The organism is Streptomyces sp. NBC_00989 (assembly GCF_045162655.1).
Classification (GTDB): domain Bacteria; phylum Actinomycetota; class Actinomycetes; order Streptomycetales; family Streptomycetaceae; genus Streptomyces.
In genome coordinates, this window is record NZ_CP108728.1 from 8,980,065 (window position 1) to 9,095,407 (window position 115,343).

At 70.3% G+C, this 115,343-nt stretch carries 97 protein-coding genes, 1 tRNA gene and 1 pseudogene (2 of these 99 cut by a window edge); 59 read left to right on the forward strand and 40 right to left on the reverse strand.

Annotated elements, in window-relative coordinates; genetic code table 11:
- Nucleotides 1-2,433, reverse strand: partial view of a Pls/PosA family non-ribosomal peptide synthetase gene (locus tag OG714_RS40345; RefSeq protein ID WP_406128573.1) — the 5' portion only. Its footprint begins 1,434 nt before the window's first position; the window shows 2,433 of its 3,867 coding nt (coding positions 1-2,433); its start codon is at nucleotides 2,431-2,433; its stop codon lies off the left edge, out of view.
- A 556-nt stretch (nucleotides 2,434-2,989) separates the two neighbouring features.
- Here OG714_RS40345 and OG714_RS40350 point away from each other — a divergent pair.
- Both OG714_RS40350 and OG714_RS40355 read left to right on the forward strand, forming a co-directional pair.
- Nucleotides 2,990-4,237, forward strand: coding sequence for an MFS transporter (locus OG714_RS40350; protein WP_406128575.1), 1,248 nt, complete (start codon nucleotides 2,990-2,992; stop codon nucleotides 4,235-4,237).
- Nucleotides 4,234-5,067, forward strand: coding sequence for a class I SAM-dependent methyltransferase (locus OG714_RS40355; RefSeq protein ID WP_406128576.1), 834 nt, complete (start codon nucleotides 4,234-4,236; stop codon nucleotides 5,065-5,067). The genes OG714_RS40350 and OG714_RS40355 overlap by 4 nt, the downstream gene beginning before the upstream one ends.
- Before the next feature lie 171 nt (nucleotides 5,068-5,238).
- Here the strand turns inward: OG714_RS40355 and OG714_RS40360 are convergent.
- Nucleotides 5,239-5,323, reverse strand: a tRNA-Leu gene (locus OG714_RS40360).
- A gap of 197 nt (nucleotides 5,324-5,520) precedes the next feature.
- On the opposite strand from OG714_RS40360, the gene OG714_RS40365 reads away from it, so the two are divergent.
- The 3 genes from OG714_RS40365 (at nucleotide 5,521) to OG714_RS40375 (ending at nucleotide 8,637) form a co-directional block, all read left to right on the forward strand.
- On the forward strand, nucleotides 5,521-6,846 hold the full coding sequence (locus OG714_RS40365) for a M20/M25/M40 family metallo-hydrolase (protein ID WP_406128577.1): 1,326 nt from the start codon (nucleotides 5,521-5,523) through the stop codon (nucleotides 6,844-6,846).
- A 183-nt stretch (nucleotides 6,847-7,029) separates the two neighbouring features.
- The gene (gene chpH / locus OG714_RS40370; protein ID WP_019066065.1) at nucleotides 7,030-7,263 is read left to right on the forward strand and encodes a chaplin ChpH; all 234 of its coding nucleotides are present in this window, start codon (nucleotides 7,030-7,032) and stop codon (nucleotides 7,261-7,263) included.
- Nucleotides 7,264-7,437: 174 nt separating this feature from the next.
- Nucleotides 7,438-8,637, forward strand: a complete 1,200-nt coding sequence (locus OG714_RS40375) for a chaplin (RefSeq protein ID WP_406128578.1) — start codon at nucleotides 7,438-7,440, stop codon at nucleotides 8,635-8,637.
- An 89-nt stretch (nucleotides 8,638-8,726) separates the two neighbouring features.
- On the opposite strand, the gene OG714_RS40380 is transcribed toward OG714_RS40375, so the two are convergent.
- On the reverse strand, nucleotides 8,727-8,915 hold the full coding sequence (locus OG714_RS40380) for a DUF5703 family protein (protein WP_005485166.1): 189 nt from the start codon (nucleotides 8,913-8,915) through the stop codon (nucleotides 8,727-8,729).
- Between the two features lie 47 nt (nucleotides 8,916-8,962).
- Between OG714_RS40380 and OG714_RS40385 the strand changes: the two genes are divergently transcribed.
- Nucleotides 8,963-9,697 (forward strand): hypothetical protein, encoded by a 735-nt coding sequence (locus OG714_RS40385; protein ID WP_406128581.1) that lies wholly within the window; start codon nucleotides 8,963-8,965, stop codon nucleotides 9,695-9,697.
- A 126-nt stretch (nucleotides 9,698-9,823) separates the two neighbouring features.
- Here the strand turns inward: OG714_RS40385 and OG714_RS40390 are convergent, their stop codons facing one another.
- Together OG714_RS40390 and OG714_RS40395 are read right to left on the reverse strand one after the other, a co-directional pair.
- Nucleotides 9,824-12,079, reverse strand: a complete 2,256-nt coding sequence (locus OG714_RS40390; protein ID WP_406128582.1) for a helix-hairpin-helix domain-containing protein — start codon at nucleotides 12,077-12,079, stop codon at nucleotides 9,824-9,826.
- Nucleotides 12,076-13,059: an aldo/keto reductase gene (locus OG714_RS40395; RefSeq protein WP_406128584.1), complete on the reverse strand. Its 984-nt coding sequence runs from the start codon at nucleotides 13,057-13,059 to the stop codon at nucleotides 12,076-12,078. The genes OG714_RS40390 and OG714_RS40395 overlap by 4 nt, the downstream gene beginning before the upstream one ends.
- 186 nt (nucleotides 13,060-13,245) lie before the next feature.
- Between OG714_RS40395 and OG714_RS40400 the strand changes: the two genes are divergently transcribed.
- Together OG714_RS40400 and OG714_RS40405 are read left to right on the forward strand one after the other, a co-directional pair.
- Nucleotides 13,246-14,301 (forward strand): LLM class F420-dependent oxidoreductase, encoded by a 1,056-nt coding sequence (locus tag OG714_RS40400; protein WP_406128586.1) that lies wholly within the window; start codon nucleotides 13,246-13,248, stop codon nucleotides 14,299-14,301.
- Nucleotides 14,302-14,537: 236 nt separating this feature from the next.
- Nucleotides 14,538-15,326, forward strand: a complete 789-nt coding sequence (locus OG714_RS40405) for a ferritin-like domain-containing protein (RefSeq protein ID WP_406128588.1) — start codon at nucleotides 14,538-14,540, stop codon at nucleotides 15,324-15,326.
- A gap of 14 nt (nucleotides 15,327-15,340) precedes the next feature.
- Here the strand turns inward: OG714_RS40405 and corA are convergent, their stop codons facing one another.
- Entirely contained in the window at nucleotides 15,341-16,339 is a 999-nt protein-coding gene (gene corA / locus OG714_RS40410; RefSeq protein WP_406128590.1) for a magnesium/cobalt transporter CorA, read from the reverse strand.
- A gap of 62 nt (nucleotides 16,340-16,401) precedes the next feature.
- On the opposite strand from corA, the gene OG714_RS40415 reads away from it, so the two are divergent.
- From OG714_RS40415 to mshC, 4 genes are all read left to right on the forward strand, one after another.
- The gene (locus OG714_RS40415) at nucleotides 16,402-17,088 is read left to right on the forward strand and encodes a histidine phosphatase family protein (protein WP_406128592.1); all 687 of its coding nucleotides are present in this window, start codon (nucleotides 16,402-16,404) and stop codon (nucleotides 17,086-17,088) included.
- Nucleotides 17,089-17,163: 75 nt separating this feature from the next.
- A complete protein-coding gene (locus OG714_RS40420) occupies nucleotides 17,164-17,754 on the forward strand; it encodes a DUF3090 domain-containing protein (RefSeq protein ID WP_406128594.1) in 591 nt (196 codons plus the stop codon).
- On the forward strand, nucleotides 17,718-18,536 hold the full coding sequence (locus OG714_RS40425; RefSeq protein WP_406128595.1) for an SCO1664 family protein: 819 nt from the start codon (nucleotides 17,718-17,720) through the stop codon (nucleotides 18,534-18,536). Before OG714_RS40420 ends, OG714_RS40425 begins: the two co-directional genes overlap by 37 nt.
- Before the next feature lie 94 nt (nucleotides 18,537-18,630).
- Nucleotides 18,631-19,860 (forward strand): cysteine--1-D-myo-inosityl 2-amino-2-deoxy-alpha-D-glucopyranoside ligase, encoded by a 1,230-nt coding sequence (gene mshC, locus OG714_RS40430; protein ID WP_406128597.1) that lies wholly within the window; start codon nucleotides 18,631-18,633, stop codon nucleotides 19,858-19,860.
- Between the two features lie 66 nt (nucleotides 19,861-19,926).
- On the opposite strand, the gene OG714_RS40435 is transcribed toward mshC, so the two are convergent.
- The 8 genes from OG714_RS40435 to OG714_RS40470 form a co-directional block, all read right to left on the reverse strand.
- Nucleotides 19,927-20,949, reverse strand: coding sequence for a PAC2 family protein (locus OG714_RS40435; RefSeq protein ID WP_406128599.1), 1,023 nt, complete (start codon nucleotides 20,947-20,949; stop codon nucleotides 19,927-19,929).
- A 198-nt stretch (nucleotides 20,950-21,147) separates the two neighbouring features.
- A complete protein-coding gene (locus OG714_RS40440) occupies nucleotides 21,148-21,819 on the reverse strand; it encodes a FadR/GntR family transcriptional regulator (RefSeq protein ID WP_033283704.1) in 672 nt (223 codons plus the stop codon).
- Nucleotides 21,820-21,904: 85 nt separating this feature from the next.
- Nucleotides 21,905-23,209, reverse strand: coding sequence for an amidohydrolase (locus OG714_RS40445; RefSeq protein WP_406128601.1), 1,305 nt, complete (start codon nucleotides 23,207-23,209; stop codon nucleotides 21,905-21,907).
- Complete coding sequence (locus OG714_RS40450) at nucleotides 23,206-23,964, reverse strand: nucleoside phosphorylase (RefSeq protein ID WP_406128603.1); 759 nt, start codon at nucleotides 23,962-23,964, stop codon at nucleotides 23,206-23,208. The genes OG714_RS40445 and OG714_RS40450 overlap by 4 nt, the downstream gene beginning before the upstream one ends.
- Entirely contained in the window at nucleotides 23,961-24,833 is an 873-nt protein-coding gene (locus OG714_RS40455; RefSeq protein WP_406128604.1) for an ABC transporter permease, read from the reverse strand. The genes OG714_RS40450 and OG714_RS40455 overlap by 4 nt, the downstream gene beginning before the upstream one ends.
- Entirely contained in the window at nucleotides 24,833-25,930 is a 1,098-nt protein-coding gene (locus OG714_RS40460; RefSeq protein ID WP_406128605.1) for an ABC transporter permease, read from the reverse strand. Before OG714_RS40460 ends, OG714_RS40455 begins: the two co-directional genes overlap by 1 nt.
- A 1-nt stretch (nucleotide 25,931) precedes the next feature.
- Entirely contained in the window at nucleotides 25,932-27,455 is a 1,524-nt protein-coding gene (locus OG714_RS40465) for an ABC transporter ATP-binding protein (protein WP_406128607.1), read from the reverse strand.
- Nucleotides 27,436-28,488 (reverse strand): BMP family ABC transporter substrate-binding protein, encoded by a 1,053-nt coding sequence (locus tag OG714_RS40470; protein ID WP_406128609.1) that lies wholly within the window; start codon nucleotides 28,486-28,488, stop codon nucleotides 27,436-27,438. Before OG714_RS40470 ends, OG714_RS40465 begins: the two co-directional genes overlap by 20 nt.
- A 309-nt stretch (nucleotides 28,489-28,797) precedes the next feature.
- Between OG714_RS40470 and mtnA the strand changes: the two genes are divergently transcribed.
- On the forward strand, nucleotides 28,798-29,838 hold the full coding sequence (gene mtnA / locus OG714_RS40475) for an S-methyl-5-thioribose-1-phosphate isomerase (RefSeq protein WP_406128611.1): 1,041 nt from the start codon (nucleotides 28,798-28,800) through the stop codon (nucleotides 29,836-29,838).
- 120 nt (nucleotides 29,839-29,958) lie between these two features.
- Here mtnA and mtnB read toward each other — a convergent pair whose 3' ends face one another.
- The 3 genes from mtnB to OG714_RS40490 are packed head-to-tail and all read right to left on the reverse strand — an operon-like array spanning nucleotide 29,959 to nucleotide 31,885.
- The gene (gene mtnB, locus OG714_RS40480) at nucleotides 29,959-30,567 is read right to left on the reverse strand and encodes a methylthioribulose 1-phosphate dehydratase (RefSeq protein ID WP_406128613.1); all 609 of its coding nucleotides are present in this window, start codon (nucleotides 30,565-30,567) and stop codon (nucleotides 29,959-29,961) included.
- Complete coding sequence (gene mtnC, locus OG714_RS40485; protein ID WP_406128615.1) at nucleotides 30,564-31,289, reverse strand: acireductone synthase; 726 nt, start codon at nucleotides 31,287-31,289, stop codon at nucleotides 30,564-30,566. Before mtnC ends, mtnB begins: the two co-directional genes overlap by 4 nt.
- On the reverse strand, nucleotides 31,286-31,885 hold the full coding sequence (locus tag OG714_RS40490) for a 1,2-dihydroxy-3-keto-5-methylthiopentene dioxygenase (RefSeq protein ID WP_406128617.1): 600 nt from the start codon (nucleotides 31,883-31,885) through the stop codon (nucleotides 31,286-31,288). Before OG714_RS40490 ends, mtnC begins: the two co-directional genes overlap by 4 nt.
- 540 nt (nucleotides 31,886-32,425) lie before the next feature.
- Between OG714_RS40490 and OG714_RS40495 the strand changes: the two genes are divergently transcribed.
- The 4 genes from OG714_RS40495 (at nucleotide 32,426) to mtnK (ending at nucleotide 37,684) form a co-directional block, all read left to right on the forward strand.
- Complete coding sequence (locus tag OG714_RS40495; RefSeq protein WP_406128619.1) at nucleotides 32,426-33,523, forward strand: substrate-binding domain-containing protein; 1,098 nt, start codon at nucleotides 32,426-32,428, stop codon at nucleotides 33,521-33,523.
- Complete coding sequence (locus OG714_RS40500) at nucleotides 33,510-35,054, forward strand: sugar ABC transporter ATP-binding protein (protein ID WP_406128621.1); 1,545 nt, start codon at nucleotides 33,510-33,512, stop codon at nucleotides 35,052-35,054. Before OG714_RS40495 ends, OG714_RS40500 begins: the two co-directional genes overlap by 14 nt.
- Nucleotides 35,055-35,454: 400 nt before the next feature.
- Nucleotides 35,455-36,501, forward strand: a complete 1,047-nt coding sequence (locus tag OG714_RS40505) for an ABC transporter permease (protein ID WP_406128622.1) — start codon at nucleotides 35,455-35,457, stop codon at nucleotides 36,499-36,501.
- Between the two features lie 22 nt (nucleotides 36,502-36,523).
- Nucleotides 36,524-37,684 (forward strand): S-methyl-5-thioribose kinase, encoded by a 1,161-nt coding sequence (mtnK, locus tag OG714_RS40510; protein ID WP_406128624.1) that lies wholly within the window; start codon nucleotides 36,524-36,526, stop codon nucleotides 37,682-37,684.
- Between the two features lie 24 nt (nucleotides 37,685-37,708).
- Here the strand turns inward: mtnK and OG714_RS40515 are convergent, their stop codons facing one another.
- The 5 genes from OG714_RS40515 to OG714_RS40535 form a co-directional block, all read right to left on the reverse strand.
- Nucleotides 37,709-38,269, reverse strand: coding sequence for an SMI1/KNR4 family protein (locus OG714_RS40515; RefSeq protein ID WP_406128626.1), 561 nt, complete (start codon nucleotides 38,267-38,269; stop codon nucleotides 37,709-37,711).
- 87 nt (nucleotides 38,270-38,356) lie between these two features.
- Nucleotides 38,357-39,973 (reverse strand): FAD-dependent oxidoreductase, encoded by a 1,617-nt coding sequence (locus OG714_RS40520; RefSeq protein ID WP_406128628.1) that lies wholly within the window; start codon nucleotides 39,971-39,973, stop codon nucleotides 38,357-38,359.
- A 9-nt stretch (nucleotides 39,974-39,982) separates the two neighbouring features.
- Nucleotides 39,983-41,521: a glycerol kinase GlpK gene (glpK, locus tag OG714_RS40525; protein ID WP_406128630.1), complete on the reverse strand. Its 1,539-nt coding sequence runs from the start codon at nucleotides 41,519-41,521 to the stop codon at nucleotides 39,983-39,985.
- 83 nt (nucleotides 41,522-41,604) lie between these two features.
- The gene (locus OG714_RS40530; protein ID WP_033283720.1) at nucleotides 41,605-42,384 is read right to left on the reverse strand and encodes an MIP/aquaporin family protein; all 780 of its coding nucleotides are present in this window, start codon (nucleotides 42,382-42,384) and stop codon (nucleotides 41,605-41,607) included.
- 379 nt (nucleotides 42,385-42,763) lie between these two features.
- Nucleotides 42,764-43,537, reverse strand: a complete 774-nt coding sequence (locus OG714_RS40535; protein ID WP_406128632.1) for an IclR family transcriptional regulator — start codon at nucleotides 43,535-43,537, stop codon at nucleotides 42,764-42,766.
- A gap of 340 nt (nucleotides 43,538-43,877) precedes the next feature.
- Here OG714_RS40535 and metH point away from each other — a divergent pair, with 340 nt between their 5' ends.
- The 3 genes from metH (at nucleotide 43,878) to OG714_RS40550 (ending at nucleotide 50,262) form a co-directional block, all read left to right on the forward strand.
- Entirely contained in the window at nucleotides 43,878-47,393 is a 3,516-nt protein-coding gene (gene metH / locus OG714_RS40540; protein ID WP_406128634.1) for a methionine synthase, read from the forward strand.
- 150 nt (nucleotides 47,394-47,543) lie between these two features.
- The gene (locus tag OG714_RS40545) at nucleotides 47,544-48,239 is read left to right on the forward strand and encodes an HAD family hydrolase (RefSeq protein ID WP_406128636.1); all 696 of its coding nucleotides are present in this window, start codon (nucleotides 47,544-47,546) and stop codon (nucleotides 48,237-48,239) included.
- A gap of 418 nt (nucleotides 48,240-48,657) precedes the next feature.
- Nucleotides 48,658-50,262, forward strand: coding sequence for an ABC transporter substrate-binding protein (locus OG714_RS40550; protein ID WP_406128638.1), 1,605 nt, complete (start codon nucleotides 48,658-48,660; stop codon nucleotides 50,260-50,262).
- Between the two features lie 238 nt (nucleotides 50,263-50,500).
- Here OG714_RS40550 and OG714_RS40555 read toward each other — a convergent pair whose 3' ends face one another.
- Together OG714_RS40555 and OG714_RS40560 are read right to left on the reverse strand one after the other, a co-directional pair.
- Entirely contained in the window at nucleotides 50,501-51,172 is a 672-nt protein-coding gene (locus OG714_RS40555; RefSeq protein ID WP_019059117.1) for a response regulator transcription factor, read from the reverse strand.
- Nucleotides 51,173-52,179: 1,007 nt separating this feature from the next.
- Nucleotides 52,180-53,142, reverse strand: a pseudogene (locus OG714_RS40560) (RecB family exonuclease); the annotation flags it as partial.
- A gap of 574 nt (nucleotides 53,143-53,716) precedes the next feature.
- On the opposite strand from OG714_RS40560, the gene OG714_RS40565 reads away from it, so the two are divergent.
- From OG714_RS40565 to OG714_RS40575, 3 genes are all read left to right on the forward strand, one after another.
- Nucleotides 53,717-55,282: a site-2 protease family protein gene (locus tag OG714_RS40565; RefSeq protein ID WP_406132119.1), complete on the forward strand. Its 1,566-nt coding sequence runs from the start codon at nucleotides 53,717-53,719 to the stop codon at nucleotides 55,280-55,282.
- Nucleotides 55,283-55,332: 50 nt separating this feature from the next.
- Nucleotides 55,333-56,241, forward strand: a complete 909-nt coding sequence (locus OG714_RS40570) for a tRNA (adenine-N1)-methyltransferase (protein WP_406128640.1) — start codon at nucleotides 55,333-55,335, stop codon at nucleotides 56,239-56,241.
- A gap of 230 nt (nucleotides 56,242-56,471) precedes the next feature.
- On the forward strand, nucleotides 56,472-57,053 hold the full coding sequence (locus tag OG714_RS40575) for a hypothetical protein (protein WP_406128642.1): 582 nt from the start codon (nucleotides 56,472-56,474) through the stop codon (nucleotides 57,051-57,053).
- A gap of 14 nt (nucleotides 57,054-57,067) precedes the next feature.
- On the opposite strand, the gene OG714_RS40580 is transcribed toward OG714_RS40575, so the two are convergent.
- Complete coding sequence (locus tag OG714_RS40580; RefSeq protein ID WP_406132121.1) at nucleotides 57,068-57,373, reverse strand: ferredoxin; 306 nt, start codon at nucleotides 57,371-57,373, stop codon at nucleotides 57,068-57,070.
- 386 nt (nucleotides 57,374-57,759) lie between these two features.
- Here OG714_RS40580 and arc point away from each other — a divergent pair, with 386 nt between their 5' ends.
- From arc to prcA, 6 genes are all read left to right on the forward strand, one after another.
- Nucleotides 57,760-59,526, forward strand: coding sequence for a proteasome ATPase (arc, locus tag OG714_RS40585; protein ID WP_406128644.1), 1,767 nt, complete (start codon nucleotides 57,760-57,762; stop codon nucleotides 59,524-59,526).
- 244 nt (nucleotides 59,527-59,770) lie between these two features.
- The gene (gene dop, locus OG714_RS40590; RefSeq protein ID WP_329351469.1) at nucleotides 59,771-61,282 is read left to right on the forward strand and encodes a depupylase/deamidase Dop; all 1,512 of its coding nucleotides are present in this window, start codon (nucleotides 59,771-59,773) and stop codon (nucleotides 61,280-61,282) included.
- 155 nt (nucleotides 61,283-61,437) lie between these two features.
- On the forward strand, nucleotides 61,438-61,656 hold the full coding sequence (locus OG714_RS40595) for a ubiquitin-like protein Pup (RefSeq protein ID WP_019066113.1): 219 nt from the start codon (nucleotides 61,438-61,440) through the stop codon (nucleotides 61,654-61,656).
- Between the two features lie 116 nt (nucleotides 61,657-61,772).
- Nucleotides 61,773-62,285 carry an endonuclease VII domain-containing protein gene (locus tag OG714_RS40600; protein ID WP_406132122.1) on the forward strand — a complete coding sequence of 171 codons (513 nt, stop codon included), beginning with the start codon at nucleotides 61,773-61,775 and terminating at the stop codon, nucleotides 62,283-62,285.
- The gene (gene prcB, locus OG714_RS40605) at nucleotides 62,237-63,082 is read left to right on the forward strand and encodes a proteasome subunit beta (RefSeq protein WP_406128646.1); all 846 of its coding nucleotides are present in this window, start codon (nucleotides 62,237-62,239) and stop codon (nucleotides 63,080-63,082) included. The genes OG714_RS40600 and prcB overlap by 49 nt, the downstream gene beginning before the upstream one ends.
- A 67-nt stretch (nucleotides 63,083-63,149) precedes the next feature.
- Entirely contained in the window at nucleotides 63,150-63,896 is a 747-nt protein-coding gene (prcA, locus tag OG714_RS40610) for a proteasome subunit alpha (RefSeq protein ID WP_406128648.1), read from the forward strand.
- A gap of 78 nt (nucleotides 63,897-63,974) precedes the next feature.
- Here the strand turns inward: prcA and OG714_RS40615 are convergent, their stop codons facing one another.
- Nucleotides 63,975-64,991 (reverse strand): LacI family DNA-binding transcriptional regulator, encoded by a 1,017-nt coding sequence (locus OG714_RS40615; protein WP_406128650.1) that lies wholly within the window; start codon nucleotides 64,989-64,991, stop codon nucleotides 63,975-63,977.
- A 134-nt stretch (nucleotides 64,992-65,125) separates the two neighbouring features.
- On the opposite strand from OG714_RS40615, the gene OG714_RS40620 reads away from it, so the two are divergent.
- The 11 genes from OG714_RS40620 to OG714_RS40670 all read left to right on the forward strand — a co-directional run bounded on the left by OG714_RS40620 (nucleotide 65,126) and on the right by OG714_RS40670 (nucleotide 76,534).
- Nucleotides 65,126-66,379 carry an MFS transporter gene (locus OG714_RS40620; RefSeq protein WP_406128651.1) on the forward strand — a complete coding sequence of 418 codons (1,254 nt, stop codon included), beginning with the start codon at nucleotides 65,126-65,128 and terminating at the stop codon, nucleotides 66,377-66,379.
- Between the two features lie 9 nt (nucleotides 66,380-66,388).
- Nucleotides 66,389-67,750 carry a Pup--protein ligase gene (pafA, locus tag OG714_RS40625; protein WP_318015300.1) on the forward strand — a complete coding sequence of 454 codons (1,362 nt, stop codon included), beginning with the start codon at nucleotides 66,389-66,391 and terminating at the stop codon, nucleotides 67,748-67,750.
- Nucleotides 67,751-67,891: 141 nt separating this feature from the next.
- Complete coding sequence (locus OG714_RS40630) at nucleotides 67,892-68,905, forward strand: FKBP-type peptidyl-prolyl cis-trans isomerase (protein WP_406128653.1); 1,014 nt, start codon at nucleotides 67,892-67,894, stop codon at nucleotides 68,903-68,905.
- A 93-nt stretch (nucleotides 68,906-68,998) separates the two neighbouring features.
- Nucleotides 68,999-69,370: an FKBP-type peptidyl-prolyl cis-trans isomerase gene (locus OG714_RS40635; protein ID WP_317884102.1), complete on the forward strand. Its 372-nt coding sequence runs from the start codon at nucleotides 68,999-69,001 to the stop codon at nucleotides 69,368-69,370.
- Nucleotides 69,371-69,502: 132 nt separating this feature from the next.
- Nucleotides 69,503-70,456, forward strand: a complete 954-nt coding sequence (locus OG714_RS40640; RefSeq protein ID WP_406128655.1) for a helix-turn-helix transcriptional regulator — start codon at nucleotides 69,503-69,505, stop codon at nucleotides 70,454-70,456.
- Nucleotides 70,457-70,475: 19 nt separating this feature from the next.
- Nucleotides 70,476-71,501 (forward strand): helix-turn-helix transcriptional regulator, encoded by a 1,026-nt coding sequence (locus OG714_RS40645; protein ID WP_406128657.1) that lies wholly within the window; start codon nucleotides 70,476-70,478, stop codon nucleotides 71,499-71,501.
- A complete protein-coding gene (locus OG714_RS40650) occupies nucleotides 71,498-71,818 on the forward strand; it encodes a hypothetical protein (RefSeq protein ID WP_406128659.1) in 321 nt (106 codons plus the stop codon). The genes OG714_RS40645 and OG714_RS40650 overlap by 4 nt, the downstream gene beginning before the upstream one ends.
- A gap of 19 nt (nucleotides 71,819-71,837) precedes the next feature.
- On the forward strand, nucleotides 71,838-72,032 hold the full coding sequence (locus OG714_RS40655) for a hypothetical protein (protein ID WP_033283741.1): 195 nt from the start codon (nucleotides 71,838-71,840) through the stop codon (nucleotides 72,030-72,032).
- Between the two features lie 259 nt (nucleotides 72,033-72,291).
- Complete coding sequence (gene tatA / locus OG714_RS40660) at nucleotides 72,292-72,573, forward strand: Sec-independent protein translocase subunit TatA (protein ID WP_033283742.1); 282 nt, start codon at nucleotides 72,292-72,294, stop codon at nucleotides 72,571-72,573.
- A 48-nt stretch (nucleotides 72,574-72,621) separates the two neighbouring features.
- Nucleotides 72,622-73,584, forward strand: coding sequence for a twin-arginine translocase subunit TatC (gene tatC / locus OG714_RS40665; protein ID WP_406128661.1), 963 nt, complete (start codon nucleotides 72,622-72,624; stop codon nucleotides 73,582-73,584).
- An 85-nt stretch (nucleotides 73,585-73,669) separates the two neighbouring features.
- A complete protein-coding gene (locus OG714_RS40670) occupies nucleotides 73,670-76,534 on the forward strand; it encodes a DEAD/DEAH box helicase (RefSeq protein WP_406128663.1) in 2,865 nt (954 codons plus the stop codon).
- Nucleotides 76,535-76,613: 79 nt separating this feature from the next.
- Here the strand turns inward: OG714_RS40670 and atzF are convergent, their stop codons facing one another.
- Genes atzF through OG714_RS40690 form a run of 4 tightly spaced genes read right to left on the reverse strand, consistent with a single transcriptional unit; the run spans nucleotide 76,614 to nucleotide 83,271 of the window.
- Nucleotides 76,614-78,266 (reverse strand): allophanate hydrolase, encoded by a 1,653-nt coding sequence (gene atzF / locus OG714_RS40675; protein ID WP_406128665.1) that lies wholly within the window; start codon nucleotides 78,264-78,266, stop codon nucleotides 76,614-76,616.
- A 45-nt stretch (nucleotides 78,267-78,311) separates the two neighbouring features.
- Complete coding sequence (locus tag OG714_RS40680) at nucleotides 78,312-81,821, reverse strand: 5-oxoprolinase/urea amidolyase family protein (RefSeq protein ID WP_406128667.1); 3,510 nt, start codon at nucleotides 81,819-81,821, stop codon at nucleotides 78,312-78,314.
- Nucleotides 81,818-82,450 (reverse strand): urea amidolyase associated protein UAAP2, encoded by a 633-nt coding sequence (locus OG714_RS40685; protein ID WP_406128669.1) that lies wholly within the window; start codon nucleotides 82,448-82,450, stop codon nucleotides 81,818-81,820. Before OG714_RS40685 ends, OG714_RS40680 begins: the two co-directional genes overlap by 4 nt.
- Entirely contained in the window at nucleotides 82,447-83,271 is an 825-nt protein-coding gene (locus OG714_RS40690; RefSeq protein WP_406128670.1) for an urea amidolyase associated protein UAAP1, read from the reverse strand. Before OG714_RS40690 ends, OG714_RS40685 begins: the two co-directional genes overlap by 4 nt.
- Nucleotides 83,272-83,446: 175 nt before the next feature.
- On the opposite strand from OG714_RS40690, the gene OG714_RS40695 reads away from it, so the two are divergent.
- The 6 genes from OG714_RS40695 to OG714_RS40720 all read left to right on the forward strand — a co-directional run bounded on the left by OG714_RS40695 (nucleotide 83,447) and on the right by OG714_RS40720 (nucleotide 88,949).
- Complete coding sequence (locus OG714_RS40695; protein WP_406128671.1) at nucleotides 83,447-84,082, forward strand: TetR/AcrR family transcriptional regulator; 636 nt, start codon at nucleotides 83,447-83,449, stop codon at nucleotides 84,080-84,082.
- Nucleotides 84,083-84,401: 319 nt separating this feature from the next.
- Nucleotides 84,402-85,988: a sensor histidine kinase gene (locus OG714_RS40700; RefSeq protein WP_406128673.1), complete on the forward strand. Its 1,587-nt coding sequence runs from the start codon at nucleotides 84,402-84,404 to the stop codon at nucleotides 85,986-85,988.
- Nucleotides 85,985-86,392 carry a roadblock/LC7 domain-containing protein gene (locus tag OG714_RS40705; protein WP_019066134.1) on the forward strand — a complete coding sequence of 136 codons (408 nt, stop codon included), beginning with the start codon at nucleotides 85,985-85,987 and terminating at the stop codon, nucleotides 86,390-86,392. Before OG714_RS40700 ends, OG714_RS40705 begins: the two co-directional genes overlap by 4 nt.
- Nucleotides 86,389-86,811, forward strand: coding sequence for a DUF742 domain-containing protein (locus tag OG714_RS40710; RefSeq protein WP_406128676.1), 423 nt, complete (start codon nucleotides 86,389-86,391; stop codon nucleotides 86,809-86,811). Before OG714_RS40705 ends, OG714_RS40710 begins: the two co-directional genes overlap by 4 nt.
- Nucleotides 86,792-87,412 carry an ATP/GTP-binding protein gene (locus OG714_RS40715; RefSeq protein WP_200680124.1) on the forward strand — a complete coding sequence of 207 codons (621 nt, stop codon included), beginning with the start codon at nucleotides 86,792-86,794 and terminating at the stop codon, nucleotides 87,410-87,412. The genes OG714_RS40710 and OG714_RS40715 overlap by 20 nt, the downstream gene beginning before the upstream one ends.
- 52 nt (nucleotides 87,413-87,464) lie before the next feature.
- Complete coding sequence (locus OG714_RS40720) at nucleotides 87,465-88,949, forward strand: cytochrome P450 (protein ID WP_406128678.1); 1,485 nt, start codon at nucleotides 87,465-87,467, stop codon at nucleotides 88,947-88,949.
- Here OG714_RS40720 and OG714_RS40725 read toward each other — a convergent pair.
- Nucleotides 88,943-89,890, reverse strand: coding sequence for a pseudouridine synthase (locus OG714_RS40725; RefSeq protein ID WP_406128680.1), 948 nt, complete (start codon nucleotides 89,888-89,890; stop codon nucleotides 88,943-88,945). The two genes, OG714_RS40720 and OG714_RS40725, sit on opposite strands and share 7 nt — an antisense overlap.
- 25 nt (nucleotides 89,891-89,915) lie before the next feature.
- Nucleotides 89,916-91,466 carry an amino acid permease gene (locus OG714_RS40730; RefSeq protein WP_406128682.1) on the reverse strand — a complete coding sequence of 517 codons (1,551 nt, stop codon included), beginning with the start codon at nucleotides 91,464-91,466 and terminating at the stop codon, nucleotides 89,916-89,918.
- Between the two features lie 237 nt (nucleotides 91,467-91,703).
- Between OG714_RS40730 and OG714_RS40735 the strand changes: the two genes are divergently transcribed.
- The 3 genes from OG714_RS40735 to OG714_RS40745 all read left to right on the forward strand — a co-directional run bounded on the left by OG714_RS40735 (nucleotide 91,704) and on the right by OG714_RS40745 (nucleotide 94,298).
- Complete coding sequence (locus OG714_RS40735) at nucleotides 91,704-92,324, forward strand: PadR family transcriptional regulator (protein WP_406128684.1); 621 nt, start codon at nucleotides 91,704-91,706, stop codon at nucleotides 92,322-92,324.
- 184 nt (nucleotides 92,325-92,508) lie between these two features.
- The gene (locus OG714_RS40740; protein WP_406128686.1) at nucleotides 92,509-93,525 is read left to right on the forward strand and encodes an ATP-binding cassette domain-containing protein; all 1,017 of its coding nucleotides are present in this window, start codon (nucleotides 92,509-92,511) and stop codon (nucleotides 93,523-93,525) included.
- Entirely contained in the window at nucleotides 93,522-94,298 is a 777-nt protein-coding gene (locus tag OG714_RS40745; protein ID WP_406128687.1) for an ABC transporter permease, read from the forward strand. The genes OG714_RS40740 and OG714_RS40745 overlap by 4 nt, the downstream gene beginning before the upstream one ends.
- A 115-nt stretch (nucleotides 94,299-94,413) precedes the next feature.
- On the opposite strand, the gene OG714_RS40750 is transcribed toward OG714_RS40745, so the two are convergent.
- Nucleotides 94,414-95,253 carry a siderophore-interacting protein gene (locus OG714_RS40750; RefSeq protein ID WP_406128688.1) on the reverse strand — a complete coding sequence of 280 codons (840 nt, stop codon included), beginning with the start codon at nucleotides 95,251-95,253 and terminating at the stop codon, nucleotides 94,414-94,416.
- Between the two features lie 89 nt (nucleotides 95,254-95,342).
- On the reverse strand, nucleotides 95,343-96,272 hold the full coding sequence (locus tag OG714_RS40755; RefSeq protein WP_406132123.1) for a 5'-3' exonuclease H3TH domain-containing protein: 930 nt from the start codon (nucleotides 96,270-96,272) through the stop codon (nucleotides 95,343-95,345).
- A gap of 210 nt (nucleotides 96,273-96,482) precedes the next feature.
- On the opposite strand from OG714_RS40755, the gene OG714_RS40760 reads away from it, so the two are divergent.
- From OG714_RS40760 to OG714_RS40775, 4 genes are all read left to right on the forward strand, one after another.
- Nucleotides 96,483-97,532, forward strand: a complete 1,050-nt coding sequence (locus tag OG714_RS40760; protein ID WP_406128689.1) for a glycine betaine/L-proline ABC transporter ATP-binding protein — start codon at nucleotides 96,483-96,485, stop codon at nucleotides 97,530-97,532.
- The gene (locus OG714_RS40765; RefSeq protein ID WP_406128690.1) at nucleotides 97,525-99,339 is read left to right on the forward strand and encodes an ABC transporter permease/substrate binding protein; all 1,815 of its coding nucleotides are present in this window, start codon (nucleotides 97,525-97,527) and stop codon (nucleotides 99,337-99,339) included. The genes OG714_RS40760 and OG714_RS40765 overlap by 8 nt, the downstream gene beginning before the upstream one ends.
- Nucleotides 99,340-99,746: 407 nt before the next feature.
- On the forward strand, nucleotides 99,747-100,310 hold the full coding sequence (locus tag OG714_RS40770) for a helix-turn-helix domain-containing protein (protein WP_266767073.1): 564 nt from the start codon (nucleotides 99,747-99,749) through the stop codon (nucleotides 100,308-100,310).
- Complete coding sequence (locus tag OG714_RS40775) at nucleotides 100,310-101,029, forward strand: helical backbone metal receptor (protein ID WP_406128692.1); 720 nt, start codon at nucleotides 100,310-100,312, stop codon at nucleotides 101,027-101,029. The genes OG714_RS40770 and OG714_RS40775 overlap by 1 nt, the downstream gene beginning before the upstream one ends.
- Here the strand turns inward: OG714_RS40775 and OG714_RS40780 are convergent.
- Nucleotides 100,956-102,065: a TDT family transporter gene (locus tag OG714_RS40780; protein WP_406128694.1), complete on the reverse strand. Its 1,110-nt coding sequence runs from the start codon at nucleotides 102,063-102,065 to the stop codon at nucleotides 100,956-100,958. The two genes, OG714_RS40775 and OG714_RS40780, sit on opposite strands and share 74 nt — an antisense overlap.
- A 70-nt stretch (nucleotides 102,066-102,135) precedes the next feature.
- Between OG714_RS40780 and OG714_RS40785 the strand changes: the two genes are divergently transcribed.
- Nucleotides 102,136-103,059, forward strand: a complete 924-nt coding sequence (locus OG714_RS40785; protein WP_406128695.1) for a LysR family transcriptional regulator — start codon at nucleotides 102,136-102,138, stop codon at nucleotides 103,057-103,059.
- Here the strand turns inward: OG714_RS40785 and OG714_RS40790 are convergent.
- Together OG714_RS40790 and OG714_RS40795 are read right to left on the reverse strand one after the other, a co-directional pair.
- On the reverse strand, nucleotides 103,056-103,748 hold the full coding sequence (locus tag OG714_RS40790; RefSeq protein WP_406128696.1) for a gamma-glutamyl-gamma-aminobutyrate hydrolase family protein: 693 nt from the start codon (nucleotides 103,746-103,748) through the stop codon (nucleotides 103,056-103,058). The genes OG714_RS40785 and OG714_RS40790 overlap by 4 nt on opposite strands.
- An 81-nt stretch (nucleotides 103,749-103,829) precedes the next feature.
- Nucleotides 103,830-104,564, reverse strand: a complete 735-nt coding sequence (locus OG714_RS40795; RefSeq protein WP_384159568.1) for a FadR/GntR family transcriptional regulator — start codon at nucleotides 104,562-104,564, stop codon at nucleotides 103,830-103,832.
- 85 nt (nucleotides 104,565-104,649) lie between these two features.
- Between OG714_RS40795 and OG714_RS40800 the strand changes: the two genes are divergently transcribed.
- From OG714_RS40800 to OG714_RS40810, 3 genes are read left to right on the forward strand one after another with little or no spacing between them, the layout of a single operon-like run.
- Complete coding sequence (locus OG714_RS40800) at nucleotides 104,650-106,020, forward strand: glutamine synthetase family protein (RefSeq protein ID WP_406128698.1); 1,371 nt, start codon at nucleotides 104,650-104,652, stop codon at nucleotides 106,018-106,020.
- Between the two features lie 11 nt (nucleotides 106,021-106,031).
- Complete coding sequence (locus OG714_RS40805) at nucleotides 106,032-107,441, forward strand: aldehyde dehydrogenase family protein (protein WP_406128700.1); 1,410 nt, start codon at nucleotides 106,032-106,034, stop codon at nucleotides 107,439-107,441.
- The gene (locus OG714_RS40810; protein WP_019064934.1) at nucleotides 107,438-108,220 is read left to right on the forward strand and encodes a 3-oxoacyl-ACP reductase; all 783 of its coding nucleotides are present in this window, start codon (nucleotides 107,438-107,440) and stop codon (nucleotides 108,218-108,220) included. Before OG714_RS40805 ends, OG714_RS40810 begins: the two co-directional genes overlap by 4 nt.
- An 83-nt stretch (nucleotides 108,221-108,303) precedes the next feature.
- On the opposite strand, the gene OG714_RS40815 is transcribed toward OG714_RS40810, so the two are convergent.
- Entirely contained in the window at nucleotides 108,304-109,506 is a 1,203-nt protein-coding gene (locus OG714_RS40815) for an amino acid deaminase/aldolase (protein ID WP_406128701.1), read from the reverse strand.
- A gap of 2,605 nt (nucleotides 109,507-112,111) precedes the next feature.
- Nucleotides 112,112-112,381 (reverse strand): hypothetical protein, encoded by a 270-nt coding sequence (locus OG714_RS40820; RefSeq protein ID WP_406128702.1) that lies wholly within the window; start codon nucleotides 112,379-112,381, stop codon nucleotides 112,112-112,114.
- Nucleotides 112,382-112,637: 256 nt separating this feature from the next.
- Between OG714_RS40820 and OG714_RS40825 the strand changes: the two genes are divergently transcribed.
- Both OG714_RS40825 and mycP read left to right on the forward strand, forming a co-directional pair.
- The gene (locus OG714_RS40825) at nucleotides 112,638-113,513 is read left to right on the forward strand and encodes a hypothetical protein (RefSeq protein ID WP_406128704.1); all 876 of its coding nucleotides are present in this window, start codon (nucleotides 112,638-112,640) and stop codon (nucleotides 113,511-113,513) included.
- Nucleotides 113,513-114,700 carry a type VII secretion-associated serine protease mycosin gene (mycP, locus tag OG714_RS40830; RefSeq protein WP_406128705.1) on the forward strand — a complete coding sequence of 396 codons (1,188 nt, stop codon included), beginning with the start codon at nucleotides 113,513-113,515 and terminating at the stop codon, nucleotides 114,698-114,700. The genes OG714_RS40825 and mycP overlap by 1 nt, the downstream gene beginning before the upstream one ends.
- Nucleotides 114,701-114,756: 56 nt before the next feature.
- Here mycP and OG714_RS40835 read toward each other — a convergent pair whose 3' ends face one another.
- A protein-coding gene (locus OG714_RS40835) for a serine hydrolase (RefSeq protein ID WP_406128707.1) crosses the window boundary here: on the reverse strand, nucleotides 114,757-115,343 show its 3' portion. 409 nt of this gene lie beyond the right edge of the window; only the last 587 of its 996 coding nucleotides appear in the window; the start codon falls outside the window, past its right edge — the gene reads right to left on this strand; the stop codon is at nucleotides 114,757-114,759.

Sequence of the window (115,343 nt, forward strand, 5' to 3'; positions counted from 1 at the left end):
GCCCGCCCAGCGCTGGCCGGTCGGGACCGTGCCGGTGACGGCCGAACCCGGCGCGACCTCGGCCCGCTTGCCCACCCGGGCGCCGGGGAACAGCATGCTGCGCGTGCCGACGACGGCGTGCGCGCCGACCTTGACCGGGCCGATCTCCAGCCGGTCGCCGTCCAGCCAGTAGCCGGACAGGTCCACCTCGGACTCGACGGCGGCACCGCGGCCCAGCTTGAGCATGCCGGTGACCGGCGGGAGGGAGTGCAGATCGACGTCCGGGCCGATCTTGGCGCCGAGGGCCCGCGCGTACCGCTCCAGCCACGAGCCCGTCAGCGAGGTAGCCCCGCTGAACTCGGCCAGCCGCTCCGCCGTCCACAGCCGCAGATGCACGCTGCCGCCACGGTCGTAGCGTCCCGGCTTCACGCCGCGCAGCAGCAGGCGCGCACCGCCTGCCGCGATCGCGAGCCGGCCGGGCGGGCTGAACAGGAGCAGCGCGCCGGCGCCGACCAGCCACCACGAGGCCGTCGGGAGCCACGCGTAGCCGCTGAGTACGTTGCCGAGCGCGGCCAGTGCCACCGTCCAGCGCAGGCCGACCAGGGTGAACAGGGGGACCAGCGCGAGGAGTTGGATCACCTTGGCGCGGGTCGGCACCGGGGCGATCACCCGCGCGGTGCCGTCGCCCTGTGCCGAGTCCTCCAGGTGCCGGGCCAACTTGCGCAGCGTGGGCTGCTGGTAGATGTCGAGGACGGCCGCGCTCGGGTACCGGGTGCGCAGCCGCGTCGTCAACTGGGCGGCGGCCAGGCTGCTTCCGCCGATCGCGAAGAAGTCGTCGGCCGCGCTGCCCACGGGGATGCCGAGCACCTCGGCCCACTGCTCGGCGAGCCAGGCCTCCGTGCCGTAGAGCTGCTCCTTGGCGCCGGCGGTCTCCAGGCCTTCGAGCGGCCAGGGCAGTGCGTTCCGGTCGACCTTGCCCGAGGTGCGGGTCGGGAGGTCCTCGACCGGGGCGATCAACGGCACGAGGGCGGCGGGCAGTTCGGCCCGCAGCTTCTCCACGGCGGCGGCCTGGTCCCAGCCCTCCTGGGTGACGACATAGCCGACGAGGAGCTGGTTGCCGCTGCGCGCGGTGCGCACGGCGGCAGCCGCTCCGGCCACTCCGGGGAGTGCCTGGAGCGCCGCGTCGACCTCGCCGAGTTCGATCCGGCGTCCGCCGAGCTTGATCTGCTCGTCGGCCCGGCCGAGGAAGATGAGTCCCTCGGGCTCGGCCTTGACCAAGTCGCCACTGCGGTACGCCCGTTCCCAGCCGAGCGATTCGAGGGGCGCGTACTTCTCCGCGTCCTTCTCGGGGTCGAGGTAGCGGGCGAGCCCGACCCCGCCGATCACCAACTGCCCACTGCCGCCCATCGGTACGGGCACCCCGGCCTCGTCGACGACGGCCAACTCCCAGCCGTTCAGCGGCAGTCCGATGCGGATCGGCTCGTCGCCGGTCATCAGGGAGGCACAGGCGACGACGGTCGCCTCGGTCGGCCCGTACGTGTTCCAGACCTCACGCCCCTCGGTGACCAGCCGCTGCACCAGCTCGGGCGGGCAGGCCTCACCGCCGAAGATCAGCAGGCGTACGTCGTTCAGCGCTTCGGGCTCCCAGAGGGAGGCCAGCGTCGGCACGGTCGAGACGACGCTGATGTCCTGCTCGACCAGCCAGGGGCCGAGGTCGGCACCGCTGCGCACCTGCGAGCGCGGCACCGGCACCAGGCAGGCGCCGTAGCGCCAGGCCAGCCACATTTCCTCGCAGGACGCGTCGAAGGCCACGGACAGCCCCGCCATGACCCTGTCACCCGGACCGATGGGGTCCTCGGTGAGGAACAGCGCCGCCTCGGCGTCCACGAAGGCCGCCGCGCTGCGGTGCGAGACGGCGACGCCCTTGGGCTTGCCGGTGGAGCCGGAGGTGAAGATGATCCACGCGTCCTGCTCGACACCGGGCCGCGCGGCCGGGGCGTCGCTGTGCCCGAGCACGGTCAGCGCGTGCTCGGCACCGATGACGGCCCGCACGTCCGCCTCGCCGAAGACCAGCTCGGCCCGCTCGTCCGGGTCCTCGGCGTCCACGGGCACATAGGCGGCGCCGGCCGCGAGTACGGCGAGGATCGCGACGTAGAGGTCATTGGTACCGGACGGGACGCGCACGCCGACGCGGTCGCCGAGGCCGACACCGGCCGCGGCCAGGGTGCGGCGCAGGGTCTCCACCTCTACGGCCAGCGCACGGTAGGTGAGGCGGACGGTGCCGTCGTCCAGGGCGAGTTCGTCGGGATACGAGCGCACCGACGCGTCGAGGATGTCGACGAGCGTGCGGGCCGAGGCGGCGGGTGCCGCGGAGAAACGTGCCGTATCGCCGAACTGGGTGCGGATCTCTTCGTCGAGCGAGCCGAGAGCACTGCTCTCGTGTATGGCTGCCATCGGTCCTCGCGTCTCAAGCCCGGACACTTTCCGGGGCGCTGGCGGGTCCGCAGGTGCGCCGCGGGTTGTCCAGCTCCAGCTCCGTTCCGTAACAAGCCGGAAATTTTAGTACGACGCTAGGCTCCGGGCCTGCGGACGGCCACTCGGGGGAGCCGAACGGGGGCGCTCCGTGAGCATCCCGCAACGCTCTGACCTGGTGATCTTCGGATCGGGGGAGATATCCCCCACAAAACCGGCGGGCCTGTTCGCGTCCACCGGCGGGACGCGGGCCGACATGGGACGTCGACCAGACGCTCCCGGCGCGCGAGTTTTGGCCAACTCCCCTACCGGGCCTATGAGTTCAGGCTGAGTCGACGCGGTCGGGGGTTGTCACGCGGGACGGTCATGGGGCTAAATGCCGAAGGATTGATGACTCGGACCCGAGGGGATGTGTCATGAGCATGGACACCCAGTGGGGCTAGAGTCCACAGCTCGTGGGAGTGCGGCCCGTTCGACTTCGGTCGCGGGTCGCCGCCCGGCATGAGGTGTCTCGTAGCGGGGGAAGGGGAGTCGTCTGGTGGCAGCCGACCGGCCGGTGGGCTATCGGGTGCTGTTGGCGGTGACGGAATACCGTGCGGTGTTCGCCGCGAGCGCGCTGTCCTGGACCGGGGACTATCTGTGCAAGGCCGCGGTCACCCTGCTGGTGTTCGAGCGGACCAGCTCGGCGCTGGCCTCGGGTGCCGCCTTCGCCATCGGGTATCTGCCGTGGCTGGTCGCGGGCCCCGTGCTCGCCGCACTCGCCGAACGGTACCCCGCACGCACGGTCATGATCTCCTGCGATCTGGTCCGGGCGGCACTGATCGGACTCGTCGCGATACCGGGCGTGCCGATCCCCGTGCTGTTCGCGCTGCTGCTGGCCGGCGGGCTGGCGTCGCCGCCGTTCGAGGCGGCACGCTCGGCCCAGCTGCCGCAGATCCTGACCGGTGACCGGTATTCGCTGGCCCTGGCCCTCAACAATTCCGTCCTGCACACAGCCCAGGTCGCCGGGTACGCGATCGGCGGAGTGATCGCCGGGTACAGCCCGCAGGTGGCTCTGGCGCTCAACGCCCTCACCTTCGTCGGGTCGGCGCTGCTGCTGCGCCTCCACGTCCGCAAGCGCCCCGCGACCCTGACAGCCGCCCGCCGCACCGGTCTGTGGCGTGAGACGGGCCAGGGGTACGCGGTGGTGTTCGGCGACCCGCTGCTGCGCGCGATCGCGATCATCACCTTCGGCGTGGTCACCTTCGTGATCGTCCCGGAGGGCCTGGCCGCGGCCTGGGCGTCCGACCTCGGCGGCGGCGGCAGGACCCAGGGCCTGATCATGGCCGCCAACCCGCTCGGCGTCGCCCTCGGCGGCCTGGTCCTGAACCGTCTGCTGTCTCCCGGCCTCCGGACCCGGCTGATACGTCCGCTGGCCGTCCTGGCACCGCTGGCTCTGGTTCCCGCGCTGTTCGACCCGCCACTGACCGTGGTGGTCCTCGTGGTCGCCGTCTCCGGGGTGGCCATGGCGCTGCTGCTGCCGGCTGCCCAGACCCTGTTCAAGCAGGCCCTCGCCCAGGAATACCGGGCCCGGGCGTTCGGCGTGATGAACGGCGGCGTCCAACTCGCCCAGGGGGCCGCGATCCTGATCACCGGAGCGCTCAGCGAGCGCCTTTCCACCCCGACCGTCATCGGCGCCTGGTGCGCCGCCGGGACCCTGCTGATGCTGCTGGCCACGTTCCGGCCGCTCACCGATCCCGACGGGGAGGCCGACGTTCCTCCCGTCCTGGCCAAGGAGACTCGATGAACACCCCCGCCGTCACGGCTGCCACCGGCGGTGAATCCGGCCGGCCCCGAGGCACCCAGGACCCCGAGGACAGCCAGGGCCCCCGGACCGGTGACGCGATCGGGGACCTGCTGCTCGCCGCCCACCAGGCCGCCGCGGATCCGGCTGCCGCACCGGTCCTGCAGATCATCGAACGCGACGACGGCTTCGTGAAATCGGCCCCCGTCACCTCCTGGATCGCACCGGTCGACCAGTGGCCCGACGAGGACCGCCAAGCGCTGGACCTGGTCAAGGGCGGCCGGGTCCTGGACGTCGGCGCCGGTGGCGGACGCGCCGCGCGCGTACTCATGGACCGCGGTCACGACGTCACCGCGCTGGACGTCTCACCCGGCGCGCTGGAGCTGTGCCGACGGCACGGCGTGCGGTCCCTCGTCCACGGCACGGTCGACGAACACGCCGGTTCCGGCGCGCGGTACGAGAGCTTCCTGCTGCTGGGCGCCAACCTGGGCCTGCTGGAAAGCCGGGAGCGGGCGCCGCAGTTCCTGCGCGCCCTGGCCGCGATGGCCGCACCCGGTGCCGTCGTCATCGGCCAAGGCCACAACATGACCGACTCGAAGGCCCCGCAGCATCTGCCCTACAACCAGCGCAACCTGCGCGCGGGCCGCATCGCCGGTCAGCGCACCCTGCGGATCCGCTACCGCGACGTGGCCACCCCCTGGTTCCACTACCTGTGCCTGGCCCCCCACGAACTCGCCGTGCTCGCCGCCGGAACCGGCTGGCAACTCAGCGACATCGCTCCCGCCGAGACGGCGACCGACTACATCGCCACCCTCACCCTGACAGCCAACTGAACGCGGTCCTCCCACCGCCCTCCGGCCGACCGGCTAACGGGCGGCCGGATCGCTGGCTTCGGTCTCGCCGGTGGGCCGCAGGACCCCGAGAAGGTCTCCGCCGGTCACGTGGCTGGTCGCGTCACAGCCCCGAAACGCAAGAAACCCCACATGAAGTGGGGTCTCAGCTAGTGTCCGAGGGGGGACTTGAACCCCCACGCCCGATAAAGGGCACTAGCACCTCAAGCTAGCGCGTCTGCCATTCCGCCACCCGGACAAGGTGTTTGTCGCGCGTGGTTTCCCCGCGGCGACGAAGGAAACATTACCAGGCTTCCAGGGGTGGCCGATCACCCCCTGTTCCCACTCGCGTCCCGCGTGAACGGCGTGTGACGGGCCGGGACCGCCCTTGGGTGCGGCGCCGTGGGGAGAGAGGATGGGGGAGGACCACCAGCAGTGACAGTGGGAGGAAGCAGCGTGAGCGACACGGACACGGCCAAGGGCGTCACCGGCGAGGACGAGGTCGTGGACCTCTGCCGCGAGCTGATCCGGATCGACACCAGCAACTACGGCGACCACTCGGGCCCCGGTGAGCGCAAGGCGGCCGAGTACGTCGCCGAGCAGCTCGCCGAGGTGGGCCTCGAACCCGAGATCTTCGAGTCGCACCCGGGACGCGCGTCCACGGTGGCCAGGATCGAGGGCACGGACCCCTCCCGGCCCGCGCTCCTCATCCACGGCCACCTGGACGTCGTACCGGCGAACGCGGCGGACTGGACCCACCACCCCTTCTCCGGCGAGGTCGCGGACGGGTGCGTGTGGGGGCGCGGCGCGGTCGACATGAAGGACATGGACGCGATGACCCTGGCGGTCGTCCGCGACCGGCTGCGCAGCGGGCGCCGGCCCCCGCGCGACATCGTGGTCGCCTTCCTCGCGGACGAGGAGGCGGGCGGTACGTACGGAGCGCGGCACCTCGTCGACAACCACCGCGAGCTGTTCGACGGCGTCACCGAGGGCATCAGCGAGGTCGGCGGGTTCTCGTTCACGGTGAGCGAGGAGCGGCGGCTCTATCTGATCCAGACGGCCGAGAAGGGCATGCACTGGATGAAGCTGACCGTGGCCGGTACCGCCGGGCACGGGTCGATGATCCACCGGGACAACGCGATCACCGAGCTGTCGGAGGCGGTCGCCCGTATCGGCCGGCACAAGTTCCCGGTACGGGTCACGAAGACGACGCGCGCCTTCCTCGACGAACTGGGCGACGCGCTCGGCACCCAGCTCGACCCCGAGGACATGGAATCCACCCTCAAGCGGCTCGGCGGCATCGCCAAGCTCATCGGCGCGACGCTCAGCAACACCGCCAACCCGACGCAGCTGAACGCCGGTTACAAGGTCAACGTCATCCCCGGCGAGGCCACCGCGCACGTCGACGGGCGGTTCCTGCCCGGGTACAAGGAAGAGTTCTTCGCCGACCTCGACCGGATTCTCGGGCCGAACGTGAAGCGTGAGGGCACGCACTCCGACAAGGCCCTGGAGACCTCCTTCGACGGGCCCCTGGTCGAGGCCATGCAGTCCTCGCTGCTCGCCGAGGACCCGACCGCGAAGGCGATCCCGTACATGCTCTCCGGCGGTACGGACGCCAAGTCCTTCGACGACCTGGGCATCCGCGGCTTCGGCTTCGCGCCGCTCAAGCTGCCGCCGGAGCTGGACTTCGCGGGCATGTTCCACGGGGTCGACGAGCGGGTGCCGGTGGAGGGGCTGAAGTTCGGGGTGCGGGTGCTGGACCGGTTCATCGACGCGTCCTGACGTCGTGTCCTGAAGTCGTGTCCTGAAACCGTACGGCGCGTGTTGACGCCGGAATTCGACCGCGCGTACGGAAGCCACTGGGACGGGTGAATGTGCTCATAAGCTCGTAGCTCCATTACTCCCTCCTCGTTACAGGTGATGCGATCGGCAACACGAGATCGCTTTTGCCAACAAGGAGGAATAATGATCAAGAAGGTCGTCGCCGCTGCGGCTGCCACCGGTGGCCTGGTTCTCGCGGGTGCGGGTCTGGCCGTCGCCGACTCGGGTGCTCAGGGTGCTGCTGTGCACTCCCCGGGTGTCGTTTCCGGCAACGTCATCCAGGTTCCCGTGCACGTCCCGGTGAACGTGTGCGGCAACACGATCTCGGTGATCGGTCTGCTGAACCCCGCCTTCGGCAACACCTGCATCAACAAGTGACGTCGCCCCTCTGAGGGGTGACCACATCCTCGGCCCCGGAGCGCGCGCCATGCGCTCCGGGGCCGACGGGATTTTCGCGTCTTTGTCGCGGCCTTTCGCGCTCCTTATCGCAATTACCGCGGGGAGAGACGCGACCAATTCAGGTCAGGATTGAAGGCAGGGGGGAATTCAGCAATGCGACAGGTCACTCGAAAGAGCTTGATGACCGTGGCGGCCGCGACCGGGGTGATCGCCGCCGCGGGCGGTGTCGCCCACGCCGACTCCGGTGCGAACGGCTCCACTTCGGACTCGGCCGGCGTACTGTCCGGCAACACCGTGCAGGCACCGGTGCATGTGCCGGTCAACGTCTGCGGCAACACCGTGAACGTGGTCGGGATCCTCAACCCGGCGGTCGGCAACAAGTGCGCCAATCCGGGTGGGGGCGGCGGAAGCGGTCACGGCAGTGGCGGCTACGGTTCGTCGGGAGGCCACGGTTCGACCGGTGGGCACGGTTCGAACGGTGGGCACGGCTCGTCGGGCGGGTACGGGGACTCCGGTGGTTACGGCGACTCCGGGGGCTACGGCGGGTCGGGCGGACACAGCGGTTCCGGTGGGCACGGGAGCTCCGGCGGACACGGAGCGCACGGCGGCTCAGGGGGCTCGCACGCCGGCGGACACGCCTCGAACTCGCCCGGTGTCGGCTCCGGCAACCACGTCCAGGTACCGATCGACGTACCGGTGAACGTCTGCGGCAACAGCGTCGACGTCATCGGCATCGGCAACGCCGTCACCGGCAACGACTGTGCCAACGACGGGAGTTGGAACGGCGGCGGGCACGGTCACGGGACGCCTCCCGGGGGCGGCGGTCACCACGGTGGCGGTCACCACGGGACGCCTCCGGGAGGGGGCGGTCACCACGGTGGGGGCCACGACCACGGGACTCCTCCGGGCGGGGGCGGGCATCACGGCGGCGGTCACCACGGGACCCCTCCGGGTGAGGGCCACCACCCCGGGGGCGGTCACCACCCCGGCGGTGGGCATCACCACGGCACGCCTCCCGGTCACGGCGGTCACCACGGCACGCACCCGGGCGGCGGTCACGGGACCACCCCGCCGGGAACGCCGGGCCACCCCGGGACTCCCGGTCACCCGGGCACTCCCGGTACGCCCAGCCACCCCGCCTCGCCGGGCACCTCGCCGGTCAAGGGCGTTCACACGCCGACCGGTTCCGCGCACGTGACCCAGCCCGGTGCGCAGTCCGCCGTCCAGTCCCAGGGCGGCGCGCAGCTCGCGCACACCGGCAGCGAGCTGCCGCTGGGCCTAGCCCTGCCGGTCGGCGCGGGCGCGCTGCTCGCGGGCGCGGTGCTGTACCGCAAGGCGCGGGCCTCGGCGTAACTCCCGGGCACATGTGACTCGGAACATGTGATCTGCGCAACGGAGGGGCCCCGCACCGTCGGGGCCCGCTCCGTCGCACCCGGCTCAGCTCACCACGTGGCCCGCACCTGGCGGATGATCCGCCGGCGCAGCCGCACCCTGCGACTGCCGTCGCGCAGCAGGCTCAGTCGGTCCAATTCCCAGTGTCCGTACTCGGCATGGTCCGTCAGCAGACGTGTGGCGTCCTTGCGGGAGACCCCGCGCGGTACGTACACGTCGACAAATTCGTATTCCGGCATCGCATCTATTGTGCGGGCAGAGCCCCGGTACGGATAGCGTCTGCACTATGTCTGATGCTGCGCAGCCCACCGCTGCCGAGGTACGCGCCGCCGCCGAGGCGGTCAAGACCGCGCTCGACCGCCACCTGGCCGCGGTCGAAGCCCGGTCGGGGGAGGACGACCCGGCCGTCTACGAGGCGTTCAACCAGCTCGCCGCGGCCGCCGAGGTCTACGACGAGCTGCTCTACGACCGTTATGACGAGGTCACGCCTTTCGAGATCCCCGGTTCGGACGACTCCCTGCCGCCGTACACCGGCCCCGAGGAGCCGAACGCGGTGAGCGTGCTGATCCGCCGTGACTACGCCGTGGCGGAGCCGCAGCGGCTGCTGGCCCAGGCGCAGCGGGTCGAGGCGGCGGTCGGTGACGGCACGGGCACGGAGGCCTCCGCCACGATCCACGGCGCGCTCGGCATCCTCTTCGACGAGTTCGAGGCGGACGAGATCGCCTCCCGGCCCAAGGAGTTCGGCCTCGAAGAAGGCGACTCCACGCTGTGGGTGACCGCCGCCGACGAGACGGCCGAACCCGGCGTCTGGCTGGAGGCCCCCTTCGAGGGGGTCGATCCGCAGCGGGTGGTGTGCCGCTTCGACGTCAGCGCGGTCTTCGACGACGAGATCAACGACGAACTGGACGACATCGACGAGGTGGACGAGGCCGGCGAGGAGATCGAGGACGAACTCGATCCCGACCTGGACGCCGATCTCGACGAGGACGAGGACCTGGAGGCGCTGGAAGCGGACCGCTGAACCGCGCCGCGCCCGGCTGTTGCGAAGACGACGGCGGCGGTCACCGAGGGGCTCCCTCGGTGACCGCCGCCGTCTGTCGTCCGCTTCGGACCTCCGCGAGGTGACCGCAGTTGTCCGCCGTGCCGCTCAGGCCTCCGCCGGTACCTGCGGTCGCAGCAGCACCGGCAACCGGGTCGTGCGCGGCTTGGCCGGGACCTCGGCGACGGCCCGGGGCAGTGCCTGGTCCACGCCGTGCACCACGGACAGATGCCGGTCTGCCCGGCTGAACGCCGTATACACCCAGGGCCGGTTGAGCGCCTGCGCCGCGTCCCCGGGCAGCACCACGACCACCGCGGGCCACCGCACCCCCACGGCCTGATGCGCGGTCAGTGCCCACCCGTGCCGCACGGACTGCTCGACCCGCTCCTTCGGTACGACGACGGGGCCGCCGGCGCACTCCAGGTGCAGCCCCTCGGCGTCGGCGGTCACCACCCGGCCGGGAACCGTACGACCCGGGGTGGGGGAGTACGCGATCCGGTCGCCGGGGTCGAAGCCGCCGAAGCGGCCGGGGCCGGGGTTGAGCCGCTCCTTCAGCGCCACGTTGAGGGCACGGGTGCCGGCCGCGCCGCCGTGGCCCGGCGTGATCACCACCGTCTGCTCGGCCGGGACGCCGATCACGCGCGGCACCGAGTCGGCGACGAGCTGCACGGTCCGGTGCACGGCCTCACCGGCGTCACGCACCGGCACGATCACGACCTCCTTGCCGGGGGCCTCCACCTGGTTCAGCTCGCCGATGCCGATGCCCGAGACGAGCTCGCCCACGGGACCGAGATCCGGTTGCCGTGAGACGACCTGGGGGCAGGCCTTCGACGCGAGCAGATCGGCGAACACCCGCCCGGCACCCGCCGACCACAACACCGCCGGGTCCCCGGCCAGCACCAGCCGAGCCCCGTCCGGCAGCGACTCGCTGAGCAACGCCGCCGTCTCGACGTCCAGTTGAGGCGCGTCGAGCACGACGAGGAGATCCAGATCGAGGGCACCGTCCGCGTCCCGCCCGGGGCCTTCCGCACCGGACAGCAGCCCGGCGACGGTGGCGGCGCGGGGGCCGTCGACCGGCACGGCACCTTCCGGCTCGGCGGACGCGGGAACCTCCGACTCCGTGGACCGCGTGAGCGACGCGGCGAACCGGTCCCGTCCGACCGGACTGTGGGCGGCGGCCCAGGCACGCAGCCCGAAACCCGCCGCCGCGCGGAGCAGTGCCGCCGGTTCCTCCAGGGACGCCTCCCCGCCGGTGTGGAGCACCAGGCCGTGCCCCGCGACCGCGCGGATCAGCTCGCCGGTGGAGCCCTTGGCGGCACCGGCCTGCTCCCAGTCCGCCGCCGAACCGTCCTCCTTCGGCACCGAGTTGACCAGCTTGGCGAGTCCTTCGGCGAGGCTCTCCTCGGCGAGCGCGTACCGCTCCAGGCCGATCAGCACGCGGACCGGACGCTCCTCGGCCTCGGTGTCCTCGTCGGACGCGTCGTCCGTGCGCTGCACCGGGACCGCGGGCTCGTCCAACGCGTCCTGGAAGAGCAGTACTTCGCCCTCCGCGATGGCGCTCTGCGTCGCCGCGTCCGGGTCGGGCACCCCTTGCTTGGCCAGCGCGGCCGTCAACGCCGACGCCTCCAGGGCCGTATGCCCGGCCAGGGCCGCCTGCTCCAGGAGCCAGCCGACGACCGCCCGGCCCCGCCGCTCGTCGTCCGGCGCGCACTCGGCGCCGAGCAGCGCCCGCGCGAACCCGTCGGCCTGCTCGGGCCGTACCCCCGGGACGCGCAGCAACTGCCAGGGATCCTCGCGGAGTTGATCGTCACCGCCCTCGCCGAGTGCCGCCGCGACCTGGGCCGCGAGCGTCTCGGGCGCGCCGCCCTCGGCCAGTACACGCCGTACGGACTCGACGGTCTCGGTCGCGGGGGCGCCGGGCTCGGTCGGGACGGGCTGTGGCTGTCGCACCGCTTCGGGGGCGGCCGATCGGCGCGGAGCGGCGGGTTCCGGCTTGGTGAAGGGGGTGGTCACGGGCTTCTCGCCGCTCTCCACGGCCCGCACCGCCGCGAGCAGATCGGCGGCCGTGCCGGTGAGCTTGGCGCCGGCCGTGATGGGCCCGGCCTTCTCCGCCTTCCGCCGCTCGATGCGCTCCCGCTCCACCTGCTGCGCCAGCAACTCGGCGGCGGCCTCGGACAGTTCGGGAGCGGCGGCCTCGGCCTTGGCCTCGCCGGTGCCTTCGCCGCTCTCGGCGGCCGTGCCCTCGTCACCTTCCACCGCGGCTTCCGCGGTGCTCTCCGCCGCCGCGTCCTCGGTGCCTTCCACGGCGTCCGTGCCCGTGTCCTCGGACGGCGAGGTCTCCGTGGTCTCCGGGTCCGTGCTCACAGCGTGCTCCAGTCGTGATCGGGATAGCGGTGCAGAGGCGCCGACACATCGTCGAGCGCTCGGCAGATCTCGTCAGGAAGACTAAGCGCCTCCACTGACAATGCGGCCGTGAGCTGGTGCGCGTTGCGCGCGCCGACGATCGGGGCGGCCACCCCGGGGCGGTCGCGGACCCAGGCGAGGGCGACCTGGAGGGGCGTCACGGCGAGCCCGTCCGCGGCGATGGTCACCGCGTCCACGATGCGCGTCGCCGTGTCGTCGAGGTACGGCGCGACGAAGGGCGCCATGTGCTCCGAGGCGCCGCGCGAGTCGGCCGGGGTCGCGTGCCGGTACTTGCCGGTGAGGACCCCGCGCCCGAGCGGCGAGGAGGGCAGCAGCCCGATGCCCAGGTCGAGCGCGGCCGGCAGCACCTCACGCTCCACGCCCCGCTGCAGCAGCGAGTACTCGAGCTGCGTGCTCGCCAGCCGCGTGCGCGTGCCCGGTGCCGTCAGCTGCCAGGTCGCCGCCTTGGCCAGCTGCCAGCCGCAGTAGTTGGAGACGCCCGCGTAGCGCGCCCGCCCGCTGCTGACCGCCAGGTCCAGGGCCTGGAGCGTCTCCTCCAGCGGGGTGAACGGGTCGAAGCCGTGGATGTGCCACACGTCGACGTAGTCCGTGCCGAGGCGGGCCAGGGAGGCGTCCAGCGCGGCGAGCAGATGGCCGCGCGAGCCGTCGAAGCGGCGGTCGGGGTCGGGTACGCTCCCCGCCTTCGTCGAGATGACCAGGTCCCGGCGCGGCACGAGCCCCTCTATGAGCTGTCCGAGCAGATACTCGGCCTCCCCGTCGCCGTACACGTCCGCCGTGTCGACGAGGGTGCCGCCGGCCTCCCAGAACGCCTTCAAGAGGTCCGCGGCGTCATGCTCGTCGGTGCCGCGCCCCCACGTGAGGGTGCCGAGTCCGATCCGGGACACACGAAGGCCGGTACGGCCGAGATGCCTCTGCTCCATGAACGCCGAGATTACTGGCCTGAACCTGCCGTGTGGTGGCCTGTGGATAACCGATTTCCACGATGATCCACAGTCCCTCCCGCGGCACGCTCCGTGATCACTCACCGGCACCCGTCCTGTCCGCCCGGACCACCTCGCGCTAGGGTCGGCACAACAGCGACGTTACTGATCGGTAAGGGGTCTGCCATGCAGCTCGGGATCAACCTCGGCTACTGGGGTGCCGGAATGGACGGCGACAACCTCGCCGTGGCGCAGGAGGCCGACCGGCTCGGCTACTCGGTGTGCTGGGCCGCCGAGGCCTACGGCTCCGACGCGGCCACGGTGCTCACCTGGGTCGCCGCGCAGACCGAGCGCATCGACGTCGGCTCGGCCATCTTCCAGATCCCGGCCCGCCAGCCCGCGATGACCGCGATGACCGCCGCGACCCTCGACTCGCTCTCCGGCGGCCGCTTCCGCCTGGGCATCGGCGTCTCCGGCCCGCAGGTCTCCGAGGGCTGGTACGGCGTCAAGTTCGACAAGCCGCTGGCACGCACGCGTGAGTACGTCGAGATCGTCCGCAAGGCGATGACGCGCGAGCGCCTGTCGTACGACGGCGAGCACTGGACGCTGCCGCTGCCCGGCGGCCCGGGCAAGCCCCTCAAGCTGACCGTGCACCCGGAGCGCGAGCACATCCCGCTCTACATCGCCGCGATCGGCCCGAAGAACCTGGAGCAGACCGGCGAGATCGCCGACGGGGCGCTGCTCATCTTCCCGTCCGCCGAGCACCTGGAGGACACCGCCATCAGGCACCTGCGGGCCGGGCGCGAGAAGGCGGGGAAGACCCTCGACGGCTTCGACATCGTCCCGACGGTCCCGCTCGCCTTCGGCGAGGACAAGGACGTGGAGAAGCTCGCCGACACCTTCCGCCCGTACACCGCGCTGTACGTCGGCGGCATGGGCAGCCGGCAGCAGAACTTCTACAACAAGCTGGCCCGGCGCATGGGCTTCGAGGCGGCCGCCGCCGAGATCCAGGACAAGTACCTGGCCGGTGACAAGGAGGGCGCCGCCGCCGCCATCCCGCACGACCTGATCGACAAGACGACCCTGCTGGGCTCCGTGGACCGCATCGCGGACCGGATGAAGGAGTACGCGGCGGCCGGTGTCACCACCCTGACGCTCTCCCCGGCGGGCTGGACCCTGGAGGAGCGGATCGCCGCGCTCCGCGCCGGAACCGAGGCACTGGAGTGCGCGGGTCTCGCGTGACGGGACTCCGCTGTACGGAAGTTTTCTACGGCCGTGGTGGGGGCTCGGGGGGTCTTCCCCGCCACGGCCGTCACGGGGAACAACGCGCGGCGGCCCATGCGGTTACGCCCCCGACGGGACATCTGTAGTCATCCTTTTGGCGGAGTTGTCCGACAGTGCTGTTGCAGCACCTCTGACGTCGCATTTGACTCGTTCTTTGCGGAATGCGGCGGAATCCTGCATGGAGGTGCCTTCAGATGCTTTCGGCCAAGAACTTGTTCCAGGAGATCCTCGACAACGACGAGTCGTTCCGGCTGTTCTGCTCCATCGCGGCCAGCGGCGAGTCCCAGGGTGGCTGGGAGAACGGGCGCATCGCCGTGCTCGTCCCGCCGGCCGAGCGCGACCTCGCTCCCAAGATCAGCCGGCACGGCGCCGACGAGGACAAGCACGGGCGCATTTTCAACGCCCTTCTGAAGAAGCGTGGCCTCGAACCCGTCCCGGTGCCCGCCGACACCGACTACACGATGCTCCTGGAGCGGCACGGCATCGGTCTCGCGCACGAGAAGCTCAAGGGCGAGACCGCGCTGACCGTCCAGGACGTCGTCACCTACCTCGCGCACAGCCGGGTCACCGAACAGCGCGCCTCCGAGCAGATGGAGCTGTTGCGCAGGCATTTCGCCGACCACCCCGACCTCGGCCGCGCGGTACGGATGATCTCGAACGACGAGGACAACCATCTCGCCTACTGCCACGAGGAGTTGCTGCGCTTCGCGGCCGCCGGACACGGCCGCGCCATCCAACGGACGCTCCGCGACTGCGCGTTGGCCGAGATCCGGATCTACCGGAACGTCAGCCTCGCGGTGATGGCCCACATGGGACGCGTCCTCGGCTGGCCGCGGGCCAAGTCGGCGGCGCTCGCCGCGGGCATCCACACCGTGTACGCGTACGAGCGGCTCGGCGGCTGGCGGCGGATGGTGTCCCTGAGGATGCCGGAAAGCCGCGACGCCCTGGGTGGACCGGCCACCGCCGCACCCGAGTTCGCCTGAGCCCAGACGTCGCCCTACAGCCAGCCGCGCCGCTTGAACGTCCGGTACAGCAGCACTTCCAGGGCGGCCATCAGCAGGATCACCGCGGGGTATCCCCACAGCCAGTGCAGCTCGGGCATGTGGTCGAAGTTCATGCCGTAGATGCCCGCGATCATCGTGGGGACGGCGGCCATGGCGGCCCAGCCGGAGATCTTCCGCATGTCGTCGTTCTGCCGGACGCTGGTCTGCGCGAGATGCGCCGACAGGACGTCCGAGACCAGCCGGTCCAGGCCCTCCACGGACTCGTTGACCTTCATCAGGTGGTCGTTCACGTCACGGAAGAACGGCCGCGACTTGTCGTTCACGAACGGCACCCGGTCCCCGGCGAGACCGACACCCGCGAGCCGGGCCAGCGGCTGTGCGAGCGGTCCTGTTGCCCGGCGGAACTCCAGGATCTGCCGCTTGAAGGCGTAGATCCGCGAGGCCGTGGTCCGCGAGCCGCCGCCGGTCGGCGAGAACACCGCCGCCTCCAGCTCCTCCAGGTCGGTCTGCAACTCGCCCGCCACGTCCACGTAGTGGTCGACGACGGCGTCCGCGATCGAGTACAGCACCGCCGTGGGCCCGTGCCGCAGCATCTCCGGCTCCTCCTCAAGCCGGTGCCGTACGGCCGCCAGAGGAGCCTCCTCCCCGTGCCGGACCGTCACTACGAAGGAGTCGCCCACGAAGACCATGACCTCGCCGGAGGTGACCACGTCGCTGTCGGCCTCGTAGCCCACCGGCTTGAGGACCACGAAGAGCGAGTCGTCGTAGACCTCCAGTTTGGGCCGCTGATGTGCGGTCAGGGCGTCCTCGACGGCCAGTGGGTGAAGTCCGAACTCCTGGGTGACCTTGTCGAACTCCTTCTCCGTGGGCTCGTAGAGGCCGATCCAGACGAAGGCGTCACCCACACGACGACAGTGGTCCAGGCCGTCGGAGAAGTCGCCGGGCCCCTCCGCCCGGCGTCCGTCACGGTAGATGGCGTAGTCGACGATCACGGTGCGTATTCTCCCGCCGTCCAGCCGAAACCGCACCCTGGCGTGCGCCTACCCTTGGCTCCATGCCCACGTTGATCCTTGTCCGGCACGGACGTTCGACCGCCAACACCGGGGGAGTGCTCGCCGGCTGGACGCCCGGCGTAGCCCTCGACGAGCGCGGCAACGCCCAGGCCGCCGCGCTCCCCGGACGGCTCGCCGCGCTGCCGATCGCCGAGGTCGTCGCCAGCCCGCTGCAACGCTGCCAGGAGACCCTCCAGCCCCTCCTCGACGCCCGTCCCGACCTGCGGCCGCACACCGAGGAGCGGATCGGGGAGTGCCACTACGGCGACTGGTCCGGCCGCAAGCTCGCCGAGCTCTCGGGCGAGCCCCTGATGGAGGTCGTCCAGTCGCACCCCTCGGCGGCCGCGTTCCCCGGCGGCGAGTCGATGCGCGCGATGCAGACCCGCGCGGCCGAGGCCGTACGCGAGTGGAACGCGCGCGTGGAGCGCGATCACGGCGCGGACGCCGTCTATCTCATGTGCTCGCACGGCGACATCATCAAGTCCCTTGTCGCGGACGCACTCGGACTTCATCTGGACCTCTTTCAGCGGATCTCCGTAGAACCGTGTTCCATCACCGCGATCCGTTACACCCGTCTCAGGCCCTATCTCGTACGGCTCGGGGACACCGGTGATCTCGCGTCCCTGGCGCCGCGCGAGGAGCCCCCGGGCGACGAGGCCACGGTCGGGGGCGGCGCGGGCGCACCGTGATCGTCGGCCGCAGTAGGGTGAAGCGGTCGCAGTAGCGCCGCACTTGTCAGCAGTCGATTCCAATGGAGACAGGACGTGTCCCGTCAGGTGTTCTTCTACGACCCGCCGGACCGCTTCGTAGCCGGTACGGTCGGACTGCCCGGGCGCCGTACGTTCTTCCTCCAGGCCGCCTCCGGTCCTCGGGTGACCAGCGTGGCCCTGGAGAAGACGCAGGTCGCCGCGCTCGCCGAGCGCATGGACGAGCTCCTGGACGAGGTCGTACGGCGCAGTGGCGGCAGCGCGGCCGTCCCGGCCGTCACCCCCACCGAGATCTCCGACACCCGTCCGCTGGAGACCCCCGTCGAGGAGGAGTTCCGCGTCGGCACCATGGCACTCGCCTGGGACGGCGACGAGCAGCGCATGATCGTCGAGGCGCAGGCCCTCGTCGAGCTCGACGCCGACACCGACGAGGACCTCGCCGAGGCCGAGGAGCGACTCCTCCAGGACGAGGAGAACGGACCCCCGATGCTGCGGGTCCGCCTCACCGGCGCCCAGGCCCGCGCCTTCGCGAAGCGGGCCCTCGACGTCGTCAACGCCGGCCGTCCGCCCTGCCCGCTGTGCAGCCTCCCGCTCGACCCGGAAGGACACGTATGTCCGCGCCAGAACGGATACCGCCGCGGAGCGTGACCACGGCCGAGCTGCTCGCCAAGGGTGAGCTGAAAGTGCGCGGACGCATCCGCGAGGCCTCGAACGCGGTGCTGTTCTGCTCCGTGACGTACGAGGGCCGCGAGGCGTCCTGCGTGTACAAACCCGTCGCCGGGGAGCGGCCGTTGTGGGACTTCCCGGACGGCAACCTCGCCCAGCGCGAGGTCGCCGCCTACGAGGTCTCCGAGGCGACCGGCTGGGACCTCGTGCCGACCACCGTGCTGCGCGACGGGCCGTACGGCGAGGGCATGTGCCAACTGTGGATCGAGACGGCGGCCGAGTCCGAACTGCTCGCCCTGGTCGACGCCGAGGAGCCCGAGCCGGGCTGGAAGGCCATCGGGTTCGCCGAGGTCGGCGAGGGGAAGACGGCCCTCCTGGTGCACGCCGACGACGAGCGGCTGCGCAGGCTCGCCGTCCTCGACGCCGTCATCAACAACGCCGACCGCAAGGGCGGCCATCTGCTGCCCGCAGACGAGGGCCGCCTCTACGGCATCGACCACGGTGTCACCTTCAACGCCGAGAACAAGCTGCGCACCCTCCTGTGGGGCTGGGCGGGCGAGCCGCTCACTCCGGAGGCGGTCGAGGTCCTCCAGGCGCTCAGGGAGGCGCTGAGGGACGGCGGCGGGCTCGCCGCGAAGCTCACCGAGCTGATCACCGCCGTAGAACTCGACGCCACGCGCGCGCGTGTCGACGCGTTGCTCGCGGACGGGAAGCATCCCGAGCCGAGTGGGGAGTGGCCGGCCATTCCGTGGCCGCCCGTGTAGCAGCACGGCGATCAAGGGTGCGCAAGAACGCCTTACCGGTCATCCGGCCTGGTCCGGTTCGTATGCGAAACATCTGTCCGGTTACGCTCATGACATGTATGCCTGGCCCGCTTCTGAGGTCCCCGCCCTTCCCGGCAAGGGCCGCGACCTCCGGATCCACGACACCGCGACCGGCGGTCTGGTCACCCCTGACACCGGTCCCGTCGCCCGTATCTACGTGTGCGGCATCACGCCGTACGACGCCACCCACATGGGGCACGCGGCGACCTACAACGCGTTCGACCTCGTGCAGCGCGTGTGGCTCGACACCAAGCGGCAGGTTCACTACGTCCAGAACGTGACCGACGTCGACGACCCGCTCCTGGAGCGGGCCGAGCGCGACGGCGTCGACTGGGTCGCCCTCGCCGAGAAGGAGACCGCGCTCTTCCGCGAGGACATGACCGCCCTGCGCATGCTGCCCCCGAAGCACTACATCGGCGCGGTCGAGGCGATACCCGGCATCGTGCCGCTCGTCGAACGCCTCAGGGACGCGGGTGCCGCCTACGAACTCGAGGGGGACATCTACTTCTCCGTCGGGTCCGACCCCAACTTCGGCAAGGTCTCGGGCCTCGACGCGGCCGCGATGCGACTGCTGTCCGCCGAGCGCGGCGGCGACCCGGACCGCCCGGGCAAGAAGAACCCGCTCGACCCGATGCTCTGGATGGCCGCCCGCGAGGGCGAACCGAGCTGGGACGGCGGCTCGCTCGGCCGGGGGCGGCCCGGCTGGCACATCGAGTGCGTGGCCATCGCCCTGGACCACCTGGGCATGGGCTTCGACGTGCAGGGCGGCGGCTCCGACCTCGCCTTCCCGCACCACGAGATGGGCGCCTCGCACGCCCAGGTGCTGACCGGCGAGTTCCCGATGGCCAAGGCGTACGTCCACGCCGGCATGGTCGGCCTCGACGGCGAGAAGATGTCGAAGTCCCGGGGCAACCTCGTCTTCGTCTCCGCGCTGCGCCGCGAGGGCGTCGACCCGGCCGCCATCCGGCTCACCCTGCTCGCCCACCACTACCGCTCCGACTGGGAGTGGACCGACCAGGTGCTCGCGGACGCGGTCGACCGGCTCGGCCGCTGGCGTGCCGCCGTCTCCCGGCCCGACGGCCCGCCCGCCGAGCCGCTCGTCGAGGAGATCCGCGAGGCCCTCGCGAACGACCTGGACGCCCCGGCCGCACTCGCCGCCGTGGACCGCTGGGCGGCCCTCCAGGAGACCGACGGCGGCACGGACGAGGGCGCCCCCGGCGTCGTGTCCCGTGCCGTGGACGCCCTGTTGGGCGTGGCCCTGTAGCGGTACCCGAACACGGAGAAGGCGGTGCGCAGCTCGCGCACCGCCTTCTTTCACGTCTCGTACGCCCTACTCCCCGGACGAGTCCTCGTCGTCGGGCTCACTGTCCGACCCGGCCTCGGGCCCGGCGTCCGTCTCCGGCTTCGCGGGTCTCTGCGGCTTCGGCCGGCCGGCGCCGGGGTTGTCGCGGAGATACGTCGCGCTGTCGCTGCCGTCCGCCGTGGCATGCCCACCGGGTGACGGGCTGCCGCCGCCGTCCCTGCGTCGGAGATAGCGCTCGAACTCGCGGGCGATCGCCTCACCCGACGCCTCCGGCAGCTCCGCGGTGTCGCGGGCCTCCTCCAGCGTCTGGACGTACTCGGCGACCTCGCTGTCCTCGGCGGCCAGCTGGTCCACGCCGACCTGCCAGGCGCGCGCGTCCTCGGGCAGCTCGCCCAGCGGGATGCGCACGTCGATCAGGTCCTCCAGGCGGTTGAGCAGCGCCAGGGTGGCCTTCGGGTTGGGCGGCTGCGACACGTAGTGCGGCACCGCGGCCCACAGCGACACGGCCGGTACGCCCGCGTGCGTGCACGCCTCCTGGAGGATGCCGACGATCCCGGTGGGACCCTCGTACTTGGTCTCCTCCAGGTCCATCCGCTGCGCCAGGTCCGAGTCCGACGTGGTCCCGCTGATCGGCACCGGACGTGTGTGCGGGGTGTCACCGAGCAGCGCGCCCAGGATCACCACCAGCTCCACGCCCAACTCGTGCGCGAAGCCCAGCAGTTCGTTGCAGAACGAGCGCCAGCGCATCGACGGTTCGATACCTCGGACGAGGACGAGGTCGCGCGGCTTCTCGCCGCCGACCCGGACCACCGAGAGGCGCGTTGTCGGCCATGTGATCTTTCGCACGCCGGCGTCCATCCACACCGTGGGCCGGTTCACCTGGAAGTCGTAGTAGTCCTCGGCGTCCAGCGCCGCGAACACCTCGCCCTTCCACTCCCTGTCCAAGTGCGCGACCGCGGTGGAAGCGGCGTCGCCGGCGTCGTTCCAGCCCTCGAACGCGGCCACCATCACTGGGTCGATCAGCTCGGGAACCCCCTCCAGCTCGATCACCCAGCGCCTCCTTCCGATCTGCCCTCGCGTACGCCCCAACCTTACGGCGTCCGACGGGGGCGCCCGCAGCCCCCTTGCACGGGGGAGTGAACCCATGCCTGCCCCGTCCGGGACGGTCGAACACACAAGATCGCCATCCTGTGCGGACCCGTCCCGGCCGGTCACTCCTCCGATGGATCAACAGGGCGGCTCACTCGATCACAGAGTCGAACGCAGCCACTGCTCCACACTCGCGATGTGCACCGTCGCCCACGACCGCGCCGCCTCCGCGTCCCGGTCGCGCAGCGCGCCCAGGATCGCCCGGTGCTCGTGCAGCGTCCGGCTCACCGCGTCCTCCTGCGTCAGACCCCGCCAGATCCGGGCCCGCGTGGTGGGCCCGGACAGCCCGTCGAGGAGCGAGCAGAGCACCGAGTTGCCGGAGCTCTGCACGATCCCCCGGTGGAACTCCAGGTCGCACGCGACCAGTTCCTCCACCGAGGGTGCCCCGCCCAGCGCGTCCAACTGGGCGGAGAGCGCGTCCAGTTGCTGCTCGCTGATCCGCAGCGCCGCCATGCCCGTGGCCGCCGGCTCCAGAATCCGCCGTACGGCCAGGAATTCGAGGACCGTGTCGTCGCGGTGGAAGTCGACGACGAAACTCAGCGCTTCCAGCAGGAGTTGGGGATCGAGGCTGGTGACGTACGTGCCGTCGCCCTGCCGCACATCCAGGATGCGGATCAGTGACAGGGCGCGCACGGCCTCCCGCAGGGAGTTGCGGGAGAGGCCCAGTTCGGCGGCGAGTTCGCTCTCCTTGGGCAGCCGGTCCCCGGGACGCAGCGCGCCGGAGACGATCATTCCCTTGATTTTCTCGATCGCCTCATCGGTGACTGCCATGGCCGGCCTTCCTGTTGCTCAGACGTCCGATGTATCACGTGCATTATGCGGGTTCAGCAGGCTGAACGGGAGGGAAATCCACAGCTCAGGCAAGTGCTTCGAGCTCCGCGAGCACGGCGTCCTCGTCCAGCGTGCCCAGTGTCCGGTTCCGCATCAGCACCCGGCCGTCCACCACCGTGTCCCGTACGTCCGCCGAGTGCGCGGCGTACGCGAGGGTCGACCACGGGTCGTGCAGCGGCCGCAGATGCGGCGCGTCCAGGTCGAGCACGACGAGATCGGCCCGCTTCCCGGCCTCGAGCGAGCCCAGGTGATCACCCAGGCCCAGCGCCCGCGCGCCCTCGATCGTCGCCATCCGTACGGCCTGTTCGGCGCCGACCGCCGTGGGGTCGCCGCCCGCCTTGTGGACGAGAGCCGCCTGCCGTACGGCGCCCAGCACGTCCAGCGTGTTGGAGCTGACGGCGCCGTCCGTGCCCAGGCCGACGGTCACACCCGCGCTCAACAGCCGTGGCACCGGCGCGATTCCGCAGCCCAACTTCAGGTTGGACACCGGACAGTGCGCGACCGACGTGCCCGTGCGGGCCAGTGCCGCGATCTCCGGGCCGGTCAGGTCCACGGCGTGCGCGAGCAGCAGATCGGGACCGAGCAGCCCCAGCGAGTCGAGCAACTCCACAGGGCGCTTGCCGTACTTGACCTCGACGGTGGCGACCTCGGTCGGGTTCTCCGCCGCGTGGATGTGCAGCAGCGCGCCGAACTCCCGTGCCAGGGCGGCGATTTCGACGAGCTGGTCGGGGGCCAGGGTGTAGGTCGAGTGCGCGAAGAGGATCGGCCGCAGGCCGGGGCGTGCCTCGCCCTGGGCCACCAAGTCCCTTCGGGCCCAGTCCAGTCGGTCCTCGTAGGCGATACGGTCCGGCGGTGCCGGTACGTCCATGAAGGTGGGCCCGGTGTGCAGTCGCCAGCCCGTCTCGCGGGCCGCCTGCTCGGCGGCCTCGTGGAACCAGTACATGTCGAGCGCCGAGGTCACCCCGGCCCGTACGCTCTCGGCCACCGCGAGCCGCACCGCCGCCGCCACGTTCTTCGGCGTCAGCAGTTCGGCCTCCCACTTCAACACCCGTTCCAGGAAGCCCTGGAGAGTGACGTCGTCGGCGCGACCGCGCAGCAGCGTCATCGCGAGATGCGTGTGCGTGTTGATCAGCCCGGGCAGGACGAGACAGCCCGAGGCGTCAATGGATTCCGTGGCCGTGAACCGAGTTGTCAGCTCCGCGGCCGGTCCTACGGCGACGATCTCGCCCTCGTGGACGGCAACTGCCCCGTCCCGTACGACCGTTCCGGCCTCGTCGACGGTGAGTACGTCCCCGCCGTGCACCAACAGGTCGATGCTCACGGTGCTCATACCGTCGACTCCTCGGCCTCGGCGAGCAGTCGGAGCGCCTCCAGGGAAACGACCGCACCGCGCTCGACACCGGCCGCGACGACCTCCCGATGCGGGTCGTACCCGCCGGTGGCGTCCTCGTCGACGAGTTCATCGGCGTTGGCACCGTCGATGACGAGCACCCCGCCCGCGACGAGACCGCGCAGCGAGGCCGTCACCAGCAGTGCCGACAGCTCCATCTCGATCGCCGCGAGCCCGGCGCCGTCGTAGGAGAAGAGGGGGAGGAGGCCGGGCTGGAAGGCGGCCCGCGTCCAGACGATGCCGCGGTGGTGCGGGGCGTCGGCCTCGCGGGCCGCGCGCTGGAGGGCGAGGACGGCCTCGGGGGAGGAGACGGCCGGGTACTCCGGGGGCAGCAACTGCTGGGTGACGCCGTCGTCGCGTACGGCCGCTTCCGCGATGACGAGGTCGCCGTCGTCGATGCCGGGCTTCATCGCGCCCGCCGTGCCGAAGCGCAGGAAGGTGCGGACCCCCGCGTCCGCCAGTTCCTGGAACAGCAGGATCGCGCCCGGTCCACCCACCCCGTGCGAGGCGACGGTGACCGGCAGGCCCTTCCAACTCCCGCTGAACACACGGTATTCGCGGTGGTACGACACCTCCTCGGCACCGTCCAGCAGCGCGGCGACGGCGGCGGCGCGCGCCGGGTCGCCGACGACGACCGCGTGCGCGGGAAGTCCGGTGCGCGGTATGCGCGTGATGGGCAACAGGTCCTGCGTCATGTGGTGGCTCCGGAAGGGGAGTTGACGGTACGGCGACGGCGGCGGGCCGTCGAGAGGAAGAGGGCGACGAGGGTCACGACGTACGGCGCGGCATCCGTGGCCTGCTGGGGCAGGCCGACGCCCTGGAGGCGGAAGCCGGCGGCCTCGGCGAGACCGAAGAGCAGCGCGGCGAGCAGCACGCCGACCGGTGCCGCGCGCCCGAGCATGACCGCTACTACGGCGATCCAGCCCCGGCCCGCCGTCATGTTCTCGGAGAACAACGTGACGTTGCCGAGCGCGAGTTGGGCTCCCGCGAGCCCGCACAGGATCCCGGAGATCAGCACCGCCGCGTACTTGTACTTCGCCGGGCTCACCCCGAGCGTGGCCGCCGCGTCCGGCGCCTCGCCGACCCCGCGCAGCCGCAGCCCCCACACACTCCGGGACAGCATCAGCGCGGCCACCGCGACCGCGACGAACGCCAGATACGCGAGCGGGGTGAAGCCACCGATCAACGGCAGCCCGGCGAGTGACGGATCGTCGAAAGTGCCCTGCACACCGAAGACCGTACGCAGCAGGAAGCTGGTCAGGCCAACTGCCAGGAGATTCATGGCGATTCCGAGAACCACCGCGTCCCCGCGCAGAGTTACCGCGCCCACGGCGAGGATCAGCGAGTACGCGGCTGCCGCGAGGGCGGCGGCGAGCACACCCAGCCAGGCGCTGCCCGTGAACCAGCTCGTGGCCACCGACGTGAAGCAGCCCATCAGCATCATGCCTTCGAGGCCGATGTTGAAGACGCCCGCACGCTCGCACAGGGCACCGCCGAGCGCGGCCAGCAGGATGGGGGTCAGCGCGCGCAGCGCCGACATCAGCAGGTCGGAGTCGAAGAACATCAGACGGCCCCGATTTCCCGAGAGGTTTCCTGAGAACCTTCGTGCGGGTTCTCCTGAGCACGTCTCCTGAACCACCCGGTGGGGAAGCGCAGTCGGGCCGCCAGGAACACGATCACGATGGCCTGGAGCACCTGCGTCAGCTCGCGCGGCACCTCGGTCGTCCGCTCCATCGCCAGGCCCCCGACCGCGAGGACGGCGAAGAAGAAGGAGGCGACGACCGTGCCGAGCGGCGCGGCCGCGGCGAGCAAGGCCGCCGTAAGTCCCGTCCAGGTGTAGCCGGGTGCGGTGAGCGAGCCGTCGACGAAGCGGTACGGGAAGCTCAACACCCCGATGGCGCCCACGAGTCCGGCCAGCGCGCCGGACACGGACATCAACTTGAGGGTCAGGCCCCGGCGTTCGACGCCGGCGTACGCGGCGAAACGGGAGTTGAGGCCGGTCATGCGGATCTCGTAGCCGAACGCCGTGCGCTTGTCGGTGAACCAGTAGGCGGCTGCCGCGAGGACCACCAGGACGAGCCCGATGGTGACCGTCGAGTCGCCGAACGCGGGCAGTGCCACGCCGTCCGGCATCGCCCGGGTCTGGGGGAGGCTGGAGCCGGGTTCCTTGAGCGGGTAGCGCGCCAGGTAGGAGGCGAGCGAGACCGCCGGGTAGCTCAGCAGCAGGCTGCTGACCAGGAGCGGAACGCCGAGGCGGTTCTCGCAGAGGGCGGCCAGGGCAGCGTATGCGGCGCCCGCCGCCATGCCCGCGAGCAGCGCCAGGGTGACGGTGAGCGGTGCGGGCAGCGGCGAGTAGAGGCCGGTCACGGCCGCCGTGATGCCGCCGAGGACCATCTGTCCGTCGCCGCCGAGGTTGATCAGCCCGGCGCGCAGCGGGATCGCCAGCGCGAGCGCCATGCCGAGCACGCTGGTGCCGGTGCTCAGCGTGGAGCCGATGCCGTCCGCGCCGAGCGAGCCGGTGAGGACGGCGCTGTACGCCGTGAACGGGTCCGCGCCGGTGCCGACGAGGAACAGGGCGCCGATGACCAGGCCCGCGAGCACGGAGAAGGTGATGGGGGAGCGCAACACCCCTGATATGCGCTGTATCTGAGTGTGCGTCATGTCAGTCGACGGCCTCCGTCGGCACTGCGGTCCCGCCCGCCATGGCGAGTCCCAGCGCCCGTTCGTCCGCCTCGTCCTTCGTGTACGTCGCCGTGACCCGGCCCTCGTACATGACCAGGACCCGGTCCGCGAGCCCTCGGATCTCGCTCAGTTCGGCCGAGACGAGGAGGACGGCGTGACCGGCGTCGCGGTAGGCGACGATCTGGTCGTGGATGTTCTGGATGGCGCCGATGTCGACCCCGCGCGTGGGCTGCTCGACGAGCAACAGCGGTGCCTCGTGGGCGAGTTCGCGGCCGATCAGCAGCTTCTGGAGATTGCCGCCGGACAGCGCGGAGGCGGGCACCTCGGGGGTGGCCGCCTTGATGCCGAAGCGCTCGATCAGCCGCCCGGCGTGGGCGCGTACGGAGGCGGGCGGCAGAAGTCCCTTGGTGGACAGGGACGTTCGGTGATGACCCATCGCGAGGTTGTCCGCGACGGACGCCGCCGGTGCCGTACCGACCGCGTGCCGGTCCTCCGGGACGTAGGCGAGACCCTGCGCACGGCGCTCGGTGGCCGACACGTGGGTGATGTCCCGGCCCTTCAGCGTGACCCGCCCGGAGGCGACCGGCCGTAGCCCGGCCAGGGCCTCGATCAGTTCGCTCTGGCCGTTGCCCGCGACGCCCGCGATGCCGACGATCTCCCCGGCGTGGACGGCGAGTCCCACATCGTGGACGGCGTCCGTGGTGAGGGCTCTCACGTCCAGGACCACGTCACCGGGTGTCCCGGCCGCGTGGACGCGGTCCAGTTCGACCGCGCGGCCGGTCATCGCGGCCGCGATCTCGTCGGCGGAGGTGTCCGCGGTGACCAGGCGGGCGACCACCCGGCCGTCCCGCAGCACGGTCACGTTGTCGCTGCCTTCGAGGACCTCGCGCAGCTTGTGGGTGACAAGGATCACCGTGCGGCCCTGCGCGGCCAGCGACTTGAGGACCGCGAAGAGGGCGTCCGCCTCGGCCGGTGTGAGCACGGCGGTCGGCTCGTCGAGGATCAGCGTGCGGGCGCCGCGATGCAGCAGCTTGAGGATCTCCACGCGCTGACGCAGCCCCACCGGCAGGTCGCCGACCCGGGCGTCCGGATCGACGGCGAGCCCGTGCTCCTCGGCCAGCTCCCGCACCCGGCGGCGGGCCGCGGCCCGGTCCACCAGGCCGAAACGGCGCGGCTCGGCGGCGTAGACGACGTTCTCGGCGACCGTCAGCGAGTCGAACAGCTTGAAGCTCTGGTGGACCATGCCGAGCCCGGCGGCCATCGCCGCGCTCGGGTCGCCGAAGGCCACCTCGCGGCCGTCGATCCGGACGGACCCGGCGTCGGCGCGCTCCATGCCGTAGAGGATCGACATGAGGGTGGACTTGCCGGCGCCGTTCTCGCCCATGAGGGCGTGGATCTCGCCGCGGTGGACGGTCAGGTCGACGGCGTCGTTGGCGAGCGTGCCGGGGAACCGCTTGGTGATTCCCCGGAGCTCGACCGCCGGGTCAACTGGCGGCCGGGTCATCGACCTTGAGCTTCCCGGAGACGATCTGGTCGCGCAGCGCCTTCACCTTCGCGAGGACGTCCTTGTGCTGGGCGATCACGCACTTCGACGAGTCGACGCCCGCCTCAAGACCGGTGAGGCTGATGCCGCCCTCCTTCAGGCCGTACGACACCGAGGTGCCGGTCTTGCCCGCGAGGACCTGCTCGACGCCCTTCTCCACGGCGACGTCCGTCTTCTTGATCACGTTGTCGACGACCGTGCCGGGGGAGGAGACGCACTGGTTGACGTCGACGCCGTACGCGAACGCGCCCTTGGCCTTCGCGGCCTCGAAGACGCCGTAGTTGCCGGCCGCCGCTGCCGCCATGATCTGGTCGGTGCCCTTGGAGAGAAGGGAGTTGGCCTGCTCCTTGGCGCGCGCCGAGTCGTCGAACGGGGACTGGCCGCCCACGAAGCGCGTCGACGCGGACGTCTTGGCGGCGACCTTCTTGGCACCGGCCGCGAACGGGTCGCTGTAGCGCCGGAACTGGGGCGTGTCGAGCACGTCCACCGCGCCGACCTTGCCGCTCTTGCTGAGCAACCCGGCCTCGGCGCCCGCGAGATAGACACCCTCGTGCTCACGGAACACCGCGCAGGTGACGTTCTTAAACGTCTTCGTCGTGCACGCGTCGATCATCAGGAACTGCTGCTTCGGGTGCGCCTTCGCCTGCTGCGCGACGATGTCCGCGAACTCGAAGCCGACCAGCACGATCACGCTCGGGCTCGCGTCCACGGCGGCCTGCACGTTCTGCTGCTGGGACGCGGTGTCCGTCGACTCGTAGACCTTCTCGGTGCCGTCGTGCGTCTTCGCCGCGGCCTTCACACCGGTGACGGCGAGCTTCAGGAACTCGTTCTGCCCGACCGCGTCCGGCGTGACCAGCGTGAACGACTTCCCGCTCCCGCCGCTCGCGCTGTCCGAGGCGTCGGTCTTCGCGGCGGCGTTGCAGGCCGTGGCGGCGGTGACCATGAGCGTGGTGGCGGCGACGAGCTGGAGCGTACGACGTGATCTGCGGAGCATGGGGACCTTCCGGGGTACGGCAAGGCGCGCTCCGGCGGGAGCGCGTGCGACCAGATGGTGAGACGGGAGGAGACGAGGGGTGGACGCGAGAGGGACAGGTCAGCGTCGACAGCAGTCGCTCGCGCAGCGGCCGTGATCGAGGAAACGGCGCATGGTGAGCAGCACACGTCCTCCTTCGTCTCGGCCTTCGGGCTGCGGGTGCTGGACTTTAACATTCGTTTTGAGACACCTGCTCGACTGTCTCGAACTGTGGTTCTTCCTGGTCATGTACGGTGTCCGACACCATCGGAACAGCAGGAGTGTCCCGTTATGCCCCAGGAACTGCGCGCGGTCGACTGGACCGGAACCGGTCTCGCGCTCATCGACCAGACCCTCCTCCCGCACCGCAACGAGACGATGGCTGTCCACGATGTGGACACCCTGGTCGACGCGATCCAGCGCCTCGTGGTGCGCGGGGCGCCCGCGATCGGAGCGGCGGGCGCGTACGGCGTCGCGCTCGCGCTCATCGAGGGCGAGCGGAAGGGCTGGACCGAGGCCGAGACGCGCGCGGCGGTCGCCCGCGTCCGCGAGGCCCGGCCCACCGCGGTCAACCTCATGGTGTGCGTGGACCGGGTCATGACCCGCTTCGACGAGGGCCTCGAAGCGGTCCTCGAAGAGGCCGCCGCCGTCCAGCGCGAGGACGTCGCCGCCAACCGCGCGATGGGCGCGTTCGGCGCCGACTGGCTGCTCGAAAGGCTCCAACAGGTGGGCGTGGAGCGGCCGTTGAGGCTCCTGACGCACTGCAACACGGGCGCGCTGGCCACGGCCGGCTGGGGCACGGCACTCGGCGTCATCCGCGAACTGCACGCGCGTGGCCTGGTGGAGGTCGTCTACGCCGACGAGACGCGCCCCCTGCTCCAGGGATCACGCCTCACCGCCTGGGAGTTGGTCCAGGAGGGCATCCCGCACTACGTCCAGGCCGACGGCGCCGCCGTCGGCACCATCCTGCGCGGCGAGGTCGACGCGGCCATCGTCGGCGCGGACCGCATCGCGGCCAACGGCGACACCGCGAACAAGGTCGGCACGGTGGGCGTCGCCCTGGCCTGCGCGGACGCCGGCATCCCGTTCCTGGTGGCGGCCCCCACGACCACCGTCGACCTCTCCACCGAGACCGGCGCCGACATCCACATCGAACTCCGGGGCGAGTCCGAGGTGTTGGAGTGGTCGGGAGTACGAACAGCTCCCGCCGAGTCGCGGGGCCACAACCCCGCCTTCGACGTGACCCCGGGCCGCCTGATCACCGGACTGGTCACGGAGCGGGGCGTGTTGGAGGTATCGGCAGGCGAACTTCCAGGCGACCGCCTGAAGTAGTAGTGCTGGCGAGCCCCCGCGCCCCTGCTTTTGGCTTTTAGGGGCGCGGGGCTGTGTCGATTTGCGGCTCCGCAGCGGGCGCGACCAGCCCCCACCGGCCGGGCACTGTGACTACAACGCTCAACGCTGCGTCAGTTCCAACTCCAGCAACCACTCCACCACTTCAGTGTGATGCCGAGCCTGCCGAGCATCCGCACCCCACACATACAACCCATGCCCGGCGACAACGACGGCCGGCATCCGAGGATCCCGAGCCGCCTCCAGCCGATCCCCAAGCACCTTCATGTCCTGGCTGTTGACGATGACAGGCAAGGTCACCTCGACATCGTGCGCAGGCTGCCCGACACCCTTGAGCATCTCGACGTCCTTGAACACGATCCCGCCCGGTTCACGCCGCCCCATGGCAACGGACGCAACGGTGTGCACATGGACGACCGCCCCCGCACCGGTCAACGCGGCAACGCGAGCGTGGAGTTCGGCCTCGGCGGACGGCTTCCCGCCCCGCACGGCCGCACCGTCCCCGTCCACCAACACCACGTCGGCGGCCGTGAGTTCACCCTTGTCGTGCCCGCTGGCCGTCACCGCCAGCCGCAGCGGATCCCGGCCCACCACCACGGACAAATTGCCGGACGTCCCCCGCATCCAGCCGAACGAGGCGAACCGAGCGGATTCGGCGGCGAGTTGAGCCCCCGCCTCCTTCAGGTCGAGGTCAGTGATCTCGCTGGTCACGTGGTGCTCCTTGAACTGGTGATGCCGATCTCGTCGAACGCCCCCGCCTGTGCGTGGTCGCCGACGCCTTGCTCGAAGTACGGTTCCCCGGGCCGCCGTACACCGACCGCGTGCCAGCCCGCGGCCACGGCCGCGTCCAGCTCGCCGGGCCGGTCGGAGAGGAAGAGCAGCCGGGACGGCTCGACGCCGGTCGCGTCCGCGATACGGCGGTACGACTCCGGGTCCTGCTTGGGGCCGGCGTTCTCCGTGTCGTAGAGACCGGAGACCAGCGGCAGGAGGTCGCCCTCCGGGCTGGACGTGAACCACGCGCGCTGCGCGGCCACCGAGCCGGACGAGTAGACGTACAGCCGCAGGCCCGCCGTGTGCCAGGCGCGCAGGGCCGGTACGACGTCGTCGTAGAAGTGCGAGACGAGGTCGCCGCGGGCGAAGCCCTCGGACCAGATGATGCCCTGGAGGGTCTTGAGGGGGGTGGCCTTACGGTCCTCGTCGAGCCAGGTGTTGAGGGTCTTCTCGATCTGTACGGCGTCGGCGTCCGGGGCGCCGGTCAGTTCGCGCACCTGCGCGACCGCCCGGGCCACCGCCGGATCGTCGCTCCGCTCGGCGAGCAGCGCCGCGAAGCGCGAGCGGGAGTACGGGTAGAGCACGTCGACGACGAAACCCGTGGCGCTCGTGGTGCCCTCGATGTCGAGCACCACGGCGTCCACGGCGAACTGCAAGGTCACGCGGCGGCCTTGTCCCGCTGGAAGCCCGCGTCGATCGTGTCGTAGTCGGGGAAGCGCGAGGCGATGGTCGAGCCGGTGAAGTTGCCGACCCAGCCGTCCTCCTCGTGGAAGAAGCGGATCGCGGTGAAAGCGGGCCTGGTGCCCATGTCGAACCAGTGGGTGGTGCCGCGCGGGACGCCGATCAGGTCGCCCTTCTCGCAGTAGACGGCGTTCACCTCGCCGTTGACGTGCAGGTAGAAGATGCCGGAGCCGGAGACGAAGAAGCGGACCTCGTCATCGTCGTCGTGCGTGTGCTCCTGGAGGAACTTCGCGCGCGCGCCCGCCGCCTTCGCCGGGTACTCCGGGTCGTCGCTGGGGTGCAGGCCGAGGACGTCGACCGTGGTGAAGCCCTCTTCGGCGTTGAGCTTGTCGATCTCCGGGCCGTACGCGGCGAACACGGTGTCGCTGTCGGCGTCGGCCGGGACGTCCTCACGGATCGGCCACTGCTCGAAGCGCACGCCGATCGGGGCGAGCGCGGCGGCGATCTCGACGGGGTCGGCGGTACGGCGCACGAGGGTCTCCGGGCCGGACTCGGCCCAGGTGGTGAGCAGCGTCATGGGAACAACTCCGAAAGGTGGGAGGGATGTCCGGATGCTGGGACGAGCACCGGACGGGTGGGGGAGGCGAAGAAGGTGCGGCGGGGCGACGGCGGCGGACAGCCGGTCAGCCCGGACAGCGCACGTCGGGACAGCACCGCATGCAGCTCACGGGGGGTGTCGTCGCGCGTGGTGTCTTCATCGGGGCCTCACTGTGCCGGGTCGGGAGCCGGTTCCGTGATGGTAACCGCCGTCGGTGAACGGACCGGGTGTGACGTAGTCGTTGTCTCATCTGTTGAGAAACCGCTTCCATCCCTTTGACCAATGGCCGAAAACGTTCTCATGATCTCCTTATGAAGACGCTGCTGCTCGTGCGGCGGCTGTACGTGGACTTGCTCCGGTCGACCACAGCCAGCTGTCGCTGACCACATCCGGAGCCCCCGCGAGCCCTTGTGCCGTGGGCCCGTCACCCTGCCGTGGTGGCTGATTCCTTTCCCTCGCTCCGGGGCGCGCACGCCCGTTCTTCACCCCTTCTGCACCACCTTGCACCAGGAGCCCCTCATGTCCCGTACCCGCGTCCCCCTCGCCGCGCTCTCGCTGGCCTCCGTCTCCGCCCTCCTCCTGGCGGGCTGCTCGCAGTCCACGGACGCCTCGAAGAGCAGCGACGACACGGCAGCCTCGGCCTCGGCGGCCACGGGCAAGAAGCCGGCCCCCTTCAGCAAGGGCACGGTCAAGGTGGCGCTCGTGCGGCAGAGCGGCGCCGGCGACTACTTCGAGCAGTGGGGCAACGGCGCGAAGGCGCAGGCCAAGGCGCTCGGCATCGACCTGACGGTGTACGACGCCCAGGCCGACAACGCCAAGCAGGCCACCGACCTGTCCTCGGCGATCAACTCCGGCGCGCAGGCGATCATCGTCGACCACGGCTTCCCCTCGACGATCCAGCCCGAGATCGACCAGGCCGTGAAGAAGGGCATCAAGGTCGTCGTCTACGACGTCGACCAGACCAACAAGGCCGTGATCAGCACCGAGCAGGACGACGCCAGCATGGCGAAGGCCGTCCTCGACGTGATGGCCAAGACGGTCGGCAAGAACGCCAAGGTCGGCTACGTCAACGTGGCCGGCTACGCGGCCCTCGACAAGCGCAACTCCGTCTGGAAGACCGCGGTCGACGCCAACGGCTGGAAGCAGCAGTTCAAGGTCGGCAAGGTCACCGACTCCACGGCCACGGACAACGTGCCGCTGGTCTCCGCCGCGCTGACCCAACACTCCGACGTGGCAGGGGTGTTCGCCCCCTACGACGAGCTGGCGAAGGGCACCGTCCTCGCCGTGCAGAACAAGAAGCTCCAGAGCAAGGTGAAGGTCTTCGGCGCGGACGTCTCCAACGCCGACATCCAGAACATGACCGCCGCGGGCAGCCCGTGGGTCGCCACGGCCGGCACGGACCCGTCGGCGGTCGGCGCGGCCGTCGTCCGTACGGCGGCGCTTGAGCTGGCGGGCCAGTTGAACAAGACCTCGGTCGACTTCCCGGCCGTCGCCATCACCCAGGACTTCCTGCGCAAGAACAAGATCGAGAACATGGACCAGCTGCGCGCGGCCCTGCCCGCCCTGAACCTCTCCAAGGTGAGCACCGCGGACTGGATCCCCAATGTCGCCCACTGACAAGGCGGTCGACGTGGCGGCCGTCGACGCCGCGGTCTCGCTCCGCGATGTCAGCATGGCCTTCGGCGGCAAGACGGTGCTGGCCTCCGTCTCGCTGGACATCGCACCGGGCAGCGTGGTCGCGCTGCTCGGCGCGAACGGCGCGGGCAAGTCCACGCTGATCAAGATCCTGTCGGGCGTGCACACGGACCACGGCGGGGAGGTGCGGGTCGCCGGGGAACCCGCAGCTCTCCAATCTCCGTCGGCCGCCCGGCAGTTGGGCATCCAGACGGTCCACCAGCGGATCGGCGAGGGCATCGTGCCCGGCCTCACGGTCGCCGAGAACCTGGTCTTCGAGGAGTTGGCCCAGCGCCGCGGCAACCCGTTCCTGAACGGCCGCCGCGTCCTGGCCCGCGCCCGCGAGATCCAGGCCGGTCTCGAACTGGACTGGAGCGACGCCGTGTTGCGCCGTGACGTCACCGAACTGGGCATCTCCGACCGCCAGTTGCTCATCCTGGCCCGCGCGCTCGCCACCCGCCCCCGGCTGCTCATCCTCGACGAACCGACCTCGGCACTCTCCGCCGCCGAGGCCGAGCGGCTCTTCGCCCTCGTCGAGAAGATGCGCGACGACGGCATCGCGGTCCTCTACGTCTCCCACCGCCTCGGTGAGATCGACGCCCTCGCCGACCGCCTGGTCGTCCTGCGGGACGGCGGTCTCACCGACGACCAGGTCAAGCCCTTCGACTGGGACAGCGCCCTGCGCGCGATGCTCGCCCAGGCCCACGAGGCGACGAGCGCCCGCCCGCAGCGCAGCGGCGAGCACGGGGACGTCGTCCTCGCCCTGCACGGCGTCCACCTCTTCGAGGGCCGCACCCCTCTCGACCTGGACCTGCGCGCCGGTGAAGTCACCGGCGTCGTAGGCCTGTTGGGCGCCGGCAAGACGGAACTCGCCCGGGGCCTGTTCGGCGCCGAGCCCTTCCCCACCGGCACGGTCGAACTAGACGGCAAGCCCTACGCACCCCGCCGCCCGTCCGACGCCATCCGCGCCGGCGTCCACCTCGTCCCCGAGGACCGGCACGCCGACGCGCTCGTCCCCGGCTGGTCGGTGGCCCAGAACATCTCGCTGCCGTTCCTCAAGTCCCTGTCCCGGGCAGGGCTCGTGAACACGGCGAAGGAGGACGCCCTCGGCCGCGAGACCATCGACGCCCTCGGCGTCGTCGCCCGCGACGAACACAGCACGGTCGAGGAGCTCTCCGGCGGCAACCAGCAGAAGGTCGTCGTCGGCCGCTGGCTCGCCGAGACCCCCCGCGTCCTCATCCTGGACGAGCCGTTCCGAGGCGTGGACATCGGCGCCCGCCGCGACATCGGCCGCCGTGCGCGTGCGCTGGCCGCCGAGGGTGCGGCCGTGCTTGTCCTCTCCGCGGATGTGGACGAGGTCCTGGAGATCGCCGACCGGGTTGTCGTCCTGGCGGCGGGCGAGGTCCATCTCGACGCGTACGGCGAGGACGCGGAACGCGACCGCGTGATCCAGACGATCTCGGCGTCCGTGTGATGGGGGCGGACCGGTCCGGCGGTGTGCGTCCGATGCCGGTGGATCCGATCGGTGGTGTGTGGGTGAGGCTGGTGGATGCGTTCGGCGGTGTCCGCGTGAGGTCGGCGGATCTCTTCGGCCGCGTCCGCGAGTTGCCGTGGGACCCATCCGGCGGTGTCAGCGAGACGCCGGCAGACCGGTCCGGCGGTGTCCGTCCGAATCCGGGAGATCCGTTCGGCGGCGTCTGCGTGAGGCCTGCCGACGAGCCCGGCGGCGCCCCTGTGATTCCGGCCGACCAATTCGGCGGTGTCCGCGTGACCCCGGCCGACCAGCCCGGCGCCGTTCCCATGATCCCCGTAGACCAATCCGGCGGCGTCCGCGCGCTGCCCGCCCCGTACGAAGCCACGGCAGGAAGTGCGTCATGACCACCACCCAGAGCTCCGAGGCCGCGCCGAAGGCGGTGGCTCAGCCGGCTGTCTCGACCGTCGTGCTCGTCCAGAACGCCGTCATCAAGTACGGGTTCATCTTCGTCACGGTCGCGCTCTTCCTGTACTTCGCGCTGAGCGAGGGCTCCTTCCGGGAGTCGGCGACGCTGCTCGACACCCTGCGGTACGTGTCCGTCGCCGCGATCCTCGGTCTCGGCGTCACGCTCACCATGGCCGTCGGCGGAATGGACATGTCCGTCGGCGCGGTCGCCGGGCTCGGGGTCACCGTCGCCGCGAAGACGATGGTGACGTACAACCAGGTCGGCACGGTCGCGATCATCGCCGTGATCGCGGCGGGCGCGCTGGCCGGGCTGCTGAACGCGCTGCTGATCGTGGTCATGAAGATCCCCGACATGCTGGCCACCCTCGGGACCATGTTCGTCATCCAGGGCACCAAACTCATCCTGGTCGACGGCCAGTCCATCTCCGCCGGCATGACCCAGTCCGACGGCAGCACCGCCCCCGGCAAGTTCACCGACGGCTTCCTGCGCATCGACCGCGGCACCATGCTCGGCATCCCCATCTCCGTGCTGATCTTCGGCGCGCTGACCGTCGTGGCGTGGGTCTTCCTGGCCCGTACCCGCTGGGGCCGCGTGCTGTACGCCATTGGCGCCAACCCCGAGGCCTCCCGCCTGGCCGGCATCCGCGTCGGCGCGTACCGGGCCCTCGCCTACGTCCTCTCCGGCGTCCTCGCCTCGATCGGCGGCCTGATCCTGGCGTCCCGGATCGGCCAGGGCGACGTGTCCGCCGGTACTTCGCAGTTGCTGGAAGCCGTAGCTGTCGCGCTGGTCGGTACGTCGGTCCTCGGCCGGGGCCGCCCGAACGTCTGGGGCACGGCACTCGGCGCCGTCCTCATCGGCATCATCACCACCGGTCTGACCATCAAGGGCCTGCCGTACTACACCCAGGACGTCGTCGAGGGCGCGGTCCTCATCCTCGCCCTGGTCTTCAGCTTCACCCTGTCCAAGCGCCGCACCGCATAAGGAAGTTCGAGGAGTTCGTACGATGGGCTACCGCATCCTGGAGACCGACGACATCCCGGCGTACCTGCACGAGCGCGGCCACTGGGCGGACGTGACCGACATCCACGTCCGCGAGGTGTCGGACGGCAACATGAACCGGGTGTTCCTCGCCTCCAGCGCCGACGGCACCCACAGCCTCGCCGTCAAGCAGGCGCTGCCCTGGGTGCGGGTCGCCGGTCCCTCCTGGCCGATGAGCCCCGAGCGCGCCGACGCCGAGGCCCGGGCGTACGAGCAGGTCGCGCGCGTCGCCCCCGACAAGATCCCGGTGATCCACGGCTACGACGCCGACAACTACGCCCTCGTCATGGAGGACATGTCCGACCTGGCGGTCCTGCGCACGGTCCTCAACGAGGGCGCGTCGTACGGCCCGGACACCTCGGCGCGGATCGGCGAGTTCGTCGCCCAACTCGCCTTCGCGACCAGCGACTTCGGCATGGCGTCAGCCGACCGCAAGGCGCTGATCGCGACCTCGGTGAGCCCCGAGCTGTGCAAGATCACCGAGGACGTGGTGCTCTCCGAGCCGTACATCGAGCACGAACACAACCACTGGCTCCCGGAGTTGACCGACCTCGCCGCCGAGTTCCGCGCGGACGCCCGGCTGCGCACGGAGGTCGCCGACCTCCGGTACACCTTCATGACCAGCGCGCAGGCCCTCCTCCACGGCGACCTGCACACCGGCAGTGTCATGGTCGGCGAGCGCGAAGGCGTCCCCGTGGTACGGGTCTTCGACCCCGAGTTCTCCTTCGTCGGCCCGATCGGCTACGACCTCGGCCTGTACTGGGCCAACGTCCTGGTGTCGGAGGAACGGGCCCGCGAGCTGGGCACGTTGTCCGACCACGGCGACCAACTCCGGCTCTCCTGGGCGGCGTTCGAGACCGAGTTCCGCCGCCTCTGGCCCACCCGTGTCGACACCTTCTTCGACGACGCCTTCCTCGACCGCTTCCTCTCCCGCGTCTGGACCGACTCGGTCGGCTACGCCGGCACGGAGATCGTCCGCCGCGTCATCGGCTTCGCCCACCTGACCGACCTGACGACGCTGCCGGATCCGGTACCGGCGTCCCGGCGGGCACTGCTGCTCGGTCGTGAACTGATCGTGCGGCGCGAGGAGTTGACGTCACCGGAGCACATCCGGGCGCTTGTCTGAGAGGCGTCACTCCGCTGAGAGACGTCACTCCGCGTCGAACCACTCCTTGCCGGCCGCCCAGTGCGCCACCCAGCCGGCGAACCCCGGCGCGGAGGTCGTGAACCCGAACTCCGCGCCGAACGGCATGGCGCCCACATCGGTGACGTGCCAGACGTGCCCCCGCTGGGGGCCGGTGACGACCAGGTGCCAGTTCATCGCGCAGCCGTCGGTCCCGAGCACGATCGAGCCGTGGTTGAGGACCTGCCCGACGACCGCGTCCGGGTCCTCGTAGGGCCCGTCGTCCTCCTCCCACAACCACCCCGCGGCGAGCGGGAACGGCTTGCCCAGGTCCCGGTCCTCCGCGCCGTCGCCCCAGTCGTCCGGCAACTCGGCCAGCCCCACCAGCCCGTACTCCGGCGGCCCTTGGAACGACCCGTCGGACATCTCCGCCACGAACGTCCGGTACGGCTCCGGCAGCACCACCCCGTGCTCCGCCTCGAACGCGCGCACCGCGTCCCAGCCGAGCGCCGACTCGCCGCCGTCGTCCACGCCGAACGCCGCCCGCAGCACGGCGAGTTCATCGGCGGAGGCCTGATCGTTGTTCATACGCCCATGAAAACACCCGGCACTGACAAGCGGGCACGCCAAAGGGGCGGCTCCCGCCCGGGAACCGCCCCTGTCACGCCGTAGCGCCTACTTCTTGTCGAGCAGGTCCTGGACCTTGCTCCGCACCTCGTCCGTGGCCAGGCCGCGGATCGTCAGGGTGGTGCGGCGGCGCAGGACGTCGTCCTGGGTCTCGGCCCACTCGTGGTCGCGGGCGTAGACGACCTGGGCCCAGATCTCGGGGGCGTCGGGGTGGACGCGCTGGCCCAACTCCGGGTTCTCGTTGGCGAGTCGGGCGATGTCGAAGGCCAGCGAGCCGTAGTGCGTGGCCAGGTGCTTCGCCGTGTCGGCCGCCATGCGCGGGCCCGGCGCCGGGTTGTCGACGAGGAGGCGGTGGGCGACCGCGCGCGGGTTGGCGACACCCGGCAGCGGGAGCTTCTTCGGGAGGGAGGAGATCGGCTCGAAGTCCTCGCCGAGCGGGCGGCCGGGGAGGGCCTCCAGCTTCTGCATGACCGTACGGCCGATGTGCCGGAAGGTCGTCCACTTGCCGCCCGCGACGGACAGCATGCCACCCTTGCCCTCGGTCACCACGGTCTCGCGCTTGGCCTTCGCCGTGCTGCCGGGGCCACCGGGCAGCACGCGCAGACCGGCGAAGGAGTACGTGATCAGGTCGCGGGAGAGCTGCTGGTCGCGGACCGAGAACGCGGCCTCGTCCAGGATCTGGGATATGTCCTTCTCGGTGACCGAGACGTCCGCAGGGTCGCCCTCGAACTCCTCGTCGGTCGTGCCGAGCAGCAGCATGTCCTCCCAGGGGAGGGCGAACGTGATGCGGTACTTGTCGATGGGGGTGGCCAGCGCGGCCTTCCACGGAGACGTCCGCTTCAGGACCAGGTGCGCGCCCTTGGACAGGCGGATGGACGGCGCCGCGTCCGGGTCCTCCATCTTGCGCAGGTGGTCGACCCACGGGCCGGTCGCGTTGAGCACCAGGCGGGCGCTCACGCCGAACTCGTCGCCGGAGGTCGTGTCGCGCAGTTCCGCGCCGGTCACCCGGCCCTGGGTGAAGCGCAGGCCGGTGACCTCGGCGTGGTTGAGGACGACCGCGCCCGCCTCGACGGCCGCGCGGACCGTCATCAGCGCCATGCGCGCGTCGTTCATCTGGTCGTCGCCGTACACGGCCACGGCCTTGAGGTTCTGGGTGCGCAGCTCGGGCACGTCCTGCGCCGCCTTGGCGGGGGACAGGAGGTGGCCGACGCCGTCGCCGAACGCGGAGAGCGCGGAGTAGGCGAAGACGCCCGCCCCGAGCTTCGCCGCACCGTGCGGACCGCCCTTGTAGACGGGGAGGTAGAACGTGAGCGGGTTCGCCAGGTGAGGAGCCACCTGGCGGGAGACCGCACGGCGTTCGAAGTGGTTCTCCGCCACCAGCTTCACCGCGCCGGTCTGCAGGTAGCGCAGACCGCCGTGGAGAAGCTTGGAGGAGGCGGAAGAGGTGGCACCGGCGAAGTCGCCGGCGTCGACCAGGGCCACCCGCAGCCCGGACTGCGCGGCGTGCCAGGCGGTGGAGATGCCCAGGATGCCGCCGCCGATGACGAGGAGGTCGTACGTCGCCTTGGAGAGCTGCTCCCGGGTCTCGGCTCGGCTCGGGTTCGAGCCGGAGGCCGGGTGCGTACCGAGGGCAGGTACGGACTGCAGGGTGGACTGACTGGTCATGTGGGGTTCTTACTCCTCGTCCTCGAGCCAGCCCATGGTCCGCTCGACGGCCTTGAGCCAGCTCTTGTACTCACGGTCGCGCTTCTCCGCGGCCATGTTGGGGGTCCACTCGGCGGCCCGGCGCCAGTTGGCACGCAGGTCGTCGGTGCTGGTCCAGAAGCCGACGGCGAGGCCGGCGGCGTAGGCGGCACCGAGGCAGGTGGTCTCGGCGACCATGGGGCGCACCACGGGGGCGTCCACGAAGTCCGAGAGCGTCTGCATCAGCAGGTTGTTGGAGGTCATGCCACCGTCGACCTTGAGCGCGGTGAGCTCGACGCCGGAGTCCTTCGTCATGGCGTCCGTGATCTCACGGGTCTGCCAGGCGGTCGCCTCCAGGACGGCGCGCGCGAGGTGCGCCTTGGTGACGTACCGGGTCAGACCGGCGATCACACCGCGGGCGTCGGAGCGCCAGTACGGGGCGAACAGACCGGAGAAGGCCGGCACGAAGTAGGCGCCGCCGTTGTCCTCGACCGAGAGTGCGAGGGTCTCGATCTCGGCGGCGGTGGAGATGAGGCCCATCTGGTCGCGCATCCACTGCACCAGCGAACCGGTGACGGCGATCGAGCCCTCCAGGGCGTAGACCGGCGCGTCGTCGCCGATCCGGTAGCCGACCGTGGTCAGCAGGCCCGAGTAGGAGTTGATGATCTTCTCGCCGGTGTTCATCAGCATGAATGTGCCGGTGCCGTACGTGGACTTGGCCTCGCCCTCGGCGAAACAGGTCTGGCCGAACAGGGCCGCCTGCTGGTCGCCGAGCGCGGAGGCGACCGGGATGCCGCCGAGCAGCTCGCCGAGACGGCCGCCGGTGACCTCGCCGTAGACCTCGGCGGAGGAGCGGATCTCCGGGAGCATGTTCATCGGGACGCCGATGGACTCAGCGATCTTGTCGTCCCACTCCAGGGTGTGCAGGTTCATCAGCATGGTGCGGGAGGCGTTGGTGACGTCGGTGTAGTGCTTGCCGCCGTTCACACCGCCCGTCAGGTTCCAGATGACCCAGCTGTCCATGGTGCCGAAGAGGATGTCGCCCGCCGCGGCGCGCTCCCGCAGGCCCTCGACGTTGTCGAGCAGCCAGCGGGCCTTGGGGCCGGCGAAGTACGACGCGAGGGGGAGACCCGTCTCGCGGCGGAACCGGTCCTGTCCGACGTTGCGGCCCAGCTCCTTGCAGAGCGCGTCGGTGCGGGTGTCCTGCCAGACGATGGCGTTGTGGACGGGCTCACCGGTGTTCTTGTCCCAGAGCAGCGTGGTCTCGCGCTGGTTGGTGATGCCGATGGCCTTGATGTCGTCGCGGGTGATGCCGGCCTTCTCGATGGCGGAGGCGACGACCTCCTGGACGTTGGTCCAGATTTCGGTGGCGTTGTGCTCGACCCAGCCCGGCTTCGGGAAGATCTGCTCGTGCTCCTTCTGGTCGACGGAGACGATACGGCCGTCCCGGTCGAAGACGATGCAACGGCTGGAGGTCGTGCCCTGGTCGATGGCCGCGATGAACGGTCCGGCGGTGTGAGCGTCGGTCACTGTGTGCTCCTGAGGGGTTCCGTGGTCATGAGGACTGGTTCTACTGCTGCTTCAGTGCTCGGAGTTCCGGTTCTCATCCGGTTCTAAGCAAAGGCCAGGTTGTAGATACCCGCAGCGATCGCGCCGCCGATCAGCGGTCCCACGACCGGGATCCAGGCGTAGCTCCAGTCGGAGCCGCCCTTGTTCGGCAGCGGCAGGAGCGCGTGCACGATGCGCGGGCCCAGGTCACGGGCCGGGTTGATGGCGTAACCGGTCGGGCCGCCGAGCGACAGACCGATGGAGACGACCACGAACGCGGTGATCAGGGCGCCCAGGGTGCCGAGACCGTTGCCCTTGTCGTTCAGACCCTGCGTCAGGATGGCGAGGATCAGGACGACGGTGCCGATGATCTCCGTGGCGAGGTTCTGCACCACGTTGCGGACCTCAGGACCGGTGGAGAAGATGCCCAGGACCGGTCCCGCGCCCTTCTCCTCCGCCTCCACGGCCTTGGCCGTCGGCTCGCCGACGATCTCCTTGTCCGTGAGGTGGGCCTGGAACTGGCCGTAGTAGGCCACCCAGACCAGGGTCGCGCCGATCATGGCGCCGAGCAGCTGCCCGGCCCAGTAGATCGGGACGTTGTCCCAGCCACCGTCCTTGATCGCGAGAGCGAGCGTCACGGCCGGGTTGAGGTGGGCACCGGAGAGCGGTGCCGAGATGTACACGGCCGTCATGACGGCGAAACCCCACCCGAAGGCGATGGCGAGCCAGCCGGCGTTACGGGCCTTGGAGGCCTTCAGCGTGACGGCGGCGCAGACGCCACCGCCCAGCAGGATGAGCACGGCGGTACCTATGGTCTCGCCGATGAAGATGTCGGAGCTGGACACCCGCGACTCCTTTGTCCTTCGTCCAGGGAAGCCGAACCCCGGGTCCCGCCGGGGGTTCGTGCGCCCTCGGGGGTGAGAGCGATGTCGGCCTTTGGCGTTGCCACACTCTAGCGCGTATTGCCGGTAGGTGTTCGACAATGCCGACCGATGGACGGGAGTCTTGCTCCGGGGTTACAGGCGCGTCAAGAGTGCTGTTATCGAAAACACGATCGTTATTGATTGCTGTGGGCTATCGATCGCGTGATCGATGCGGACGGCAGTCAGGTGGACACCGTGTGTGGCGATTTGGCGTTTTGGCCGACTTTGTCGTCCAGGGTACGACTAAGACCGGAACGCCCCCCTGGGCGTTCCGGTCTTTTTTGCTGTGAATCCGGACCGGTCAGAACCGTCCGGCGCCGAGATCCCGCGACACCGCGCGGGCGCAGTCCCGTACCGCGGCGATCAGCTCGGGGCGCAGCGCGCCGTCCTCGTCGGGCCGGCACAGCCGCTCCACCGCGCCGGTGATGCCGACCGCGCCGACCGGCATGCGCCGCCGGTCGTGGATGGGGGCGGCGATGGACGCGACGCCCTCCCAGGTCTCCTCGACGTCGGCCGCGTACCCACGCGCGCGCGTGACGTCGAGGATGTGCTCGAAGTCGGCCAGCTCGGACACCGTGCGTTCGGTGAAGGGCTTGCGGTCGGCTTCCAGGACCTCGCTGTGCGCGACCGGGTCGTAGGCCGACAGGACCTTGCCCAGGGCCGTGGAATGCAGCGGCTGCATGGCCCCGATCTCCAGGACCTGCCGACTGTCGTCCGGGCGGAAGACGTGGTGCACGATCAGGACGCCGTGCTGGTGCAGCACTCCCAGGTGCACGCTCTCGCCGCTGGAGCGGGCCAGGTCGTCCGTCCACACCAGGGCGCGGGCCCGCAGTTCGTGGACGTCGAGGTAGGTGGTGCCCAGGCGCAGCAGTTCGGCGCCGAGCTGATAGCGCCCGGAGACGTCGTCCTGCTCGACGAAGCCCTCCTGCTGGAGGGTGCGCAGGATGCCGTGGGCCGTGCCCTTGGCGAGACCGAGCGACGAGGCGATGTCCGAGAGGCCGAGCCGTCGCTCGCCGCCCGCGAGCAGGCGCAGCATCGCGGCCGCCCGTTCGAGCGACTGGATGTTCCGTGCCATCGCCGTACTGCCTCCGTCCCGTTCGACCGTCGACGCGCGACCTCGCTGCCGCCGTTCGGCAATGTCGAACACTACCGGTCCATGCCGACCTCTCGCTAATGGTCGGCCGATTCCTGTTGGGTCTCCTGTTACGCCACTCGTCGCGAGAACCTAGACGGCGTTGACCCGCCCGTCACCCCGGTCCGCCACTCCGTCACCCCGGTCCGCCCCATGGACGCCTCAAGCACGCTCCCGCCCGACCCCGTTACCCTGGCGACGTGCACGCTCCCCGGGGAGTTCCGTGAGAGGTTCCCAGGGAAGCCGCAAAGCCGACAGCCGTCGCACTCCAGGGAGCCCCTTCATGGCCTCGTCGCCACTGACCCCTTCTGCCGACAGCCGGACCCGTGTGTCCGCGCTCCGAGAGGCACTCGCCACCCGCGTGGTGGTCGCCGACGGAGCCATGGGCACCATGCTCCAGGCACAGGACCCCACACTCGAGGACTTCGAGAACCTCGAGGGCTGCAACGAGATCCTGAACATCACCCGCCCGGACATCGTCCGCTCGGTCCACGAGGAGTACTTCGGCGTCGGCGTGGACTGCGTCGAGACGAACACCTTCGGCGCGAACCACTCCGCGATGGCCGAGTACGACATCCCCGAGCGCGTCCACGAACTCTCCGAGTCCGGCGCCCGCATCGCCCGCGAGACCGCCGACGACTTCACCGCCCGCGACGGCCGCCAGCGCTGGGTCCTCGGCTCGATCGGCCCCGGCACCAAGCTGCCCACCCTCGGCCACATCGGCTACGCCACCCTCCGCGACGGCTTCCAGGCGAACGCCGAGGGCCTGCTCGCCGGCGGCGCCGACGCCCTGATCGTGGAGACCACCCAGGACCTCCTCCAGACCAAGTCGTCGATCCTGGGCGCCCGCCGCGCCATGGAGGCGACCGGCGTCGACGTACCCCTGCTGGTCTCCATGGCCTTCGAGACCACCGGCACCATGCTCCTGGGCTCCGAGATCGGCGCCGCGCTCACCGCGCTGGAACCCCTCGGCATCGACATGATCGGCCTGAACTGCTCGACGGGACCGGCCGAGATGAGCGAGCACCTGCGCTATCTCGCCCGCCACTCGCGCACCCCGCTGCTCTGTATGCCGAACGCCGGTCTCCCCATCCTCACCAAGGACGGCGCCCACTTCCCGCTCGACCCCGAGGGCCTGGCCGACGCCCAGCAGCACTTCGTCCACGACTACGGCCTGAACCTGGTCGGCGGCTGCTGCGGTACGACCCCCGAGCACCTGCGCCAACTCGTCGAGCGGGTCCGCGAGACCACGCCCACCGAGCGCCACCCCCAGCCCGAGCCCGGCGCCGCCTCGCTCTACCAGACGGTCCCGTTCCGCCAGGACACCGCCTACATGGCGATCGGCGAGCGCACCAACGCCAACGGCTCGAAGAAGTTCCGCGAGGCCATGCTGGACGGCCGCTGGGACGACTGCGTGGAGATGGCCCGCGACCAGATCCGCGAGGGCGCCCACATGCTGGACCTCTGCGTGGACTACGTCGGCCGCGACGGCGTCGCCGACATGGAGGAACTGGCCGGCCGCTTCGCCACCGCCTCCACCCTGCCGATCGTCCTCGACTCCACCGAAGTCCCGGTCATCCGGGCCGGGTTGGAGAAGCTCGGCGGCCGCGCGGTCATCAACTCCGTCAACTACGAGGACGGCGACGGCCCCGAGTCCCGCTTCGCGAAGGTCACCCGGCTCGCGCAGGAGCACGGCGCCGCGCTCATCGCGCTGACCATCGACGAGGAGGGCCAGGCCCGCACCCCGGAGCACAAGGTCGCCATCGCCGAGCGGCTCATCGAGGACCTCACGACGAACTGGGGCATCCACGAGTCGGACATCCTCATCGACACCCTGACCTTCACCATCTGCACCGGCCAGGAGGAGTCCCGCGGCGACGGCATCGCCACCATCGAGGCGATCCGCCGCCTCAAGGCCCGCCACCCCGACGTCCAGACCACGCTGGGCCTCTCGAACATCTCCTTCGGCCTCAACCCGGCCGCCCGCGTCCTGCTCAACTCCGTTTTCCTCGACGAGTGCGTCAAGGCGGGCCTCGACTCGGCGATCGTGCACGCCTCGAAGATCCTCCCGATCGCCCGGTTCACCGAGGAGGAGGTGCAGACCGCCCTCGACCTGGTCTACGACCGCCGCGCGGAGGGCTACGACCCGCTCCAGAAGCTGATGGCCCTCTTCGAAGGCGCCACCACCAAGTCCCGGACGGCGGGCCGCGCCGAGGAGCTGGCCGCCCTCCCGCTGGACGAGCGGCTCAAGCGGCGCATCATCGACGGCGAGAAGAACGGCCTGGAGGCCGACCTCGCCGCCGCGTTGGAGACCCGCCCCGCCCTGGACATCGTCAACGCGACGCTCCTGGACGGCATGAAGGTCGTCGGCGAACTGTTCGGCTCCGGCCAGATGCAGCTGCCGTTCGTGCTCCAGTCCGCCGAGGTCATGAAGACCGCGGTCGCCTATCTCGAACCGCACATGGAGAAGTCGGACGCCGAGGGCAAGGGCACCATCGTGCTCGCCACCGTGCGCGGCGACGTCCACGACATCGGCAAGAACCTCGTCGACATCATCCTGTCCAACAACGGCTACAACGTCGTCAACCTCGGCATCAAGCAGCCGGTCTCCGCGATCCTGGAAGCTGCCGAGGAGCACCGCGCCGACGTCATCGGCATGTCGGGCCTCCTGGTCAAGTCCACGGTGATCATGAAGGAGAACCTCCAGGAGCTCAACCAGCGCAAGATGGCCGCCGACTACCCGGTCATCCTGGGCGGCGCCGCGCTGACACGGGCGTACGTCGAGCAGGACCTGCACGAGATCTACGAGGGCGAAGTCCGGTACGCCCGCGACGCGTTCGAGGGCCTGCGCCTGATGGACGCCCTGATCGGCGTCAAGCGCGGCGTGCCCGGCGCGAAGCTGCCCGAGCTCAAGCAGCGCCGGGTGCGGGCCAGCGCCGCCGTGGAGGTCGAGGAGCGCCCCGAGGAGGGCCACGTCCGCTCCGACGTGTCCATCGACAACCCGATCCCCGAGGCGCCGTTCCGCGGCACCCGGGTCATCAAGGGCATCCAGCTCAAGGAGTACGCGTCCTGGCTGGACGAGGGCGCCCTCTTCAAGGGCCAGTGGGGCCTCAAGCAGGCCCGCACGGGCGACGGACCGACGTACGAGGAACTGGTCGAGACCGAGGGCCGCCCCCGCCTGCGGGGCCTCCTGGACAAGCTCCAGACGGACAACCTCCTCGAAGCGGCCGTCGTCTACGGCTACTTCCCCTGCGTCTCCAAGGACGACGACCTGATCGTCCTCGACGACCAGGGCAACGAGCGCACCCGCTTCACCTTCCCGCGCCAGCGCCGCGGCCGCCGGCTCTGCCTGGCCGACTTCTTCCGCCCGGAGGAGTCCGGCGAGACCGATGTCGTCGGCTTCCAGATCGTCACCATGGGCAACCGCATCGGCGAGGAGACCGCGAAGCTCTTCGAGTCGAACTCCTACCGCGACTACCTCGAACTGCACGGTCTGTCCGTCCAGTTGGCCGAGGCACTCGCCGAGTACTGGCACGCGCGCGTGCGTTCCGAACTCGGCTTCGCCGGCGAGGACCCCACCGACGTCGAGGACATGTTCGCCCTCAAGTACCGCGGCGCCCGCTTCTCCCTCGGCTACGGCGCCTGCCCCGAGCTGGAGGACCGCGCGAAGATCGCCGCCCTGCTGGAGCCGGAGCGCATCGGCGTCCACCTGTCCGAGGAGTTCCAGCTGCACCCGGAGCAGTCCACGGACGCGATCGTCATCCACCACCCGGAGGCGAAGTACTTCAACGCGCGCTGAGCGACCTCCGAGCGCTGAATACACAGGCGCGCCGAACGGACGAGCACACTGATCGGATAAGTCGTACACTGGTCGGTCCATCGCAGGCCGGTCGTCCTTGTTGGTATCAGGGGCGGCCGGCCTGATCGTCCCTCAAGGAGGTGCGCCAGGATGACCAGCACGGTCCCCGCGCTCGGAACCCGTACGGCCGAAGGCTCCGCCCTGCAGGCCGTACTCCTCGACATGGACGGAACCCTGGTGGACACCGAGGGCTTCTGGTGGGAGGTCGAGGTCGAGGTCTTCGCGGCCCTCGGACACACCCTCGACGACTCCTGGCGCCATGTCGTGGTCGGCGGCCCCATGACCCGCAGCGCCGGCTTCCTGATCGAGGCCACCGGCGCCGACATCACCCTCGCCGAGCTGTCCGTCCTGCTCAACGCGGGCTTCGAGGACCGCATCGGGCGGAGCCTGCCGCTGATGCCGGGCGCCGCCAGACTCCTGGCCGAGCTGGCGGAGTACGAGATCCCGACGGCCCTGGTCTCCGCCTCGCACCGGCGCATCATCGACCGCGTCCTGACCGCGCTCGGCCCCCAGCACTTCGCGCTGACGGTGGCCGGCGACGAGGTCGCGCGCACCAAGCCGTACCCCGACCCGTATCTGCTCGCCGCCGCCGGACTCGGTGTCGATCCGGCCCGCTGTGCGGTCGTGGAGGACACGGCGACCGGTGTGGCGGCGGCGGAGGCGGCGGGCTGCCTGGTGGTGGCCGTACCGTCCGTGGCGCCCATCGCCCCGGCCGACCGGCGCACCGTCGTGACCTCGCTGGAAGTTGTCGACCTGGCATTTCTGCGCGGGCTGATGGCCGGCTGATGACGGAAATGCGCCAGCCGTTCACCGAGCGTACAAAGTCCAATGGGAAAGGAATTCGGGCCCTGCCGACCGGCCGAATTCCGTTGCTCTCCAACTGAGTTGAAGCGTGTGAGGTTCCCCACGTGTGGGAGGGTCGACATCGTCGTCGCCCTGTGCTGTTCACCCCATTTCTGAGGCCGATCACGCACCCTTGTGTCCCGATTGGTGAAACCCTGCACTAATCCTTCCCTCGACGGGTTTTCGGTCTGTCCACGGCCGGTTCCGCTGCGTGATGGGAACTCAACTACGGTGGCCGCGAACCCCCGTGCGGGTCCGGACTAATCTCAACGCGAGAACATCGCCCTTATCCCCGTGATCGGCATCGCCACCCCTTGTATGCCGGGTACACGGACTCGAACAGCTCTGGAGAAACTCGAGCATGAACCGCAAGACTTTGGTGCTGCCGGCCGTCGTCGGCCTGCTCGCGCCGGTGCTCGCCGCGTGTGGCGGTTCCGGCAGCGGCAGTTCCAGCGACGATGCGATAGTCGTCGGCACCACGGACCGGTTCGAGGCGACGAAGGACGCTCCGGCGCCGCTCGACCCCGCCTACGCCTACGACGTCGGCACCTGGAACATCCTGCGCCAGACCATCCAGACGCTGATGATCCAGCCCAAGGGTGAAGGCGACCCGGTGCCCGAGGCCGCCGAGAAGTGCGGCTTCACCGACACCGGCAACGAGCGTTACGCCTGCACCCTGCGCGAGGGCCTGAAGTTCGCCAACGGCGACAAGATCACCGCGGAAGATGTGAAGTACTCCATCGACCGCGCGATGCGCATCAAGGCCGACAGTGGTGTGTTCGCCCTGCTGTCGACCGTCGACACCATCGAGACCCAGGGCGACCGCGAGGTCATCTTCCACCTGAAGACGGCCGACGCCACGTTCCCGTACAAGCTGTCCACTCCCGTCGCCGGCATCGTGAATCCGGACGACTACCAGAAGGACAAGCTGCGCGACGGCTTCGACATCGACGGCTCCGGCCCGTACACGCTCTCGGTGTCCAAGAAGGGCGACGCCATCACCACGGCCACGTTCACCAAGAACCCCAATTACAAGGGTGCTCTCAAGGTGAACAACAACAAGGTCGAGATGCGTTCCTTCGCGGACGCCGACGCCATGGGCAGCGCCATCAGCAAGGGCGACATCGACGTCATGACCCGCACCATGTCGCCGGAGCAGATCCAGAAGCTCAGCGACGACACGGACGGCGACGTCGACCTCGTCGAGATGCCGGGCCTCGAGATCCGCTACCTGGGCTTCAACACCGACGCCGCGACCGTGAAGTCGAAGGCCGTACGCGAGGCGATGGCCCAGATCATCGACCGCGGCGAACTCGTCTCCAAGGTCTACGGCACGGAGGCCGAGCCGCTCTACTCCATGGTCCCGGCGACCATCACCGGTCACTCGAACTCGTTCTTCAACAAGTACGGCGACCCGAGCGTCTCCAAGGCCAAGTCGCTGATGGAGGCGGCCAACATCACCACCCCGGTGAAGCTGACCCTGCACTACACGACCGACCACTACGGCTCGGCCACCAAGGAAGAGTTCCAGCAGCTCCAGAAGCAGCTCAACGACAGCGGCCTGTTCGACGTCAGCATCCAGGGCACCGCCTGGGCGACGTTCCGCCCGGCCGAGCAGAAGGGCAAGTACGACGTCTACGGGATGGGCTGGTTCCCGGACTTCCCCGACGCCGACAACTACCTCGCGCCGTTCCTCGACAAGGACAACACCCTCGGCTCGCCGTACGCCAACACCAAGATCAGGAGCACGCTGATCCCGGAGTCCCGCCGCGAGGCGGACCGGCTCGCCGCCGCCAAGAGCCTCACGGCCATCCAGGACATCGTCGCCACCGACGTCCCGCTGATCCCGCTCTGGCAGGGCAAGCAGTACGTCGCCGCCCGCGACGACGTCACGGGCACCGCGTACGTGCTCAACTCCTCCTCGACCCTCCAGCTCTGGGAGCTGGGCCGAGGCGTGGGCAACTGACAGCCCCGGCAAGCACGGTGAACGAACTCGACCAGTGGCCAGTCCCGCCGAACACGGCGGAACTGGCCACTGGCCTGTAGACGGTGTTCCGGTTCCGGCAACACGGCGGGGGCTGACCGGCCGAGCCGCCACATCCGGTCCAGCGGTCCACCGGTTCACCGATACATACGAAGAGGGCGCCCCTGTCAGGAAGGGGCGCCCTCTTCGTATCTACGGCCGCCTGCCGCGACTACGACGACTACTGCGCGCCGGGGCGCACCAACCCGCTCTCGTACGCGTACACCGCCGCCTGCACCCGGTCGCGCAGACCCAGCTTGGTGAGGACGTGCCCCACATGCGTCTTGACGGTGGTCTCACTGACGAACAGGTCGGCGGCGATCTCCGCGTTCGACAGCCCGCGCGCCACCAGCTTCAGCACCTCGACCTCACGCTCGGTCAACGTGTGCAGGGCGTCCGGGACGGGCTCGTCACCCGACGGCAGATGGCTGGCGTACTTGTCGAGCAGCCGCCGCGTGATGCTGGGCGCGAGCATTGCCTCGCCGGAGGCCACCACCCGGATCGCCTGCACGAGTTCGTTCGCGGGCGCGTCCTTGAGCAGGAAGCCACTGGCACCGGCACGCAACGCCTCCACCACGTACTCGTCGAGATCGAAGGTCGTCAGCACCAGCACCTTCGCCGGACCGTCCCGCCCGGGACCGGTGATCTGCCGGGTCGCCTCCACCCCGTCCATCCGCGGCATACGGATGTCCATCAGCACCACATCGGGCTGCAGGGCCCGTACCTGGTCGAGCGCCTGCAGACCGTCACCGGCCTCACCGACGACCGCGAGATCCTGCTCCGCCTCCAAAATCATCCGGAACCCGGTTCGCAGCAGCGGCTGGTCGTCAACCAGTAGGACGCGGATGGCCACGTGAATCTCCTTCGCTAGCCCGGGCCCATTCTGCCTTGCGCACGGCCGAGCGACTCGACCGGCCCGAGGCACGGCCACCGGGTCTTGACGGGGGAGCGCGTTGGGCCTCCGGCTGGAACGGTGCCCGGGTGTCGGGGCTTCGGGCGGATCACCGTTGACCTGCTCTGGGACTCTGGTGGCAACGGCGTTCGGGTGTCCGGGCTTTCGGTGGGAATGCTGTTCGCTGTGTCCGGCGTCTTGGGGCGGAGCGCGGTTCGCCTGCTCTGGGACTCGGGTGGGAACGGCGTTCGGATGTCGGGGCTTTGGGTGGGGGTGCCGTTCGCCGCGTCTGGGTCTTGGGGCGGATCGCCGTTTGCCCGCTCCGGGACTCTGGTGGGAACGGCGTTCGGGGGAGAGCGCCTCCGCCGGCTCTGGGGCTCCGGTGGGAACGCCGTTTGGTGCGGTGTCCAAGGCGTTCAGGGATAACGCCTCCGCCAACTCCGGGCGGCACAGGTGCCGGTTGCCTCCAGCTCGTGGGCGGAAGAGCGTTTGCCTTGCCCGGACTCTGGGCGGGAACGCCCTCGCCTGCCTCCGGGCGCGGCCTGAACACTGTCGACCCCCGGGCCCCGGTAGCCGACCCGGCTGACTACCCGAAGCCCCGGGCAAAGCGATCAGCGGCTGCCGTTGATGCTCCGGGCGGAGACACCGTGTGCCGTGTCCGCCCCCTTGGCGGACAGTCCGTCCGTCGCCTACGAACCGCTGCCGGAGAGATCGTCCGCGGCCTGTGCCCCACCGGCGGAAACACCGTCCGGCGCCTCCCGACCTACGGCGGAACCCTCCTCTGGCACCTCCGGACCTGCGGCAGAACCCCTATCTGGCATCTCCGGACCCGTGTCGGAAACCCCCGCCGGCGCGTCCGGACCCGGGGCGGAAACCCCCGCTGGCGCGCCCGCGCCGGACGTACCGATCACAACCTCCGCACCCCCACTGGACTTACCGACCACTACCTCGGGCCCCGCAGCGGAGACACCAACCTCCACCTCAACACCCCCGTCAGAACCGCCGGCGGCCCTCCGTACCGGCAACGGATACGGCGGGGGAGTGCCGCCGAACTCCGGGCACACCGCCTGGTGGTCACACCAGCCGCACAGCTTGGTCGGGCGCGGGCGCCACTCGCCGGTCTCCGTGGCCAGCCGGATCGCCTCCCACAGGGCCAGCAGTTTGCGCTCCACCCGCTCCAGGTCCGCGAGGACGGGGTCGTACGTCACCACGTCCCCGCTGCCCAGATACACCAGCTGAAGCCGCCGCGGAACGACCTGCTTCAGCCGCCAGACCACCAGGGCGTAGAACTTCATCTGGAACAGCGCACCCTCGGCATACTCCGGTCGAGGCGCCTTGCCCGTCTTGTAGTCGACGATCCGCACATCGCCCGTGGGCGCCACATCGACCCGGTCGATGATCCCGCGCAGCTTCAGTCCCGAATCCAGCTCGGCCTCGACGAACATCTCCCGCTCGGCGGGCTCCAGCCGCGTCGGATCCTCAAGGGAGAACCACCGCTCGACCAGCCGCTCCGCCTCCCCGAGCCAACGCGTCAGCCGCTCGCCCTCCGGATCATCGGCGAACAGCTCCACGACCTCCGGCCGGGACTCCCGCAACCGGTCCCACTGCCCGGGGATCAGCGACTTGGCCCGCGGCGCCGTACGCTCGGCGGCCGGCGCGTCGAAGAGCCGCTCGAGCACCGAGTGCACCAGGGTCCCCCTGGTCGCCGCCTCGCTGGGCTTCTCGGGCAGCCGGTCGATCACCCGGAACCGGTACAGCAACGGGCACTGCATGAAGTCGCCGGCACGCGAGGGCGACAACGAGGCAGGGGCTATGGCGACGCGCTCGACCACGCCCGCTGTCCCCGTCCCCACCGTCACCGCCGCGGTCGGCCCCGCCGCCGCGCCCTCGTCGCCGACTGTCCCCGCGACGCCCTCCGCACTGGTCTCCATGCCCACGAACCTTACGGCCCGCCACTGACAGTGACCCGATCCCGGCCGACGCGCCCGCGACGGCGGGGGAAACGCGGGGGGTGCCGGGGCGGAACGCGTCGCGACCGCCGCATACCATCGACCCGAGACCCCTCCGCCCGGCTGGCGCGGAGGATGCTTCGAACGAGGGGACATCGTGGACGAGAGCGGCGGGAGCGGGCAGCCGCGGTCCGGCACCAACGAGCCGACCGAACACGCCACGGGTGCCACGACCCCGGCCGCCGACCCCGGCACCCCCGAACCGAAACACGACGACCCCGCCCACCAGAAGCCCAGCACGTCCGCTCAGGAACACGGGGACGCGAGCACGTCGTCCGGAGTGCGCGGGGCCACGGACACGCCGTCCGACGACCAGGCGGACACGAGCACGCCGTCCCAGGACCGCGGCGACGCGAACACGTCGTCCGAGGACCGCGGCGACGCGAGCACGGAGTCCGAGGACCGCGAGAGCGTCAGCACCCCGTCCGAGCCGCACGGGCACGCGAGCCTCTCGTCCGATATCCGAGGGGACGCGAACACCGCGTCCGAGCACCCCATGTCTGACAGCGACCCGAAGCCCGGTACGTCGTCCGGGCCCGCCGTCGAGGACCGTACGGAGCCGACCCCGCCGTCCGAGTCCGCCGAGAACGGTGCCGCGAAGACGGAGGAGATGGAGAAGACGGAGCGGACGGACACGTCGTCAGGGTCCTCCGAGCCCACCGCGAACCACCGCCCGCCGGCCGGGACGACCAGTACATCGCCCGCCCCCGCCGCGCACGACGGTGCCGACGCACCCCCCGTCGCTCCGACTCCCGCCCGCCTGAACGGTGAGCCGAAACGTGACGGCGCCCCCACGGCCGACGACCGCGCCCCCAGCCACCCGAACCTCCCCTACGCCCACACCGACCCCCACGCCCAACCCGACATCGAATCCCGCATCGCCAAGGGACGCCCCCCACAGCGGCCCAAGGAGCCCGGCGGCGGGCTGCTGATGGGGCGGCCCTTCGGGGTGCCCGTCTACGTGGCGCCCAGCTGGTTCCTCGTCGCCGCGCTCATCACCTGGGTGTTCGGCGGCCAGCTGGACCGCGTGCTGCCCGAGCTCGGCGCCGCCCGCTACCTCGTGTCCCTGTTCTTCGCGGTGGCCTTCTACGCCTCTGTGCTGGTCCACGAACTCGCCCACACCGTCGCCGCGCTCCGCTTCAAACTCCCGGTCCGGCGCATCCAGTTGCAGTTCTTCGGCGGTGTCTCCGAGATCGAGAAGGAGGCCGAGACCCCCGGAAGGGAGTTCGTGCTGGCCTTCGTCGGCCCGCTGCTCTCGCTGATCCTCTCGGGCATCTTCTACCTGGCCATGCTGCCCGTCGAACCCGGCACGGTCCCCGGCGTCCTGCTGGCCGGGCTGATGGTCTCCAACCTCATCGTGGCCGCCTTCAACCTCCTGCCCGGCCTGCCCCTCGACGGCGGCCGCATGCTCCGCGCCGTCGTCTGGAAGATCACCGGCAGGCCCATGAGCGGCACCATCGCCGCCGCCTGGGTCGGCCGCGCCCTCGCCGTCTCCGTCCTGATCGGCCTCCCGCTGCTCACACAGACCGGCGCCCTCGGTACCAACACCGAGGACATCAGCGGCATGGACACCGTCACCGACGCCCTGCTCGCCGCGATCCTCGCCGCGATCATCTGGACCGGCGCCGGCAACAGCCTCCGTATGGCCCGACTGCGCGAACACCTCCCGGAACTCCGCGCCCGCAACCTCACCCGCCGCGCGGTCCCCGTCGAGACGAACACCCCGCTCTCCGAGGCCCTGCGCCGCGCCAACGCCGCCGGCGCCCGCGCCCTGGTCGTCGTCGACGCCGACGGCCAACCCCTCTCCCTCGTCCGCGAGGCCGCCATCGTCGGCGTCCCCGAACACCGCCGCCCCTGGGTCGTCGTCAGCGGCCTCGCCCAGGACCTCACCGACGGCATGCGCGTCTCGGCGGAGCTCGCCGGAGAGGACCTCCTCGACGCCCTGCGCGCCACCCCCGCGACCGAGTACCTCGTGGTCGAGGAGACCGGCGAGATCTACGGCGTCCTGTCCGCCGCCGACGTGGAGCGCGCCTTCGTGAAGGCCATGGCGCGCCCCAACTGACGCACGCGCGCGTGGTCGGCGGCCCCGACAATCGCCGGTAGGCTGGTCACATGTCCGAACCGACCGGTGCCGCCCGCAGGCGCGGGCCCTTCAAGGTCGGGGACCAGGTTCAGCTGACCGACCCCAAGGGCCGCCACTACACGTTCACGCTCGAAGCCGGGAAGAATTTCCACACCCACAAGGGTTCCTTCCCGCACGACGAACTGATCGGTGCTCCCGAGGGCAGCGTTGTCCGCACCACCGGCAACGTCGCCTACCTCGCGCTGCGCCCCCTGCTCCCCGACTACGTCCTGTCCATGCCCCGCGGCGCCGCCGTGGTCTACCCCAAGGACGCGGGGCAGATCCTGGCCTTCGCCGACATCTTCCCCGGCGCACGCGTCGTGGAAGCGGGCGTCGGCTCCGGCTCGCTCAGCAGCTTCCTGCTGCGCGCCATCGGCGACCAGGGCATGCTGCACTCCTACGAGCGCCGCGAGGACTTCGCCGAGATCGCCCAGCAGAACGTGGAGCGCTACTTCGGCGGCCCGCACCCCGCCTGGCAGCTCACCGTCGGCGACCTCCAGGACAACCTGTCCGACACGGACGTCGACCGCGTCATCCTCGACATGCTCGCCCCGTGGGAGTGCCTGGAGGCCGTCTCCAAGGCGCTCGTGCCCGGCGGCATCCTGTGCTGCTACGTCGCGACCACCACCCAGCTCGCGCGGACCGTAGAGTCCATCCGCGAGATCGGCTCCTTCAACGAGCCGACCGCCTGGGAGACGATGCTCCGCAACTGGCACGTCGAGGGCCTGGCCGTCCGCCCCGACCACCGGATGATCGGCCACACCGGCTTCCTCCTCACCGCCCGCCGTCTCGCGGACGGCGTCGAGCCGCCGATGCGCCGACGCCGCCCTTCCAAGGGTGCCTACGGCGACGACTACACCGGCCCGAACGCCGACGGCGGCGGTGCCGCCGGCCGCTGAGCCGCACAAGGGCGGCCCCGTGCCGCACTCAACGTACGAACGCCGTGGTCGAGTTTCCGAAAGTCTTCGGGAACTCGACCACGGCGTCCTCGTTCTGACGTACCGACACCGTCGGACCCTCCTGTGCGACCGGGCGAACGAACTGTCGACCCCGCCGTTCCCCCGCATCGTGGCGTGTGGCAGCATGCAGGCCACCCCCACCGGCACAGCCCTCACAGGAGACACTCCTAGTGCAGCACTCCGCCGTCCCGGAACTGGAACTGGCACACACGAACACCCGCCCCATCCACTGGGTCGCCATCGCCACGGCACTCGCCGGCGTCGTGGCCCTCTCCTCGGGCCTGCAGCCCGACTCCGCGCACGCCGCCCAGGCCGCCGGCCCGCAGACGAAGTCCGCGCCCGCCGCCTCGGCCCCCGCGACCACAGGAGTCGCCTTCCCGCTCGACTGCGGCCCCGTGAAGGCCGTTGTACAGAAGAAGGCGTCCGGAGACCTGGACGGCGACGGCAGGCCGGAAACGGTCGCGGTGGTCCACTGCGACGCGGGCATGGGCACCCCGCCCGACGGCGTCTACGTCCTCACCCAGGGAGCGGGCGCCGCCAAGCCGCGCGTCGTCGCCACCCTGGTCGCCCCGAAGGCCCGCGAGACCGTCACCGACTTCGCCGTACGCGACGGCGCGGTCCTCGCGACACTGCTCGGCTACTCGACGGCGGACGTGCCCAGTTGCTGCCCCGACGTCAAGGAGACCGCCAAGTGGCAGTGGCAGAACGGCACGTTCGTCCGCTCCACCCCCGGCAACGCCCAGAACGTCTGACCACCGGCTGACGCTCAGGCCGCGTCGGGCCCGTACACCTCGACCCGGTCCGCGACCCGGCGCACATGGATGCAGTCACCGGGACACTCCTTGGCGGAGTCCACGACATCGACCAACAGCGGCAGCGGTACCGGCGTGGTGGCGCCCTTGTCCTGCAACAGCTCGTCGTCCGGGCTCTTCACATAGGCCAGACCGTCGATGTCCAGCTCGAAGACCTCGGGGGCGTACTGGACGCAGATGCCGTCTCCGGTACAGAGGTCCTGGTCGATCCAGACCTCCAGCGCCCCGCCGTCGGCCGCGGCCTCGTCCTGCACGGTGATGTCTCCTGTTTCCGCCGGGTGTTGAACATCTTCGACCCTACCTCCGCCCGCCCGAACGGCCTTTCTCCGCGATCTCAGGTTTCACGCCACCGCATGACGGACACTGTCCGCATGGACACTCTCAGTCAGGAGCACCATGGCCGGTTTCCACCGGGCGTCGAACCCGTCCGCACGGCAACTCACGTCCGCCGTGAAGGGTTTTGACCAACCCGGCCTTGGAACAGTCCGCTTCTGAATCACGTTGAGTGGGTATCCAATCGGCGTGAGGGAGAGCGCAGGGTGACCGACGACACACCTTGACAGTCTTTGTGATCTAGGGGTTTCAATCGACACCCACCCAGGTAGGGTCTGGAAGCGTCCAGCTCCCCTTGGAGGAGGTGAGGACCGTGGCAGCCCACGACGACGACATGAACCGCGGCATCCGCCCGGGACGAGGGTCCGACGACCCGTCCGGGCAGATTGCCTACCTTGAGCAGGAGATCGCCGTCCTGCGACGTAAGCTCGCCGACTCTCCGCGACACACGAGGATTCTCGAAGAGCGGATCGTCGAGCTGCAGACCAATCTGGCCGGGGTGTCCGCCCAGAACGAGCGACTCGCCAACACGCTCCGTGAGGCCCGCGACCAGATCGTGGCCCTCAAGGAAGAAGTCGACCGGCTCGCACAGCCGCCGGCCGGCTTCGGTGTCTTCCTCGTGGCCAACGAGGACGGCACAGCGGACATCTTCACCGGCGGTCGCAAACTGCGGGTGAACGTCAGCCCAAGCGTGGAACTCGAAGAGCTCCGCCGCGGCCAGGAAGTAATGCTCAACGAAGCGCTCAACGTGGTCGAGGCCATGGAGTACGAGCGCGTCGGTGACATCGTCACCCTCAAGGAGATCCTCGAGGACGGCGAACGAGCCCTCGTGGTGGGGCACACCGACGAGGAACGGGTGGTGCGGCTCGCCGAGCCGCTGCTGGACATCACCATCCGCCCCGGCGACGCCCTGCTGCTCGAACCCCGTTCCGGCTACGTCTACGAGATCGTCCCGAAGAGCGAGGTCGAGGAACTCGTCCTCGAAGAGGTCCCCGACATCGGCTACGAGCAGATCGGCGGTCTGGGCGGCCAGATCGAGATGATCCGCGACGCGGTCGAACTGCCGTACCTCTACCCCGACCTCTTCAAGGAGCACGAACTGCGGCCGCCCAAGGGCGTTCTGCTGTACGGGCCCCCCGGATGCGGCAAGACGCTCATCGCCAAGGCCGTCGCCAACTCGCTGGCCAAAAAGGTCGCCGAGGTCACCGGCCAGGCCACCGGCAAGAGCTTCTTCCTCAACATCAAGGGCCCCGAGCTCCTCAACAAGTACGTCGGTGAGACCGAGCGGCAGATCCGCCTGGTCTTCCAGCGCGCTCGTGAGAAGGCCAGCGAGGGCACCCCCGTCATCGTCTTCTTCGACGAGATGGAGTCCCTCTTCCGCACCCGTGGTTCCGGTGTCAGCTCGGACGTGGAGAACACCATCGTCCCCCAGCTGCTCGCCGAGATCGACGGCGTGGAAGGCCTGCAGAACGTGGTCGTCATCGGCGCCTCGAACCGCGAGGACATGATCGACCCCGCCATCCTGCGCCCCGGCCGCCTGGACGTGAAGATCAAGATCGAGCGTCCCGGCGCCGAGGCCGCCAAGGACATCTTCGGCAAGTACCTCACCGAGCGCCTCCCGCTCCACCCCGACGACGTCGGAGAGCACGGCGGCGACAAGACCACCACCGTCCAGAGCATGATCCAGACGGCCGTGGAACACATGTACACGGAATCCGAGGAGAACCGCTTCCTGGAGGTCACCTACGCCAACGGTGACAAGGAAGTCCTCTACTTCAAGGACTTCAACTCCGGCGCCATGATCGAGAACATCGTGGGCCGGGCCAAGAAGATGGCCATCAAGGACTTCCTCGAACACAAGCAGAAGGGCATCCGCGTCTCGCACCTCCTCCAGGCGTGCGTGGACGAGTTCAAGGAGAACGAGGACCTGCCCAACACCACCAACCCGGACGACTGGGCCCGGATCTCCGGAAAGAAGGGCGAACGGATCGTCTACATCCGTACGCTCATCACCGGAAAGCAGGGCGCCGACACCGGACGCTCGATCGACACGGTGGCGAACACCGGTCAGTACCTGTAAAAAGCAGGGCGGCTGCGGGTGCCCTAGGCGGGTACCCGCAGCCGACTGTTTTTCAGGCCATGACCGAACAAGGGGCGCGTGAGGCAATGACGCAAATGATCTCCCCACCAGCGCAAAGCCGTTCTAGGCTCTTCGGTACCGCCGAGTCGCGCAGTGCGGGGACGGGCACCGCACACGCACCGGAGCGCCAGCGGTACTTGAGCGGCGCCCCCGACCGAGGGCGCCGCCGGGCAAGGAGGGCCGCATGACCGTACGGCGAGTAATGGGCATCGAGACGGAGTACGGGATCTCCGTCCCCGGCCACCCCAACGCCAATGCCATGCTCACCTCGTCCCAGATCGTCAACGCCTACGCGGCGGCGATGCACCGGGCCCGGCGGGCCCGCTGGGACTTCGAGGAGGAGAATCCGCTGCGGGACGCGCGAGGCTTCGACCTCGCCCGGGAGACCGCCGACTCCAGCCAGCTCACCGACGAGGACATCGGCCTGGCCAATGTCATCCTCACCAACGGCGCACGGCTCTACGTCGACCACGCGCACCCGGAGTACAGCTCTCCCGAAGTCACCAACCCCATGGACGCCGTCCTGTGGGACAAGGCCGGCGAGCGCATCATGGCGGAGGCCGCGGAGCGCGCGGCCCAACTCCCCGGCGCCCAGCCGATCCACCTCTACAAGAACAACACCGACAACAAGGGCGCCTCGTACGGCACGCACGAGAACTACCTGATGAAGCGGGAGACCCCCTTCTCGGACATCGTGCGCCACCTGACGCCCTTCTTCGTCTCGCGCCAGGTCGTCACCGGAGCGGGCCGCGTCGGTATCGGCCAGGACGGGCACGAGCACGGCTTCCAGCTCAGCCAGCGCGCCGACTACTTCGAGGTCGAGGTCGGTCTGGAGACCACCCTCAAGCGCCCGATCATCAACACCCGCGACGAACCGCACGCGGACGCCGAGAAGTACCGCAGGCTGCACGTGATCATCGGCGACGCGAACCTCTCCGAGATCTCGACCTATCTCAAGCTGGGCACGACAGCGCTGGTCCTCTCCATGATCGAGGACGGCTTCATCGCCGTCGACCTGGCCGTGGACCAGCCGGTCCGCACCCTCCACCAGGTCTCCCACGACCCGACCCTCAAGCGCCTGGTCACCCTCCGCAGCGGCCGGACCCTCACCGCGGTCCAGCTGCAGATGGAGTACTTCGAGCTCTCCCGCAAGTACGTCGAGGAGCGCTACGGCTCCGACGCGGACGACCAGACCAAGGACGTCCTGGCCCGCTGGGAGGACACGCTCAACCGGCTGGAGAACGACCCGATGAGCCTGGCCGGCGAGCTGGACTGGGTCGCCAAGCGGGAGCTCATGGAGGGTTACCGGCGCCGTGACGGCCTCGACTGGGACGCGGCCCGGCTGCAGCTGGTCGACCTCCAGTACGCGGACGTACGGGCCGAGAAGGGCCTCTACAACCGCCTGGTGGCCCGCGGCCGCATCAAGCGCCTGCTGGACGAGGACACGGTCGAGCGGGCGCGTACGACGCCTCCGGAGGACACGCGCGCGTACTTCCGCGGGCGCTGCCTGGAGCAGTACGCCGACGACGTCGCGGCGGCCTCCTGGGACTCCGTGATCTTCGACCTCCCGGGCCGGGACTCGCTCCAGCGCGTCCCAACCCTGGAACCGCTTCGCGGAACGCGTAATCACGTCAAGGAGCTCCTTGACCGCTGTCGTACCGCGGAAGACCTGGTCAGGGTCCTGTCGGGCGGCTGACAGGATCCTCGGGTCCGGGGCGCCGGGCAGGGTGGAACGTCCGGTGGCCGGGAATCATCGAGGTGGCCGCCGTACGTTGTAGGAACTGCGGGGCCGATGTCAGTCCCTGCAAGTAGGGTCTGATCAAGAACGTCGAACCGAGCGGGGTGAGGGTTATGGCGACCAAGGACACCGGCGGCGGACAGCAGAAGGCGACGCGCTCCACGGAGGAGGTCGAAGAGCAGGCCGAGGAAGCGCAGGCGACCGACGACCTCAAGGAGCGCCACGAGAAGCTGAGCGACGATGTCGACTCGGTTCTGGACGAGATCGACGACGTACTCGAAGAGAACGCCGAGGATTTCGTGAGGTCGTTCGTTCAAAAGGGTGGGCAGTAGGCGCTCGCTACCTTTGAATTGAAGGATCACGGGGGATGACGGAAGCCGCAGAGTTGAGGCGTTGTTCGCGGTGCAAAGAGCAGCTGCCTCGATTGGCGTTCGCGGGTAACAGGTCCATGCCCGATGGTCTCCAGGCGTACTGCCGGGAGTGCTCTGCCGAGTACTACCGGCAGCGCCAGGAGGCCAAGGGGAAGAAGGTCCGCGAGAGGATTGCGGTACCGCCCGGTCACAAGCGGTGCCCTCAGTGCGAGGCGGTGAAGCCGCACGTGGACTGGGAGCGTAATAAATCTTCAGTGGACGGCTGGTCGAGTTACTGCCGCGAGTGCCGTGCCGAGCGGAACCGGATCAGTTACCTCAAGCGCAAGTACGGTCTCGCTCCGGCGGAGTTGGACGCGTTGATCGCCGAGCAGTTGGGCATCTGTTGCATATGTTTGACGGCTCCCGCCGAACATGTGGATCACTGCCATGAGACGGGTAGGGTCCGAGGCGTACTGTGCTTCAGCTGCAATGCAGCACTGGGGCAGTTCAAGGATCGGCCCGACGTCATAAGGCGGGCTGCGACATATCTGGAAGGAAACGCGTGGAAGCCAACACTCGTAGCACCGGGCGTCTACCAGCTGCCTTCCTGACGCCTGGGTCGTCGTCCTTCATGGACTTCCTCTCCGACCACCAGCCGGCGATGCTTCCGGGCAACCGGCAACTGCCGCCCACCCAGGGCGTCATCGAGGCTCCGCACGGCACGACGATCGTCGCCGTCACGTTCCCCGGCGGGGTCGTGCTCGCCGGTGACCGGCGGGCCACCATGGGCAATGTCATCGCGCAGCGGGACATCGAGAAGGTCTTCCCGGCCGACGAGTACTCGGCGGTGGGTATCGCCGGCACCGCCGGTCTGGCCGTCGAGATGGTCAAGCTCTTCCAGTTGGAGCTGGAGCACTTCGAGAAGGTCGAAGGCGCCCAACTCTCCCTGGAGGGCAAGGCGAACCGACTGTCCACCATGATCCGTTCCAACCTCGGCATGGCCATGCAGGGCCTCGCCGTGGTCCCGCTCTTCGCCGGCTTCGACGTGGACCGCGGCATCGGCCGCATCTTCTCCTACGACGTGACGGGCGGCCGTTCCCAGGAGCTCGGCTACGCGGCCACCGGCTCCGGTTCGGTGTTCGCGCGGGGCGCCATGAAGAAGCTCTTCCACGACCAGCTGACCGAGAGCGAGGCCACGACCCTCGTGGTCCAGGCCCTCTACGACGCGGCCGACGACGACTCGGCGACCGGTGGTCCCGATGTCGCCCGCCGGATCTACCCGATCGTCACCGTGATCACCGAGGACGGCTTCCGCCGGCTCACCGACGACGAGTCCTCCGAGATCGCCCGCTCGATCCTGGAGCGGCGACTGCAGCAGCCCGACGGCCCGCGCGCCGCGCTGCTCTGACCCGGCTCGTTCTCATCCAGGTGATCCAGTGACTTCGACGGAACTTTAAAGAGAGGGACGGATACCGGTGTCGACGCCGTTCTATGTCTCACCCCAGCAGGCCATGGCCGACCGGGCGGAGTACGCCCGCAAGGGCATCGCCCGTGGCCGCAGCCTGGTCGTGCTGCAGTTCGCCGACGGCATCGTCTTCGTCGGCGAGAACCCGTCCCGTGCGCTGCACAAGTTCAGCGAGATCTACGACCGGATCGGGTTCGCGGCCGCCGGAAAATACAACGAGTACGAGAACCTGCGGATCGGCGGCGTCAGGTACGCCGACATGCGCGGTTACACCTACGACCGTGCGGACGTGACCGCCCGCGGTCTCGCCAACGTCTACGCCCAGACGCTCGGCACGATCTTCTCCAGTGCGGCCGAGAAGCCGTACGAGGTGGAGCTGGTCGTAGCGGAGGTCGGGGACACGCCGGACGGCGACCAGATCTATCGGCTGCCGCACGACGGTTCGATCGTGGACGAGCACGGCTCGGTCGCGGTCGGTGGCAACGCCGAGACGATCAGCACCTATCTGGACCAGCGCCACCGCGACGGCATGACGCTCGCGGAGGCGCTCAAGCTGGCCGTGCAGTCCCTGTCCCGTGACACGAACGGCAGCGAGCGGGAGATCCCCGCCGAGCGCCTGGAGGTCGCGGTCCTGGACCGTACGCGCCCGCAGGCCCGCAAGTTCCGGCGCATCGTCGGTCCTCAGCTGTCCCGTCTGCTGGAGGGCGGGAGCGCGGACGCCTCGTCGGAGGAGCCCGACGCCGACGACGAGGAGTGAGTCGACCTCACCCAGCCTCTCGCGCGCCCCGGCCGGTCATCGGCCGGGGCGCGCGGCGTTACGGGGGCCACAGGGGCGTCAGACGGTGCCTGGTGGCGCCGTGGAGCCTCGGACGACCAGTTCCACGGGGATGTCGCCCTCCTCCGGTACGTGGCCGTCCAGGACGGCCAGGAGGGCGCGCATGCCGTGTTCTCCGAAGAGTTCGGCGTCGAGGCGGACGGTGGTGAGTTCCGGGTCGATGGCGGTGGCGAGGGCGAGGTCGTCGAGGCCGGTGACGGAGAGGTCGTCCGGGATGTGCAGGCCCAGGCGGCGGGCGGCCTTGTAGGCGCCGGCGGCGAGTTTGTCGTCGTCGCAGACCAGGGCGGTCACCCGCGACCCCGGGTCCGCGAGCGCGGCCTCGGCCGCGGCCAGGGCGCCCTCGATGGAGATGGGGGCGCGGGTCGTACGGACCGTCGTGCCCTCGAACTCGCCCACCCGTGCGGCCAGTTCACGCGCGCGTACCTCGAAGGTCCAGGACGGTACGTCGGCGGCCAGGTGCAGGAAGTGGCGGTGGCCCAGGGTCAGCAGGTGGTCGGCGACCTGGCGGATGCCGTCGGCGATGTCCAGGTTGACGGTGGCCGCGCCCAGGCTGCCCTTCGGGTCGCTGTCGAGCATCACCAGGGGGAGCTGGTCGCCCCGGATCGCGGTGAGGGCGTCGGCTGCCATGGAGGAGGCGATCACGCCGTCCAGGGCGGCCTGGGCGGAGGCGAAGGGGTCGCGGGCGGGGCCGATGCCCTCGGGGGAGGGGTAGAGCACGACGCCGAAGCCGTGTTCGGCGGCTACGCGGGCCGCGCCCGTGTAGACACCGGCGAAGAACTCCGTCGTCAGTACCGGGACGACGAGCAGGACGGTGCGGGTGCGGCCGAGGCGGAGGTTGCGGGCGGCGAGGTTGGGGCGGTAGCCCAGGTCGCGGGCGGCCTCGCGGACGCGTTCGGCGGTCGTGGCCGAGACCCGGCCGCGCCACTTGTCGCCGAGCACCAGGGAGACGGCTGCCTGGGAGACGCCCGCGGCCTGCGCGACGTCGCGGCTCGTGGGGCGGGTGCTGCCTGCTGCCACCGTCGGCCTGCTCCTTGGTGAGGACTCCGTAGGGACTCCGTATGGACTCGTGAACAGCGCACATGGTACGTATGACCGACGACGTTATACGTAAAACCTCATGTGCGCGGTGAGGGGGAGGGCGGTACGAGGCCGTGGGATATCTGGAGATCCTCAGGGCGAGGCACGCCACCCGCCTGCTGGTGGGCACGCTGGTGGGGCGGTTGCCGAACGCCACCGCGGCGATCGCGATCGTGCTGTTCATCCGCGCCGAGGGCGGCACCTACAGCCTCGCGGGGGCACTCGCGGCCGTGTACGGCATCGCCAACGCGGTCGGACAGCCCCTCCTCGGGCGGCTGGTGGACGTCCACGGGCAGCCGCGTGTGCAGCTGCCCGCCGCGGTCCTGTCGGCGCTCGCGATGGCCGTCTTCGCCTTCGGCGGCACCGATCCGCTGCCCCTCGCCTACACAGCCGTAGCGGCCGCCGGGCTTTTCGCGCCGCCCCTGGAGGGCGGTCTGCGGGCGCTGTGGCCGGCCGTGCTGCGCCGGGAGGACCAGGTGCACACGGCGTACGCCATGGACGCGGTCGCCCAGGAAGTCATGTTCACCGTGGGGCCGTTGCTCGTGACGGTGTTCGTGTCGCTGTGGTCCGCCCCCGTGGCGCTGCTCGTGCTGAACGTCATCGGGGTGCTGGGCGCCCTCTCCGTAGTCGTGTCGCCGCCCTCGCGCGCGTGGCGTTCGGCGCCGCGCGAGGCGCACTGGCTGGGCGCCCTGCGCTCGCCGGGGCTGCTGGCGCTGCTGGGCGCGTTCCTGTTCGTCGGGATGGCGCTCGGGTCCATCACGGTCGCGTCCGTGTCGTACGCCGACGGGCACGGCGGTGACGTGGTCTACGGGTGGCTGATGGCGGCGATCGGACTGGGCGCGCTGCTCGGTGGCACCGTCTACGGGGCGCGGCAGTGGAGCGGGGTGCCGGAGCGGCGACTGCGGGTCCTGGTGGGGCTGCTGGCGGTGTGTTACCTGCCGCTGATGCTCATGCCGGGTGCGGTGGCCATGGTGCTGCTCACCGTGCTCGCCGGGGTGTTCCTCGCGCCCGCCCTCGCCTGCGCTTTCATCATCGTCGACCGGCACGCCCCGAAGGGCACGGTCACCGAGGCTTTCTCGTGGCTTGTGACGACGTTCACCGTGGGGGCGTCGGTCGGAACGGGCGTCGCGGGGCCGGTCGTACAGGCCGGTGGGGCCCTGTGGGGGTTCGCCGTACCAGGGGCCGCGGGGGCCGTGTCGTTGCTGGTTCTGCTGGCCACCGGGCGGGTCCTCGCAGCTCCCGCCGTGGGCGCGGTGGTTGCGGCTTCATCGGAAAATGATCCAAACCGTGCCGCCGAACCCCGTTTCAGCACAGGCGATCGGGCGTAATGTTCAGTCATGGACCGCCGCATTTTCGGGCTGGAGAACGAGTACGGCGTCACGTGTACGTTCAGGGGACAGCGGCGTCTGTCTCCCGACGAAGTGGCTCGGTACCTCTTCCGCCGTGTCGTGTCATGGGGCCGCAGCAGCAATGTCTTTCTGCGAAACGGTGCCCGGCTCTATCTCGACGTGGGCTCACATCCGGAATACGCGACCCCCGAATGTGACAACGTGACCGAACTGGTCACCCACGACAAAGCCGGCGAGCGCATTCTCGAAGGACTCCTGGTGGACGCCGAACGACGCCTGCACGAGGAGGGAATCGCGGGCGACGTCTACCTCTTCAAGAACAACACCGACTCGGCGGGCAACTCGTACGGCTGCCACGAGAACTACCTGGTGGCACGGCACGGCGAGTTCTCCCGGCTCGCGGACATCCTCATCCCGTTCCTGGTCACGCGTCAGCTTCTGTGCGGCGCGGGCAAGGTGCTGCAGACTCCGCGCGGCGCCGTGTACTGCGTCAGCCAGCGCGCCGAACACATCTGGGAGGGCGTCTCCTCGGCGACGACGCGTTCCCGGCCCATCATCAACACCCGGGACGAACCGCACGCGGACGCCGAGCGCTACCGCCGTCTCCACGTCATCGTGGGCGACTCGAACATGTCCGAGACGACCATGCTGCTCAAGGTCGGTGCCACCGACCTGGTGCTGCGCATGATCGAGGCGGGCACGGTGATGCGCGACCTGACCCTGGAGAACCCGATCCGGGCGATCCGCGAGGTCAGCCACGACATCACGGGCCGGCGCAAGGTGCGTCTGGCCAGCGGACGCGAGGCCTCCGCGATCGAGGTGCAGCGCGAGTACTACGAGAAGGCCGTGGACTTCGTCGACCGCCGCGGCATCCGTACCGGCACCGTCGCGCAGGTCCTCGAACTGTGGGGCCGGGTGCTGGACTCGATCGAGGCCGAGGACCTCGACCGGATCGGCACCGAGATCGACTGGGTCATGAAGTACCAGCTCATCGAGCGGTACCGGGCGAAGCACAACATGACCATGTCCCACCCGCGGGTGGCGCAGATCGACCTCGCCTACCACGACATCCACCGTCGCCGAGGGCTCTACTACCTCCTCGAGAGGAAGGGCCAAGCCGCCCGGATCTGCAACGACTTGAAGATCTTCGAGGGCAAGTCCGTTCCGCCGCAGACCACTCGGGCACGGCTCCGCGGCGACTTCATCCGAAGGGCTCAGGAACAGCGGCGGGACTTCACCGTCGACTGGGTCCATCTCAAGCTCAACGACCAGGCCCAGCGCACGGTGTTGTGCAAGGACCCGTTCCGTTCCGTGGACGACAGGGTGGAGAAACTGATCGCCGGAATGTAGCCGAAAGTATCCGGATATCGACCTCCGGATGCATATTCGGCACGCCACACGGGCCCCGTACGTTTCACGTACGGGGCCCGTGCCACGTCGTAGAGTTGCGCGCACGCCATCAACGAGATCGACCGATACGAGGCCTTCACCGTGCGCCGACGCTCCCTTCTCATCGCTGTTCCCGCAGGATTTGTGACACTCGCGGGGTGTGGTGACAGCGATTCCTCCTCCAGTAAGGCCAGCGCGTCGCCGTCGCCCTCACCGTCCTCCTCGGCCTCGGCCGTTCCGCCGCCGAAGCTCGTGGACGGTCCGCTGCCGGCGATCACCGCGGGCACGAAGTTCGACGAGAAGCCGACCGTCGCCAAGGGCAGCGGCGATCCGTCGAAGGACCTCGCGGTGAAGACGGTGATCGCGGGCGGCGGCAAGGCAGTGGCGGAGGGCGACTTCGTCAAGGTCAACTACCTGGGCCAGATCTGGTCGACGGCGAAGGTCTTCGACAACTCCTACGACCGCAAGACCTCGTTGGTCATCCAGCTCGCGCAGGGCGGCATCATCGACGGCTGGCGCTACGGCCTGCCGGGCAAGAAGGTCGGCAGCCGGGTCGAGATGGCCATCCCGCCGACCTGGGGATACGGCACGGCGGGCAGCCCCGAGGCGGGCATCAAGGGCACCGACACGCTGGTCTTCGTGATCGACATCCAGGACTCCTTCAACGCCAAGAGTTCCGCCAAGGGTTCGACCGTCGCGCAGTCCGACGCCGATCTGCCCAAGGTCGGCACGAACACCGACGGCAAGGCCCCCTCGGTCACCGTCCCCAAGGCGGACCCGCCGAAGAAGCTGGTGTCGAACTACGTCCTGGAGAGCGACGGAGCCGTCGTCAAGGCGGACCAGTCGATCCTCTGCCAGTTCAAGGGCGTCGTCTGGAGCACCGGCAAGGAGTTCGAATCGACGTACTCCCAGGGGCGGTTGAGTCAGTTCGCGATCAAGGACATGCTGACGGTCGTCAAGGGCCTGGCCCAGGGCATCACCGGCAAGAAGGTCGGCAGCCGCATCATGATCGTCGCGCCCGCGGACCTGGCCTACGGAGACACCCCGCCGAGCGGCGGCGCCATCAAGAAGGGCGACACCCTCGTGTTCTCGGTGGACATCCTCGCGGCCATGTGACCCCTGCGGAAGTCGGCCTGGCCGGAGCGCGAACCCGGCCGGGATGCGAGACTGTCCGAGTTGTCTTGTCGTACACAAGCAGGAGCCAGAGACGTGAGCATCGAGAAGCCCGAGATCGACTTCCCGGAGGGCGAAGCCCCGGCCGACCTGGAGATCAAGGATCTTTGGGAGGGTGACGGCGAGGTCGCGGTGGCGGGCCAGAACGTCACCGTCCACTACGTGGGCGTGGCCTTCAGCACCGGCGAGGAGTTCGACGCCAGCTGGAACCGCGGCACCCCGTTCAAGTTCCCCCTCGGTGGCGGCCGTGTCATCAAGGGCTGGGACCAGGGCGTACAGGGCATGAAGGTCGGCGGCCGTCGCCAACTGACCATCCCCGCGCGCCTCGCCTACGGCAACCAGAGCCCGACCCCGGCGATCAAGCCGGGCGAGACCCTGATTTTCGTGGTCGACCTCGTCGCCGTCTGATCACCGGTTCCGACCGGACCCGATCACCTGGGGCCCATGCCTGCGAGGGCATGGGCCCTCGGCTTTTGCCAGGCCTCCGTGGGGCGGTACGGTCATCGTTCGTAAGCACATACAGGGAGGCGAAGGGCGTCGATGGCCATTGCCAAGGCCGAGCGGCTGATGAACCTCGCGCTGTGTCTGCTCGGGACGCGGCGGCCGCTCAGCAAGCGTGAGCTGCGCGAGTCCATCGAGGCCTACCTCGAAGCGGGCAGCGACGACTCCTTCAACCGGATGTTCGAGCGCGACAAGGACGATCTGCGCGAACTCGGCCTCGTCATCGAGACGGTGGAGAACCTGGACGGCGAGGTCGGCTATCTCGCCCGCCGCGACAGCAACCGCCTCCCGCCCATCACCCTCGACGCCGAAGAGGCGGCCGCGCTCGGTCTCGCCGCCAAGGTGTGGCAGCAGGCCAGGCTCGCCGGCGCCGCGAGTGGTGCCCTCCAGAAGCTGCGCGCCGCCGGGATGCCCGAGGACCTCGACCCGTACGAGCCGCACGGCGCCCTGGAGCCGCGCATCCCGGTGCACGAGGCGTCGTTCGAGCCGCTGATGCTGGCCTGCCGCGACCGCCGGCCCGTCGTCTTCGACTACCGCAAGGCCACCGCCGCCCGCCCCGAACCCCGCAACGTCGAGCCGTGGGCGCTCGAGTGCTGGCGCGGCCACTGGTACCTCGCCGGCTGGGACCGGGACCGGGGTGCCGAGCGGGTCTTCCGGCTGTCCCGGATCACCGGCAGGGTGCGGTCCCGCAACGGGCGGTTCACCGCGGACATCCCCGACGTCGTCACCGTGCGGGAGACCGTCGCGAGCTGGGCGGGGGAGACCGCCGACCGCTCCGCGCTGATCCGGCTGCGCACGGGTTCCGGTTACCCCTTGCGGGCGAAAGCCGTGGCGGTACGGGAACTCGGGGACGGCTGGGACGAGTTGGAGATTCCGTACGGCCACGGGCTGGACGCCTGGCTGGTGGAGTTCGGGCCCGACGTCGTCGTCCTGGAGCCCGCCGAGCTGCGGGCCGACGTGGTGGACCGGCTGCGTGCCGTGGCCAAGGGCTGAGGGGGAGCGGAAGAGAACTGTGGCAGGCAAACCGGTCAGGCCCGTCAACGCCATCGACCAGACCAGGCGGATGCTCTCCCTGGTGACCTATCTGAAGGAGCGCCCCGGAGCACGCGTCGAGGACGTCGCCCGTGCCTTCGGGATCACCGAGGACGAGCTGGTCTCCGACCTCGACATCCTGCCCATGTGCGGGACCAGCTTCCGCGGCGGCGACCTGCTCGACATCGACACCGACGGCGACCGCATCTGGTGGCACAACCCGGACGACGTCGCCGAACCGCTGCGGCTCGCCGCCGACGAGGCGACCGCGCTCCTGGTGGCCGCCCGTGCCGTATCGACGCTCCCCGGCCTGCGCGAGAGCGACCGGCAGGCGCTGCTGCGGGCCAACGCCAAGCTGGAGGCGGCGGCCGGTGAGGCGGCCGGCGCGAGCGCACGCCTTTCGGTGACCTTCGAGTCCGAGGGCGGGGTCTTCGCGGACGTCGACCGGGCCATCTCCGAGCGCCGCCGCCTGTGGATCCGCTACTACTCGCCCGCCCGCGACGAGTTGAGCGAGCGCGAGATCGACCCCATCCGGCTGGTCAGCGTCGGGCACACGTACGTGGAGGCCTGGTGCCGGCGCTCCGAGGCGCGCCGCACCTTCCGGCTCGACCGGGTCGCCGAGATCAAGATCCTCGACGAGCCGTCCGCGCCGCCCGAGATCGAACTGCGGGACCTGTCGGAGGCGCTGGTGCAGCCCGCCGCCGAGGACCCGGAGGTCGTTGTGGAGGTCGGGCCTGGCGGGCGCTGGGTCGCCGAGTACTACCCGCACGACAGTGCCGATGAGCTTCCCGACGGCGGGCTGCGTATTACCTTGCGCACCCCCGACCCCACGTCCCTGAGACGCCTGGCCCTGCGGCTCGGGCGCGACGGCCGGATCGTCTCCCCGAGCGACCTCGCCGACAGCGCCCGCCGGGCCGCCAGCGAGGCGCTGGAGGCGTACGACGGCCCGCAGGGTGTTGTTGACGCAGTGCAGGGTGTTGACGAGAGGCAGGAGCAGGGGCTGTGAGCGAGTCGACGATGACGGGTGTCCCGGGGGCCCAGGGCGTCTCGGGTGGGCCGGAGATGACGGTGGCCGCCGCGTTCGCCGGGATGAAGAGTGTGGTCCCCGTGATGTTCAGAGCGGGCTGCCCGGACTGCCGGGGCAACTTCGAACTGGCGGCGAGCGCCCTGCGCCTCGCCATCGGCGCCACCAGCCGCACCACCTTCTACTCCTTCACCTGCCCCGACTGCGGCGCGGCCGTACGCAAGCCCGCGGGCGAGCGGATCGTCGAACTGCTCACCGGCGGCGGGGTCAGGACCCTGCGGCTGACCTCCGTCGGCTAGCAGGGTCTAGGCTCGCCCCATGTTCTGGGCGATGGTCGCGGTAGCTGTGGGTTTCCTGGGTCTCGCCGTGCTCGGCGTGCTCGCCGTCCGGGTCTTCCTGGAGGCGCGGCGGCTCGGACTCCAGGTCGCGGACGCCGCGCACCGCATCAACCGGGCGGCCGAGGACCTCGAACGGGCGGCGGTGTCGACGGCGCGTTCCGTGGACGCACTGTGAGTCACATATGGGCGGGGTGTGAGTTGCGCGCCTCATGCGCTTCGCGTCACTTTGCCCTGTCACGTTGTCGGCGGAGGCGGGTACTCTGCTGATCGCGGTCCGGATAACGAGGCCCGGAGCGCGGACCGGGAGTACGCACGGGGATTGCCTCACGTTTACCCCTGAGCGTTACGATCGCTGGCAGCACGAAGGTCGGACAGATGTCCGACCGGTCGCACAGCACCCCACCCCAGCCGCCTCGGTGAGAAGGTAAAGACTTATGTTCGGAAGGCTCGGAGCTCCCGAGATCATTCTCATCCTCGTCGTCATCGTGCTCCTGTTCGGCGCGAAGAAGCTTCCGGACATGGCCCGCTCGCTCGGCAAGTCCGCCCGCATCCTCAAGAGCGAAGCCAAGGCGATGAAGGAAGAGGGCAACACCACGCCCACCCCCGCCGGCCCGCCGAACACCGACGAGTCCGTGCAGCGCACCATCCAGGCGGCCCCCGGCGACGTGACCAGTGCGCGTCCCGTCACCGAGCCGTCGGACACGACCAAGCGCTGACGCAGGGCCGGGACCCCCTCGGCCTGCCGCACGAGATGAGGACGTGGGTTGCCTAAGTCTGCCCGCACGAAGGAGAAGGACCCCGAGGGGCGGATGCCCCTCGCGGACCATCTGCGCGAGCTGCGCAACCGGCTCGCGAAGGCGATGCTCGCCATCATCCTGGTGACCTGCGTGGCCGCCTTCTTCTACAACGACATCGTCAACATCATCACCAAGCCGGTGTTGCACTCGGTCGGCTGCTCCCAGAACTTCGAGGAGCTGTCGAGGGCGTCCAAGACGTCCCAGCCGTGTGCGCAGATCACGATCAACGGTCTGCTGACGCCGTTCACGCTGGCGTTGAAGGTGTCCCTGATGGCCGGTGTCGTACTGGCCTCCCCGGTCTGGCTGTACCAGCTGTGGGGCTTCGTCGCCCCGGGCCTGCACAAGAACGAGAAGAAGTACGCGCTCTCCTTCGTCGGCACCGGCGTTCCGCTGTTCCTCGGTGGCGCCTACTTCGCCTACCGGGTGCTGCCCACCACGGCGCAGGTCCTGATCGGCTTCACGCCGAAGGACGTCAACAACCTGCTGCCGCTGGACGACCTGCTCGACCTGGTCACACGCATGGTGCTGGTCTTCGGCCTGTCCTTCGAGCTGCCGCTGCTGCTGATCATGCTCAACCTCACGGGTGCGCTGACCGGCCAGCGGATGCTCGGCTGGTGGCGCGCCATGATCCTCGGCATCACGGTCTTCGCGGCCGTGGCCACCCCCAGCACCGACCCGCTGACCATGCTGGCGCTGGCCGGGCCGATCTGGGTGCTGTACTTCGCCGCGGTCGTCTTCTCCCTGCTCAACGACCGGCGCAAGCGCCGCCGCGACGCGGAGGGACCGGACGACGACGAGGCCTCGGACCTGGATCTCACCCCCGAGGACGTCGGCGAGGTCGAGGCCGTCTCGGCCGGCCGGGCAGCCCTGCCCGAGCAGGCGGGCGGCACCGGTTCCGACCGGGTCAACGGCTATGACGACGTGACCTGAGCACCTCCCCGACTCCGCCGAGACCGGCCGTTCCCGCAGCGCGGGCGGCCGGTCTCCGTGTGTGGAGGACTCGTGGGAACGGATAATGATCGTCCTGTTGTCAGTGGCGCCCGGTACGCTCGAAAGCACGATGACAGAGGACCTCTCCCCGGCCGAGCGGTACGCGGCAGCCCGCCTGCGGGCAGCCGAGCAGGCCACCGCGCTCGCGGACTTCCGCGAGATGTACGACTTCGGTCTCGACCCCTTCCAGATCGAGGCCTGCCAGGCGCTCGAAGCGGGGAAGGGCGTGCTGGTCGCGGCGCCCACCGGCTCCGGCAAGACGATCGTCGGCGAGTTCGCCGTCCACCTCGCCCTCCAGCAGGGCAAGAAGTGCTTCTACACGACCCCCATCAAGGCCCTGTCGAACCAGAAGTACGCCGACCTGTGCCGCCGTTACGGCGCGGACAAGGTCGGCCTGCTCACCGGCGACAACAGCGTCAACTCCGAAGCCCCGGTGGTCGTCATGACCACCGAGGTGCTGCGCAACATGCTGTACGCCGGTTCGCAGACCCTTCTCGGCCTCGGCTACGTGGTCATGGACGAGGTGCACTACCTCTCCGACCGCTTCCGCGGCGCCGTATGGGAAGAGGTGATCATCCACCTCCCCGAGTCGGTGACCCTGGTCTCGCTGTCGGCGACCGTGTCGAACGCCGAGGAGTTCGGCGACTGGCTCGACACCGTCCGCGGTCACACCGAGGTGATCGTCTCCGAGCACCGGCCCGTGCCGCTGTTCCAGCACGTGCTCGCCGGGCGGCGGATGTACGACCTGTTCGAGGAGGGCGAGGGCAGCAAGAAGGCCGTCAACCCCGACCTCACGCGCCTGGCCCGCATGGAGGCCCAGCGCCCCTCGTACCAGGACCGCAAGCGCGGCCGCGCCATGCGCGAGGCCGACCGGGAGCGGGAGCGCAGATCGCGTTCGCGGGTGTGGACTCCGGGCCGCCCCGAGGTCATCGAGCGGCTGGACAACGAGGACCTGCTGCCCGCCATCACGTTCATCTTCAGCCGCGCCGCCTGCGAGGCCGCCGTACAGCAGTGTCTGTACGCCGGGCTGCGGCTCAACGACGACGAGGCGCGGGAGAAGGTGCGGGCGCTCGTCGAGGAGCGCACGGCGTCCATTCCGAACGAGGACCTCCATGTCCTCGGGTACTACGAGTGGCTGGAAGGCCTGGAGCGCGGCATCGCGGCCCACCACGCGGGCATGCTGCCGACGTTCAAGGAGGTCGTCGAGGAGCTGTTCCTGCGCGGGCTCGTGAAGGCCGTGTTCGCGACGGAGACCCTGGCGCTCGGCATCAACATGCCCGCGCGCTCGGTGGTGTTGGAGAAGCTCGTCAAGTGGAACGGCGAGCAGCACGCCGACATCACCCCCGGCGAGTACACCCAGTTGACCGGCCGGGCCGGCCGCCGCGGTATCGACGTCGAGGGCCACGCCGTCGTGCTGTGGCAGCGCGGGATCAGTCCCGAGCACCTCGCGGGACTCGCCGGCACGCGCACGTACCCGCTGCGCTCCAGCTTCAAGCCGTCGTACAACATGGCGGTCAACCTCGTCGAGCAGTTCGGGCGGCACAGGTCGCGGGAGCTGTTGGAGACGTCCTTCGCGCAGTTCCAGGCGGACAGGTCGGTCGTCGGGATCTCGCGGCAGGTGCAGCGCAACGAGGAGGGCCTGGAGGGCTACAAGGACTCCATGACCTGCCACCTGGGCGACTTCGACGACTACATGCGGCTGCGCCGCGAGCTCAAGGACCGCGAGACCGAGCTGGCCCGGCAGGGCGTGGCACAGCGCCGTGCGGAGTCCGCCGTCGCGTTGGAGAAGCTCAAGCCGGGAGACGTCATCCATGTCCCGACCGGCAAGTACGCGGGTCTGGCACTGGTGTTGGACCCGGGACTGCCCGCCGGGCGGTCCAACGGTCATCGTGGCTTCGAGCAGCACGACGGGCCGCGTCCTCTCGTCCTGACGGTGGAGCGGCAGGTCAAGCGGCTCGCGTCGATGGACTTCCCCGTCCCCGTCGAGGCGTTGGACCGGATGCGGATCCCGAAGTCCTTCAACCCCCGTTCCCCGCAGTCCCGTCGGGACCTGGCGTCCGCGCTGCGCACCAAGGCCGGGCACATTCCGCCGGAGCGGGCCCGCAAGCAGCGCTCGCAGGCCGCGGACGACCGGGAGATCGCCCAGTTGCGTACGGCGATCCGGGCGCATCCGTGCCATGGGTGCAACGACCGTGAGGATCACGCCCGTTGGGCCGAGCGGTACCACCGGCTGCTGCGGGACACCTCGCAGCTGGAGCGGCGGATCGAGGGGCGGACCAACACGATCGCCCGGACCTTCGACCGGATCGTCGCGCTGCTGACCGACCTGGACTATCTGCGCGGCAACGAGGTCACCGAGCACGGCAAGCGGCTGGCCCGGCTGTACGGCGAGCTCGATCTGCTCGCCAGTGAGTGTCTGCGGGAGGGTGTCTGGGAGGGGCTTTCCCCTGCCGAACTCGCCGCGTGCGTCTCTGCGTTGGTGTTCGAGGCGCGGGTCAGTGACGACGCGACCGTTCCCAAGGTGCCGTCCGGTGCGGCCAAGGCCGCGCTGGGGGAGATGGTGCGGATCTGGGGGCGGCTCGACGCCCTTGAGGAGGACTTCCGGATCACTCAGACCGAAGGGGTCGGGCAGCGGGAGCCTGATCTCGGGTTTGCCTGGGCCGCGTACATGTGGGCCAGTGGGAAGGGGTTGGACGAGGTCCTTCGGGAGGTGGAGATGCCGGCCGGGGACTTTGTTCGGTGGTGCAAGCAGGTGATCGATGTGTTGGGGCAGATTTCTGCTGCGGCGCCGGTTACTGGGGGCGAGGCGTCTTCCACCGTGGCGAAGAATGCGCGGAAGGCTGTTGAGTTGTTGCTGCGGGGGGTTGTGGCCTACTCGTCTGTGGGGTAGCGGTTTGGGGGCGGGCGCGGGTTCGCTGTGGCTGGTCGCGCAGTTCCCCGCGCCCCTGGGGAGTTGGCCTCGCGCCTCTCTAGAAGCCCAGGTACTTTCGCCAGCCGCCGTAGGTTGTGATGTCCTCGGCGTCTTCCAGTGCCGTTGGCTCGCAGAGGAAGCCTGGGACCGCTGTGCCGTCCGCCAGCTCCACGCTTCCCAGCGTCATCGGGCGGGGGAGTGCGGCCAGCAAGCGGCCCAAACCCTCCGCCGGTAGGCGCCATACCTCCGTCTCTATCGCCGCTCCGCCCTCGCCGACGTGAACCAAGCCCGGCTTGGGCGGAGTTGTTGTCAGGGCATGCAGGCGATAGACCGGGGCCGTTGTGGTCGTGCGGTCCAAGCGGGCGCCCAGGGACAGGAGTTGGGGGTTCAGGGGCTGGCCCGTCAGGTGGGCGCCTACTACGGCGATGTGGGTCTCCGGGGTCAGGTCGCGCGCGATCTGAGCCAGGCGGTCGTCCGTGAACGTCGGGCCGCTCAGCATCACGCCGAAGGGGAGGCCGTTCACCTTGCCCGACGGGACTGCCACTGCCGCCAGGTCGAAGAGGTTGGTGGAGTTGGTGAAGCGGCCCAGGCGGGCGTTTGCGCCCAGGGGGTCGGCGGCCACCTCGGAGAGGGTGGGGTGGCCCGGGGTCGTCGGGAGCAACAGGGCGTCCGCGTCTGCCAGTTCGGAGAGGGCTCGGGTGCGGAGGGCGGCCAGGCGTTCCTCGTCCGCGTACAGCTGGTGGGCCGGGATGTCTCGGGCTCGGGTGATGATGCCGGTGACCGTGGGGTCCAGGCCCTCGGTGCCGGATGCGATCGCCTTGTCGACGAAGGCTCCTACCGCTGTGTAGCGCTCGGCCACGAACGCCCCCTGGTAGAGCATCGCCGCCGCTTCCGTGAAGGGGGTGAGGTCCAGGGTACGGATCTCGGCGCCTGCCGTTCGGAGGCGGGTGACTGTCTCCTCGTAGGCCTCCGCCCAGCCCTCGTCCAGTTCGCCCAGCTGGTCTCGTGGGGGGACCGCTATGCGCCAGGGGCCTGGCGTGCGTTGGGTGAGGGGCGGGAGGGCACGGGTCGGTGGGGAGGTCATGAAGGACAGGGCCTGTTCGGCCTCCGGGAGGGTGCGGGCGAAGACCGTCACGCAGTCGATCGAGGCGCAGGCCGGGACCACGCCCGCCGTCGGGACCAGGCCCCGGGTGGGCTTCAGGCCGACGATGCCGTTGAAGGCGGCGGGGACCCTGCCCGAGCCCGCCGTGTCGGTGCCGAGTGCGAAGTCGACGATGCCGAGGGCCACGGCGACGGCCGAACCCGCGCTGGAGCCGCCGCTGATCCGTTCCGGATCGTGGGCGTTGCGGACCGCGCCGTACGGGGAGCGGGTGCCGACCAGGCCCGTGGCGAACTGGTCGAGGTTCGTGGTGCCGAGCACGATCGCGCCGGCCGTGCGGAGCCGGGCCACCACCGGGGCGTCGGTCTCCGGGGCGTAGGCGTATGCCGGGCAGCCCGCCGTGGTCGGGAGGCCGTGGACGTCTATGTTGCCCTTGGCCGCGAACAGGCGGCCCGCGAGGGGGAGTTGCTCGCCCGCTGACAGGCGTTCGTCCAGTGCCCTCGCCTCGGACTCGACGTCTTCCTGCGGGCGCAGGTCGATCCAGATCTCTGGGCGGTTCACCGCCTCGATGCGGGCGTAGGCGGCGCGGACTCGGGACACGGTGGTCGACATCTCTGGTGCTCCTTGCGGTTCAGCTCGCGGGTTCGACGTCCGGGGTCAGCTTGCGGGGGCCAGGACGAGCAGTGCCGTGCCCGCTTCCACCTGGTCGCCGGGCCTGGCCAGGATCTCGGTCACCACGCCGGCCATCGGGGCGTGGACCCTGGACTCCATCTTCATCGCCTCCAGGGCCAGGAGGGGTTGGCCGACGGTCACCTCGTCGCCCGGCTCCACGTTCAACTGCCAGACAGAGGCCGCGAATTCGGCTTCCACCAGGCGTCCGCCCGCCGGGACCGTCACCTCGGCCTGCGGTGGTGCCGGGGCGGCCGCCGCCTCCGCCCGGGTGAACTCGCCCGCCGCCTCCCAGGCGTCGCGTTCCGCGCCGAACGCGGTCTGCTGGCGGGACCTGAACTCCGCGATGGACTCGGCGTTCTCGGTGAGGAACGCCTCGTACTCGGCGAGCGAGAACGTGCCCTCCTCGATGCGCGGGACGAAGCGGCCCGAGGTGATGTCGGCCCGGAGTTCGAGGAGTTCGTCCGGCTCCACCGGGTACCACTTGATGCGGTCGAAGAAGCGGAGGAGCCAGGGCGAGCCCTGCTCGAACGCGCCGCGCTGCTGCCAGCCCGACCACACCTGGGTCGTACGGCCCACGAACTGGTAGCCGCCGGGGCCCTCCATGCCGTAGATGCAGAGGTACGCCCCGCCGATGCCGACCGAGTTCTCGGCCGTCCAGGTGCGGGCCGGGTTGTACTTCGTCGTCACCAGACGGTGTCGGGGGTCGAGCGGTGTGGCTACAGGGGCGCCCAAGTAGACGTCTCCCAGGCCGAGTACGAGGTATTCGGCGTCGAAGACCGTGCCGTAGACGTCCTCGACCGAGTCCAGGCCGTTCACGCGGCGGATGAACTCGATGTTCCAGGGGCACCAAGGGGCGTCGTCGCGGACGCCTGCCATGTAGCGGGCGATCGCCTCGCGGGTCGCAGGGTCGTCCCAGGAGAGGGGGAGGTGGACCGTGCGGGAGGGGACGATCAGTTGGTCCGTGGGTGGGAGTGCTGCCGCTATCTCCCTTACGGCGGTGAGGAGTTGGGACTGGGGGAGGCGGGTCGGATCCGTTTGGATCTGGAGTGAGCGTATGCCCGGGGTGAGATCCGTGACGCCTTCGAAGTCGGCCTCCGCGACCGCCTCCATCAGGGCGTGGACCCGCATGCGCTGTGCCAAGTCCAGTTGCATGGGGCCGAATTCGACGAGGAGGTTGTCGTCGCCGCTGCGGCGGAAGGTGACGTCTCCGTCCCTCGCCAGGATGCCGCCGTCCACGATGTCGGGGCGGGGCGAGCCGTCGACGTTCACCGGGAGGAAGCGGACCGTGTCGCCGGGCCTGAACTGGCCCAGTTTCCAGCGCTCTTGGCTGATGACCGTCGCCGGGCAGACGAAGCCGCCGAGGGACGGGCCGTCGGGGCCCAGCAGTACCGGCATGTCGCCCGTGTAGTCGACGGCGCCGACCGAGTACGGGGTGTCGTGGATGTTGGACGGGTGCAGGCCCGCCTCGCCGCCGTCGGTGCGCGCCCAGCGGGGCTTCGGGCCGACCAGGCGGACGCCCGTGCGCGCCGAGTTGAAGTGGACCTTCCAGTCGGCGGCGTAGAAGTCGCGGATGTCGTCCTCGGTGAAGAACTCCGGTGCCGCGTGCGGGCCTTCGACCGCCGCCACGTCCCATACGGCACCGAAGGTTGGGCGGTCGGCGGTGGGTACGGGCGTGCCCTCGGCGACCGTGCCGCCGTGCAGGACGTCGCCGGTGCGCAGGGCCCGGCCGCCGTGGCCGCCGAAGCGGCCCAGGGTGAAGGTGCTCGCGCTGCCGAGGAAGGCGGGCACGTCCAGGCCGCCCGCGAACAACACGTAGGTGCGCAGGCCGTGTTCGGCCGGGGCGCCGATCTCCAGGGTTGCGCCCGCGGGGACCGTCACCGGCTCCCACTGCGGGACCGGGGTGCTGTCGATGGTCACCGGTGCCGGGGCGCCCGTCACGCACACCGTGGTGGCGTGGGTGAACCTCAACGTCGGTCCCTGGAGCGTGCATTCGAGACCGGGGGTGCCCTCCTCGTTGCCGAGCGCGCGGTTGCCGAGGCGGAAGGAGAGGTCGTCCATCGGGCCGCACGGGGGGACGCCGACCTGCCAGTAGCCGGTACGCCCTGGCCAGTCCTGGACCGTGGTGAGGGTGCCGCCGGCGACGATCTCGATGCGGGGGGTGGGGTCGGTGACGGTGGTGAGGGTCGCCGTGGAGTGGGTGGCCGTACGGAAGTCCGGCTCCGCGAGCGCCGCCCGGACCAGACCGAGGTTGGTCTCGATGCCGTCCACACGGGTGCGGGCCAGTGCCTCGTCGAGCCGCTGGAGCGCGTGGGCGCGGTCGGAGCCGTACGCGATGACCTTCGCGAGCATCGGGTCGTACGACGTCGTCACCTCGGTGCCGGTCTCCACCCAGCCGTCGACGCGGACGCCGTGCGGGAACTCGACCCGGGTCAACAGGCCCGCGCTGGGCCGGTGTTCGCGGGACGGGTCCTCGGCGTAGACGCGGGCCTCGACGGCGTGGCCGCGCGGGGTGCCGGGTTCGCGGACGACGTCGCTCTCGCCGCGGGCCAGGCGCAGCATCCAGGCGACCAGGTCGACGCCGTAGATCTCCTCGGTGACCGGATGTTCCACCTGGAGGCGGGTGTTGACCTCCAGGAAGTAGGCCTCCTCGCGTGTCGCGTCGTAGACGAACTCGACGGTGCCGGCGGAGCGGTAGCCGACCGAGGAGCACAAGTCGCGGGCGGATGCGGCCAGTTGGGTGCGGATGTGGTCGGGGAGGCCCGGGGCCGGGGCCTCCTCCACCACCTTCTGGTTGCGGCGCTGGAGGGAGCAGTCGCGGTCGCCGAAGGTGACGACCTTGCCGTCGCCGTCGCCGAAGACCTGGACCTCGACATGGCGGGCGTGTTCGACGAGGCGTTCCAGGAAGACGCCGGCGGAGGAGAAGGAGGCGGCGGCGACGCGCTGCACCCGCTCCCAGGACTCGGTGAGTTCGGCGGCGGAGCGGCAGGCCGACATGCCGATGCCGCCGCCTCCGCCGGTCGCCTTGAGCATGACGGGGTAGCCGATCAGGGCTGCTTGGGCGAGTGCCTCGTCCAGGTCCGCCAACAGGCCTGTGCCCGGCGCGAGTTGGACACTCGCCGCCTCGGCCGCCGCGCGTGCCGTGTGCTTCGCGCCGAACAGCTCCAGCTGTGCTGGTGTCGGGCCCACGAAGACGATGCCGGCGTCCTCGCAGCGCCGGGCGAAGGCCGCGTCCTCGGAGAGGAAGCCGTAGCCCGGGTGGATCGCGCCAGCGCCCGTGTCCTTGGCCGCCTTGAGCACCAGGTCGGCGTCCAGATACGACTCTTTGGCGGGCGCCGGGCCGAGCCGTACCGCCTCGTCGGCGAGCCGTACGTGGGGGGCCGAGCGGTCGGCGTCGGAGTACACGGCGACCGTACGCAGGCCGAGTTCGCGGGCCGTGCGGATGATGCGGACGGCGATCTCGCCCCGGTTGGCGATCAGCAGCGTGTCGAAGGTCATGCGGCATCCCTCCGAGCGGCGTCCTCTTCGACGGCCGCCTCGGTGATCGTCATCTCCACCGCCGTCGGCTCGAAGCCGTTGCAAGGGTTGTTGATCTGGGGGCAGTTGGAGACCAGGACCAGGACGTCGCGTTCGGCGCGCAGGCTCAGTTTCAGGCCCGGGGCGGAGAGGCCGTCGACGATGCCGAGGGTGCCGTCCTTCTCGACCGGCACGTTCATGTACCAGTTGATGTTGGAGACCAGGTCGCGCTTGCCGAGGCCGTAACGGGCGCCCTCCGCGAGGAAGTTGTCCACGCACGCGTGCTGCGACCAGGTGTGGTGGCCGTAGCGCAGGGTGTTGGACTCCTTGGAGCAGGCGCCGCCGACCGTGTCGTGCCGGCCGACCTCGTCGTCCGTGACGGTCATCAGCGGGGTGTGCTCGTTGGACATCAGCACGCTGCCGGTGGTCAGGAAGAGGTTGCCCTGCGCGTGGATGGTGTCCGGGGCGCTGTAGCGGACCGAGGTGTCGTGGGCGTCGTAGACGAGGAAGTCGACGGCCTGGTTGCCGTGCAGGTCGGTGATCGTGAGGGTCTCGCCCGTGCGGACGACGGTGGACCAGGCGGCGCGCGCCGGGACGGTCGCGGTCTTCATATGAGCCCCCTCGCGGCAAGGAATTCGGTGGTGTTGAGGAAGGCGCGGTGGCCTTCGGGTGTGGCCTCCCACAGCGGGTCGCCCGGCTTGGTGGCCTCGGCGCGCCAAGCGAGCACCTCCAGCGGGGTGTTGACGTAGTCGTCGCGCGGGTCGGCCGGGTGCGGCACGTTCGCGATCAGTACGGTCACGTCCTGCTCGGCGCGCAGGGTCACGCTGCCGCCGGGGCCGGCCGAGCCGGTGAAGTCGAGGGAGCCGTCGTCGCGGACCTCGACGCCCTGGAAGAAGGAGAGCGAGGGCGGCAGGTCGCGTGGTTCCAGGCCGTTCTTGGCGGCGGCGAGCTTGAACAGCTCGCGCCCGGCGGGGGAGCCGGACTGCGGGGTGCCGTCGCCGTAGCGCTCGGTGTTGCGGACGAGGGTGGAGGTGCCGCACAGCGCGTCGTGGCGGCCCGAGGTGTCGGCGACGAGGGAGGCGAGGACGCGGCCCTGGTCGGAGAGGAGGAGCTGGCCCTCGCCGAGGTAGGCGTTCCACTGGACCTTGACCGTGTCGGCGACGTTCAGGCGTTCCCAGGGGCGGTCGGCCGCGTACAGGAGCAGATGGGCGCAGGCGTCGCCGCGCAGGTCGGTCAGGCGGAGTTCGGTGCCGCGGGCCAGGACGCGGTGGGTGTAGTTGCCGCCCGCGACGGTCTCGGCCCACACCAGGTGGCCCGCCTCGCAGGGCGGGGCCGGCCAGTCGCCGGCCGGGACGACGGGCATCGCCTCGGCCCGCCTGCCCTCCTGGGCGCGGGCGTGGGCGCGGGCTCCGTAAGTGGTCGCTGTCGCCATCGCGGGGGACCTCCGGCTGTGGGGACGTCTCGGTCGTACGACATTTCTGTCGCTCGACAGAAATTAGGAGGCGGGCGGGTCATCGGGGTTGCCCGGGTGTTGCCGGTCGGTTACCGAGCCCTCACGAAGATCACCGGGAGTCCGGGGTCCGGGGTCGTTTGCGAGGATCGAACGCATGGGGACGACAGGTGCACAGGGGGGCCGCCGGGTCGGCAGGCCGCGGGCCGATCAGCGGCCGGACAGCGGACTGTCCCCGCGCGCCGAACTCCTCTCCGCCGCCGCCGAGTTGTTCACCACCCGCGGCTACGCGGCCACCACCACCCGGGCCGTCGCCGAGCGCGCGGGCATGCGGCAGGCGTCCATGTACCACTACGTCTCCGGCAAGGAGGAGCTGCTCGCGGACCTCCTGGAGTCCACGGTCACGCCCTCGCTGACGTACGCCCGGGAACTCCTCGCGGACGACGCGACCCCGGCCGAGGGCCGGCTGTGGGAGCTGTGCCGTACCGACGTCGAGCTGCTGTGCGGCGGTTCGCACAACCTCGGCGGGCTGTATCTGCTGCCCGAGGTGCGCGCCGAGCGTTTCGCCGGCTTCCATGCCGTGCGCGCCGAACTCAAGGACACCTACCGGCAGTTGCTCGCCGCGACGGCCGCCGGCGGGGCGCTCGCCAAGAGCGAGTTGGAGCTGCGGACGGATCTGGTGTTCGGGCTGATCGAGGGTGTCATCCTCGTGCACCGCTCCGACCCCGAGCGGCCGGTGTCCGCCTTCGCGGAGGCGACGGCCGACGCGGCACTGCGCATCGTCGGAATCTGACCCGGAATTCGGGCCCGGACCCGAGCCGGAATCGGGGCTTCACTCCTTACGGTGAGTGACTTTCGCATGCCCGTTCGTCGTAACTCGCTGTGTGCGATTGAAGCCACAGCGTGTAAATGGGCTGAGGGTACTCCCCTTCCGTGTCCCTTTTCAGGGGCTTGCTGAATATGACACAGCGGTGATCCGGTCGGACTAAGCTCGCCCGCAGCGCACCGAGTTGGGCTGTATTCGTGCGCTTGTTCCCAAACATGCAAAAGATACAGAAGCTCCCCCCAGATTCCCCCGATCCCCCCAGCCGACCTGTCTTTAGAGGGCATACATGGTGAGTGTTCAATCGCCCCCCGGTGGCCGTGAACTTCCCTACGCGCGCGTGCTGTTGCCGCCTGCCATAGTGATGGCCGCGGCGACCGGGGCCGCCGTCGCCCTGGTGGCGGGGCCTGCCCGGATCGCCGTCGGCTGGTGCGGAGCCGTCGCCACCCTCCTGGTGATCGTGACGGCGGCCGAAGCGGTGCGCCGCGGACGCAACCTGCGGAACCTCCGCGCCGAGCACGACCGTCACACCGCGTATCTGGAACGGCGGCTCGCCGACCAGAACGTGGAGATGCTCCGGCTCGGCAAGGAGATCCTGCCCGCCACGCTCTACCGGCTCAGCAGCGGAGAATCCCCCGGAGAGGTGATTCGGCAAGTCGTCGACACCGATCCCGACTGGCGGCAACTTCCGCAGCCGCAGCGCGACTTGCTGAGGACGGTGCTCAACATCGTCCAGCGCGAGGAGAACATGCGTGACTCCGCGCAGCGCTCCTTCGTCAGCATCGCCCGCCGCGTCCAGGCCATCGTCCACCAACAGGCCAAGGAACTCCGGGAGATGGAGGAGGACCACGGCCGTAACCCCGAGGTCTTCGACGACCTCCTGCGCATCGACCACGGCACCGCGCTGATCGGCCGTCTCGCCGACTCCATCTCGGTGCTCGGCGGTGGCCGCCCGGGCCGTCAGTGGCCCGAACCGGTGCCGCTGTACAGCGTGTTGCGCGGCGCCATGTCCCGCATCCTGGAGTACCGCCGCATCGAGCTGCACTCCATCGCCAAGGTCAACATCCGCGGCATCTCCGTCGAGCCGGTCATCCACGCGGCGGCCGAACTCCTCGACAACGCCACCCGCTACTCGCCCCCGCAGACCAAGGTGCACGTCACCGCCGTAGAGGTGCAGACCGGCGTCGCCATCGAGATCGAGGACGGCGGCGTCAGCCTCAGCGAGGAGTCGCGGGCGCGGGCCGAGGGCATGCTGGAGCGCGCCAAGGCGGGCACCGACCTCCAGGACCTCGGCGAGAGCCCGCGCCTGGGCCTCCAGGTCGTCGGCCGGCTCTGCGCGACGTACAACATGCAGATCTCGCTGCGCGCCTCGGCCTACGGCGGCGTCCGTGCCGTCCTGATCGTGCCCAGCGAGATGCTCACCCCCGGCACCGCCCCCGGGCTCGCCCACGGCATCGGCGCGACCGCCATGCCCAAGGCCGAACTCGGCGCCGTCGACGGCCCCAAGCGCACGATCAAGCGGCGCCGCCCCACGAGCCCGCGCATCCCGGCCTCGGTGAGCATGGAGGACGAGGTTCCCGAGGTCACCGAGTGGACGGCGGGCGGCCTGCCGCAGCGCCGCAGCCGGGTCAAGGTCCCGCTCGCCCAGCGGTACGCCGAACAGGCCGCCGCCGAGCGCGCCGAGGCCGCCGCACGGGACGCCCGCTCCGCCTGGGGCACGCCCGAGCCGGAGCCGGAGAAGAAGGACGAACCCGAACCGGGCCTGTGGGTCGAGGCGTTCATGGAAGGCCTCAAGGGTGACCCGGACCCGACCGCTTTCACCCAGAAGACCGAGCCGGCCCGAGTCGAGGCCGACGACGAGGGGGACCTCAAGTGATCCAGCAGCGAGCCAACTTCGACTGGATGCTCAAGGATCTCGCCGACGGCGTGCCCGGCATCCAGCAGATCGTGGTTCTCTCCGCCGACGGGCTGCGCATCGCCCGCTACGGCGGCGACCCCGATGCCGCCGACCGCGTCGCCGCGGCCTGCGCCGGACTGCAGAGCCTGGCGGGTGCCGTCGCCTCCGAGATCCCGGGCAGCGACGGCCGGATGAAGATGGTCATCATCGAGATCAACGGCGGCTACTTCTATCTGATGGCCGCGGGCGCCAACGCCTACCTGGCGGTGCTGTCCGACGTGGTCGCCGAGCCCGGCCTGATGAGCAACCGCATGCGCGACCTCGTCGTCAGAATCGGCGCCCACCTCACCAGCCCGCCGAGGCGCAACGGGCAGACCGTATGACTCCTCCGCAACGCCGGCGGCGACAACCCAGGGAAGAGCCGCCGCCGCAGCCCGCCAAACAACAGGGCGAGCCCAGGAAACAGGGCGAAGGGAAGATCCCGGAGCGGCTGTACGTGCTCACCGGCGCGACCGAGGACGGCGACCGGGCCGAACTCGACCTGGTCACGCTGATCGTGGCGCGTTCCGACGCGCCGCAGTCGGCCACTCCGGAGCAGGCGGCGCTGCTCGGGCTCTGTATCGCCCCCCTGTCCGTGGCCGAGCTGTCGGCCTATCTCAACCTGCCGTACAGCGTGGTGACCGTCCTGCTCACCGAGCTGCTGACGGCCGAACTGGTGCAGGCGCGCGCCCCGATCGTCCGCCAGGCGCTCCCCGACCGTTCCCTCCTCGAAGCGGTGATGCATGGACTTCAAAAGCTCTGACACCATCACGGGCCCTCGGACCGAGGACCATCTCCCGCACACGGCCCAGGCCGCGGTGAAGATCGTGATCGTCGGCGGCTTCGGGGTCGGCAAGACGACCATGGTCGGTTCGGTCAGCGAGATCAGGCCGCTGACCACCGAGGAGACCATGACGCAGGCCGGCGTCGGCGTCGACGACAACTACGGCTCGGAGAGCAAGACGGCCACCACCGTCGCCATGGACTTCGGCCGCATCAGCATCACCGACCAACTCGTGCTGTACCTGTTCGGCACCCCCGGCCAGGAACGCTTCTGGTTCCTGTGGAACGGGCTGTTCGAGGGCGCGCTCGGCGCGGTGGTGCTGATCGACACGCGGCGCCTCGAAGTCAGCTTCGACGTCATAGGACGGCTGGAGGAGCGCGGGGTGCCGTTCGTGATCGCCGTCAACTCCTTCCCGGACGGCCCGCATTACCCCATCGAGGACCTGCGTACGGCGCTCGACCTGTCGCCGGACATCCCCATCATCGAGTGCGACGCGCGCCGCCGCGCCTCCAGCCGGGACGTCCTGATGACCCTGATGCGCTTCCTGCACTCCCTGGCGATGACGGGCTCACTGACCTGACCCGCCCAACTCCCCCGACACCGGATCCACTTCAGTTCCCGGAGCGATCACTGTGACGCCTGAACCCCACTCCCCGACCGATACGGACGACACCAGGCTCGGTCCGCCCCCCGGCTGCCCCGCGCACGGCCAGGGGCCCGGCGGGCTGCACCGGCTGTACGGCCCCGAAGCGGCGGACCTGGGCACCCTCTACGAGAAACTCCGCGCCGAACACGGCCCCGTGGCACCGGTGTTGCTCCACGACGACGTACCGATCTGGGTCGTCCTCGGCCACACCGAGAACCTGCACATGGTGCGTACGCCCTCGCAGTTCAGCCGCGACAGCCGGGTCTGGACGCCGCTGCGCGAGGGCATGGTCAAGCCCGACCACCCGCTGATGCCGCACATCGCCTGGCAGCCCATCGCCTCGCACGCGGAGGGCGACGAACACCTGCGGCTGCGCGGCGCGGTCACCGGCGCCATGTCGACCATCGACCCGCGCGGCATCCGCCGGCACATCAACCGCTACACCCAGATCCTCGCCAACACCTTCTGCGAGCAGGGCCACGCGGAACTCGTCGGCCAGTTCTGCGAGCACCTGCCGATGGCCGTGCTGTGCGAGATCCTCGGCATGCCCGACGAGTACAACGACCAGATGGTGGAGGCGGCCCGCGACGCCCTCAAGGGCACCGAGACCGCGATCGTCAGCCACCAGTACGTCATGGACGCGCTGACCCGGCTCACCGCCCTGCGCCGGGCCGAGCCCGCGGACGACTTCACCAGCCACCTCGTCATGCACCCGGCGGGGCTCAGCGACGACGAGGTCAGGGAGCACCTGCGGCTCGTCCTCTTCGCCGCCTACGAGGCCACCACCAACCTCCTCGCCAACGCGCTGCGCATGGTCATCACCGACCCGCGCTTCCGCGCCCAGCTCAACGGCGGGCAGATGACGGTGCCGGAGGCGGTCGAGCAGTCCTTGTGGGACGAGCCGCCGTTCTCCACCGTCTTCGCCTACTTCGCCAAGCAGGACACGGAGTTGGGCGGCCAGCGCATCCGCAAGGGCGACGGTCTCCTCTTCGCGCCCGCGCCGGGCAACGTGGACCCCCGGGTGCGTCCCGACCTCAAGGCCAACATGATGGGCAACCGCTCCCACCTGGCCTTCGGCGGCGGCCCGCACGAGTGCCCCGGCCAGGACATCGGCCGCGCCATCGCCGACACCGGGGTGGACGCGCTGCTGATGCGGCTGCCGGACATCGAACTCGACTGCGACGAGGACGAGTTGAGCTGGACGGCGTCCATCGCCTCCCGCCACCTGGTGGATCTGCCGGTGCAGTTCGCCCCGAAGCCCCCGCAGGACGTCTCGGAGAAGCCGAGCCACGCGGCGGTCCCGCAACCCCGCCACACCTGGCACGTCGGCATGCCGTCCGACCCGCCCCCGACGCCGGCGGCGGCCCCGATGCCCGAGCCGGCGGCTCCGCCGCAGCCGGTCGCGACGCCGGAACCGGTGCACCAACTCGGCGCGTGGCAGCGGTTCCTGCGCTGGTGGCGCGGCTACTGAGCGGACCGCCCACCGTAGGAGGACCAGGCTTCGAGCACCCGCCCGCTACGGAACCGGTGCTCGGCCCCCGTGACCGGATCGGTGAACTCCAGTGCCCGCGCCAGCAGTTGGAGCGGTCGCCGGAAGTCACCGTCCGGCACGGGGTCGGTCACCACGGGATACAGCGGATCACCGAGGATGGGCACGCCCAACGCGCTCATGTGGACGCGCAGTTGATGCGTCTGCCCGGTGCTGGGCACCAGCCGGTACCGCGCGATCCCGTCGCCACGCTGTTCGGCCGACTCGACCCGGCTGACGGCATTGACCTCGCCCTCGACCTGCTGAGCGGCCATCACCCCACGCTCCTTGAGAATCCGCGAGCGCACGGTCGTGGGAAGGACGAGCCCGGAGTCGTACGGCGCGATCGCCTCGTACTCCTTCCGGACCCGCTTCTCCCGGAACAGCGCCTGGTACGCGCCCCGTTCCTCGGGCCGCACCGTGAACAGCACGAGCCCGGCGGTGAGTCGGTCGAGCCGGTGCGCGGCGCCGAGCGCCGGGATCCCCAACTCCCTGCGCAGCCGCGCCAACGCGGTCTCGACGACATGACTGCCGCGCGGGGTGGTCGCGAGGAAGTGCGGCTTGTCGGCGACGACGATGTGCTCGTCGCGGTACACGACCTCCACGGGGAAGGGCACCGGTACCTCGGAGGGCAGGTCCCGGTGGAACCACACGAACAACCCGGCTTCGTACGGCAGCCCGGCCACGCTCTTCCCGTCCACCCCGACGAACAGCCCGTCGTCCATCATCTCGTCGACGACACCCTCGCCCGCCCCCGAGAGCCGGTCCACCAGGTACTCGCGCACGGTGGTCCAGGAACCCTCGGGGGGCAGACGGACCCGTACCGGGTCGACTCCGTCGCGTTGGGGGAGGGGGGAGGGCGGGATACGGCGCTTTCGGGTCATTGGGGGTCAAGCGTAGGTGGTGGGGTCAGGCGGCGACCGCCTCAGGAGCCTCCGCCGTGACCGTACGGGCGCGGTACGCCCGGTACCCGAACCCGGCCCCCACCGTCACCACCAGGAACAACACCGTGAACCACTGGAAGTACCAGTGCCCACCCGCCGGGTCGTACACCGCAGCCCGCGGCCACGCCAGGTTGACGGTCATCACCAGGCCGTAGACAAGCGCCAGCGCGTTGACCGGTACCCCCCACCGGCCCAGGGAGAAGAGGCGCGCGCCCGTCTCGTCCGTGCCCTCCACCGCGAACTCGCCGCGCACGCGGCGGAGCAGCAGCGGGCCCGTCACCATCGCGTACGCCAGGTACAGCATCACGATGCAGGTGGTGCCGATGGCGAGGAAGGCGTCCGGGGAGGCGAAGTTCAGGAGGAGCAGGGCCGCCGCGAGAGTGCCCACGACGATGGCCGGGGCGCTGGGCATGCCCGTGCGGGGGTTGACCTTGGACAGGCGGGCGGAGAAGGGGAGTTGGCCGTCTCGGGCCATGGAGAACAGCATGCGGCAGGCCGCTGTCTGGATGGCCAGAGTCGCTACCGCGATCGCCACCACCACGTCCGCCAGCAGGGCCTTGCCGACGCCGTCGCCGAGGCTGCTCGTCAGGACGTAGCTGAGGCCGTCGACGCCCAGGTGGCCGTCGGTCAGGCTGGGGGCCGCGAGCAGGCCGCCGAGGATGATCAGGCCGCCGAGCAGGCCCGCGGCGGTGAGCGCGGTGAGGATCGTGCGCGGTGCGGTGCGGCGCGGGTTGTGGGTCTCCTCGCTCATCTCGCCCGCGCTGTCGAAGCCGATCATCACGTACGCCGCCGTGAACGAGCCGACCAGCAGGGCGCCGAGCAGCCCGCCCTCCAGACTGCCGGTCGTGTGGAAGGTGATGGTCGGGGTGCGCTTCGAGTGGGTCAGGAGGAGGACGACGATCAGGATCGCGCCGATGATCTCGGCCGTCACCCCGACCCGGTTGATGATCGACATCACGCGGTTGTCGAGGATGTTCACCACCGTCGTCAGGACCAGCAGGATCACGCCCAGGACCGCCGCGTTGGCCGCGCCGTCGGGGGAGGTGGGAGCCGGGTCCGTGCCCACCAGCTGGAAGCCCGACCAGATCGCCGGCAGCACCATCTGGAGGGCCAGGGCGGCTGCCGCCACCACCACCATCTGGCCGATCACCATGATCCAGCCCGCGAACCAGCCGAACGTCGCGTTCGAGAGGCGGGACGACCACTGGTAGATCGCGCCCGAGATCGGGTAGCGCGCGGCCAGTTCCGCGAAGCAGGCCGCCACCAGGAGCTGGCCGGCCAGCACGATCGGCCAGGCCCAGAAGAAGACGGGTCCGCCGAACGCGTACCCGAAGGCGAAGAACTGGAAGACGGTCGTCAGTACGGAGATGAAGGAGAACCCGGCCGCGAACGACGCGTACCGGCCGAGGCTGCGGTGCAGCTCCTGGCGGTAGCCGAACTCCGCGAGGGAGCTGTCGTCGGAGCTGGGGGAGTGCGGCGGATCGGGGCGTATGTCGGAGGGGGCTGTTGTGGTCACGGCGGCACCTGCCTTCGGCGCAGGAGAGCGGAATCCTGACGGCGACAGCGGAATTCCTGTCGGGTGACAGAAATTAGGGATGGCCTGTTTCCGTCGCGTCACGTAACCGTGTCTGTGGCGGGCCTAAGTCCTCACGCCCTTGCCCTCGCCGCCAAAACGCGATACATCGTGTGTGTTGACGCTCGCCGCACACTCGCGATATGTTCTGCCACGGATATTCGGAAGCGAGGTATGGCCATGCCGCCCAAGCGCCGCAAGCTCGGCAATCCGCTGGCGCTCACCGTGCTGGTCACCCTCTGGCAGGGCCCGATGCATCCGTACGAGATCGCCCGGACCCTGCGCCGCCAGGGCAAGGACAGCACCACGAAGATCAACTACGGCTCGCTCTACACGGTCGTGCAGAACCTGGAGAAACACGGCTTCGTCGAGGTCACCGACGTGGAGCGGCAGGGCAACCGTCCCGAGCGCACGGTCTACGGCATCACCGAGGCAGGGCGCGAGGAAGCCGTCGAATGGCTCTCCGACCTGCTGGCCGTGCCGGTCAAGGAGTTCCCGATCTTCGAGACCGCGCTCCCGCTCGTCGGAGTCATCCACCCCGACGAGGTGGTGCGGCTCCTGGAGGAGCGGGTGCAGAACCTCGACGTACAGGCGGCGAGCGCGCGCGGTGCGCTGGAGAAGCTGTACGAGACGCTGCCCCGGCTCTTCCTGGTGGAGAGCGAGTACCAGTTGCACATGGTCCGGGCGCAGGCGGAGTGGATCCGGGGTCTCGTCGACGAGATCAAGAAGGGCTCACTGCCCGGCGTCGAGGGATGGCGCCACTTCCACGAAACGGGGGAGCTGCCGACGGAGTTCACCTAGACACGAAGAACCCCGACCGGGCTGTTGGAGCAGCCCCGCCGGGGTCACGAACCCCGAACTGACCCGCCGTGCGGCGAAGCCAGGCGATCGAGGTGCGGCACACCCAGGATAGCCGGGCGCTCTTCACGCGGATCAGTCGTGACCTTTCACATCGCACATCCGCTCATTCCTTTGGAGAGCTGTCATGGGCAGTACCCGTGCGCCCGCGGTCGAGGCGCGTCAACTGATCAAGACCTATTCCGGCGATGTCACCGCCCTCAACGGCATGGACATCACCGTCGAACCCGGCACCGTCTTCGGGCTCCTCGGGCCGAACGGCGCCGGCAAGTCCACCACCGTCAAGATCCTCACCACCCTCGCCAGGCCCGACTCCGGCACGGCCACCGTCGCCGGCCACGACGTGCTGCGCCACCCGGACCGGGTCCGCCGCGCGATCGGCGTGGTCGCCCAGAACTCGGGCGCGGACCCGACGGCGACCGGCCGCGAGAACCTCCAACTCCAGGGCAGGCTCTACGGATTGAGGGGCGCCGCCCTCACGCGGCGGGTGGACGAGCTCCTCGACCGCTTCACCCTCGCCGACGCCGCGAAGCGTCCGGTGAAGGGCTACTCCGGCGGTATGCGCCGCCGCCTGGATGTGGCGCTCGGCCTGGTGCACCGGCCCGAGGTGCTCTTCCTCGACGAGCCCACCACCGGCCTCGACCCGGAGGCCCGCACCGCGATGTGGGACGAGATCGGCCGGCTGGCGGGGGAGGAGGGGCTGACCATCCTGCTCACCACGCACTACCTCGAAGAGGCCGACCGGCTCGCCGAACGCATCGCGATCGTCGACCGCGGCCGGGTCGTCGTGGAGGGTACCCCCGACTCCCTCAAGGGTGAACTCCGGGGTGACGCCGTCCACTTGGAGCTGCGGGAAGCGGTCGGCGACGCCGGTCGTACGCTGCTGCGGGGCACCCTCGTCGGACTGCCGGGCGTGCGCGAGGTGCTGGTCGACGGGAGCCGGGTCAGTGCCCGCGCCGACGACGGAGCGGCCGCGATGCCCGTCCTGCTGGCGGCGTTCGAGCGGGCCGGCGTCGGGGTCGCCAGCGCGACCGTCGCCCGTCCCTCGCTGGACGACGTCTATCTCCGCTACGCGGGCCGCCGTTACGCCGAGGCCGACGCGAACAGCACCGAGCGGCTCGCCGTCGCCGGAGGTGCGCGATGAGCACCGCCGTCTCCCAGACCTGGTACATGACGCAGCGTCAACTCATGGTGTTCGCACGGCAGCCCGCCTTCGCGGTCATCACCCTCATCCAGCCGGTGATCTGGCTGTTCCTGTTCGGCAACCTCTTCAAGAAGGTCGTCGAACTCGGCGGCTTCGGCACCACCTCGTACCTGGACTACCTCGTCCCGGGCGTGGTCGTGATGAGCGCCCTCAGCTCCAACATGTGGGCGGGCATGGGCACGTTGGAGGAGATCCAGCGCGGCACGCTGAACCGCTTCCTGACCACTCCGGTCAGCCGGGCCGCGCTGATGAACGGCAACGTCGTCAACAACGGCCTCGTCACCGCGCTCCAGTCGGCGATCATCGTCCTGCTCGGACTGCTCGGCGGCGCCGACTACCCGGGCGGCGTCGGCGGCATCGCGATCCTGATCGTGGCCTCCGTGCTGCTGGGCACCGTCTTCGGGGCACTGTCCAACGCGCTCGGGATGCTGGTGCAGCAGCGGGAGTCGATCATCGGCATCAACACCTTCCTGCTGCTGCCGCTGACGTTCCTGTCCAGCGCGTTCATGGCGCCGTCCCAGATGCCCTCGTGGATGCGGCACATCGCCGACTTCAACCCGCTCAACTGGGCGATGGTGGCAGGCCGTTCGGCGATGAGCGAACACCCCGACTGGGGCGACGTACTCAGCCGCGGCGGCGCGCTGCTGGCACTCGCGGTGGCAGCGGTATGGCTGTCGATCCGCACGTTCAGGTCGTATCAGCGGTCGGTATAAGCGCCCCGAAAGGGGCGCGAGGCTGTGTCGATTTGCGGCTCCGCCGCGCGGGCGCGATCAGCCACGACGGCGCGGCGGACGCCAATGCTCCGTCGTGGCACCCCCATCGGCGCACCTACGCGGCGACGCCTTCCTGCTCCGCCTCGATCTTCGCGTTCCACTCCCGCTTCGATGCCTGCCACCCGTCCTCGTTGTGGCCCAGGCGCCAGTACCCGGAGATCGAAAGATCCTCGCGCGGGATCGCCAACTCGACGCGCAGCAGGGCCCGCAGGTCCTTCACGAACGCCGCCTCGCCGTGCACGAACGCGTGCATCCGGCCCTCCGGGAACTCCAGTGCCCGTACGGCCTCGGCGAGCGCCTCGCCGACGGGACGGTCGCCGCGGTGCAGCCAGACGACCTCGATGCCGGAGTCGATCTTCTGCTCCTCCTCGGGCCCGGAGATCTCCACGAAGGCGTGTGCCGTGGAGCCTTCGGGCAGCGACTCCAGGGCACGGGCGATCGCGGGCAGCGCGCTCTCGTCCCCGGCGAGCAGATGCCAGTCGGCGCCCGCGTCGGGGGCGTAGGCGCCGCCGGGGCCCATGAAGTGGACGGTCTCGCCCGGCTGGACCCGGGACGCCCACGGGCCGGCGAGGCCCTCGTCGCCGTGGATCACGAAGTCCAGGGTCATCTCGCGGTGCTCGGGGTCCCAGGCGCGCACGGTGTAGGTGCGGGTCACCGGCCACTGCTCACGCGGGAACTCGGCGCGGATGCGCTCCACGTCGAAGGGCTCGGGGTAGGTCGCACCCCCGGCCGGGAACAGCAGCTTCACGTAATGGTCGGTGCACGTGTCCGCCGAGAACTCGGCCAGACCCTCGCCACCGAGCACCACGCGCTGCATGTGGGGAGTCAGGCGTTCGGTGCGGACGACCTGCGCTGAGTGGGGCTTACGCGGCTTCCGTGCCGGACGTTCTGCCATGACGGCCTCCCAGGTTCCCATGCTTAGGCTTACCTAAGTTAGCACTAGATTCTTTGGTAAAGGCAACAAAGGGAGGGCAAGAACAATGCTTATGCGCTCAGCGTGGTGAGCAGTCGCTGCAATGATCCGCCCAGTCCCCAGCGGTCCGCCAGCGCGCTCACCAGCTCCGGATCACGCGGGGCGTGCGGCAGCGTCGGGTCGACGTCGGGCAGCGGTACATCGTCCGCGACCCGTACGACCTTGGGCGCGACCGCGACGTACGGCCGTGCCTCGTCGAGGCGCTTGCGCTGCGAGGGGGTCAGCTTCGACTTGGGGTCGTCGATCGCGGCCATGATCCCGGGCACGTCACCGAACTCGGCGAGCAGCTTCGCCGCCGTCTTCTCGCCGATGCCGGGGACGCCCGGCAGACCGTCGCTGGGGTCGCCGCGCAGCAGCGCCAGATCCACGTAACCGCGGCCGTCCACGCCGTACTTCTCGCGCAGGAACGCCTCGTCGGTGAGCTGGAGCGTGCCGACGCCCTTGATCGGATACAGGACGCGGATCCCGCGGGCGTCGTCGACGAGCTGGTACAGGTCGCGGTCGCCGGTGACGATGTCCACCGGGCCCTTGGCGTGCGCCGTGAACGTGCCGATCACGTCGTCGGCCTCGTACCGCTCGACGCCCACGCGCGCGATACCGACCGCGTCGAGAACGGCCTCGATGATCGGCACCTGCGGGGAGAGCGTGTCCGGCACCTCCTCCGCGTCCGGGCCGCTCTCGCGGACCTCGGCGACGCGGTGCGCCTTGTAGGTGGGGATCAGGTCGACCCGCCACTGCGGCCGCCAGTCCGCGTCCATGCAGGCGACCAGCTGGTCGGGGCGGTGGTCCTTGACCAGCCGGTCGATGAACTCGAGCAGTCCGCGTACGGCGTTCACCGGCGTCCCGTCCGGCGCCTTCACGGACTCCGGGACGCCGAAGTAGGCGCGGAAGTAGAGCGAGGCGGTGTCGAGAAGCATCAGTCGTCCGGTCACGCCTCGCATCATGCCGCACGACAGGGCGACGATCACCCCTCCGTGTCACCCGGAGGGACCAATACCGCTGGTGGGTGAGCTGGACCACTCCGGTGTTTGCGCGCCATGAGCATGGGCAGGCGCGGCCTCGGAGCGATGCCGGTTGCACATTCAACCGTCGAGGGGCCTGCCAGGTCCGTCGCCGTCGCCTCCCGTCCTGCCCCCGATCGAGAGGTACGCGTGTCAGCCAGGCTAGAAGCCGAGCATCTGTACAAGGTGTTCGGCAGACGACCCGACCAGGCAGTCGAACGGCTCCGCGAAGGAGCCGACCGGGAGGAACTGCGCGCCGACGGCACCACCGCCGCCGTCATCGACGCGTCCTTCTCCGTCGCACCGGGCCAGATCTTCGTCGTCATGGGCCTGTCCGGCTCCGGCAAGTCGACTCTCCTGCGGATGCTCAACGGACTCCTGGAGCCCACCGCGGGCCGCGTCCTCTTCGACGGCCAGGACCTGACCGCGCTCGGCGACCGCGAACTCCGCGAGGTCCGCGCCCGCAAGATCAGCATGGTCTTCCAGCACTTCGCGCTCTTCCCGCACCGCAGCGTCCGCGAGAACGCCGCCTACGGTCTCGAAGTGCAGGGCGTGCCCCGCGCCGAGCGCGCACGCCGCGCCGGCGAGGCGCTCGCCCTGTGCGGCCTGGCCGGCTGGGAGGACTCGTGGCCCGACGAGCTGTCCGGCGGTATGCAGCAGCGCGTCGGCCTGGCCCGCGCGCTCGCCACCGACGCCGACCTGCTCCTCATGGACGAGTCGTTCAGCGCGCTCGACCCGCTGATCCGGCGTGACATGCAGGACCAACTCCTGGAACTGCAGAAGTCGTTGAAGAAGACGATCGTCTTCATCACGCACGACCTCAACGAGGCCATGCGCCTGGGCGACCGCATCGCCGTCATGCGCGACGGCCGCATCGTCCAGACCGGCACCGCCGAGGACATCCTGCTGCGCCCCGCCAACGACTACGTCGCCTCCTTCATCCAGGACGTCGACCGCTCCCGCGTGCTGACCGCGAGCTCCGTCATGGACACCGGCGTCGACGGCCACGAGGCCGACTGCGACTGCGCGACCGCCACCCCGGACACGCCCTTCACCGACCTGTGCGCCCTCAGCGCCCGCCTCACCCACCCGGTCGCGGTGCTCGACGAGGCCGACGAGGTCGTAGGAGTCGTACCGCAGGAACGCCTCGTCGCGTTCCTCGGCGGGGAATCCGCGGAGGAGGTGGCCGCCCATGCCTAGGCTCCCGCTCGGCGACTGGGTCGACTCCGGTGTCGACTGGCTCCTCGCCCACATGTCCTGGCTCTTCGACGCGATCAAGACGGTCGTCGAGGGCATGTACGACGGCATCAACGCGGTCCTCACCGCCCCCGAACCCCTGCTCCTCGCGGGCATCCTGGCCGTGATCGCCTGGTGGCTGCGCGGGCTGGTCGCGGGTGTCCTGGCGTTCGCCGGGTTCCTGCTCATCGACTCGCTCGACCTGTGGGACCGGGCCATGTCGACGCTCGCCCTGGTGCTCGTGGCGACCGTCATCGCCCTGGTGATCTCGATCCCGCTGGGCATCTGGGCGGCCCGCTCCAGGACGGTCAGCGCGGTCGTACGGCCCGCTCTCGACCTGCTCCAGACGATGCCGTCGATGGTGCTGCTGATCCCGGCGATCCTCTTCTTCGGCCTCGGCACCTCGGCCGGCGTGATCGCCACCCTGATCTTCGCGCTCGCCCCCGGCGTCCGCATGACCGAGCTGGGCATCCGCCAGGTCGACGCCGAACTCGTCGAAGCCGCCGAGGCGTTCGGCACCTCACCGCGCGACACACTCCTGCGGGTCCAACTGCCGCTGGCGCTCCCGACGATCATGGCGGGCATCAACCAGGTCATCATGCTGGGCCTGTCGATGGTCGTCATCGCCGGCATGGTCGGCACCGGCGGCCTCGGCGGCGCCGTCAACGAGGCCATCGGCCAGCTCGACATCGGCTTCGGTTTCGAGGCGGGCGTCGGCATCGTCGTCCTCGCCATCTACCTCGACCGCATGACCAGCGCGCTCGGCACCCAGATCTCCCCGCTCGGCCGCAGGGCCGCCGCCAAGGCCCGCGCGGCAGGCAACGAGAAGCCCTGGAACCACCGCCCCCGCCCGGCGTTCGCCGTGATCGGCGTGGTCGTCCTCGCGCTGGTGGCCGGCGGCATGGGTGTCTTCGGCTCCTCCTCCGGCACGAAGGCGACCTCCGCCACGGACGTCGGCAAGGGCAAGGAGATCACCATCGGCTACATCCCGTGGGACGAGGGCATCGCCTCCACCTTCCTCTGGAAGGAGATCCTGGAGGAGCGCGGCTACAAGGTGACGACCACCCAGTACGCCGCCGGCCCGCTGTACACCGGCGTCGCCACCGGCCAGGTCGACTTCCAGACCGACGCCTGGCTGCCCACCACGCACGCCGAGTACTGGAAGAAGTACGGCAAGCAGCTCGACGACCTCGGCAGCTGGTACGGCTCCACCTCCCTGGAGCTGACCGTCCCGGCGTACATGAAGGACGTCAACACCCTGGCGGACCTCAAGACCCACGCCTCCGAGTTCGGCGGCAAGATCACCGGCATCGAACCGAGCGCCGGAATGATGGGCCTCCTGAAGACCAAGGTCCTCAAGGAGTACGGCCTCCAGGGCTCCTACGACGTCGTCGACGGCTCCACCCCGGCGATGCTGGCCGAGCTGAAGCGGGCGTACGCCAAGAAGCAGCCGATCGTCGTCACGCTCTGGTCGCCGCACTGGGCGTACAGCGACTACAAGCTGAAGAAGCTCAAGGACCCGAAGAACGCCTGGGGCAAGGGCGACGGCGTGCACACCGTGGCACGCAAGGGCTTCGCCGCCGACAACCCCGACGTCGGGAAGTGGCTGAAGGACTTCAGGATGACCGAGGCCCAGCTCACCGGTCTGGAGGCGCAGATCCAGAAGTCCGGCAAGGGCGAGGAGCAGGACGCCGTCCGCACCTGGCTGAAGCAACACCCGGGCCTCGTCGACCAGTTGGCCCCGGTCACGAAGAGCCAGGCGGCCGGGTGACCTGACAGTCCCGCAGCCGCCTTCCCAGAGGTGGGCCCCACCGCACGTTCCCCCCTTCGCGCGGCGGGGCCCACCTTTGTCGGTGCCCCGATCCGGTACGAACAGGATCCGGCCAACCACATAGCGCTACGAAACCCCGCAATCAGGCCCGAGAGGTGAGCGGGAACACAGGCGACCGCGTACGCATTGAAGAGTAGAGACGAACTCTCGCGCCGATCGAGGGCCGGCGGGCCCTCGCACGGTGGCCAGAACTGTGACGTCCGATCGCACGCTGTGTGACGTGGATGTGACAGGCGCATGAAACGGTTTGCCGAACATGCGTAGGGTGCAGAGAACTCTTCAGAGACAGCTTCGGAAGAGGCTTCAAGGCAACTGCGGACCGACGAGCGAAGGAGGGAGCCGGAGCGATGGGCGACCACAAAGAACAGCCCCTTCGGGTGGGCGCGGCCGTACGGCGGCGGCGTCGCGCACTCTCTCTGACCCTCGCCGTCGTGGCCGAACGCAGTGGCCTGTCGGTGCCCTTCCTGAGCCAGGTCGAGAACGACCGGGCCCGCCCCAGCAGAAGCTCCCTGGAGAAGGTGGCCGACGCCCTGCGCACCACGGCCGTCGAACTCCTCGCCGCCGCCGACCCCGCGTGCAGCGTCGACGTCGTACGCGCGGAGGAACCCGAGTCGGCCGCGCCCCGGATGCGTTCCCTGGTGCGGGGGCACCACCAGCTGCACGCCTCGGAGTTCACCGGCGACCATGACGCCGGTCGCGAATTCCAGCACCGCAACGACGAGTTGATGTACGTCGCGGACGGCGCCGTCGAGATCGAGGCGGAGGGGCGTGCGTACCGCCTCGTACGCGGCGACACGATGTACCTCACCGGAGGCGTCCGGCACCGCTGGCGCGCGACCGTGCCGGACACCCGGGTGGTCGTGGTCGCGGTGGCCGAGCACATCGAGGCCGTCCAGGACCGCCAGCGCTGATGCGCGTCGTGTCCCTCGTGCCGTCCCTGACGGAGGCGGTCGCCGTATCGCTTCCGGGAGTCGTGGTCGGTGCGACGGACTGGTGCAGCCATCCGCGGGACCTCGATGTCACGCGCGTCGGCGGCACCAAGAACCCGAAGCTCGACCCGATCCTCGCCCTCACCCCCGACTTGGTGATCGCCAACGAGGAGGAGAACCGCGCTCCGGACCTGACTGCCTTGCGCGAGGCGGGAGTCGAGGTCCTGGTCACCGAGGTGCGCGACGTCCCGCAGGCCTTCCGTGAACTCGCCCGGGTCCTCGACGCGTGCGGAGCGCCGTCCCGCCCGCGCTGGCTGGACGAGGCCGAGCGGGCGTGGGATGAACTCCCGGCTCCCGCACGCCGGTTGACCGCCGTCGTCCCCATCTGGCGCCGTCCCTGGATGGTGCTGGGCCGGGACACCTTCGCGGGCGATGTGCTGTCCCGCCTGGGAGTCGACCACGCGTACGCGACGCACACCGAGCGCTACCCGCGCGCCACGGTCGACGAACTGCGGGCCGCGGCACCGGACTTGGTGGTCCTCCCGGACGAGCCGTACCGCTTCACGGCCGACGACGGCCCGGAGGTGTTCGCGGATCTGCCCTGCGCGCTCGTCAGCGGCCGGCACCTCACGTGGTACGGGCCGTCACTGGGCGAAGCGCCACGGGTGCTGGGCGCGGCCCTGCGAGCAGCGCACCGCTGAGCAGGCCGCGGGCCGTGTGCACGGCGGCGGTGGCCCAGGCGGCGACCAGCACGCCGTAGAGGACGATCGCGAGCCCGTCGTAGACGGCGAGGCCCGTGTGGCGGGACAGGGACTCGGCGCCGGTGACGCAGGTGCCGACCGGGAAGGTGAACGCCCACCAGGTCATCGCGAAGCGCATGCCGCGGCGGCGGGCGCGGACGACGTGCGCGGTGGCGAGGCCGAGCCAGAGCAGGGCGAAGCCCATGACGGGGACGCCGTAGAGGACGGCGAGGAGGGTGAAGCCCTGGGCGTACGCGGCGGGTACGGCGCCGGGGGCGAAGTCCGCGAACTTGCCCACGGCGGTGGTGGACTGGCCCAGCGGACCCAGGACCAGGAACAGCGTCGGGGTGAGCGCGAGGGGCAGCGGTCCGCCGGTGACGAGGCGGGCGAAGACCAGCGGCAGCATCAACAGGGTTGCCAGCAGGCTGAGTCCGAACATCGCGAAGCACGCGAGGAGGAGCGTCTCGCGGGGCTGCCCGGGCGGCAGGTGGGGCACGAGGAGCGGCCCGAGCGCGGCGGACACCATCGGCGCGACCACGGGCAGCAGCCACACGGGGGTCGCCTGCGCGGGGTGCACGCGATGCCGTACGGCCATCAGGTACGGGACGGCGACGGCCGCCGTGAGCCCGACGGCCGTACCGGCGCCGAACAGCACGGCGTCGAGCGCGACCGCCGCCCGGAGCCCGATCCAGTCCCGCCCGACGACCAGTCCGCCGCCGCCCACCGCCAGCAGGGCCATCGCGAGGCAGCCGTAGAAGGGGGCCATCGCCGGGTCGAGGAGGTGGGCGCGGGCCTGGTCGCGGTGGTGGGTCCAGTGCAGGGTGCGGGCGGCGAGCAGGGCCAGCAGCATCGCGAGCGAGAGGGCCCAGACGGCGGCGCAGGCCGTGCGCAGCCCCGGCAGGTGGAGCGGGAGCCCGGCACCGGCCGTGGCGACGATGGCGGTGCCCATGACGGAGGCGTACCAGTTGGGTCCGAGATGACGAACGGCGGTGACCATGCCTCCACCGTCTCGCCGACTGAGACACGCGACCAGGGAGTATGTGTCTATGGGGACATAAACTGGATTTATGAGCAACGGTGAGATGGATGATCAGCGGGAGGGGTCGATAGCGCACCGGGTGCCGGACCTCGGGGCGCTGGAGCTGTTGCTGGCGGTGGCCCGGCTCGGGAGTCTCGGCGGGGCGGCCCGTGAACTGGGGATCACCCAGCCCGCGGCCAGCAGCCGTATCCGCTCCATGGAACGGCAGCTCGGCGTCGCCCTCGTGGACCGCTCGCCGCGCGGATCGACCCTGACCGACGCCGGGGCCCTCGTCACGGACTGGGCCCGCCGGGTCGTCGAGGCGGCGGCCGCCTTCGACGCGGGTGCCCAGGCGCTACGGCACCGCCGTGACTCCCGGCTCCGCGTCGCCGCCAGCATGACCATCGCCGAGTACCTCCTGCCCGGCTGGCTCCTCGCCCTGCGCTCCCAACGCCCCGACACCGCAGTGTCGTTGCTCGCCGGCAACTCGACGACGGTCGCGGAACGGCTGTTGTCGGACGAGGCGGACCTGGGCTTCGTGGAGGGCCTGTCGGTGCCCGCGGGACTGGACTCCACGGTGATCGCCCACGACCACCTGATCGTCGTGACCGCCCCGACCCACCCGTGGGCCCGCCGTCGACGCCCGGTCCCGGCCGCGGAGCTGGCGGCGACGCCGCTGATCCTGCGGGAGAAGGGCTCGGGCACGAGGCAGGTCCTGGACACGGCGCTGGGCGGACTGGCCCGCCCTCTCATCGAGTTGTCGTCCACCACGGCCGTCAAGGCGTCGGCGGTGAGCGGAGCGGGGCCTGCGGTGCTGAGTGAACTCGCCGTGGGGGAGGAGCTGTCGATGCGGAGGCTGGTGCGCATCCCGGTCGAAGGGGTCACTCTCGCCCGGGACTTGAGAGCGGTGTGGCCCACGGGGCACCGGCCGACGGGACCGGCGCGGGAACTGCTCTCGCTGACGCAGGGCTAGCGAGCCTTCGCGGCCGCTTCCACCAACGCCCGCACCACCCGCAGGTCCTCACCCATCTCGGGATGCCACTGGACCCCCAACACCCAGTCGGCGGAGGCGAGTTCGACGGCCTCCGGGGTGCCGTCCTCGGCCCAGGCCGACACCGTCAGGCCCGCGCCCAGGCGGTCCACGGACTGGTGGTGGAACGTGGGGACCGAGGTCTCCTCCGGTACCGCCGACGCGTACAGGGTCCCCGGTACCGGCTTGACCGGGTGGCTGCCGAAGACGCCCGGCGTCTCCGCGTGGCCGTCGATGTGCTGGACGAGGGTGCCGCCCACAGCGACGTTCAGGAGCTGCATCCCTCGGCAGATGCCCAGGACGGGGATGCCCGCCGTCAACGCGGCCTCGATCAGGGCCAGTTCCCAGGCGTCGCGGGCGGGGGCGGACGGGCCGGTGCGGGGGTCGCGCTCCGCGCCGTAGCGGATCGGCTCCACGTCCGGGCCGCCGGCGATCACCAGGGCGTCGAGGCGGGCCACGGTGGCCGCGGCGTGCTCGGGGGCGTCGGGGGGCAGCATCGCGGCCAGGCCGCCCGCGCGCTGGACGAGGCGCGGGTAGCCGGCCGGGAGGAGGGCCGCCTCCAGCTGCCAGGTGCCCCAGCGGGCGCCGGCCTCCAGGTACGTACTGATGCCGATCAGCGGCCTGCCCGTCATGCGTTCCTCCGCGCGTTGTGCGACTTGAATGGACTCCAGGGGAACCATTGAGTCCCTTGAACTACCCCGCTGGTCAGGCGGTCACGCCAGGAACCCGCGCAGCAGTGCCGCCGTCCCCGCGCAGTGCTCCCGCATCATTTCCCGCGCCCCGTCCGCGTCGCCGTCCAGCACCGCCTCGACCAGCGCGATGTGCTGCCGCTGCGAGTGCTCCAGGTTGCGGACGAGGAGGGGGATGCAGTCGAGGAGGTCGTTCACCGTGGCCCGTACCGCCGCGTACTGCGCGGTCAGGGTCGGTGAACCGCACAGCTCGGCCAGGGTCAGATGGAGCAGGGTGTCCAGGCGGCGGTAGTCGGCGAGCGGGGCGTCGTGCGTGCGCGCGAGGGCGTCCCGCAGACGTCCCGCCTGTTCGGACGTCAGGCCGTGCGTCGCGCACAGGCCCGTCGCGCCGACCTCCAGCACCTCCCGGAACCGCAGCACGTCCTCGATGTCGACCGCGCTGATCCGGCGCCGCAGCTCGTCCTCGCCGCCCGCGTCCGACTTCGGCAGGACAAAGGTCCCGCCGTAGCGTCCGCGCCGCGACTCCACGAGGCCCTGGTCCTGCAGTACCTTCAGAACCTCGCGCAGCGTCACCCGACTGATCCCGAGCCGCTCGGCCAGTTCCCGCTCGGCCGGCAACCGTTCGCCCCCCGGCACCAGACCCAGCCGTACGACCTGCAGTATCTGTTCCAGCGCCTCTTCGAATCCGTTGCCCGCCCGCACCGGCCGCAGTACCGGGGTCAACCGGTCCTCAAGCCCGTTCTCCGCATCCAGCGACATATGGCGGCACCCCCTTCCCAAGCAATGGTTCTCCGCAATACCTTATGGCTTCCGGCTGACCGTAGAAGCCGAAGGAGGCTTTCCCGTGGCAGACCGCACACCCCCACTGAGCGTCGAGGAACTCCAACGCCTCGTCGCCGGTGGTGAGATCGACACTGTCGTCCTGGCCTTCCCCGACATGCAAGGGCGGCTCCAGGGCAAGCGGTTCGCCGCCCAGTTCTTCCTGGACGACGTCCTCCGGCACGGCACCGAGGGCTGCAACTACCTCCTCGCCGTCGACACCGAGATGAACACGGTCGACGGCTACACCATGTCCTCCTGGGAGCGCGGTTACGGCGACTTCGCCATGCACCCGGACCTGTCCACCCTCCGCCTCGTGCCCTGGAACGCGGGCACCGCCATGCTCATCGCCGACCTCGCCTGGAACGACGGATCGCCGGTGGTCGCCGCACCCCGCCAGATCCTGCGCCGCCAGCTGGAGCGCCTCGCCGAGCACGGTTTCACCGCGCAGGTCGGTACGGAGCTGGAGTTCATCGTGTTCAAGGACACGTACGAACAGGCCTGGGACGCGGGCTACAAGGGGCTCACCCCGGCCAACCAGTACAACATCGACTATTCGGTGCTGGGGACCGGGCGCATCGAGCCGCTGCTGCGCCGGATCCGCAACGACATGACGGTCGCCGGCCTGACCGTCGAGTCCGCCAAGGGCGAGTGCAATCCGGGGCAGCACGAGATCGTCTTCCGCTACGACGACGCCCTCGTCACCTGCGACCAGCACGCGGTCTACAAGACCGGCGCCAAGGAGATCGCCTCCCAGGAGGGCGTCTCGCTGACCTTCATGGCGAAGTACAACGAGCGCGAGGGCAACTCCTGCCACATCCACCTCTCGCTCGCCGACGCCGACGGCGGCAACGCCATGGCGGGGTCCTCGGACGACCCCGGGGGCATGTCGGAGGTCATGCGGTACTTCCTCGCCGGGCAGCTCGCCGCGCTCCGCGACTTCTCGCTGCTCTACGCCCCGAACATCAACTCGTACAAGCGGTTCCAGCCGGGTTCGTTCGCGCCGACCGCCGTCGCCTGGGGGTACGACAACCGCACCTGCGCGCTCCGCATCGTCGGCCACGGCCGCTCCATGCGCTTCGAGAACCGGCTGCCCGGCGGGGACGTGAATCCCCACCTGGCGGTGGCGGGCCTTGTCGCGGCCGGGCTCTACGGCATCGAGCACAAGCTGGAGCTGCCGGAGGCCTGCGCGGGCAACGCCTACAGCGCCGACTACGCGCACGTCCCCACCAACCTCCGCGAGGCCGCCGAGCTGTGGGAGAACAGCCCGATCGCCAAGGCCGCCTTCGGCGACGAGGTCGTCGCGCACTACCGCAACATGGCACGCGTCGAACTGGAAGCCTTCGACGCCGCCGTCACCGACTGGGAGCTGCGTCGCTCCTTCGAACGTCTGTGAGAGGTCCTTCGTTGTCCTACGAGCTTGAACTCCAGGTGCTCAACCCCGCCACCGAGGAGGTCGTCGCCACCGTCCCCGCCGCCACCGCGGCCGACGTGGACGCCGCCGTCGTACGCGCCGCCCGGGCCCAGGCGAAGTGGGCCGCGCTCCCACCCGCCGACCGGGCCCGGCTGCTGCGCCGCTTCGCCGCCGCCGTCGACGAACACCTCGAAGAACTGGCCCGGTTGGAGGTGCGCGAGGCCGGGCACACGATCGGCAACGCGCGCTGGGAGGCCGGCAACGTCCGTGACCTGCTCGACTACGCGGCCGGGGGAGTGGAGCGGCTGACCGGCCGGCAGATCCCGGTCGCGGGCGGCCTCGACATCACGATCCTCGAACCGCTGGGCGTGGTGGGCGTGATCGCGCCCTGGAACTTCCCGATGCCGATCGCCGCGTGGGGCACCGCCCCGGCGCTCGCGGCCGGCAACGCGGTCATCCTCAAGCCGGCCGAGACGACCCCGCTGACCGCGCTCCGGCTGGCCGAACTCGCCCTGGAGGCAGGCCTTCCCGAGAACCTCTTCCAGGTCCTCCCCGGCCACGGCCCGGTCGTGGGCACCGCACTCGTCGAGCACCCGGGCGTCGCGAAGATCGTGTTCACGGGGTCAACGGCCGTAGGCAAACAGGTGTTGGCGAAGGGCTCGGAACTCCTCAAGCGCGTCACCCTCGAACTCGGCGGCAAGAGCCCCAACATCGTCTTCGCCGACGCGGACATCGAGGCCGCCGCGGCAGCCGCCCCCATGTCCTTCCTCGACAACTCCGGCCAGGACTGCTGCGCCCGCACCCGCATCCTCGTCCAACGCTCGGTCTACGACCGGTTCCTGGACCTCCTGACCCCCGCCATCGAGGCCGTGACGGTCGGCGATCCGGCCGACGAGAAGACGGACATGGGACCGCTGATCTCCAAGGTCCAGCTGGAGCGCGTCCGTTCGTACGTCACGGACGACCTCGGCGGCATCCGCGGCAAGGCGCCCGAGGGCCCCGGCTTCTGGTTCCCGCCCACCGTCGTCACCGGCGTCGACCCGCACGCACGCGTGGCCGTCGAGGAGGTCTTCGGCCCGGTCGCCGTGGTGCTCCCCTTCGAGGACGAGGCGGAGGCGGTGGCGCTGGCCAACGCCACCGACTACGGCCTCTCCGGCTCCATCTGGACCCGTGACGTCGGCCGCGCCCTGCGCGTCTCGCAGGCCGTGCGGGCCGGCAACCTGTCCGTCAACTCCCATTCCAGCGTCCGCTATTGGACCCCCTTCGGCGGCTTCAAGCAGTCGGGGATCGGCCGCGAACTGGGCCCGGACGCGCTCACCGCCTTCACCGAAACCAAGAACGTCTTCATCAGCGACGTCTCCACCAGCAGCGTCTCGACCAGCACGGAGGGCCCCGCACAGTGACCTCAGAGATTGTTTGCCGGCGACTCGTCGGCCGTACCGCCGTCATCACCGGAGCAGGCAGCGGCATCGGTCTCGCCACCGCGCGCCGGCTCGCCTCCGAGGGGGCCAACGTCGTCTGCGGCGACATCGACGAGACCCACGGCAAGGCGGCGGCCGACGAGGTCGGCGGGCTGTTCGTGAAGGTCGACGTCACCGACCCCGAGCAGGTCGAGGCGCTCTTCAAGGCGGCCTTCGACACCTACGGCAGCGTCGACATCGCCTTCAACAACGCGGGCATCTCACCGCCGGACGACGACTCCATCCTCGACACCGGCCTTGAGGCCTGGAAGCGCGTCCAGGACGTCAACCTCACGTCCGTGTACCTGTGTTGCAAGGCCGCCATCCCGTACATGCGCCGCCAGGGCAAGGGCTCCATCATCAACACGGCGTCCTTCGTGGCGAGGATGGGCGCGGCGACGTCGCAGATCTCGTACACGGCGTCCAAGGGCGGTGTCCTCGCCATGTCCCGTGAACTGGGCGTGCAGTTCGCCCGCGAGGGCATCCGCGTCAACGCGCTGTGCCCGGGGCCGGTCAACACCCCACTTCTGCAGGAGCTGTTCGCGAAGGACCCCGAGCGCGCCGCGCGCCGCCTGGTGCACATCCCGGTCGGCCGTTTCGCGGAGGCGACCGAGATCGCCGCGGCCGTGGCCTTCCTCGCGAGTGACGACTCGTCGTTCGTCAACGCCGCGGACTTCCTTGTGGACGGCGGGATTTCGGGGGCGTACGTCACGCCGATGTAGGCGCGACACCGATACGGCGACGGCGGCCCGGAACAACTTCCGGGCCGCCGCGCTTTTTTGTGGGTTCGTTCACTGCCGGTCCGTCAGAGGAACGTCATGCCCTCGCCGCGATAGGTCGGGACGGTCGAGGTCACCGCGTCGCCCTCGATCAGGTGCAACACGTCGAAGCGCTCGCACAGTTCACCGGCCTTGGCGTGCCGGAACCACACCTTGTCGCCGATGAGGAGGTCGTCGGCGGGGGAGCCGAGCAGCGGCGTCTGTACCTCGCCGGGCCCTTCCTGGGGGTCGTAGCGCAGGCCCTCCGGGAGGTACGGCACCGGGAGCCGGTCGGGGCCCGGGGCGCCGGAGGCGGGATAGCCGCCGCCGAGGACGGTGACGACGCCGACGCCCGGGCGCCGTACGACGGGATGGGCGAAGAGCGCGGCCGGACGGCCCGTGAACGACGTGTAGTTGTCGAAGAGGCGCGGCACGTACAGCCCGGAACCGGCCGCGATCTCGGTCACCGCGTCCTCGGCGGCGGTGTGCTGCACACTGCCGGTGCCGCCGCCGTTGACGAACTCCAGGTCCGGCACGACTGCCCTCACCGCACGCACCACTTCCGCGCGCCGCTCGGCGAGTTCGCGCTTGGCGGTGGCCTGCATCAGCCGGATCGCGCGGGAGCGGAACGGCCGCCCGGCGACGGAGTCACCGACGCCGGCGATATGCCCTTCGTAGGCCATGATCCCGACGACCTTGAAGCCGGGGCGACGGGACACCGTCCGTGCGATGTCGGCGAGTTGGGCGGGGGTGCGCAGCGGGGAACGGAGCGCGCCGACACGGACCCGGCCGCCGAGCATCTTCAGCGAGGTGTCCAACTCCAGGCAGACGCGGATGACTTCGGTGCCGCCGTCACGTGAGTCGTCGATGAGTTTGAGCTGGGCAGGGTCGTCGATCATCACGGTGACGGCGGAGGCGAGCTTGGGGTCGTTGGCCAGTTCGCCGAAAGCGGCGTGGTCGGCGGAGGGGTAGGCGAGGAGGACGTCCTCGAACCCGGAACGGGCGAGCCACAGCGACTCGGCGAGGGTGAAGGACATCAGGCCCGCGAAGCCGTCCCTGGCCAGGACCCGTTCGAGGAGGGCTCGACAGCGGACGGACTTGCTGGCGACGCGGACCGGCTTGCCACCGGCCCGGCGGACGAGGTCGTCCGCGTTGGCATCGAAGGCGTCCAGGTCGACGATCGCGAGTGGGGCGTCGAGGTGGGCGGTGGCCCGGTCGTAACGGGCCCGGTCGGCGGCGCGCGCAGTCATGAACGCAGCCTGCCAGACAGGATTACCGCAGGGTAGGGGGACGTTCCGGGCAGATGCCCCGGGGGCATGGACTGGTTCCCGTTCGCGAGGGGTCAACCCGTAGAGTGACGCGCACGCACGGAGGAAACGCCGCCGGTCGTTCGACCGCGCCCGGGATGGCGGTCCGCCGCCGCGGGTATGCGTGCTCGGGACGACTTTGATTTTGTGTCGTGCCGGGTGAGAGCGGGGTGGACGCCGGTCCGTATACGAGCAGGGGCAGGACTACACCGGCCCGCATACGAACAACGGTGGCCCGGGTACGAGGAAACGGGGGGTGCATGAGCACGGAAGCGCGACGCGCCCCCGGACCGGCGGGACCGATGGGATCAGTGGGTTCGGTGGGGTCGACGGGCTCGGTGAGTCCTGTGAACTCGGCGAACGGGACGAATTCGGGGAACGTGACGGACTTGGCGGGGCGGCCGCCGGCCGATGATGCAACGGGCGAGGACTTGGACCGACCACATTCTGGTGCTGTGGGGGATTCGGGGACGACGGGGCCGTCAGGGCTGACGGGGGCGACGGGGACTTCCGGGATGGCGGGGGCTTCGGGGGCTGGGCCGGGTGCCGCGTCGGGTTCTGCTCCGGCTTCGGGTCCGGGCTCTGCTCCGGGTTCTGTTTCTGCTTCGGGCTCTGTTTCTGGTCCGGTCTCGGGTTCCGCTTGGGGGCCCGTCCCGGGTTCGGGTTCCGGCTTGGGTCCGGCCTCGGGGGGCACTCCGGGTTCCGCTCTGAGGGGTGGACAGGGGACGCCGGGTACGCCCAACAGGCCTGGTGCGTCGAGTACTTCGAGTTCGTGGGACGCGTGGAGTGCGCCGGGGATGCCGGGTACGCGGACGAACGGTGGGTCGTCGGACCGGCGGCCCGCTTCGGGCGCCCACGCGAAGGGGCGACGGGCGGCGGGGGATGCGCCGCGACCGAGCGACGGTACGGGTGTGTCGGGCTCGGGCAACTCCGGGGCCGCGGGGGTTTCGCGAACTGGGGGAGAGCCGTTCTCGCCGGGGTCTGACGTGCCGTCGCGTGGGGTGGGTTCCGGTACGGCGTCGACGGGGAGTGGGAACGCGGGCGGGGGCGCCGGGTTCGGCACGGGGTGGTGGGACCGCGGTGACGGGAGGCGTACGGCGCCGCAGAACGGCGGTTCCGATGCGGGCGAGGTGTTCCGGGGGAACGGCCCCGACGCGCGTACCGGGTCCCCGGGCAACGGGTTTGACGCCGGCGCGGTGTCTTCGAGCACCGGCTCCGATCCTCGTACCGCGTCTCAGAACGGCGGCTCCGGTGGTCGTGATGCGTCCGGTTCCGCGCCGGTGTCCTCCGACGGGCGGCCACGTTTTCCCGGCCTTCGGCCTTTCGCACCCCGTGCGATGGACCCCGTGAGCCCACCGCCTCCTCCAGCCTCGGCACGCTTTCCGGACACCCCGCCCGGTCCGGCCGGCGAGGCTCCGCCTCAAGCGGCCGAGCGGCTCGGTCGGGACTCTGCTCGCCAGGCGACGACTTCCGGTCCGGCGACTCCGCCGCGCCCTGACGGTGAGCCTCCGCGTGAGCCGTCCGACCCGCAGCGCTATGTCCCCACGCGCCCGGGAACGTCCGCCGACCCCGCCGCCTCGCCGGGTTCGGCGGCGGAGGTTCCGCGTCAGTCATCCGACTCGCAGCGCTATGTCCCGACCCGGCCGGGGACATCCGCCGACCCGGGCACCCCGACGCGCCCTGCGAACGAGGCCCCGCATCCGTCGTCCGACCGCCCCCGCCAGGACTCGACCCGTACGCCAACGTCTCCTGGCCCTGTGACTCCGCCGCGTCCTGAGGGCGAGCCTTCGCGTGAGTCGTCCGACCGGCAGCGCTATGTCCCCACGCGTCCGGGGACGTCTGCTGGCTCCAGCACCCCGCCCGGGCCGACGGCCAAGCCTCCGCTGCGGCCGTCCGACTGGCCCGGCCAGGACTCGAACCACCCGGTAACGCCTCCCGCCCCGGCGACTCCGCCGCGCCCCGCGGCCGAGCCTTCGCGTGAGTCGTCCGACCGGCAGCAGTACGCCTCCACCCGTCCGGGGACCTCTGCCGACTCCGGTACCCAGTCCGGTTCCGCGGCCGAGCCCCCGCGTGAGCCGGCCGACCGGCTCGGCCAGGATTCGACCCGCCCGGCAGCACCTCCCGGCCCGGCGGCTCCGCCGCGCCCCGAGGCCGAGCCTCCGCGTGAGCCGTCCGACCGGCAGCGCTACGTCCCGACCTGTCCGGGGACATCTGCCGGCTCCACCACCCCGCCCCGCCCCGCGGCCGAGCCCTCGCCTCAGCCGTCCGACCGGCTCCGCCAGGACCCCCCTCGCCCGGTAACACCTCCCCGGCCGCCAACCGAGCCTCCGCATCAGGCACCTGACCGGCAGAGCCCCGCTCGCCCGTCGACTCCCCCCTCCAGCCCTGCCCCCGAGCCTCCCTCGGAGTCCACCGATCGGCTCCGGCCGGACACCCCTTGGCGAGGCGAGTCGTTCACGGATCCCACGGGCGGCGCGCCCACCCGTGGTGTGTGGTCGCCCTCCGGTGGCAACGCGCCCTATCCCGCCGACACTCGGCCGGCTGACGCTCACCCCACCGCGCCGTACCCATCCGGCCCCCGTCCGACCGACGCCCGCCCCGCCAGCCCCTCCACATCCGGCCCCGGCGCCTCCGCGTCCGCCGCGAAGAGCTCCACCGTCGACGACACCGACGCCTGGTCACCGGCCGCTCCCAGCACGCCAGTTGGGCCCACCGGCGAGGACGCCACCGCCTGGTCACCGGCCGCTCCCAGTAGCCCAGCCCCAGCCAGGCCCGCCGCCGACGACACCCGCGCCTGGCCATCGGCAGCCTCTGGCACCTCAGCACCGCCCACAGCCCCCGACGACACCCGCGCCTGGTCAACGGCCGCCCCCAGCAGCCCAGTCGGACCCACCACCGACAACACCGACACCCGCCCCTGGTCAACCCCCGCCCCCAGCACCCCGGTTCACCCAACCCCCCACACCCCCGCCTGGACCCCCTCCACCCCCGGCACCCCCACCCGCCCCGCCTCCGAGATGCCCCGCCCCGCTCCCAACTCCAGCCCCGACCCCGCCTTTTCCTGGAGTGCGCCCATGAGTCCCGGTGAGGGGCGGCCGGTTGTGTCGTTCGGGGAGCCCGAGGGGTACGACGAACGGGTGCGGGCGCGGCCGTTGGGGGCGCGGATTCGGTCGCGTACCGCCGCTGTCGGAGTCTGTGTCGTGCTCGGTCTCGGGCTCATCGGCGGTGCGGTGACCGGGAGTTGGCTCACCGGGGACGACGGGGTGGACAACAGCGCGAGTGCGTTCGTCACCGCCGGGCAGTTGTGGCACAGCGTGCCCGTCGACCAGCTGTTCCCGCCCACGGTGCAAGGGCAGGGGGCCGGTCCCGGCGGCGCCGACCGTACCTGGACGCGGATCGCGGTCGCCCCGGACACCGGCTGCGCGAACGCCTTCGACCCGTTGCTGCGGGACGCCCTCGCCCCCGTCGGCTGCCAACGGCTCCTGCGCGCCACTTACACCGACGCCACCCAGAGCTACGTCACCACCGTCGGCATCCTCTTCACCAAGGCCGACATCGCCGCGATGACCGCCCTCTCCACCCGGTTCAAGAACGAGAAGCTCGCCAACCGGAGCGACCTCATGCCCCGCCCCTACGCAGCCAAGGGCACTCTCGCGGCCACCTTCGGCGACAAACAGCGGGCCTCGTGGACCGTCTCCGTCCTCACCGACGCCCCCGTCGTCGTCTACGCCGTCTCCGGCTGGGCGGACGGCCGTAAGGTCGACGCGCCCGAACCCGCCGACGAGGCCGTCACGTCCGGCAGTACCACCGCCCCATCCCAGGCAGGCCTCGGCAACGAGGCGCAGGGTCTCGCCGACCGCGTCGAGCGGAGCCTGCGCAAGACCGTCGACTCGCCCTCCGGGACCTCGACGACCGCGACGGCCTCAGAGAGCTCGGAGAAGAAGTCCTGATGAGCGTCACCGTCCGCCGGGCCGGTCTGCTGAGCGCCCTCCTGGCCGCCTCCCTCGCCCTCGTGCCGTCCACCGTCGCGCACGCCGACGGCATACGCGCCCAGGAATGGGCCCTGGACGCCATGCACACCCAGGAGGCCTGGCAGACCACCAAGGGCAAGGGCATCACCGTCGCCGTCCTCGACACCGGAGTCGAGGCCGACCACCCCGACCTCAACGGCAACGTCCTCACCGGCAAGGACATGGTCGGCTTCGGCGCCAAGCCGGGCGACCGCGCCTGGGCCCGGCACGGCACCGCCATGGCCGGCATCATCGCCGGCCACGGACACGGCCCCGGCGACACCGACGGCGTCATCGGCATCGCCCCCGAGGCCAAGATCCTCCCCGTCCGCGTGATCCTCGAAGACGGCGACTCCGCCCGCGCCAAGGCCCGCACCACCCGCGGCAACGCCCTTGCGGACGGCATCCGTTGGGCCGCCGACCATGGCGCCGACGTCATCAACCTCTCCCTCGGCGACGACTCCGCGTCCGCACACCCCGAGCCCGCCGAGGACGAGGCCGTGCAGTACGCCCTGAAGAAGGGCGTCGCCGTCGTCGCCTCGGCCGGCAACGGCGGCGAGAAGGGCGACCACGTCTCCTACCCGGCCGCCTACCCGGGCGTGATCGCCGCGACCGCCGTGGACCGCTTCGGCACCCGCGCCTCCTTCTCCACCCGCCGCTGGTACGCCACGGTCAGCGCCCCCGGCGTCAACGTCGTCATCGCCGACCCCGACCACAAGTACTACGAGGGGTGGGGGACCAGCGCCGCATCCGCCTTCGTGTCAGGGGCTGTTGCGCTCATCAAGGCGGCCCACCCGGGGCTGACGCCGGCCCAGATCAAGAAGCTTCTCGAAGACACCGCCCGCAACCCCCCGGCAGGCGGCCGCGACGACTCCCGTGGTTTCGGCTTCATCGACCCCGCCGCCGCCATCAAGGCCGCCGCCGCCCTCAAGCCCGCGGGCCTGAGTTCCGCCGCCTACGGCAAGAAGTACTTCGGCTCAGGACCGGAAGCCGCCAAGACCGACAGCAGCACATCCGACTGGGCGGGCCCCCTCGCGGGCAGCGTCGGCGGAGTGCTCCTCGTCGCCGCGGTCGTCCTGTGGCGCGGCCGGCGCCGACGCCACGGGGTCTTCTCAACGCAGGTGTGAGCAGGGGCAGTCGGTCGGAGGGAGCCGCCGCTCCCGCTCCGGAACGGGCGAGCTGGTCAGTCCGTCGCGGACGCCGAGGCCGCCGTAGCCGAGTCGCTGCTCTTACCGAACGCCGCGACCCCCGCCTTCGCCGCCGCCTCGATCAGGGAGATGCCCTTGGTCTGGGTCGTGCTGCCCTTCGACAGCACGGCGACCAGGTACGTGTCGCCGTCCGTGCCGGTCACCCGGCCGATGCTGTTGACGTCCCACAGCCCGGTCGTGCTGCGCGCCAGCCAGCCGTTCTTCAGCTTCCACCGCGAGCCGTCGGCTGCGGCCGACACCCCCCACTGCTGGTCCGCTTCTATCTTCCCCATCAGCCCCTGGATGTACGACTTCGAGGCCGAGCTCAGCTTCGAGTCGTCCCCGAACACCTGCTGGAGCAGGGTGAGTTGATCCGCGGCCGTGGTCTGGGTCAGCCCCCAGAGCGGGCCGTCGCCACCCGTGGTGCCCGTCAGCCCGAACGTCTTGTTGGCCGCGTCGAGCCCGTCCGCCGTGCCGATGATGTTCCACAGCGCTGTCGCGGAGCCGTTGTCGCTGTTCTCGATCATCGTCGTGGCGTACGACTTCTCCGTCGCCGTCAGCTGCCGGCCCGCGTCCTGCGCCT

Coding starts and splice junctions, on each gene's coding strand:
- OG714_RS40600 (WP_406132122.1), top strand. CDS start 61,773: ATGCCCGATGGTCTCCAGGCGTACTGCCGGGAGTGCTCTGCCGAGTAC.
- OG714_RS40375 (WP_406128578.1), top strand. CDS start 7,438: ATGCGACAGGTCACTCGAAAGAGCTTGATGACCGTGGCGGCCGCGACC.
- OG714_RS40815 (WP_406128701.1), bottom strand. CDS start 109,506: ATGACTGCGCGCGCCGCCGACCGGGCCCGTTACGACCGGGCCACCGCC.
- OG714_RS40745 (WP_406128687.1), top strand. CDS start 93,522: ATGAGCACCGCCGTCTCCCAGACCTGGTACATGACGCAGCGTCAACTC.
- dop (WP_329351469.1), top strand. CDS start 59,771: ATGACCGTACGGCGAGTAATGGGCATCGAGACGGAGTACGGGATCTCC.
- OG714_RS40445 (WP_406128601.1), bottom strand. CDS start 23,209: ATGAGCACCGTGAGCATCGACCTGTTGGTGCACGGCGGGGACGTACTC.
- OG714_RS40725 (WP_406128680.1), bottom strand. CDS start 89,890: ATGACCCGAAAGCGCCGTATCCCGCCCTCCCCCCTCCCCCAACGCGAC.
- OG714_RS40680 (WP_406128667.1), bottom strand. CDS start 81,821: ATGACCTTCGACACGCTGCTGATCGCCAACCGGGGCGAGATCGCCGTC.
- OG714_RS40440 (WP_033283704.1), bottom strand. CDS start 21,819: ATGGCAGTCACCGATGAGGCGATCGAGAAAATCAAGGGAATGATCGTC.
- OG714_RS40490 (WP_406128617.1), bottom strand. CDS start 31,885: ATGACGCTGCTCACCACCTGGGCCGAGTCCGGCCCGGAGACCCTCGTG.
- OG714_RS40550 (WP_406128638.1), top strand. CDS start 48,658: ATGAACCGCAAGACTTTGGTGCTGCCGGCCGTCGTCGGCCTGCTCGCG.
- OG714_RS40670 (WP_406128663.1), top strand. CDS start 73,670: ATGATCGTCCTGTTGTCAGTGGCGCCCGGTACGCTCGAAAGCACGATG.
- OG714_RS40565 (WP_406132119.1), top strand. CDS start 53,717: ATGTCTGACAGCGACCCGAAGCCCGGTACGTCGTCCGGGCCCGCCGTC.
- mtnA (WP_406128611.1), top strand. CDS start 28,798: ATGCCCCAGGAACTGCGCGCGGTCGACTGGACCGGAACCGGTCTCGCG.
- OG714_RS40640 (WP_406128655.1), top strand. CDS start 69,503: ATGGCCATTGCCAAGGCCGAGCGGCTGATGAACCTCGCGCTGTGTCTG.
- OG714_RS40750 (WP_406128688.1), bottom strand. CDS start 95,253: ATGGCAGAACGTCCGGCACGGAAGCCGCGTAAGCCCCACTCAGCGCAG.
- OG714_RS40380 (WP_005485166.1), bottom strand. CDS start 8,915: ATGCCGGAATACGAATTTGTCGACGTGTACGTACCGCGCGGGGTCTCC.
- OG714_RS40505 (WP_406128622.1), top strand. CDS start 35,455: ATGACCACCACCCAGAGCTCCGAGGCCGCGCCGAAGGCGGTGGCTCAG.
- OG714_RS40405 (WP_406128588.1), top strand. CDS start 14,538: ATGCTTTCGGCCAAGAACTTGTTCCAGGAGATCCTCGACAACGACGAG.
- OG714_RS40735 (WP_406128684.1), top strand. CDS start 91,704: ATGCCGCCCAAGCGCCGCAAGCTCGGCAATCCGCTGGCGCTCACCGTG.
- OG714_RS40520 (WP_406128628.1), bottom strand. CDS start 39,973: ATGACCAGTCAGTCCACCCTGCAGTCCGTACCTGCCCTCGGTACGCAC.
- OG714_RS40570 (WP_406128640.1), top strand. CDS start 55,333: ATGTCCGAACCGACCGGTGCCGCCCGCAGGCGCGGGCCCTTCAAGGTC.
- OG714_RS40495 (WP_406128619.1), top strand. CDS start 32,426: ATGTCCCGTACCCGCGTCCCCCTCGCCGCGCTCTCGCTGGCCTCCGTC.
- mshC (WP_406128597.1), top strand. CDS start 18,631: ATGTATGCCTGGCCCGCTTCTGAGGTCCCCGCCCTTCCCGGCAAGGGC.
- atzF (WP_406128665.1), bottom strand. CDS start 78,266: ATGTCGACCACCGTGTCCCGAGTCCGCGCCGCCTACGCCCGCATCGAG.
- OG714_RS40700 (WP_406128673.1), top strand. CDS start 84,402: ATGGTGAGTGTTCAATCGCCCCCCGGTGGCCGTGAACTTCCCTACGCG.
- OG714_RS40765 (WP_406128690.1), top strand. CDS start 97,525: ATGCCTAGGCTCCCGCTCGGCGACTGGGTCGACTCCGGTGTCGACTGG.
- OG714_RS40415 (WP_406128592.1), top strand. CDS start 16,402: ATGCCCACGTTGATCCTTGTCCGGCACGGACGTTCGACCGCCAACACC.
- OG714_RS40355 (WP_406128576.1), top strand. CDS start 4,234: ATGAACACCCCCGCCGTCACGGCTGCCACCGGCGGTGAATCCGGCCGG.
- OG714_RS40785 (WP_406128695.1), top strand. CDS start 102,136: ATGAGCAACGGTGAGATGGATGATCAGCGGGAGGGGTCGATAGCGCAC.
- OG714_RS40455 (WP_406128604.1), bottom strand. CDS start 24,833: ATGTTCTTCGACTCCGACCTGCTGATGTCGGCGCTGCGCGCGCTGACC.
- OG714_RS40795 (WP_384159568.1), bottom strand. CDS start 104,564: ATGTCGCTGGATGCGGAGAACGGGCTTGAGGACCGGTTGACCCCGGTA.
- OG714_RS40450 (WP_406128603.1), bottom strand. CDS start 23,964: ATGACGCAGGACCTGTTGCCCATCACGCGCATACCGCGCACCGGACTT.
- OG714_RS40655 (WP_033283741.1), top strand. CDS start 71,838: ATGTTCTGGGCGATGGTCGCGGTAGCTGTGGGTTTCCTGGGTCTCGCC.
- OG714_RS40395 (WP_406128584.1), bottom strand. CDS start 13,059: ATGGAGCAGAGGCATCTCGGCCGTACCGGCCTTCGTGTGTCCCGGATC.
- OG714_RS40825 (WP_406128704.1), top strand. CDS start 112,638: ATGAGTCCCGGTGAGGGGCGGCCGGTTGTGTCGTTCGGGGAGCCCGAG.
- OG714_RS40695 (WP_406128671.1), top strand. CDS start 83,447: ATGGGGACGACAGGTGCACAGGGGGGCCGCCGGGTCGGCAGGCCGCGG.
- metH (WP_406128634.1), top strand. CDS start 43,878: ATGGCCTCGTCGCCACTGACCCCTTCTGCCGACAGCCGGACCCGTGTG.
- tatA (WP_033283742.1), top strand. CDS start 72,292: ATGTTCGGAAGGCTCGGAGCTCCCGAGATCATTCTCATCCTCGTCGTC.
- OG714_RS40425 (WP_406128595.1), top strand. CDS start 17,718: ATGTCCGCGCCAGAACGGATACCGCCGCGGAGCGTGACCACGGCCGAG.
- OG714_RS40770 (WP_266767073.1), top strand. CDS start 99,747: ATGGGCGACCACAAAGAACAGCCCCTTCGGGTGGGCGCGGCCGTACGG.
- OG714_RS40775 (WP_406128692.1), top strand. CDS start 100,310: ATGCGCGTCGTGTCCCTCGTGCCGTCCCTGACGGAGGCGGTCGCCGTA.
- OG714_RS40500 (WP_406128621.1), top strand. CDS start 33,510: ATGTCGCCCACTGACAAGGCGGTCGACGTGGCGGCCGTCGACGCCGCG.
- OG714_RS40460 (WP_406128605.1), bottom strand. CDS start 25,930: ATGACGCACACTCAGATACAGCGCATATCAGGGGTGTTGCGCTCCCCC.
- OG714_RS40515 (WP_406128626.1), bottom strand. CDS start 38,269: ATGAACAACGATCAGGCCTCCGCCGATGAACTCGCCGTGCTGCGGGCG.
- OG714_RS40535 (WP_406128632.1), bottom strand. CDS start 43,537: ATGGCACGGAACATCCAGTCGCTCGAACGGGCGGCCGCGATGCTGCGC.
- OG714_RS40690 (WP_406128670.1), bottom strand. CDS start 83,271: ATGGCGACAGCGACCACTTACGGAGCCCGCGCCCACGCCCGCGCCCAG.
- OG714_RS40400 (WP_406128586.1), top strand. CDS start 13,246: ATGCAGCTCGGGATCAACCTCGGCTACTGGGGTGCCGGAATGGACGGC.
- OG714_RS40755 (WP_406132123.1), bottom strand. CDS start 96,272: ATGCGAGGCGTGACCGGACGACTGATGCTTCTCGACACCGCCTCGCTC.
- mtnK (WP_406128624.1), top strand. CDS start 36,524: ATGGGCTACCGCATCCTGGAGACCGACGACATCCCGGCGTACCTGCAC.
- chpH (WP_019066065.1), top strand. CDS start 7,030: ATGATCAAGAAGGTCGTCGCCGCTGCGGCTGCCACCGGTGGCCTGGTT.
- OG714_RS40715 (WP_200680124.1), top strand. CDS start 86,792: ATGGACTTCAAAAGCTCTGACACCATCACGGGCCCTCGGACCGAGGAC.
- OG714_RS40545 (WP_406128636.1), top strand. CDS start 47,544: ATGACCAGCACGGTCCCCGCGCTCGGAACCCGTACGGCCGAAGGCTCC.
- OG714_RS40595 (WP_019066113.1), top strand. CDS start 61,438: ATGGCGACCAAGGACACCGGCGGCGGACAGCAGAAGGCGACGCGCTCC.
- OG714_RS40465 (WP_406128607.1), bottom strand. CDS start 27,455: ATGACCCGGCCGCCAGTTGACCCGGCGGTCGAGCTCCGGGGAATCACC.
- pafA (WP_318015300.1), top strand. CDS start 66,389: ATGGACCGCCGCATTTTCGGGCTGGAGAACGAGTACGGCGTCACGTGT.
- OG714_RS40790 (WP_406128696.1), bottom strand. CDS start 103,748: ATGACGGGCAGGCCGCTGATCGGCATCAGTACGTACCTGGAGGCCGGC.
- OG714_RS40710 (WP_406128676.1), top strand. CDS start 86,389: ATGACTCCTCCGCAACGCCGGCGGCGACAACCCAGGGAAGAGCCGCCG.
- OG714_RS40470 (WP_406128609.1), bottom strand. CDS start 28,488: ATGCTCCGCAGATCACGTCGTACGCTCCAGCTCGTCGCCGCCACCACG.
- OG714_RS40740 (WP_406128686.1), top strand. CDS start 92,509: ATGGGCAGTACCCGTGCGCCCGCGGTCGAGGCGCGTCAACTGATCAAG.
- mycP (WP_406128705.1), top strand. CDS start 113,513: ATGAGCGTCACCGTCCGCCGGGCCGGTCTGCTGAGCGCCCTCCTGGCC.
- OG714_RS40780 (WP_406128694.1), bottom strand. CDS start 102,065: ATGGTCACCGCCGTTCGTCATCTCGGACCCAACTGGTACGCCTCCGTC.
- OG714_RS40385 (WP_406128581.1), top strand. CDS start 8,963: ATGTCTGATGCTGCGCAGCCCACCGCTGCCGAGGTACGCGCCGCCGCC.
- OG714_RS40685 (WP_406128669.1), bottom strand. CDS start 82,450: ATGAAGACCGCGACCGTCCCGGCGCGCGCCGCCTGGTCCACCGTCGTC.